Origin of the sequence: Nitrososphaera sp., assembly GCF_013388945.1 — an archaeon.
Classification (GTDB): domain Archaea; phylum Thermoproteota; class Nitrososphaeria; order Nitrososphaerales; family Nitrososphaeraceae; genus Nitrososphaera.
Map to the genome: position 1 here is coordinate 223135 of NZ_JACAEH010000004.1, position 106955 is coordinate 330089.

Consider the following 106955-nt stretch of genomic DNA (forward strand, 5'->3'; position numbering starts at 1 on the left):
CCCGCTATCTTCTCAATTCCATATCTTTGCACCGGCTTGGTGAGGTGCCGGTGCGCCTTTGGCGTGGGGATGTACAGACCTGTTTTCAGCAACCGCTCTTTCTCAACCATCACTTTCTGCGCGTGAGGGTCGCGGAACTTGCACTTGTCGCACTGGTAGCCCTTGTTGCGCCCTTCGGACTTCATGCGCGCGCCGCACATCTTGCACAATGGATTTTGAACGTCGTAAACAGGCGCAAGCGAAAGCACCGACAGGTATTCGATGTTGAGCACCTTGGGGTGCTTTGTCGTGCCCTTGCGCACGCCGACTCCGATCTCTATCCTGTCGCCCGGCTCTAGTTTTGTAGCGACGTTTGCAAGACCTGTCGGCTCGTACACTGCTGCAAGCATCAACGCGTTTTGCTGCTCCACTTCGAAAAACACGTGGCCGCCTTCCATCGCCGCCGGCTTGCTTTTTACAGAGCAGCGCACGAACCCGGCAGTATACGCCTTGACGGCGCGCAGGTCAAGCTCTGCCTGCAGGTGCATGTTGGTGCCCTGGTTTGAGCGGAACACGACAGAGCCCTCGAGCTCCTCTTCCGGCTGCAGTATTGAGAGCGCCGACGAGACGACCTCGGGGTTCTCGCCGCGCACGCCGATAAAGACAGGATCGGGCCCGTGCGGCGCAATCAGGACGCGCCCGTGGTTTGCGTCGTAATTGTTGAATGTAAACGGGTACGTTTCTTTGCTGAACCTGACGACCCTGCTTTCGTCGACGACGCGCGGGGTCCCGCAGTTTTCCTGCTTTCTGTATGCGATCAATTCAAACGTGTGGTCGCCGCCAAGCAGGCAGCCCATCGCGCCAAGCGCGCCGACGAGCCCCTGCCCGTTGCCAAAAGTCTTGTACTGGACGCTGCAAGCCTGCGCGACTTTTTCTGCCATCTGCCGGCTCGACACGTCGCACATCGCAAACGCGCTGAACTTTTGCAACTGCTCTGGCACCTTTTCTGACTGCAAGAAAGCGACGCCCGGGTTTGCGCCCGAGCCGATGGCCGAGCCCTCCTCTACTGCCTGCCTCACGTAATCGACAGCCCTGCCCGGGTCCTGCACTTCTGCCCGCAGGCAGACCGCGCCGTTTCCACGGGTCTTCCAGGGGATGTTCGGGTTGAGCCTGATGAGGAGCGGGTAGTCGACAAGCTTTGCGCCCATATCCTTGAGCCCGCTTGCCACCCTGAACGCCAGGTGGGTGGTGCACCGGCCCGCGCGGGAGTCGGTGTCGTCAAATGCGATGTGGAGCGGCACGCCCGCCATGCCCTGTGATGCCAGAAATTGGCTTAATAGTGTATGGCTCGGCGTGGAACAATAACGAGCGTTCATGAGTAGAATTAATATTAAGCAAATGTCGATACGCTTTCAGTCTATCTGCCCAGATTAGACTGGCTGAAAAGATGCAGGTTCGAGCGTTGTACACGCCACGACCATTGGCCGTATCCCTCGTACCGCAGGCCTGCAATCGTTCAGTCTTTCTCGATTATATCGGTGTTATAAAAATAGCATACAGTTTAAATAGATTCGAGCAGTTTTCACCGTCGGTGAACTAGATGCCAGTAGCAATACTTCCTGACGTTTCTGAACAGCACTGCATCGGTTGCGCACTCTGTGTAGAAATCTGCACCGCTCTCGGTCCAGACGTGCTCAGAGTCAAGCCGGTGGAAGGATGGAAGAGGGGTAAGGCATTCGTGTTCTATCCAGAAAGGTGCATCTCCGACGGAGCTTGCATCGGCGTGTGCCCGACAAAGGCCATATTCTGGATGAGGCCGATGGACTACACCCCAGGACAGCCAATCCCACTGAAGAAGCACGGCCTCTTCGTGAAGGGTTGGGAAGAAGGCTAAACGCCTCTTTTCTTTTCTTTTTTCATTTAACGCTTTAATACCTCACTTTCTACTCGCTTAACCGTGGTCGACTGGGACGAACAGATCAAGGCGCACCTTTTCTGGATCTGGGGCGAGGAGGACGGCTTTATGAAGCGCGGAAAGGAAGGCATGCTCGTCATAACAGACAGGAGGCTTGCCTTCATATCAAAGACGGAGATGAAATATCCGGCGCACGACACGCATTCCCGGCGCCAGCTCAACCGCTTCCAGGCCGGCGAGAACGTCTTCCGCCCTGCAGAAGGCTATGGCATAAAGGACCTTGAAGCAGACCTTGACAAGAGCCCCGACAACCTGGAGGTGCCGTACAGGCAGATAATGGATATATCGTCGGAGGAAAAGAGGTGGGGCACGCTCCTCAAGGTCAAGATAAACCTGGGCGACAAGGCAAAGACCATGAAGTTCTCTATAGTCAAGGGCTGGGTTAAATACCCCGCAAAGGACCCGATCGAGTTCCAGAAGAAGATGGACTGGTCGCCCCTCATCTCGCTCGTGAAGACCGCCTCGACGTAGGGGTAAACCGTTATATTGGCATCCGGTGCCGCGTGTTTCCAGTAACAACCGGTTTATGACAAAGGCATTCGTTTTAATCAGCACCGAGACCGGTGTTGAGCCGCTCCTTCAGGAGGAGATAAAGCAGCTCGACGGCGTGAAGGAAGTCTACCAGCTTTTTGGCGAGTACGACATCCTGGCAGTCGTCGAGGAAAACAGCGACAGGGACGTGCAAAAGACGATATCGTGGGAGCTCCGCAAGATAAAGGGAATCCGCGGGACCAACACGATGATAGTTGCAAAGTAATTATTGAGCCTGCCCCAACACAGTCTGGTTGCCCAAAAAACTGTTCATAGTAGGCGTGGGGCCGGGTTCGCCCCTGTACCTCACCGACGCGGCCAAGGATGCCGTCCGCAGATCGAAATACGTCGTCGGCTACAAGTACACACTCTCAACTATAGAAGGCGTAATCGACCGGAAAAAGCAGCAGGTGCTTGAGGTGACCATGAAGTCGCAGGAAGACGTCTACCAGGACGTCTACAAAAAGATGAAGGACGGCGAATACTGTACCGTGCCTTTCACCGGTGACGCCAACTTTTCAGAATCCGAAGTCGTCGACCGGCTCCTGGAAATATTTGGCGACGAAAACGTCCAGATAATACCCGGCATAAGCTCTATCCAGATAGCGGCTGCAAAGTCGCGCGTGCCAACCGACAAGGCGCTTGTCATCACCTTTCATGTAACGGGCGACATCGAGCAGAAAAAGAAGGACCTAGTGCAGGCAGTGAAGGACGGGAAAAGCGTCATACTGCTCCCGAGGCCCTGGCCCCGCGACCTGTCAAAGCACTTCATGCAGTCAGACATTGCCAAGTTCCTGAAGGCAAACGGCATCGACACTTCAAAGCTCAAGGTGTGGGTGTTCGAGCACCTCACGACTGACAAAGAGACGACGTTCAAGGGCGTCGCAAGCGACCTTGAGGGCAAAGAGTTCTCGGACCTGTCTGCGATGGTCATAGACCAGACAAAGAGGCAGACCTACCTTGAATTCTAATTGTTGTATAAGACTACCGATTACAAGATAGTCGTCCGCTCTGGTTCTGAATCGTGTTTATATATTTAGAACATCATTCAGATCTTGAAATGTCAATGGAAAAGTCTGTTGGCATGGGGCAGGACAAGACCTCGACAAGGTATTGCGTAGAATGTGGAGCCAAAATGCCCAAGTCGCAAAAGACCTGCCCGGCTTGCGGCGAGACCCAGTAAGGGCCTTTCCCCTTTTCCTTTTTGTAAAACTTAAAGCCTGTGGCCGTTTCAAGTCCTGCATGAACGAATACCCCGTTTCCCAGACCTTCAAGGTGCTCGACGGCCACGACCTTTACAGGAGCGAGAACCTGATAGTGGCACTTGTAGTGGTGGAGAGCCAGTACGGCCGGGACCTCCGGCTTTATCGCTGGCTCAAGCGCAACGACCAGTGGAAGGTCGACCTCTGCAGGATGAGCGTCAAGAGGTGGAAATGGAACGAGGTGGCGACAAAGGCGCAGGAGTTCATCACAAAGTACAACATCGGCCAGTCCGGGCCGTCAGAAGACTAGGACGCAAGCTCGAGGTTCAGGCCGCCTAATTCCTGTATCATCCACCATTCTACCACGGCGCCGGCAAACAAAACCACCGCCGCAATCCCAAGCTCTATCAGGGTCGGCAGCGCATACTCGCGCCAGTTCTTTTTCTTTGCAAACTGGTAGACTAGCAGGCCGCTCCTTGACATCGCAAGGCCGTACGTGAACACTTCCATTATGCCAAACGGGGTCAAAAGTATCACCTGCGGGGGCACGCCTGCAAGCGCTGGCTCGTTTTCTGCAATGGCGGAAAACACGTTGCCGGTGGCATAGCCGGAAAATGCCCCGATGCCCACACCCAGGCCGGGCACGAACATCCCGAGCGCTATGCGTATGTTGTTCAGGAATATGCCGTACTCGTCGATGTCCGCTATCTGGTCGGAAAACTCCTCGCGCACCTGGCTTGCCTCCTCCGGCGTCATCTGGACTGCAGCGCCGGCCGAATACGCCGCAAAAAACACCGCTGCGCCTATTGCTACATACAGGGTCCGCCGGCGGATCTCAAAACGCAATGCAGTTCATTGGCGCAGATTCTATAATTAGTTTTGTCGTAATCCACGCCTACACCGGGCCGCCTCAAGCGCCGACAAGCTTGTTTTTATTGTGGACAAGCTTTAGCTATGCGGTGAACCATACCTCCGGCATCACCTCTTTTCTGCCGCAGTTCTTTGCACCCGGAAATGGACCGACCGATTTTATCGTGCAGGACTTTGCCATAATCATGATAATAGCGGCGGTGATGATAGCCATCACCTACAGGCTGAAGCAGCCTATGGTGATAGGCTACATTCTTGCCGGCATAATCATAGGACCATTCACGCCGCCGTTCAGCCTGGTAAGCAGCATAGATACCATCAACGCGCTCGCGGAAATTGGCATCATCATGCTGCTTTTCGTTGTTGGGACAGAATTCCCAATGGCCAAGCTGCGGGCCGTGGGCAGAATCTCGATTGTAGTAGCGCTCGCAGAGTCTGTCGGAACGCTCTTCATCGTGTTCTTTACGGCCCAGTATCTTGGGTTCAGCTTCTTTGACTCGTTGTTCTTGGGCCTCGCGCTTTCAATCACAAGTACCGTGGTCACGGTCAGGGTTCTGGAAGAGCTCGGCATGATAAAGGACAGGTCTTCCACCCTGATACTTAGCATATCAATAGTCGAGGACATCATGGCAATCAGCATCCTCGCGGTGCTGCAGTCTGTAGCAAGCGCCGGCGGCGATCTTTCCATCACAAATATCCTTGTGTCCATAGGCATAGTAGGCGCGTTCGTGGGCGGCGTGCTCTTTCTGGGATCGCGCTACTTACCCGGAGTCATAGACAGGGCAGGCAAGACCAACGACTACGCGCTCCTGCTAATAGTGATACTCGGTTTTGCCTTCGGGCTTTCGTTTCTGGCCAACGGCATAGGCCTTTCGGTGGCTACGGGCGCGTTCCTGGCAGGAGTAATCGTGGCAGAGTCTAAAAGCTCGGCTGTAGCCAGGATACTTACCCTTCCACTGCGTGACATGTTCGCTGCGATATTCTTCATCTCCATAGGCGCACTCATGGACATCTCGCTCGTGCCCGCGTTCATCGCGCCTGCCGCCATATTGATACTCACCTCTTTTGGCTCAAAGTTCCTGATAGTGACAGGGATACTGGCAAAGTCAAAGTACGACACTGTCACCGTGCTTAGGACAGGCTTTGGCATGTCCGCTGCAAAGGGAGAGCTGTCGCTGGTCGTGGTAAAGGGAGGCCAGGACGCGGGCGTGCTCAGTTCCTCCATACTCCCGCTGCTTGGTGTCATAACCATAGTCACCACCTTCATGGCTCCCTACGTGATCAGGTTCGGTCACAAGTTAAGACTCTCAGAAGAAAGGTCGGCCAAAAAAGAAGACGAGCCGTACGGCTAGAACTTTCTTTTTGCAAAAAAAGCCACAATAGACGAGCCGGCAAAAGTCGCCGACCAGTACAGCCAGAGATCGCCGACTGCTCCTGACAACACGGCCGGCGCAAACGAACGCGCGGGGTTCATCGACGCGCCTGAAATGAAAGAAAGGAAAAGGATGTCAAGACCGACCATCCCGCCTATGGCAACTCCACTGAATCCTTTCAGCCCCTTCGTGTAGACGACTGCATAGATTACCGCCATGAGGAACCCTGTTGCGAGAACTTCAACCGCTACTATGAGGGGGAGCGGGAACGAGTAGTCCGGGGCGTTTGCGCCAAGGTTCGCTTCCGTGCCGACAAACGCCATCACAAACAGGCTGCCCAACACTGCGCCTATCATTTCCGCGCCGAGATACACCGGAAGCTGCGCCTTTGAAATGTGACCTGTGATAAAGAACGCGACAGTCACAGCAGGGTTAAAGTGCGCCATCGAGACCTTGCCAAACGCGTAGACGCACGCCGCGACTGCTATCGCCGGCGCAACGGCTGCAAAAGGCGTCCCGTACGCCCCGCCTGCCTGCGCGTCGATGACGACAGACCCTGTCGCAAAGACCACCACGAAAAAGGTGCCGGCAAGCTCTGCGACGAATCTTTTCCTGTTTGCAGAAAGGCTAGCGGCTATGCTCGAGGTTCTTGACAAGCTCTTTTACTCTTCTCTCAATGTCGTCGCGGATCTCGCGGACCTTCTCGATGGGCTTGCCCTTCGGGTCCTCAATCCCCCAGTCGACAGGGTTGTTCAGGAAAAGCAACGGACACTCTGCCTTGTCCATGCAGCCCATGTTCACCGCTTTTTCAGAGTCGCGTATCATGTCCTCCGTGATTATCTTTGACTTTTGCGAGCTGATGTCGACGCCTGCCTCCTTCATCGCCTGGACTGCAAGCGGGTTTATCTGCGACGCAGGCTTGGTGCCGGCGCTGACTGCGCGAAAGCCCTTTGGCGCATACTTGTTGAAAAAGCCTTCCGCCATCTGGCTCCTGCCAGCGTTTTCCACGCAGACAAAGAGTATGGTCTTCATTTCACGGCCCTCACGACAACGCTTGTTATCTTTCTGCCGTCGCCTTCCTGCATGTATGGCTGTTCCTGCAGAACGCTCACATCGGAAAATCCGGCCTTCTTGATGCTTGCTAGGTAGTTTTCAAGCGTCAGCGCGCCGTCGATGCAGCTGCACCATTTTTCCGCGTCGACGCTTTTTGCCTCGCTGTCAGTCACAAGGTCGGAGATGACCATCCTGCCGCCCTTTTTCAAGATCCTGCGCACCTCGGAAAACGCGCGCACCTTGTCTGTCGTTAGATTGATGACGCAGTTGCTGATCACAGCGTCAGCCGTGCCGTCGTCGACCGGTATGCGCTCCTCGATGTCGCCCTTGCGGAACTCGACGTTGTCATAGCCGGCGGCATTCTTTCTTGCCCTTGAGAGCATCTCGTCTGTCATGTCGATGCCAATCGCCCTGCCTGTTTTGCCAATAGTTTTTGAAGCCAGAAAAATATCAATGCCCGCGCCCGAGCCGAGGTCCACCACCGTTTCGCCTTCCTTCAGGCCGGCAAAGTTGAGCGGGGCGCCGCATCCCACGCCAAGGACCGAGCCTTCGGGCACGCCTGCAAGCTCTTTGGCGTCATAGCCTACCATCTCCGCGGCCTGCCTTGGAGTCCCGCAGCCGCAGTCGCCGGGCGCGCAGCACGACTCGTTCAAAACCGCGACCCTGCCGTATTTCTCGCGTATCTTTTCCTTTATCTGCACGCCTATGCTTTACCGGGGAAACTATTTAAGCTGTCAAGGGTAAACCGTTGCAGTTGGTGTAATGGTGGAAACCAAGCTCCCGATGGCCCCGGCCTGCGGCTTTTCCGGCTACGACGCCTCGTCGCTCATGTCCGAGACTGCGAAACTGAGAAAGATAATCACAAAGCGCGGGACGCTTGAGATACTGATACCGCTCTGCTGCACAACCGAGCCCGTGCGCTACAAGCAGTTCCGCGGCACGATAAAGGGCATATCGAGCAAGACGCTTGCAAGCAGGCTGAAGGAACTTGAAAAGCTCGGCATACTGCAGAGGCAGGCCTACAACGAGATCCCACCCCGCGTAGAATACAGGCTGACCGCAAAGGGCCAGGAACTGGTCGAGTCGGTGCTTAACCTGCTTGAATGGATGCGAAAGTGGTCAGGCGCAAAGAGGTAGCGGCGCAAACCTGTAGAGGCTCGCCATCTCCATCGCCTTTTCGCGCTCTTTTCTCCTGCGCTGTTCAAGCATCAGGCCGGCGATGTTGCGCGACCTTTCAAGGTGGTCAAACACTATAGTGGTCAGGCCTATCTTTGCAAGGAGCTTGCCTATCACAAAGACGATGCGCCGCATGACAAGGTCGCGGATTTCCGCAATTCCACGCAGCTGCTCGACTGTAGATTTCGAGTCGCTTCGCACCTGGATGACAAGGCGCTTTCTGTTTGCGCGCGTCCTCCTTATCTGCACGAGGTTGTCCCTCAGCGCGAAATAGATGGCGAGGAGCTCCATCCTCTGCACCCCGAAGCGCTCGTTTTTTAGCGCGGGGCGGACGGACATTATCTTGCTGCTTTCGGTGTGGTGGTTGTACCAGGCTATGTAGCCGGAAGGCGAGGCGTCAGCGTCTATAACTATTGTGTGCTGCCGCAACACGTACTTACTATATGCGCCGGCCCGTATATGTGCATATTCAACGGGGAGCATGTGCGACTATAGAAAATACTTCTTGCACATAGATTGCGTAAAAGAGGTTGATGGTGTGGCCCCGAAGCGTCATCGGTGGCAACGGTTCTGCTGTCGGGGTTTCCAGTCAACCTCAATAACAGGCAGGCTTGACTCTGCGGCGACTGCACAAAAGCCTATCCTATGTAAAACACCGGCAACAATATAGCTCCAGCTGATCTATGCGGCAGGCATGGGCAAGCGTGAAATATCATTTTTGAAAAGTTTTTTCATGCCCGACAGCATGTGCCGCAGCTGCGGCGCCGAGCTCCCTGTGGCGTCGGTATGCAGGGGCTGTGGCGGCCTGCTTTTCCGCGGCTGCAAAAGGTGCCAGACAGTCGCCGACGCGTCGCACGCCGAGTGCCGGGTCAGGACCTGACGCTTTTCGCAAACTTGTCAAACAGCCTGTCCCTCTCGGCCTTTTCACCCTGCATGACCGGGATTGCCTCCTTCTTCCCAAGCGACGACAGGTACTGCACCGTGATGTCGATGTCGTGTATCTGGCCGAGCATGTCCTGGAGCTCCTTGAACCTTTCCTCGGCAGGCTTTTTCCCGTTCAATATTTTTGACGCCTTTTTCTCGTGGGGCTTCCTCTGGCGTGCGGGCATGGCCTCTAGCACGTAGCGCAGCTTTTTCAGGTCCTTGCGCAGCCGGTGGAGCTCCTCGACGTTCTTTCTGTCGGCTGTCACGACCGGGAGTTCTTTCTTTACCTTACCGAGCAGCCTGCCTGCCACCTCGTCCATCCTTGATTCTAAATCACCGTCCTTGAGCCCCTTCAGGGATGCGGCAGGCATGGCAGAGACGCGCCTTGCCATCCTGACTGCGCCTGCCACCTCTGATTTTCTTTTTCTGTCAAGATCCGCCGCAAGCTGGACGAAAAGGTCTCCCTGCGCGCGGGCGGCAATCCTTCCCCGGATTATGTCATAGTCGCGCACGCGGCTGTTTGACCTGAAAAACTGCTTGTGCGCGTCTATCTGCTTCCGGTTGCGCCTGCGCAGCTTTTTTGGCATGAGCATAAAAGTCGCCTCGAGCCGCCTGAGCGCGGTCCTGACGTCGTGCACCTTCTCGTCGTTCTCAGGCTCCCCCATGTACTCTTCAAGGCGCTCTTTCACCCTCTTTGCGCTCTTGTCAAACTGCCTGGCAAAAAGCGCCGCGGAGCCCATCGTCAGCCCTTGCCCTGGACTGACGCAAGGAAGGCGTCTATGCGTTTTTGCAGGTCGGCGTTTATCTCCGGTATCGGCCTGTTGCCGTTTATTATCACGAGGCTGTAGCGCTTCTTCATCTTGCGGAACTCCTTGGCTATCATCCCCTGGTATATCAGAAACGACTCGAACATGTCGTCTGAGAGCCCCATGTCGGCGCCTGACTCGTAGTAGTCAAGGTAGGCGTTTTTCTGGAACACCCTGTGCACCAGCTCCTCCGGCTCGACGTCGAGGTAAAAGACGAGGTCCGGGACGAGCGCAAAGCTGAACAGGTTGTGCGACCAGCGCCTGCTGATTCCGCGGACCGCCTCCCTTGCCATCAGCGTGTAGATGTACCGGTCAGCAAGCACGATGTACCCGGCGCGCAGCGCCGGGATTATCTTGTTTTCAAGCTGGTCGGCAAAGTCTGCCGCGTAAAACAGGCTGAGCGTCTTGCGTCCGGCAAAGTTGCGCTTGGCTTCAAGTATCCCCTCGCTTATCAGCTCCGACCTCTTTAATCCGACGTTTATGACCGCGTGGCCGGCCGCTTCAAGGTGCGCGGTTATCATGCCTATCTGCGTGCTCCTGCCAGACGCGTCGGGGCCTTCTATGACTATGAGCCGGCCTTTTATCTCGCTGTCGTCGACGTAAGGTATGCCGTGGCCGTAGAACCTGAGAGTCCTGGCCTGCGACGCGCGCTTCACTTTGCCGGCGCCTCCTTTTGCAGGTTCTTGAACATCGACTTTGGCAGAGTCTCGAGCACCTTCTGCCTGACCTGCCTCTGCTGCTCCTCGATGTCAGTCGTGCCGTCGATTACTGCGAAATTCTCCGGGCCTATCATCGACTCGTACTGCTCTACTATCCTGCCCTGGAATATGCGATAACTCTCGTACGGGTCGTTGCTCAGGTTCAGGTCCATCCCTGCCTCGTAATACTTCAGCTTCGGCCTGTTCTTGACTATCCTGTCAAACGCGACATCCACCGGCACTCTGAAATAAAAGGCGATGTCGGGCCTGACCGCAAAGTCGTACATCTGGCGCACCCAGCGCGGGTGGCAGCCGCGCACCACGTCGCGGGCAAACGCCGTGTAGATGTACCTGTCGGCAAGCACCACGTAGCCGGCGTGCAAGAGAGGCAGTATGTGCCTTTCATAGCGGTCCGCAAAGTCGGTAGCATGGAGCAGGCTGAACGTTATTGGCGTCAGCAGGCCCTTCTTCTTGCCCTTTGACGTTATCTCCTTGACAGTCTCCGACGAGTTCCACTCTGTGAAATATACCGGCACTCCGGCGTATTTCAGCCACTTTTCAAGCAGCCGTATCTGCGTCGACTTGCCCGAGCCGTCCACGCCCTCCACTATTATCAGCTTGCCCGGTATCGCTTTTTTCATGCTATCACCCTGACAGACGCCGGCTGGCCCTTTGGAGCGTTGTTGACCTGGCAGCTGACAGCCACGTTGAACGCGCGCTCGAAATTGCGGAGCGCGTCGGCCACCAGCATCGCCGGCACCGGCTGCTTGCCCTGTAGTATCCTGATGCCCACCTTCTTGCCTGATATCGAGAGCCGGGCCATCGCCTTTGACCTTTCGAGGATGGTCGAGAGCACGATGCACGCCGAGATCTTTTCAATAGAGCGCATGTTCTGCGGCTCCAGGATGGAGCGGTAGCGCGCAAACAGCCAGTCAACCGTCTTTTCCTTTTTCGTGTGCACTATGGCAAGGGCAAGTATCAGCTGCTCCCTGTGAGTCAAAAACGCGTTGTCCTCGTCTATTATCAGGTGGAACAGGTTGCTCAGGTTCGTTACAGAGGGCAGGTCTGACATCTGCTTGAGCGCGTGGCTCAGAATCACTCGCTCTTTTTCGCGCATCAGGCCCGACGACACGAGCGGCCTGACAAGCGAGAACGCGTACTGCGACAGCGGCTCCACCTGGCAGGCAAACGTGACGTGGGCCTTGGCGCGCTCGCTCGAGATGCTACCACTGTAAAACGTCTTGGCGTCGCGCAAAAATGCCGACAGTATGCCTTCCCGGAGGCCGCGCGCGCTCACCACAATCTTGTCAAAGCCGAGCTTTTGCATCAAAAGCGAAATTATGGTCGAGCCGGCGACAATCGTGTCGACCCTGTTGCTTCCAATAGCCTTGGCTTCTGCAAGCTCGTCTGCGTCCATGCGGTACAGCTCCCTTGCTATCGCAGACACGGAAGGGTAGTCGAGCCGGTAGTTGTGTATCTTGTCAAGCTCATAGTCGGACAGTTCCTGCTCGTAGCGCGCGATTGCGCGCAGCGTCCCGCCGACGCCCACAAGCGTGGTGTCGATGCTCATGCCAAGCTCCTTTTTCTCCGGCAGCACGTCGAGTATGTGGTCCTCCATCTTGCCGTACGCTTTCTTTGAAAAGACTCCATTTTCGCTGTACCTCTGCGAGAGCCTCAGCGCGCCGAGGGGGTACGACCTGACCTTTTTGATGGAGTAGTTTTCAGTGTATACCATCTCAAGCGACCCGCCGCCCAGGTCGAAAAAGAGCGACGTAGGCACGCACGTCGACTCGAGCGCGCCTACATAAGAATAGAATGCTTCTTCCTGGCCCGTCAGAACCTTGAACTGAAAGCCCGTCTGGTCCCTGACCAGCCTCAGAAAATCAGCCTTGTTGACCGCGTCCCTGACGGCGCTTGTTGCCACCGGCAAAACGTGCCGTATAGAGTCAAAGCCTATCACGTCGCGGAACAGCTTGAGCGCTTCAATTGTGCGCTCGACCGGCTCGCCCTTCAAATAGCCCGCCTTTGTCAATCCCTCTCCCAGTTTCACCTTCACCCCTTCCTGCTGGTATGCAAGGTAGCTGCCGTCCTTTCTGACGTCATAGTTTACCATCTTGACAGAGTTGAAGCCAAGGTCGATGACAGAGACTTTCATGATTCCACCCTCTTCATGATCCTCGGGGTGAGCAGCCACCGAAGCTCGCCTTTCGGATTTGGCCTGAATGAAGTGACGCCGACGCGCGCAAGGCCCGCCTTTTTCATCACTATCCTGCCCTTCTGGCCGTCAAACGCAAGCTCGCTCACAAGTGTGCTGAGGTAGGGCTCGTGGCCCACGACCATGACAGAAGCCTCGGGCTTGAGCTTGGCAAGCCTCTCGTACAGTTTGGTTCTGCTCCCCTCCGGCTTTAATTCGTCCCAGTCCTGCAACCTGTTTTTTATCTTTAACTTTTTGGCGACGATGGCGGCCGTCTGGTGCGACCTTGCAAGCGGGCTTGTGGCGACGATGTCGGGCCTGACGCCGAGCTTTGCGATCGCGCCGGCTATCTCCTCCACCTCTTTTTCGCCGGCTACAGTCAGCGCCCGCTCTGAATCCTTGCTGCCAGCGGCAAGCCTCTTGCCTGCCTCGCCGTGGCGCAGGACATAAAGCTCCACGTGCGCTGGTACTGGAGGCATGTATATCAAACTTGTCTATATAGAGATAGTATCAAAATTATAAAAAAGAAGGGGAGGCCCTTCCGCCTGCCCCTCAGTTGTCGCCGTTTGGACGCCGGTCCTGAAGCTCCAGGAACAGCAGCTGGCCGCCCTCTTTCAGGTCGTGGTCCCTGATGCGCGAGTCTGCGTTGACCGTGTCCTGGTCGGTTATGCCGTGCGCCTGCACGTCAAAGAGAAAGAGAGTGCCTTTCTTCTGCCCAAACAGGCTCGAGACGTCCACGATGCCCGAGGTTTCCCATCCGCCAGCGTCGGCGGCGATCTTGTCTACGGGCGCGCCGGCGGTAGTCGGGTCGAGCACGACGCTCCTGTCGATCTCCGCTATGCGCGTTATCGTGCCCTTCTTGGGGTCGAGCTTGACGATGCTTGCCTCGTTCGGGTTGGCCGCGCCGGCCCCGAAGAGGACCTCGCCTGTCAGGGTGTCATCCTCGGCCTTGTCTTCCTGCACGTAGACGAACCCGTTGTCCGCCCAGTCAAGGTTGTCGGGCGAGCGGAGCTGGCGCGCAGGGTCGGCATCGCCGTCGTAGGCTATGGTGACCTTGCCAGTCAGCTTTTTGACGTCGGTGTCGATCAGGTATATGGTGCCAAACGTGTCGGCTCCGTTGCCTGCCGGGTTGACAGCGTACGTGTCAACGCCCGTTGAAGCCAGCACGACCTGCCTGCCGTCCCTGGGGTTGGTCGCCACGTCCTCGGGGCGGGAGAAGCCAAACGCGCCAAGCGCCTCGGCCTGGGTCCACAGGTTCCTCTGGGTCGGGTTTCCGTACTCGTCGTAGCCGGTGGAGCCGTTCTCAGAGGGTGCGCCCTTGCTGGTGTCCAGCTTCATCCACTTGCCTTTCAGCGAGCCGGAGGTGTTAAAGTCAAGGGGGGTCCTCTCGCCGGTGTCAGACACCCAGACGTAGAGGCTGCCGCCGCGCAGGCCGTTCCTTTCAAGGAAGTCGCTGCTGTCGGGCTTTTTCTCGCCGACGTAGAGATACAGGGGCGCCGCTTCGTCCTGCCCGTCGCCGTCCGCGTCAAAAGGCGACGTGTCGTCAGACAGTATGAACGCGACAAGCTTGCTGGAGCCGGTGTCTACCTGCGTGCTGCTCTCCCATGATCCGCGGCCCAGGTCGGGCACGTGCCAGATGGAGTGGGTCTCGGGGTCGATTGCCCAGAAGGCGCCGCCCACGGGGTTGAAGCTTCCGCCGTCCTCCTCGTTGGTCATGAAGATGCGGTCCTCTATCCCGCGCTTGCCGCCAAACTCGTATGGCTCAAAGAGGTTTGCAGAGCAGAAGCGGCTGAAACCGGGGAAGTCGTTTGAAAGCAGGCTCGCGTCGGCGGCGATGTTGCCGTTGGCGTCGTAAATCCTGTTGTAGGCAACGCCGCTGTCGACTATCTGGCGCGTGTCCTTGTTGATGTCAAAGTACGAGACGCGCGCCCCCGTGAGGCTGAACGTGCCGCCCATCCCGTTGTCGACCTGGTAAGAGTTGCCGTCGCCGGCGCCCAGCTCGTGGTTGGCAAATACGCGGACCGTGCTCTTGTTCAGCTCATAGGCTCCGAGCCCGTCAAGCACGCCCACAGAAACGTAATCGCCGATAGCCTGGCCTATCGTGTGGATTTCTGTTATGGATTCGCATTCGGGGCCGTCGCACTGTGCCATTTCCGGAAGACCTGCCGCCTCTGCAGAGTTTTGCAACGCCGATGACAGGGGCATCAGCATTGCAAGCACCGCAAAAACGGACAGAATTCGTTTCGTGTTTGTCATTGGTTATACCAGTTGAGGTCTGGATAAAAGCAGAGTCCGAACGAATCATGTTGGCGTCCGTACGCCCATTACCCGCGCCGTACGCCTCATGCACGAGTATGATTCATGGATTGCCCCGCGGCAGGGCTATAGATGCAGCATTCTCGCTGCTGAAACTAGATAATCTACCTTCTGTCCTGCCTTGAAAAGGAGAGCACGAGGCCGGCTGAAGGGGAGATCTTCAGCCGGTATTCCTCGTCCCTTGCAAGAGGGATGAGCGAAACAGAAGAACCGGGGCACGACGGGCACGACACGTCGCGCTCGGCAAGCACGGTCGCGCTCCAGAAGCACGACTCGCAAAGAGCAAAGCGCTTCCTGGCAAGCTTTTGTGTCGTCACCGCGTTTGCGTGCATCGTCATTTATTTCGGGGACTCGGCTCATAACCGTTGCCAACAGCTAACACGTAGAGCGCGCGTGCAAAACGGCTTTCCGTTATTCTATATTGGATAGCCTTTTTTCCAGAGAAGGACAACACGAGACAAGTTGAGGTTGGGAGCCCCGGCACCGGCAGTTCCCCCGCTCATCCCAAAACGGCGCCCGGGGTTACAACCATCAACGCAAGATTATGTCTTTTTGTGAAATAATTTTCAGGCCGCGCTGAACGCGGAAACACTAGAGTATAGTTCTATATGATTTCCATATGCCTATGTTGCCATACATGTTTCTCGTGAATTATATACGCTAACCATTAATCGGCTCTCTCGTTTCCCCGAATCATGCACGGCTTTGAACGTACCATGTTAGTAGGCCTATTTGCCGGCATGCTTTTGGCGTCATTTTTGCCAATGTCAATGTCGACGCAGGCCTACGCACAAAAGAGCGTGACCATTAACGGAGCAGGTGCAACTTTTCCCTTCCCGTTAATCGACACGTGGAGAGTTGAATACAAGAAGGTTGACGCAAGCGTTAACCTGAACTATGCTTCAATCGGAAGCGGCGGAGGCATCAGGCAGTTCACCGAGAAAACAGTCGACTTTGGAGCAAGCGACGCGCCGCTGACCGCAGCGCAGACTTCTGCACTCCCCGGCACAGCAGTCCACATACCCGAGACCATAGGCTCTGTGGTGGCAGCCTACAACATACCCGGCATATCCAGCAAGGGCATGAAGCTGACCGGCCAGGTGCTTGCAGACATTTACCTCGGCAAGATAAAGAGGTGGGATGATCCTGCCATCAAGTCGCTCAACCCCAACCTGCCGCTTCCAAGCAGGGACATCCTGGTGGTGCGCAGGTCTGACGGCTCTGGCACTACCTTTGTCTGGACCAGCTACCTGTCGCAGGTGAGCGAAGAATGGAAGTCGAAGGTCGGATCAGGCACGTCGGTGTCGTGGCCCACCGGCAGAGGAGCCCCGGGCAACGAGGGCGTGGCAACCACCATCAGGGGAGCCAAGTACTCCATAGGCTACGTCGAGCTCTCGTACGCGCTGACCACCGGCATGAACTATGCGTTCATCAAGAACCCGGCGGGCAACTTTATCGAGCCGACGCTTGAAACCACCAAGGCGGCCGTCGGAGCTTCAGCAACCAGCCTTCCTCCAGGCGACGCCTCGTGGTCAAACGTGGCACTGCTGAACGCACCTGGCGACAAGTCGTACCCGATAGCGAGCTTCTCCTACCTGCTCCTCTACAAGGAGATGAGCACGAGCCCCAAGGTAGACAGCAAGGAGAAGGCCAAGGCTGTCATCGACTTTATCGCGTGGGCAATCAGCCCTGACGGTCAAAAGTACGCTGCAGAACTGCAGTACGTGCCTCTGCCGGACGAGGTGGTCCAGCTGAACCAGAGGACTCTGGCATCGCTGACGTACAACGGCGAGCACCTGTACACCGCACCGGGCCAGTCTTCAACAACAGGCTCCACGACAACCTCAACGTCGACAGAGCAGACCGTGACCTACAAGGCAAAGCTGACGCTGAGCGCCTCGATGGTCAGCAAGACCGGCTCTTTGACGATGTCGCTGCGCAACCCGGCCACAAGCGACGCCCAGATCTACGGCTTCCAGGTGACGCTTGACGGCGCTGGCATCACCAAGGCGACGGCGCCCAGGGGCTGGACTGCAGAGTTTGACGGCGACACGGTGATCTTTAGCACCGAGACAGCGCCGATAAACAAGGCCAAGTCGGGCCTGTTCAGGGTGACTGCAGACACCACGGTCAGCAGCATCGACTGGGAGACCTACGACCTGGACGGCAACGTCATAAACGCCAAGACCACGGCGGTAAGGGTAAGGTAACCCTTACCATCCTCTCTTTTTCTATATAGTTCACAATAGACTATTGCTTCTCAGGTGACAATTGTAAAATAACCTCCAAGGCGTCTCTCACTAGCGAGACAGGGGCTTATGGCGAGATCGGCAAGACGCGTGCACTGGGCGACAACGTTTCTCGTCGCGGCCTCGATAACACTTTTGCTCGTTTATGCCGGACCGAGCGCTGCATCGCAGGTCCAGCTCACCGGCGCCGGCGCGACCTTTCCATTTCCCCTGATAGACACCTGGCGCGTCGAGTACCAGAACGTCAAGTCCGACGTGAACATCAACTACCAGTCGATTGGAAGCGGCGGAGGCATCAAGCAGTTCACCGAGAAAACAGTCGACTTTGGCGCGACAGACGCGCCGCTTTCGTCGTCGGAAAGAGAGGCCGCGCCCGGGGCGGTCCACATACCCGAGACCATAGGCTCTATCGTGGTTTCGTACAACATACCGGAAATACCGGGAAGCGGGCTCAGGCTCTCCGGCCCGGTGCTCGCAGACATTTTCCTTGGCAAGATAACAAGGTGGGACGACCCGCAAATTCAAGAGATGAACCCTGACGTCCAGCTTCCGTCAAGGTCCATAGTGGTGGTGCACAGGTCAGACGGCTCGGGCACCACCTTTGTCTGGACCGACTACCTCTCAAAGGTGAGCCCTGAGTGGCGCGACGCGGTAGGAACCGGCAAGTCGGTGCAGTGGCCCACCGGCGTGGGCTCGCCCGGCAACGAGGGCGTGTCAAGCTCCATCAAGGCAACGCCTTACACGATAGGCTACGTCGAGCTGTCGTACGCCATCACCACCGGCATGACGTTTGCACACCTCCAGAATAGGGAGGGCAACTTTATCGAGCCGTCTTTTGATTCGGTGAGCGCGGCCATCGCCGCTTCTGCCGGCTCGCTTCCTGCAGGCGACGAATCGTGGGAGCACGTCTCCACCACGGATGCGCCCGGCGAAAATTCCTACCCGATTTCCAGCTTTTCCTACCTTCTGCTTTACAAGGAGATGGGCGACAACCCCACCATGACAAGAGAAAAGGCAAGGGAGGTCGCCGAGTTTGTGCAGTGGGCGGTGACAGACGGCCAGGCATTCGCTTCAGACCTTGGCTACATCCCGCTTCCAGACGAGGTGGTAGAGCTCGACCAAGAAACGCTTGCCTCGCTGACATTCAGGGGCGAGCCGGTGCTTGGATCGGAGCAGGAGGTTCCTGCCTCTCAATCAACGGCAGGGCTAGAGATCGCGCTTTTGATAGCAGCCGCTGCCGGCGCTGTCATCTTCTTTTACCTGCGCCGCCGGACGCGCCCGGCACCTGTACAGGGCAAGAGCAAGACGGAGAAGCTCTCTGCAGGCCTGCTCTTGCAGCGTCCCCGCGGGGACAGGACCTTCCGCTTCATAGTGATAGCCGGCGCGGGCTATTCGCTCTTGATGCTCGGGCTGGTGGCGTTTTCCGTGGCCGAAGGCTCGGCGCCGGTCCTTGCGTACGAAGGCCTCGGCTACTTTTTCGGGACAGACTGGAACCCGGTGGAAGGCCGGGAATCCTACGGTGCATTGCCGTACATCACCGGCACGCTTGCAAGCGCCGCGATAGCCATGGTAATAGGCGTCCCCGTAAGCCTTGGCATCGCCGTCTTTATCTCTGAAATCGCGCCTGCAAAGATAGGCACGCCCATAGGGTTCATAGTCGAGATCCTTGCGGCAATCCCGAGCATCGTCTACGGTCTCTGGGCGCTTCTGGTCTTCAGGTTCTGGATCCTAGACCTGGTAGAGCAGCCGCTGTACGACAGCCTGGGCGAGTCTCTTTCCATATTCGGCCAGTCGCCTTTTGGCCTCGACATACTTACTGCCGGCATCGTGCTTTCCATCATGATAATCCCCATCATCTCCTCCATATCCAGAGAGGTGCTCAGGGCCGTCCCACACACGCAGCGCGAAGCCGCTTACAGCCTGGGCGCGACGCGCCTTGAAGCCGTCTGGCACTTTGTGTTCCCGTACGCCAGGGCAGGCATACTTGGCGCGGCTATTCTGGGCCTTGGGCGCGCGGTCGGCGAAACCATACTTGTCACGATGGTTATAGGCAACGCCGTGGGGCTGGACGCCATCCCGACGACGCTTTTCAGCTCGAGCCAGACGCTTTCAAGCCTCATCGCCAACGAGTTCAACGAGGCCGCGTCGCCGCTGCACGTGTCCGCGCTTATCGGCCTGGGCCTGACGCTTTTCATACTCACCATGGGCATAAACGTCGGCGCGCAGTTCCTCGTTTCTAGGATGGTCAAGGTCGCGCCGGGAGGAAGGGAGTAGCATGTCAAAGCGCCAGGAACGCATGAAGATAATCCAGAACGCGGTAGAGAGGACCAACGCCCGCCGCAAGCTGATGAACACGGTCTTCACCTACGTCACCATCGGCTGCGTGGCGCTTGCCATGATTCCGCTTGGCAGCATACTGATAGAGGTGTTCAAGAACGGCGCCGGCGCCATCAACGCCGAGTTCCTGACGCAGCCCCAGGGCTCAATAATAACGGGCGATGGAGGCATAGGCCCTGCTATCCAGGGCACGCTTTTGGTCATGGGGCTCGCCTCTCTCATAGGGATACCGGTCGGCGTCCTCACCGGCATCTATCTTTCCGAGTACGCCCGCGACAGCAAGTTTGCCCGCGCCGTCAGGTTCTTCAACAACGTCATGACCGGCCTGCCGTCAATAGTCATCGGCATCGTGGGGTTCATCCTCCTTGTCGTAACCGTAGGCTCGTTCAACATCATGGCGGGCGCGTTTGCGCTTTCCATAATAATGATACCGATCGTGGTGGGCGTAACGGAAGAAACGCTCAAGCTGGTGCCAAACTCGGTGCGGGAAGCCGGCCACTCGCTTGGGATTCCCAAGTGGAAGGTCACCATATTCATCACGCTCATGGCTGCAAAAAGCGGCGTCCTGACCGGCATCGTGCTTGCCATGTCAAGGATCGCCGGCGAGACGGCGCCGCTCATTATGACCATCCTTGGCACCAGCCTGTTCTTCCAGTGCCTGGACTGCCCCGTCGATGCGCTCCCACTCAGGATATGGCGCCTTGCTTCGCTCCCCTACGAACACGCAGAAAGCTTTGGCTGGGGCGCCGCGCTCATACTGATACTTATAGTGCTGTCGCTTTCAATGGTGCTCCGGTTCTTCGTGCTCAGGCGCTCGGGCGGCAGGGCGCCCTCGCTCAAGCTCTAGGGCAACTCGACAGGCGTCTATATTGCCCTACATATTTCATTTAGGCAACCATTATGTAGCTTGAAGCCAAAGAGAGTCGGATGACGAGCGAGGAGTATTTAAGTAGTCAGGATTATCAGCTTGCCAAGACCGTGGCAAAGCCTGGTTACAAGGTTTCCGTCCAGCGCCTCAATTCCTGGTTCTTTGAGAAAAAGGCACTCAAAGAGATAAACCTCGATGTAAAGGAAAACACGGTAACAGCGCTCATCGGGCCCTCCGGCTGCGGCAAGACCACACTTATTCGCTCATTGAACCGCATGAACGAGATGACCCTTGGCGCAAGGGTGGAAGGAAGCGTTTTCTTGGACGACGTTGACATTTACGACAGGACGGTAGACCCTGTCATCATAAAGAGGCGCATCGGCATGGTGTTCCAGAAGCCAAACCCGTTCCCCACGATGTCAATCTACGACAACGTCGCGGCGGGCCTGAGGCTGAACGGCATCAGGGACAAGCGCCTGATAAACGAGATAGTCGAAGAGAGCCTGAAAGGGGCCGCGCTCTGGGACGAGGTCAAGGACGAGCTGGGCAAGCCCGGCATAAGCCTCTCCGGCGGCCAGCAACAGCGCCTCTGCATTGCGCGTGCGCTTGCCATGCAGCCAGAAGTGCTCTTGATGGACGAGCCCACGTCGGCGCTTGACCCCATAGCGTCAGCGAAAATAGAGGAGCTGATGCACGACTTGAAGAGGGACCTGACGATAATCATAGTCACCCACAACATGCAGCAGGCGGCCCGGGTCTCCGACTTTACCGCGTTCATGTACCTGGGCGAGCTCATCGAATACGGCCCGACCACCAGGATATTTGAGAACCCCGATAAAGAGCTGACCGAGCGCTACATCTCGGGCAAATTCGGTTAGAAAAGCACAAAAGAGTGCCAATTTGTAGGTCTCATTGATGACCCGACTGCTCGACTACGGCCTTGGAAGCCTCAGCAACCTCATCATGAAGATGGCCGACCTTTCGGTGCGCTCTGTCGACACTGCGATAGAGCTGTACGAAAAGGGCGACGGCGACAAGTCGCAGCTTTTCGAGTGGTCGGAGCAGCTGCGCGTTTTGCAGGACGAGATAACCGAGCTTGCAGTGGAGCTCATCGCGCGGTACCAGCCTGTCGCAACCGACCTGCGCTTCATCAGGTCGTGCATCGAGATATCCTACGGCTTTTCGCGCTTTGGGCGCTACGCCTACGACATCGTCGACGTGATAGGGGCTATGGGCTCGATAGCGCACTGCGACAAGAGCGCTGTGATGGAAATGGCCAAGACGACGACTGAAATGATCCACCAGAGCGTCCAGGCGCTGCGCACACGCGACAAGACTGCTGCCGAAAAGCTCTACCAGATGGACGACACTGTAGATGCATTATACCGAAAGCACCTGCGCGAGGCGATAACCCCGAGCACGAAAAAGGGCACAAACGACATGGTCAAGGACCCGCGCTGCTACGTCTCGACGCTTTTGATACTGCGCTACCTTGAAAGGATGGCAGACCACGCCTGCTACGTGGGCGACGCGGTCAACTACATAGTCACCGGATCGTCAAGCCCGCGCCGGTAGTATATAGAACACGTGCAAGTATATAGCCCACCATAGTCTATTCTCGCAAACCGTTTATTCATACCGCGGGTTGTCTCATCCGTTGAAGACAGCAACCAGGCAGGAGGCCGTGTCCGGCGACCACCGGGAAGTCCGCAAGGTGCAGTTCACCGGCAGGTCCACTTATGTTCTATCATTGCCAAAAAAGTGGATAGAGGAGATGCGCGTAAAGGCAGGCGACCAGGTCACGCTTGTGCGCGAAGCTGATAATTCATTGTCCATAGTCCCGATAAGCGCCGGCCCGGCAGACTCGCTTTCAGAGGCAACGGCCATAATCATGCCCGGCGACGGCAGCAACACGCTCAAGCGCAAGGTAGTTTCTATGTACCTGGCAGGCTACAACGTCATTCATTTGAAGCTAAAGGCTGGCAGGATAAACCCTGCTTTGCGCGACGCGGTGAGGGAAGTCGCCCGGCGCAACCTCGTGGGCACCGAGATGATAGCCGACGCGTCTGACATCATAACTTTGCAGGTGCTTCTGTCGTTGCCCGAGCTTTCCGTGAACACGGCGATAAGGCGCATGTACCTTATCGCGTCGTCGATGCACAAGGATTCCATGACCGCGCTCTTGGAGCTGAACCACGAGCTTGCAAAGGAAGTGATAAAGTCAGACGACGAGGTGGACCGCTTTTCGCTCTATGTGCTTCGCAACCTTGTCATGGCGACGCAGAACGGACGCGTGCTCCGGGAGATGGGCCTGAAGAACCCGTCTGACTGCCTGAGCTACCGCGTCGCCGTAAAGAGCATCGAGCGCGTGGCAGACCACGCCTGCGGCATTGCAGAGATGGCGGCAAAGCTGAAGGAAAAGCTGCCAAAAGAAACGACGCAGAAGGTGGAAAAGATGAGCTACCTTGCACTCACCGTGCTTGGCGACTCTGTCGAGTCGCTGCTCCGGCGCGACTACCAGCTTGCAGACAGGACAGTCGACGCGGTGGAGGGCATACACGCCCTGGAAGAAGAAGCGGCGGCTGCGATAGAGAAGGACAGGGTGAAGGACCCCGCAAGCGTCAAGCTCGTGCTTGAAGACATTCGCAGGACGGCAGAATACGCAAGCGACATCGCAGAGGCCGCGCTCAACGAGACGATAGACGAGGTAATAGAGAGGCAGACTGCCGCCAAGGCAAAATAAAAAGAAGAAAGGGCCGCTCAGCTTGTGAGCGGGAATACCGCCACCATTATCTGGGCGCTGTCGTACGCCGAACCATCGCCTTCAAGCTTTACCTTGAAGCTCCCGTTCTTCCAGCCCGCGTCAACAGCGGTGCTTCCAACCTGCATGGTTGCATACGGTATTGAAGTGGAGTTGGTCCAGACAGGGTTTGCCATCATCTGCGTGTGCCACGCCTGCCACTGCGTCGAGTTTGTCGTAGCAAGCTGCTGCGCCATCTGCGTGTGCCACGCCTGCCACTGCGCGTTGCTCCACGCCGGGTAGCTGGACATCGATGTCGCCGACATGCCACCCATCATGCCCATTCCACCCATTGCACTGCCGTGGCCCATCATTCCGCCGCTTGCAGTCGAGCCGTGCATCAAAGACATCATTGCCGCCGGGTCGGTGTTGGCGACTATCACGACGCCCGGAGCCAAGCCTGTCCCCGTGTACCTCAGAGAAACGCTCACCTGGCTGTCGCCGGTTATCGATACGCCTGTCACTCTTACGTTGCTGACGACGCTCGAGCCGGAGCTGCTAAACATCCCGCCGTACTGTGTAGTACTGCCGGTTGCCATCATGCCACTGCCCATCGCGCCCATGTCCATCCCCTGATGCTGCATCTGCGCGGACGCAGAGCTCCCGAGGGCGGAAAACAGGGCTGCAAAGGCCATGACCGCGGCCAGCCCGGCTATTGTTCCTGCCAGAAACAACTGTCGATTGTTCATGGCAAGCGTTTGCCCGCTCTGCCATTAAGCGGGGCGTGTACACCGGCTTGCACTGCACTAGCGGGGATACTGCGTCCAGCTGACCTTCTTTCGCGACTCGGAGGCCGCGCCGTCGGGCTTTCTCATGATGAACAGATACTTGAAGCCGCGGAGGTAAAAGTTGAAGCGCAGAGCCCTGCCGTGCCACAGCTGCGTGTTGGAGCTCTGTCCGCGCCTTGCAAGGCAGATGACGTCTACGGGCTCAAAGTGCCGTGCAAGCCTCTCGTAAACCCTGAACCCTACAGGCGTGAACTTTTTCTTGACCCACTGGTCGCCAATAACCCAGCCGATTACCTTGCCGGGCTTCATGACGCGATTGCACTCGGCCATCACCTTTTCAAGCTCGTCGTAAAACTCGTCAGTTTCTGCAGAGATCCGGCCGATGTTAGCCGGCTGGTCGTTGTAGTCGATGTTGTCGCCGTAAGGCGAGTCGATGAACACCATGTCGACGCTCGAGTCAGGAAGCGGGATCTTCCTTGCATCGTTCTGCACTATCTCGGGCCTCACGGGGTTCACGTCAAAGGCCCTGCATTTCCTGCCTTCCTCGTTGCACACGTCAAGCGTTGTGCCGCTTCCTGCCATCGGGTCAAGGACAAGGTCGCCGGGCTCGGTGTAGCGCTTGACCATGTTGTATATTGCAAACGCAGGCGTGACCCCGGCATACTTGTTGTCGCCCTTGGGGGTCTTGCCGTAGCTCTGCCGGGGGTAGTCCCAAAGCGTCGTGGACTCGAGCCGCGGCTTTTCTTCTTCATGCTTGAACGAGGCTATCTTGCCGTTTGGGTTCTTCATGTATGACAACAGCGCGCCTGCGGCCTCTGGCGTCAATGAATCACGCCACGACACTTCCATCTTTGCGAGGATCTTTTTTGCGTTCTTGGCAGATATGGTGGCGCCGTCCCTGGCTACCCTGACCTGGTACGGGTATCTGCCGCCCCAGGCCTCTGGCTCGATGTCCTTTTTCCCGTCGGATTTTGCCAAAAACGCGCCGTGGATGGTATCGGTGTCGAGGTTGAGCAGGAAAAGCGGATCGCCCTTTTTCACCGCAAGGACGCGGTCGCCGTAAAGCTTGCCTGACGCAAACAGCATGCGGTCAAAGCACTCGCGCTCTGTCTTGCCCGTGCAGGCGAAAATGTGCCCAGGCCTTCCGGCTCGCATCTGCACAGTTGCCTGCCCTTTCAGATTTAACGCTTCCGCCGAATCTTTTTACATCACTTTGCCGCAAGTATGACATGACCCTTTGCTACATATGCAACACTCGCACAGCGACGCTTGACTGCGTAGACTGCAGGAGGCCGGTGTGCAAAAAGTGCACCAGGGACTTTCCGTTCTCCCCGGGTGTCTGCCTCGAGTGTGCCACGAAGGTCAAGACGGGCCTTGGCGGCATAAGGAAGGACAAGGGCGAGATCTTTTAATCCGGCGCGCCGGTGCACAACTGCGTGAAGAACGCGCCGGCCGGCTGGAAACTAAAGTCGTCAAAAAAGGTGTACGACAACTTTTACCTCAAGGTGTACGAGGACGTGCTGGACCTTGCTGGCAGGGACAAGCTGTACATCCGCGCAAGGCGCCCCGACTACTCGACAATAGTGCCGTTTTCACATGACGGCCGGATACTGACGATAAAGAGCTACCGGCACCTGGTGGACTCGTGGCAGCTCGAGGTGCCTGCAGGCTATATCGAAAAGGGCGAGACTGCAAGGCATGCTGCAATCCGCGAGCTTGAAGAAGAAACAGGCTACCGGGCAAAGAAGATGGTGCACGTCGGCAGTTACACGCTTGACTATTCTATGTTTGCCCAGACAGGCAACGTGTTTGCGGCCTACGGCATAGAAAAGTCTGGCAGGCAGAATCTGGGCAGGATGGAAAAGATAGAGATAGAATTCGTTCCAATCGAGAAAATGAAGCAGATGCTGCTGAAAGGCAGGATACTGAACGCGGCGTCCATAGTGGCGCTCTATCAGGCGATACAATACCACGAATCTAGGAAATGACTTAAATCCTATTTCAACGAAATAACGTTATGTCATCTGTAAACGAGAGCCCAAACCACTTCATGGTGCTCGACGCGATCTCGAGAGGGATGAAGAATGCCGGCAAGATAGCCAAGGCCACCCGGCTTGACAAGGCCACCGTGGACATGGTGATAAGCGACCTCGCCGCGCAGCGCCTGATTGTCATTGTTGAGAAGAGGGGCTTTTTTGGCGGCAAGCAAGAGCTCCAGATAACCGAGACTGGCACGCGGGTGCTGGTAGCCAAGAAGCAGGAGCTTGAGAAAAAGTTCCAGCAGTTCCAGCAGTGGTATTCAAACGGCCAGATGCAGCAGCTGCAGAATTCCATGCAGATGGACAGGATGTGGCTGCCGTTCATGCTGTTTTCCGGAATCATGAACGCCATGTTCTTCATGTCCATGATGTCCTTCATGGGAGCTGCCATGACCCCGGCTGAAAGCGCGGCAGCTGGCGACGCCGGCGCAGACGTGGGTGCCGACGGGGCTGCAGACGGCGGCGGGGATGTCGGTGGAGATTTCGGCGGTGACTTTGGCGGCGGGGATTTCGGCTTCTAGCCGCCCCTGGACTTTTTGTAAGCCTGAGGGGCGACGACTGCAAAAGAGCCGGCCAATAGCGCAAGCGGCACCGACAGCAGTATAGAATACTGGTAGAGCGCAAGGTCGACTGTCTCTGCGACCAGGATGCACGCAGACTCGGTAGTCACGAGTATCACGGCGCTTGCCTTCAATATCGACCAGAGCTCCGGCTCTCTTTGAAGGCGCGCCAGCTTTTTCAGTCCGCTGGCAAAGTCGCGCATGGTACCGGCAAAGTTGGGGTAAAAGCCCTTCCTGTCTCCGTGCTCAAGGACGGAGCAGCAGCCGCACGCGTCGCCTACGCCGTGCCTGCCAAGGATGGTGAGAAACGTCGCCGCGCCCGCAAGAGCGTAGCCCATCGCGTAGGCGATGGCGATGCCGGCAGGGTTGAACCCAAAGACGTACAGGCCGGCGTTCTCGCCAAGCTCTGCAAAAGAGATGCACAGGATCTCGATTCCAAGCGCGGCAGCAAACATTTCTTTTGAATAGGAAAAGAAGCCGCGCAGCGCGCTGCGTCGCAAATGAGCGTCAGCGCAGCATTTTTGCTCGCTGCATACAATACACTGGACCTGGCTGCACTGCGTCAGCACGCACAGGCACTGCGAACACCTCTCCAACATTGTTAATGACCGCGACGAATATTTGAACCGTTTCTATGCCCTTATCTCTTCGAGCTTTCTTGGCGAGTGCCGCACCACAAGAGCGGCGACAAACACGGCGACCTGCACCAGCACTATCGTGCCTGCCGGAGCCAGGTTAAACGCATAGGACACAGCGATGCCTGTGATGACTGAAAACACGGAAACCGCGACGGAGATGAGCGCCGTCTTTTTGAACCCCTTGCCAAACAGCAGCGCCGTGACGTTTGGTATGACGATGAGCGACGATACCAGAAGTATTCCTACCAGCCTCATCGACACGACTGCAGCCACGCTTGCAAGCACCACGAAAAGGTAGTTGAGGTGCGCTATGGGAAGGCCGCTTACCCTTGCCTGCTCCTCGTCAAACGTGATATAGACCAGCTTTTTGTAAAGCAATATTACAATCGACAGTATGGCGCCGGCCATCGCAAGAATCGCCAGCGTGTCGTTCACGCTCACAAGCAGTATGCTCCCGAAAAGAAAGCTGAACAGGTCAAGCGTAAAGCCGCCGGACGCGCTCACAAGCAGTATGCCAAGTGCAAGCCCTGACGACAGCAGAATCGCGACAGTCGCGTCCGCCGGCACCTTTGTAGACTGCCGGAGCTTTGTTATCCCGAGCGCGCCCGCTATTGCAAGCCCGAGTCCGGTCCAGAGCGGGTAGACGCCGGCGACGAGGCCGACTGCTATCCCGCCAAAAGCCACGTGCGACAGCGCGTCGCCAAAAAGCGAGTTCTTGCGGAGCACCAAGAACAGCCCTATCACGGATGTAGTTATCGCAACCGCCACGCCGGCTATGAGCGCGCGTTGCATGAATCCAAACTCGAGGATCTCAAGCACCATCTTATCGCCTACTGGTGGTCGTGCAGGTGCATGTGCGCCTGCATGCTTGCCTCAGAATACGCCTTGAGCAGGTCGGGATTTTCAAAGAACTCGTGGGTGTGGCCGTGGAAGAACATGCTGCGGTTGATGCAGGCTACCCTGCTTGCAAGCTTGCTCACCGCGTCAAGGTCGTGCGACGACCAGATCATGGTTATCTTTTGCTCCTGGTTCAGCTTTTTGAGAAGGGCGTAAAACCGGTTCTGCGTCTCCAGGTCGATGCCGGTGGCCGGCTCGTCCAGTATCAAAAGCTCCGGCTCATTCACAATCGCCTTTGCTATTAGCACGCGCTGCTGCTGCCCGCCTGACAGCTCGCCGACGCGCCTGTCCCTGACGCCTGCAAGCCCGACTGTTTCAAGCGCAGAAGCTATACGCTCGCCCTCTGTTTTTTCCCCAAGGGTTTTTGTGATGCCAAGCGAGACTACCTCCTCGACTGTAGCCGGAAAGTTCTGCTCGATGCTCTTTCTCTGCGGCACGTAGCCCACCCTCTTGAAGAGGTGGCCGTTTTTGCGGATGTCCTCTCCAAACATCCTGATGGTCCCCCTGTATCCGCCGAGCAGGCCGAGCATGCACGAAAAGAGCGTGGTCTTGCCTGCGCCGTTTGGGCCAATCATGCCAAGCAGGTCGCCCTGCTCTACTGCAAACGTGATGTTGTCCAGTACCAAGGTGCTGCCGTAGGAAAACGACACGCCTTCAAGCTCGACTACTGGCATTCCAGGCCCTCCTTCAGGTTGGCGACGTTTTCTCTCATCTTTGCAATGTAATCGACGCCTGCGGCGCGCTCGTCTGCGTCTATACCTTCAACGGGGCTGAGCACCAGAACCCTGCCTCCGGGGATCTCGCCGGCGACCACTTCTGCAAGCCTCGGGTCAACGAGGTCTTCTGAATAGATGACGCTTATGCCAAGCGACCTGGCAAGCTCTATCACTTCCTGCAGGCGCTGGGGCAGTATCTCGCCTTCCGGCGATATGTCGTGAATCGCGTGCTGCTCAAGGCCGTACCTTTTCGCAAAGCGCCCGAACGCGTCGTGGAACGCGATAAACTCTGATTTCTCGCAACTGGACAGCTCGGATCTTATGAAAGAGTCAAGCGAGTCCAGCTCTGCGCTATAGCTGGCCGTGTTTTCGCCGTAATATTGCGCGTTGTCAGGGTCGGCCTGCGCAAGAGCGGCGCCTATCGCCTCCACCTGGCGCTTTGCAAGTATCGGGTCGAGCCAGACGTGAGGATCCACGGCGCCGTGTTCACCTTCGTGTACAAGCTCCATGCCTTCGCTTGTGTTCACTATTTTTCTTGCGCCGATGCCGTCTGCCCAGGTTTCAAACCCTGCACCGTTTATTATCAGCAAGTCCGCGGACCTGACCCTCGTCACGTCGCCAAGCGTTGGCTCCCAGTCGTGGGGCTCGATGCCAGGCGGCACAAGCGGCGTCACCGTGGCCCTGTCACCTGCAACATGCGACGCAAAATCATAGAGCGGGTAAAACGACGCCACGACCTGCAGCCTGTCTGATGTGGCCGTGCTCGCCGGCTGGCCGCCGGTGTAAACTGTCGCGACCATCGCAAGCGGTATGACGACTGCGATGGCTGCAAGCGCCGCCCTGCTCTGCCTCACACCGCCTTTAGGTGTTATTAACAATATATACTTTTGTTAATAAAAAATAAGATGTGTTTATAAGGCAGTTAATAACAAGAAGACGCGATGCCCATAGTCAGCATTTCCCTCAACGACGAGATTGTCGCCGAGCTTGACAAGCTGCAAAAGGCGCTCGGGTTCTCCGGCAGATCTGAAATCGTCAGGGCCGGCATCAGGACCCTTTTGGCAGAGGAAAAGGACAGGCAGAACCTTTCCGGCAGCCTGTATGCCATCTTGCTTGCGGTCCACGACGAAAAGTCCGACGACCAGGTGGTGCAGATGGAGCACGACTATGACAGGCTGATCGGCACGCACATACACAACAAGATAGACGGCGACAGGTGCCTTGAGATCTTTTTCCTGCGCGGCGACGCGTCGGAGATAAAGAACATGACCAAAAAGTTCCAGACAAACAAAAAGATGGATCACGTCAAGCTGATAGCGCTTTGATGTTCTTCACAAGCCCGATAGGCCTCGGGCACGCGACGCGGGACATTGCCATTGCAGACAAGCTTGGAATTTCAAAAAGCGAATTGATGTTTGTCTCAGGCGAGGGCGCGCCCGCCCTTATCGAAAAGAGCGGCTACCGCTGCCTCGACCTATACAGGCCGGAAAAGTTCAGCGTCGACAACGGGCAGTTGCAACATTCTTTCCGGTGGCTGATGGCCTACTATTCCTATTACAAAAAGTGCAAGGAGATCGCAGGCAGGGTAATCGCGGAAAACCCCGGGCCTGTAATCAGCGACGAGGACTTTGCCTCCATCGCAATAGCGGAAGAAGCAGGCAGAAAACACGTCCTTGTCACCGACATTTTAGAGACGCACTTTACAAAGGGCGCGGCGTCGCTTGTGGAGAAAAAGATGAACAGGGCCATGCGCGAAATGATGGACAGGTGCGACTGCGTGATAATCCCAGACGTGGGCGAGGACCGGGGCAACCTGAGGTACGTCGGGCCAATCGTCCGCGAAGTGAGCGCCGACCGGGAAACGCTGCGCCGGCGGTTCAACCTTGCAAGAAAGACGATAGTGGTGAGCGTCGGCGGCACAGACGCCGGCCGGTACCTCATTGAAAAGACGATCGAGGCGTACAGAAAGCTGAAAGGAAGGCTGGACGCGGACCTGCTCGTCGTGCCCGGCCCGTCGCTGAAACTGCCCGATTCTCCGGACTACCGCAACCTTGGCTTTGTCGAGAACCTGCACGAGCTTGTCTATGCTGCAGACCTCGTGATATCGCTTGCAGGCCGGTCGACCATGGACGAGTCGATGGCGTACGGCACGCCGGGCATATTCATCCCGATAAAGGGCCACTTTGAGCAGGAAGAGGGCGCGGCACGCCTAGGCTACAGCCACGGCGACATCCTGCGGCTGGAGCCGCTCATCGAAGAAACGATAGGCCGCCGGCGCGACTCCGTGAATGCGGCCGGTGCAAAAAATGCTGCAAAAATCATTTCTGCACTTTTTAGGTGAGACTATGCTGAATGCAGCCTCGCCAATAATTAAAAACCATGGGTACCGGCAATGGCGCATGTTGGACCATGCAGGGCGCAAAAAGCGCCTTTCTCACATGTTCGCGGCGGGCCTTTTGGCCGCGGCCGCGCTAGGAATAGCCGCCGCTGGATTTGGTGGCGTTGCGTACGCGGAAGAGCCGGCCTGCCTGTACACGGTAGGCGAAACGGTGGAAGAAGAAGTCGGATTTCTGAACCTGCTCCTCGGCGACACTGGAGCGGCCTTGGAGCAAGAGGTCAATTTTGTCCTTGGAATAGTGCACGACCCGATAGGTGCGGTTGACGACGAGATAGACACCGTGCACGAAGACCTCGACGGCGTGCAGGCCTGCCTGGACTGACGTCCCGGCATCCTTTTTTTTACATAACATCTTCAGGTTTTTCCTCGTGGCCGCAGTTTGCACAGCGATAAATCTTGAAGCCTATGTGTTTCATGTTGCCGCCGCACCTGATGCAGAGATCTTCCATGCCACTGCAAGCAAACGAGCATTATTTAATATAGGGATCTGCGCGCTCTAGCCCTTACACTTGACCTCCATCACTGTCGCCAAGTTCGGCGGAAGCGCCCTCGGAGCCGACGGCGTGTTGATCCCCAAGATCATCGAGAGGATAAAGCAGATGCAGGGAGAGTCCAAAGTGGTCGCGGTGTTCTCTGCGCCGCTGATAGAGTACGAGGGCAAGCTCAGCTCGATGACCGACGTGGCGATAAAGGTGGGCAAGAACTATGCCTCTTCAAACCCAGTCGAGATCGAGATACTGAGGGAGGTGTACGAGCGCATAGCCGGAGCGCACCTGAAGGACGAGGAGAAAAAAGAGTTCCTCTCGCACCTTGACAGGTTCTACCGCCAGGTCATAATCTCGTTAAAGGGCGCCGCGGAAAACAGGCGCTTTGTAGACGTCATACGCTCAAGGACGCTTGCGTACAGCGGCGAAGTCACGATGTGTTACCTGATGGGCTACGTGATGCGCGCCCACGGAATAAAGGCGACGCACGTCCCGATAGAGCACTGGCCGATAATAACCGACGACAACTTTGAAGCCGCCAACTTTATGCCAGAAGAGTCAAGGCAGGCGTCGGCCCACCTTGTGGAGCTCATTGAAAGCAATGACGTGGTGAGCATGGGCGGCTTTATCGGCAGGACCGTCGACAACCTCGAGACGACGTACGAGCGCGGGGGCTCCGACAGGACTGCCGCAGACATTGCCATAATCTTGAACGACAGGTACGACACAAGGATATCGTTTGAGAAGGACAGCGCGGTATTGAGCGCCGACCCCAAGATAGTGAAGGACGGCCTTGACTTTGTGCCATATCTGTCGTACAACGAGGCGAGGATTGCCGGCATGTTTGGCATGAAGATCCTCGACCCGATTGCGATAAAGGAGATAGACGACAACGAGCTTGACATACCCATTGCCATCACGGACATGACCAAGCCCGGAAGCGTGACTGTGATAAAGCGCACGCCTCCTGCCGACGACTCGGCAAACCCGATAAAGATAGTGACAGGAAAAAAGAACTGCGCGATTGTGAGGATGGAGAGCATGTCGGCGTCGCACCTGATTGCAAATTTAGAGAGGGACAAGCAGTACCACGACTTTGTCAAGCTGTCGCCCTACTTCAAGGACGACACCGAGATGACGCGCCTCCTGTTCCTTGACGCCGACTATGTCAGGCGTCAGGAAAGGCATTTCCGCGCCTATTATCCGAAAACGGAGGTAGTGTACGGCAGGGCCGTCGTGACACTCATAGGCGACGAGATGTGGCGCGTGCCCAAGATAGCGTCAACCGCATCGAGCACCGTTAGCGAGCACGACATCAACATCCTCAACCTGGACGCGCAGGAAGAGACGTCGCGCATACTGATAGTTCTGGAGGACAAGGGTACAAGCGTCGCAGAGGCCGTCAAGGCAATCCACATGACCCGCAACAAAATACACGGAGCCCGGAGATGACAGAGGGCAGGATCTGGTTCAACGGCGCGCTCGTCAATTACGACGACGCAAAAATCCACGTCCTTACGCACGCGCTCCATTACGGCACGGGCGTGTTTGAAGGCATCCGCTGCTACAACACGGTGCACGGAAGCGCGATATTCCGGTTGCAGGACCACATGCAGAGGCTGATAGACAGCGGCAAGGCGTATTTCATGGACCTTGGATTTTCACGCCAGCAGTTAGAGCAGGCAGCCATTGACACGGTGCGCGCAAACGGCATGGCCGAGTGCTACATCAGGCCCATTGCATTTTACGGCTACGGCAAGATGGGCGTAAACCCCATGCCAAACAAGGTGTCAGTAGCGATAGCCGTGTGGAAGTGGGACGAGTACATCAAGGGCTCGGGCGAGGAAAAGGGCGCGCGCCTTATGACCTCGTCGTGGGCGAGGCTCGACCCGCACTCTATGCCGATGCACGCCAAGGCGACTGCCAACTATGCCAACTCGGCGCTTGCGCGCGTAGAGGCGCTAAAGGCCGGCTTTGACGAGGCCATAATGCTAAACTCCGCCGGCATGGTCGTGGAAGCGTCTGCGGAGAACATCTTTGTGGTAAAGGACGGCGAGCTTGCCACGCCGCCGACTTCGACCGGCGCGCTGTGCGGGATAACGCGGGACAGCGTGATGGCGATAGCAGAAGCATACGGCATAAGGTGCGTCGAGCGCAACATCGCCCGGGACGAGCTGTATTTTGCAGACGAGGTGTTCCTGACAGGCACTGCTGCAGAGATAAAGCCGGTTGGAGAAATTGACAACCGGCTGGTGGGCAGGGACGGCGGCAAGCCAGGCGCTGTGACGAGGCGCCTGAAAGAACTCTTTGAGGCTGTAGTTCACGGCAAGGACGAGAAATTCAGGAACTGGCTCACGCCGATAAGCTGAAGGTCGCGTATAACAAGAAAGTGTATCGCAAGGTGGACCGGTAGCGCGCCTGCAACGTACGCGCCGGCCTTTTTGGCAGTCAAAGTCCCGGTTACAAGCATCGCGATTATCCCGGCGGCAAAAATCGCGGCGTGGACTGCGCCGTGCACCAGAAGCGGGTGGTAGGTGAAGTAGAGGTAGAAAGCGCTCGCCGCGCCTGCGCCGATTCCTGAAAGCACGTACCGCATCATGCTATCCTGCCGCCCAGCCTCTTTATCTCCCTGCGGAGCTGCGCCGATATTTTGTCAAGCTTCTGCTTCACCTTGCCTGCGTCGGCGCCCTTGCAGACGAGCTGCACGCGGATCTGCGGTACCGTCTTTTTGTAGTAGCCTTTCGGGTGCGTCTTTAAGTAGATCTCGTGGCTGCCGTTTGCCCTCACTATCCTGGCAAGCGCCGGCGCTATCATGGCCTCCGACACGCCCCTGGCGTAATAGTTCACTTCCTTTGAGACGAACCTGCCGACGCCCTCTTTGACAAGCGGCAGTATGCGGCTCTCAAAAACGGCCTTCATCTCTGCAGGCACGCCGGGGAGGCAGAAGATGTTGCCTATCATGACTGACGGCGCGCTTCCCACCGTGTTTTCAATGGGCGTCGAGCCTTCCGGGATGGTCGCCATCTTTAGCCTGACTTTGTTAATCCTGTAATGCAGGTGGCGCCGGGCGTAGCTGTTTTTCAGCATCTGCACCGCGCGCTCGTCTATTGCAATTTTCTTGCCCAGCGCCATTGCCACGCCTTCAAGCGTCATGTCGTCGTAGGTAGCGCCAAGCCCGCCCGTTACGATTAGCAGGTCGGGCTTTCTTGCAAGCGACTCTTTTACCGCAGACGATATGGCGCCAAGGTCGTCCCCCACCACCGTCACCCTGCCGACGGTGCCGCCCGCCCTTGCTATCCTGCCGGCAAGCCAGTGCGCGTTGGTGTTGAGCGTTATACCGGAGAGGAGCTCGTTTCCGACGCAGAGAATCTCGATTGTGAACATTAGGTCTGGAAGATCCTGCTGAGCATGATAAGCTCGGGGCCGCTTGTAAGGCTTCCCACCACAACCGCCTTTGTGTTTGCCACAATGCCTGACGTCAGGAACGGCACCCCGCCGTTTATCGTGAGGGGCTCGGCCGGCACCTGCAGCGCCTCGGCCACGGCTTTCACCTCGTCCTCGGTTGCCTTTGGATGGACGCCTGCCCCTGCGTTGGTCGCCACCACGACGGCGCCGGTCTGCACAAAGCCGCCGACGCCCATGCTGTGCGCGGGCACCCCGAGGATGTCCTGGATCTGCCCCTCGGCCTCTTTCAGGAGGGGCGACACCAGCGCGCCGTTGTCGTTTGCCGCAATTAGGTTGCCTACTGCAGTGAACTTGCTGTCGAGCTTTTCAACATTGAGCCCCGTGCCCTGCTTGAGCCAGCGGACCTCCTCGTCGTCGGCTATGGAGGGCAGGAGTATGCCGTTGTTGTTCATCACCGACATGGGCCCCACGAGCCTGGTGCCGGCTATGGACGTGGGAACCGGCCGGACCTGCAGGTACTCGGCGAGCTTGTCGCTCTTGGTCTCGGCAAAGCCGTGCGGCACGAGCATCACGCTGTCGTTTGCCCTGACGAATATCCCGATGTTGGGGCTCTTGTAGAAGGTATAGCGGTAAATCTCCACGTTACACGCTTGCTGCGCGGACAGTGGATATGAACCTATGCTCACCTGCGAATAGTCGGCTCAGATAGAATTGTTCTCGAACGCGCGCAACATCTCTGCGACAGTGACTATTCTTACCTTCCTGAATCTTCTCATACCCAGCAAGTGGCTGTCCCCTGACACTATAAAGCTGGCTTTGCCGTCAATGGCGGTCCTGAGGACCGCGTCATCATCCGCGTCCTCTTTTACTGCCCTGAACCTCGACCTTATCCTGACGAAAGAACCTGAATTCGCCAAGTCTCTGAGAAAGTCTGCAATATTCTCCTGTTCCACATACTTTTGTATCTTGGGTTCGTTTGCTATGATAACTACCTCTTCGAGAATCTCCCTTGATATGACCAGTTCGTGGTTTCGCAGAATTTCAAAGAGGAGGTTTCGGGGTTTTCCTTCCTTGATTAGCGCAGAAATAAGGACGTTGGTGTCCAGAACTATCTTCATGGCATGCGGCTGGCACGCCTTTTCCTTCTGCTTTGCTGAACTATCTCGTTTATTTCTTTATCCGAAAGTGAGCCATATTTCTTGACTTTCTTGTCCACCTCGCGGTATATTCGTTTCAGATCCTTTATTACATCAGGTATTTCCATCTTCTTCATTATCACGGCGTCATCGTAACCGTACACTAGAAGCTTTGTCTTGGGTCCTATCCCGAGCTTCTCCCGTATCGCTTGGGGGATGACCACCTGACCCTTTCCGCTCACTACCGTCACATCAGCTTCTTCGTATTGGGACATGATAAGTATATTCTTACTTTCTTACTTTATATGTCTAGCGGCTCTTGCCCGTTGCAGATTACTTGCGCAAAAGCTTGAACGCGTGGTTGCCGGTGTTTGTGCGAAAGTAGTAGGTTATCCACAGCATCGCAAGCGGCTCCAAAAGGCGCGCGCCCTCTATGCCCCCGATATCGATTGACTCCCAGCCAAACGCTGTCAGGATGTCAGTGACCATCTTTTTTGCAGAGTCGTCGTTTCCGCAGATGAACATGGTCGGCCTGCCTTCCGCAAACTTGGGCTTGTACATGTGCGGGTTGCCGACGATGTTAAACGCCTTGACCACCTTTGATCCAGGCAGCATCCTCTGCACGGTCTCGCCGGCAGAGTCGGTATGGCCTATCGAAAGCGTGGGCGGCATGGTGGAAAAGTCAAGCGGGTTTGTAACATCGATGACGACCTTGCCTGCCATGTTTTCCGCGCCTGCCATCTCTAGCGCGCTTTGAGTCCCTGTCCACGCCGTCGCTATCACTATTATGTCGCCGAATTTTGCAGCGTCGGCAAAGCTCCCGGCAGAAGCGTGCCTGCCGTGCTTTGCAGCCCAGTCCGCAAGCTTGCCTACGTCGCGCGTGCCTATCTTTACCTGGTGTCCAAGGTCCACAAAGCTGTCGCCCAGCCTTTTTCCCACGTCGCCGGAACCAAGTATGCCTACCTTCACGCCATCCCTATGCGCGCCGCGGATTAAAAACTAGCTGAGGCCCTCGTTGCGCCTTTCAAGGGCCTTTGCGACGTAGCCGTTTATCTTTTCCCTCATCGCCGGGTCGCTCTCTATCTTTTCCCTCAGCTTTTCGTCGTCGCACTGTATGCTCTCGTACTCTACTCTCTTGTCCTGCGCAAAGTAGCGGTACTTTACCGTGACCCTTGCCGGCCTGCCGCCGAGCGCAAAGTCGAGTGTAATGCTCCCATACACAAAGGACGCCGGCATCATGAGATTTCAGATGGCAGACTTAAAATAAAACTATCGTCTGTAAAAAAGGGCATGGAAGTCGACGAAACGCTCCCAGAGCTGACCGAGATGACCTATTTCTCGTTCAGCCTGATGAAGAACAGCCGCGAGTTCAACCTCCACGTCGAGTCTTCCGACTTTGGTTTAAGCGTCGACTTTAACATGAAGTACAGCGAGTTTTACGACATCGTCAACCTCATGCAGGCAGTTCTGTACAACGACGGGTACAAGGGCGGGCCAAACGACCTGGACTACCTGGAGTTTGAGAAGGAAGGCGAGGACGGCGAGTACTGCCTCGTCATCGGGAAATACGTCACGAGCTTTGCACTATACTTCAAGGACGACATCGAGGCGAAAAAGTTCCTCTCAGAGTTCCAGCGCACCGCCGGACATTTTGACAAGTAAACTATTCAAGGCGCAATGCCGAAGCAGTATCCGGCGTACCACAAAATGCGCTAACTATATAAGGTAAGAATGTAAGAGAATTATACATGGCGACGCAGGACGAGATGGAAATAACAATAGTCAGCGACAAGGGCCAGATAGTGATACCTGCGGCGCTCCGGAACAGGTTTGGCCTGAAGCCGCGCTCAAAGCTGCTGGTCTACGGCCTTGACGACGCCATAGTGCTCAAGAAGCTTGTGCTCCCCGACCCCAAGGAAGAGATGGAGAAGCTCTGGAAAAAGATCGACAAGAAGATAGAGAAGTACGGCGAGCTTTCTGACGAGGACATACAGAAGGAGATACAGAAAGTCAGGTCCAGAAGGAGAAAGTCCAAACAGTCGTGATCAGGGCCGTCTTTGATACCAACGTGCTGGTATCGAGCATGATAAAGCGCGGTAGGCCCAGAGATCTCTGGAATGCCGTTCTTGACGGAAAGATACGCCTCGTTGTTTCAGAAGAAATTCTGGAGGAGCTTATTGGCGTGGCTGGCCGGCCAAAGATTGCGAGGTACGTCGACAAGGCGGCCATCGATAGCTTTTTGCAGGTGCTTTTGCAGAATGTGGAACTGGTAAAAACCGTGGAAGGCATAAGCGTCGTAAAGGACCCCGATGATAACATGATTCTTGAGGCGGCCGTCACCGGCGGCGCCAGGTATGTTGTCTCAGGGGACAATCACCTGCTCAAGCTGGGCAGCTTTAGGGAAATAAAGATCCTGACGGTGGCTGGCATGCTAGCGATTCTGACCGGGTAAGCTACAGGTTCAGGTCCACCCACAGCGCCGCGTGATCAGACGCTGCGTCCTTTTCTTCCTCTATCTCTGGAAAGTGCGGAAAGAGCGTGCCGTGCGTGCCGCCCCACACCCCGCGCCTTTCTATGCCGCCTGCCTGCACGGCCTGCGCTACTTTGGGCGACATCAGTATGTAGTCCAGCTTGCCGGACTTGTTCCCGTTGCCGTGCGTGCCGGGCCTGCCGTCGCCTGCAAAACTTGGGTGCGCCATGATGTCCACCAGCGCGCCGTCGGCAAGGAGCGGCGCAAGGGGCGCGCCGTCAGGCGTGTCGTTCAGGTCACCTGCTACCACGATGTATTCAAACCCGGCCTGCAGGCGCTCGTCGTATATCTTGCGCGCCTGCCTTGCCTGGCGCTCGCGCCTTGCGTTGGACTCGGAGGGCGGGCCGTAGCCCTTGCTCTTGAAGTGGTTGACAAGCACAAGGAGCGTCCTGCCCGAAGGCGTCGCCACCCTGTACTCGGCGCAGTCGCGGCTGAACACCGTGCCCCCGGCGTCGGTGTCGTACACGTGGCTGACTATAGACTCGATTGGATAGTCCCTGCGCGTCATTATGCCCACGTCTATCCCGCGCTCGTCGTTTCCGTCGATGAGCATCGCGTGATCATACTGCTGGCCGCCAACCTTTGGGATCACCTGCTCGTTAAAGCGCGTGAGCACTATGCGGTTGTCGGCCTCCACCACGCACAGCACGTCGGCGTTCACCTCGTTGATTACGCGCGCCGTGTTCTCTATCGCAGTTTCTTCGACGTGCTCCTTTCTCAGCTCGAACCAGCCTATCCAGCTGCTGCGGCCATTTGCGACAATCTCGGCCGGCTTGCCCTTTGGCTTTTTCAAAAAGCTTCCCCGGATCTTGTTGAGCGCAATGTACTTGCTCTTGCCGGCCGTGAGCAGGCCTGTATTCCGGTCCATTATCGTCAGCATCCTGGACTTGTCTGCGGCAGAGTACGAGTCCTTCTCTGCCAGGTTGGTAAGGTCGGCAAAATCCTCCAGGACTTTTCTGCCGTCGGACCACTTGGGCAGGTTCATGATGGCGGGGCGGTCAAACATGTTCTCGACGTTGAACGTGGCAAGGCGCATTGCAGCGCTAGCCCGACCAACTATTTATGGACTATCCTTATGAAGCGTATTTTCTCTATATCTTGCCTTTGCAGGGAATCGGGGAGGCGCCGACAAGCATTTCTGCGGCCTTTTGCACGCCTAGTTATACAAATATGTATTATACAACTATGTATATTCTTAAATAGTAATAGCGTGCTACGAAAGCCATGCGCACGCGAAGCATTTCCAGGCCGGCCCGCAAAAGCTCGGGGCACACGCCGCGCCTTGACACCATCCAGATGGTGGAAAAGGCCATCAAAAACGACAAGAAATTCTATTCAAAGAACCAGCTCTGGCGGAGCCTTCCAAAGCAGGTGCAGTATCCCACCTTTGTAAAGATACTCGACTACCTCGAAGAAAGCAACAAGATAATGTACGAAAAGGATGGCACGATAATCTGGACTTTTGCCGACAGCGCAGCGGCAAGGAAATCGCTGAAGGAATCGACTCCGCTCTAGCTCGCATTGCATCAAAATATCGTGAGTGAAGTTATAGCGGTGGCTCTCTGACCTTGACGAGCTTGCCATCGACCTGTTTGACCTCGGGGTCCAAAGATACGACACAATCGCAGCCTATAGACATTGCAGTTGCGACTATGAACGCGTCTCCAAGAGACATTCTGTAACCGGCTTTTGTCTTTCCTGCCAGTTCTGCGATCTCCTTAGTTATGGGAACTATCCTGTCCTCGCCGATCACACTTTCTATGTTTGCCTTTGCGGCCAGAGTCTCCTCTTCTCCGACCCTGTAGTATATCGAAATGAGTTCCGCAATAGTCATGAGGCTGACAAACCCTTCAACTTTCTTGGCTCGAACTTTTTCCAGGAGAGCCAGCGAATCCTCGTATCCCTTCTCTTTGTTCAGGACCCTGACAAAAACGCCGGTGTCGATAAGGACTTTCATCTGACTGCCTTTTTAGCTCTTTCTATCCTCGCTTCCGACTCTTCTCTGATCTCGCGCACCAGTTCAGTCGAAGACTTGGACATTTTTCCTTCAAACAACCCGACCATCGCCTTTAGCGGGTTCTCTTCTTTTTTCATGACCAGAATGCCTCTCTTGCTCTCTTCCACCAGCACTTCCTCGCCTTCTTTTATCCCGTACTTGTCCCTCAGCGGCTTTGGGATTACCACCTGGCCCTTTGGAGATACCTTTGCTTTCCCCACGTTGTAGAGTTATACTTGCTCGCTTTTATGTTTTACTTAGTAGGCCATTGGTTAAACTCTCCATCTGATCAACCGGCAACCAAAGTCTTGCATTTTTCCCGCAAGAGTTTATTACGGCCTCCCCTTTTGAATGGGTGATGCCCAACCCCTTTTACGACCGCGACATCGTCTCGATAAAGGACTTTACCAAGTCGGACCTCGAGTACGTGTTCTCTGCAACCGACAGGATAAGGGCGATGAAGCCGTCGCAGAGGGGCGAGCTTGGCAAGGGCAGGACGCTTGGCTACATATTCTACGAGCCCAGCACAAGGACGAGGATGAGCTTTGAGGCGGCAATAGCGTCGCTTGGCGGCAGTTCCATTGGGATTTCTGAACTAAAGTCGTCGTCGGTGGAAAAGGGAGAGAGCCTGGCAGACACGATAAGGGTCATCGATTTGTACTCGGACGTAATAGTGCTCAGGCACCCGATGGACGGCTCGAGCAGGTTTGCAGCAGAACTTTCTGAAAACCCGATAATAAACGCCGGGAGCGGGAGCGAGGAGCACCCGACGCAGGCGCTGCTTGACCTGTATACTATATTGAAGGAGAAGGGCAGGATTGACGGGCTGTCGATAGCCATCGTCGGCGACCTGAAGTACGGAAGGACCGTGTATTCGCTGCTGTACGGGCTTGCCAACTACAAGGTGGATATTCATTTAGTGTCGCCGCCGTCGCTTGCGGTAAGGAAGGAGTCGATATACGACGTGCAGGGCAGGTTAAAGATAACGGAGCACAACGAGCTTGACGGCGTGCTGCAGAAGGCCGACGTGCTTTATGTTACCAGGATTCAGCGCGAGCGCTTCCCCGACTTGCAGGAGTACGAGAAGGTGCGCGGGTCTTATACGATAGACAATGCGACTTTGCAGAAGGCGAAAAAGGACGTGTCGGTGATGCACCCGCTGCCTAGATTGGATGAAATATCGCACTCGGTGGACGCGACAAAGAACGCGGTGTACTTCAGGCAGGCTGCAAACGGGAAAGAATTGAGGGCGGCGCTTCTGGCGCTCATGCTGAACGAGAGTCCGGCGCTGTAGAGTTGCGGCAATGCAATTAGAATTAGATTTTATAGCTATATAATTTTGATACTATTGTATTATTCTTCAAAACCCACTAAACTTTCAATTTCTTTAAAGAGTATGGGATGGAGCTCGCGTTCAAGTAACGATCTGTTTGTTCTCAGCCATTGGATACAAGCAGAGATATCTTTTACATTTGGATCCATTTTTTCATATACGCTTACTGCACTATTCCGCGAAAGACCTGTGCTGAGCAGTAAGAAAATTCTTGGATCTGATGCACCTGCTTCAAGATAAGTAGAAATCTCGGTACAAAATGTCCTGCGATCAATCTTTTCTTTCATAACGCGAGTAAGAAGATCACAATAGCATTTTAGCCCTCTAGAATAGTCGTATTTGAGTGCTGTTTCCAATGTTTCATCAAGCTCGTCTATTATCTTATTCACTAGTTTCTTAGTTAATATCTGCTTTTGAACATTCTCTGCATAGTTGAGGTTGCTCTCCAATATTCTCTTATAACTCATTTGTGAGAGCCAAAACTTTGCTATTAGTGCATAATACTTGTAACTAACGCTCTGTTCTTTCAATAAGTATGTGGAGATATACTCGAATATCCTCATCAAATTGTTATAGAAAGCTCTGCCTGCTTCCATATCCGAAGGATCCACATCTGATGGATCCATAGGCAATTCAAGCATTACACTTCTAGACAATTCTTTATACAGTTCAAATTGCAATCTTGGATCGATAGACCGGTTTTTCAAAGCAATCTCTTTGATATCTTCAACTTCGTTGGCTCTGATCTTCAGTAACTTTTTTAATCGTTGAAATTTATTATCTGGAATCTCCGAACATCTAATCTGTAATTCACGTAAATACGTTCCTTCAGGATCTTTCAGTTGCTTCATAAGAAGACTGGTTGCTATTGTTTCAACATTTTTCTTGCCATAATCTTGTTTTCTAAACTTTGTAAGATGCTCTAAAAGCAGATCTATATCTTCAATGAGAGTCTTTTCGACTGCGCTTCTGACTTTTTCCAACTTACCATCGAAAATATCTTTATCAGATTGCCACTTCTCATAATCAAGGCAGTAAACATTACCATAATAATCTTTAGCGAGTCTGCCCGCTCGTCCGGCTAGATTGAGAACCGATGATTTATCCATTTTATCTCGTGGGCCTGACTTTGGCTTGTATAAGACGATATTCTTTGCCGGCAAGTTTACACCTTCAAGAAGAGTACTTGTACAACATAGGAAATCAATTTTCTTCTCATCAAAAAGCTGTTTGACACAAAGTCTAACAAATTGTGGCATCTTACCATAGTGGTATCCCACACCGCCCTCCAAATGATCAACTAGATAATAATCTGGATGCACGTGTGTTCTTAAGAATTCTATTCCTTCTTGTAGTTCTGCAGATTTTTTTGTGTTATTAAACTTAAGAATTCCTTCAGCTACCTTCCTACATTCTGCAGGGCCGTTGCAGTAAATCAAAGTGTGTCCTTTATCTTTTAGAAGATGTTCTGCAGTCCAGATCTTCTTATAATGAATTGCCGAGTCAGAAACTACTCTATCAATATCAACAGTCTGAATATGGACATCTTGATCCAGCTCCTGCAAGTACATAGAAACATTAACTTCACGTTTTCCAAAATCTACAAAGAAAAAGTTCTGACCTACTGGTGTTTTTTGTGTTTGATGAACTATTACTTTGTCTTCTATGTTAAAAATCTCTGGAAAACGATGCGGATCAGCTGTGTTTGGCGAAATGATTATCTTTTGTAAGGAGGGGTTCTGTTTGACAAGCTCTTGAATAGAATCTTCTATTATAACACCTCTTTTGCTATCGCTAATTTTCTGTGCCTCATCTATAACAAGCAGATCTACAACAAGCCCAAGATCGCTAGAAATCAGTTGTTGAAGTCTTTCTTGGGTTAATACTATTACCTTTTTTGGAATCCGTTTAATCTGATCTATGTTGCCATGATCAGCTGAATTGAATACCATTGCTTCTTGCGGAGTAAGACTAAGTTCTCGAAGACTTCTAGTTACTGCTTCGTGAATCTCCGCGATCAAAGATTTTGTTGGTACCACATAAATAGCACAATAACTATCTGATTTGAGCACACGTTCTGCAATGTATTGGTAGACGACAAATGATTTGCCAGCTGAGGTAGGCGCAGTAAATGTGACATTCTTTTTGTTAAGAAGATCATAGAAGACATCAATCTGAAAATCTGTTAACTGCCATTGATTATTTCCAATTGAAACTTGATTTGCAGTCTTCTTGATTAATATTTCAGGAAATTTTATGTACGAAATTATCTCATCCTCATAAGTTTCTGCAGTACTAAAGAAAGAGAAATAGTCTGGATACTTTTCATTGTTGACCATAGTTGCGATGGCAGGTATATCGCCCATCCTTGCAAGCACTAATTCTGCAGCAAATGGCAGAGCGTCATACTCTTTCTTATATAGTTCCAATAGGAAGAGCGAAATCTTGAGAGCTAACTTGCGATGGTTCTCATCTCGACTTAGTGCAAAAAGCGCAGCTGTTTCAATAAGATGTTTTATTTGCATGTCGGTCAGGGTAGGCTTTGGAATAGGAAATCGACTACGAATTAGGTCGATATAGTCCCCTTTGAAATCTTGATTATTGTACGTCTGAATAGAAAACTTCGTAAATAATGTTGCAGGTTCCATCATTGACTGATTTACAGCTCCTTCTTGAATTTTGCCTTGAACTGATCAACATCGACAAATGGCATAAATTGAACATGAAAATGCTGATCTTTAATCTTGGATCCTAATACAGCCTTCTGCATCTTTTCAGCTATTTCGTCATGTCGTTTTTCGAATTCGCTTTTTAGAAAAGCAGTAAGATCCAATTGATCTCTTGAGGAGAGTTTGCACATGACGTCCCAATTATAACCTATGAAAATAGAATTAACTTCTCTGTATTTTTGTTTGTTTTTAGCGTATGGTAATACAATCTCAGCAAGCACATCTGCATATCGTCCGAACTTTTCTTTGTCAATGTAAGTGGATATTATATCTAATTCAAACTTGCGTTTCCCTCCGTCTCCATTTGTAAAATCTGTGACACTATCAATAGACTTGGAAATCGCGCCGCCCAAATCCTTATACATTTTTGACTCTCCAAAATGGAGTAATATCATGCCATTATCGACTTGTACATGAATACCATCTGCTCCATGCAACGGCATATTTTTGTTAGTCTTCAACGGCATCTTTTGTACAACCTGAATAATCCCCTCTGATTCAAGCAAGATGAAAAGAATTAATTCGCCTACTTCAGATGGTTTGGGGTCTTTCTGGCGAAATTTGTCTCTAGCTCGGCGATATATCCTTGAGGAGTACGCTGGATCCTTCATCCTTTCAGGATCTAGTAGTTTGCTCTCAGTAACATATCTGACAACCGAATCAACAAGAAAATCAATAAGATCGTCTTCTCTAATTTTATCGGCCGTACAAGTTGGAAGATAGAACCTGCAGTTTAAAGTCGGAAGTGGTTTTTTAGTCGGAAACGAATGAAGATAATTTTCTATGTCAGCTTGCCAGACTCTTTTCATTTGTTCCAAATATTTACTAAATTCTTCTATCTGAGTAGAAGACAACCTCGGAATTCTTCCACAGAGAGGACATATAAAAGGAATTGCTCCTAGACTTGGAGTTCTGCCGTCTGGTTGACATAATTCAATCTCGAGCAACTGACAGCTTTTCTGAAGCATACAGATATCATATCTAAGAGCAATAACGCATTTAACATAAGGCTCCCGTTAGGGGGAGGGGGTACCTAGGGAGCCTATGGACGGCAATAGTATCCGACTTACACTTCTATCTCCCATAAATCTCATCTTCCTTCTCCTTTGCCGCGCCTGCCACCTTGAGCGCCTTTGGCGCAGGCACTCAATCCTGTCGTCGCAAAACTCCATTATCCGCCTCAAAGCACGCGGCCCCGGCAAGATTCTCCCTGCCGCCTGCAATCTCCCACACCAAACAGCCGCGCCCACCATCACAGCCCCACAAACTCCTTCCACCACCTCCTCGCATGGCCTGCGCTGACGCGCCACTCGCCGAGCTCTTCAGACAGTCCTGTGCAGAAGGTGCCCTGCTCCGCGGGCATCGTCCCTCTCAAGCTGCCTGAACGTCACCCTTGCCTTCCTGCAGCTTTTTCAGCGCGCGCTTGTACGCGTGCACAGTCGGCGTCTCTCCGAGCATCTCCAGGTACAGCCTGACGGTTTCATTAAGCGCCTCGAGTATCCGGGTCTTTTGCTCGACGCTCCTGGCTTCCTTGAACAGGTTCTGCAGCTCGAATTCGTGGTCCCTTATCTTTGCAAGCGCCAGCTTGTATTCGTGGATAAAGCCGTCCTTTGCCAGGTCGTCGAGCCAGCTCCCGGCCGCTCCTCGGATGTAGGCGATGTCCCTTGCAATCGTCATCCTGTTTACTTCCAAAAGCTCGGCGATGCGACCCTCGGGCACCCCCTTGACCAGATAGTACGCCACCTTCTCCCTGCGCGCGTGTATATCCGACCTGTTCACGGACACCATCTGGAACTCCGTGCGTATTAAGAACTAATTTCCCGGCCCGCCCGCTATAAAAGAACTAATTGCAGCCAGGTCGCCCGGCCCTCAAAATTGTAACATTTTTTCGTGCTCAAAATGTTACATGATGTAACATTTTTTCCGCATAACCCACTGGAAACGACCCCCCTCCGGCAGAATCCAGTTCTTTAAAGCCTGACATGCAAATGAACTGCCGCAGGACGAGGCCGGCACCCACTGACTTGGAGAATATTCCAAAGTTGGAATATTATTCCAGATCCACAAATTCGCTCTTGTCGCCCTGCAGGTATGCAGAGAGCCTCTTTTCTATCTCCCTTGCATCCTTCTTTGAAATCTTCTCTTTCTTTTCAAAAAGCAGCAGGTGCATGGCTCTGGACAGCAGGTCTACCTTTTTCTCTAGCTCACTTTTGCGCGTCGTAACTGCTCGAAATTGGTGTATTTTGAATTTAAGGTTTGTCCGTCGCGCAGCCGCCACTGCTGATCCCTACGGCAGCGCTTCATTCCACGTCGGAAAAGAATTTCTTCATCAGCGCGACCAGCTCGTGCGAAAACCTCGGGTTGAGGCTGATCTCCAAGCCGTAACTTGTAGGGTGCGACATTATCAGGCCTTCTTTTATCATCTGCTTTCCAATCCTGTCGACCCTCTTCGTGCCGTCCTTGCCAAGGTCTCTCAGGTTGAACCCCTTCTTCAGGTTTTCAAACGACGTGTGGCTAGCGCCCCACTTGCCGTGTCTGTACAGCTTCAAAACGATGCGGGCCCTTATCTCATCGTCGCTGAACATGGTCCACTTATGATACCTTTGATCGTCAACTATAAATACTTTGAAGCCTCATCAAGGCTTGGGAGCAATATTGGAAAAGTCGCTGCTCATTCAGTATTTGGGAGACACGCCGAAGCTCAGGATCATAGACTTCTTTCTAGAAAACAGGAGCGACTACTCAAAGAAAGAGATCATAGAGGGCACGGGCATCTCCAAGACCACATTCTACAAGGTCTGGGACGAGCTAATGCAGTTCGGGATAGTAAAAGAGACGAGGAAGTACGGCATGGCGCAGCTCTATGCACTGAAGGAGAGCAACCCGCTGGTAAAAAAGTTCATGGCCTTGGATTCAGAACTTGGCAAGCAGGCCATGGAAAAGGTTACGGAAAAGAAGGTTCTGGCACACTAATCCCAGCCGCGATTTTATTCTGCAAAACTTTTCCATCTCATCAACGAAAGCTCGACTCCAAGTCAACTCTTTTGCGCCCAGTTTTCCTTAAGCACTGCCAGCCATCAAAGGCCGATGATAAAGATACTGTCGCTCATAATCGGGGGGATATTCCTGATGGCCATGGGCGCGTACGCGCTGAGCGTCTCAAACATCGCGCTCACGTGGCCCCAGGTCCCGTGGCCGCAGGTCGACTGGGCTCTGGTCGGGTTCGTGACCCTGATAGGCGGCCTGATATCCACCGGGACCGGGATTGCAGTGTCGCGCCTTGCCTAGCGCCTGTTCACGAGGCTGATGTACTCGTAGGCGCCGACCGCGTTGTCAAACGCGTACTGCACCTTCTGGTACTGCCTGCGGAATTCTGCAACGTCCTTTGCCACCTGCGCCGGGTCCTTCTTGTCCACGACCACGCGCTTGATGAAAGACGCGATCTCTTTCATCTCGCTTTCCTTCATGCCAAGCCTCGTGACCTCGGGCACGCCTATCCTGACGCCTCCGGGGTGCATGTAGTGCCTGCCGGCCTTGATGTCGCCCGGAAGCAATTGCCTGTTCAGTATGATGCCTGCCTTTTCCAAGTCCTTTTCGATTGTGCCGCCGTCACCAAACTTTGTCACGTCAACTGCCATCTGGTGCGACATGGTATAGCCCCTCTTTTCTCCAAGCACCCCAAAGCCCGCCTCGGCAAGCGCGCCGGCGAGAGCCTTGGCGTTTCTCACCACCTGCCTCGCATAGTCCTTTCCAAACTCCAGAGATTCAGCAAGCGCTATCGCCTTTCCAGCCACGTGGTGCAGGTGGTGGCTCGACGTGTTGCCCGGGAATATCCCTTTCTTTATCCCGTCTGCAAACTTTTCATACGCCACTATTATCCCGCCCTGCGGGCCCCAGAGCGTCTTGTGCGAGCTCATGGTCATCGTGTCGGCGCCTTCCCTGAGCGGGTCCTGGAACTCGCCTCCGGCAATCAGTCCTGCGACGTGCGCGCCGTCGTAGTTGATGTGGATGCCGTGGTCGTGCATGAACTGCGACAGCTCCTTTACCGGGTGCGGGAAGAGGAACAGCGACCCCCCGAACATCGCAAGCGTCGGCTTTTTGCCGTCGCGGGCCATCTCCTCTATCTTTTTCTTTGTCCCGTCGACGTCTATAGTCATCTCCTCCCTCAAAAACGGGTAGTGCTCGATGTTGAGGCCGTGCACCAGGCCGGCGGTGCCTGCGTGCTCCTTCTTGCCGTGCGATATGTGGCCGCCGGTAGGGATTGACGCTGCCATCATCCAGTCGCCCGGGTTTGAGAACGCGGCGTAGATTGCGAGGTTTGCGACGACGCCCGAAGTCGCGCGGCAGTCGGCAAACTCTGACTTGAAAACCCTCCTTGCAAGGTCGTTGCAGATGAGCTCAACCTGGTCAATGTAGACGCAGCCGGCGTACACGCGCTCGCCGGGCCAGCCCTCCGCGTAGCGGTTCGCAAAGTCGGACATGCACGCCTCCCTGACTGCCGGGCTTGGCACGTTCTCGCTTGCGATAAGGGGGATGGAGCGGTTGAACCATTCGTGATGCTCGCGCATCAGCCTGAGGACATCGTCGTACGCTTTCCTTGCACTCATTGATGTGCACTCTGTAATGTCAAGTCCATAATAGTATATCGCTCAGGCGGCAAGCACCCTGACGACCTCGGTCCACGCGCTCCCGATGTTTGTCCGGTTGTAGCCTCCGCCCCCGACTGCGATGAGCCTGCCTGCGCAGTGTTTTTCTGCAATCCTGCGCAGCGCTTTTGCGGCGTGCGCGTGTGCCTGCGCGGAATACCGCAGGTCTGTTATCGGGTCGCCTGCCAGGCTGTCGGCGCCGCAGTTCAAGAATATCAGTTCCGGCTTGGACGAGTCGATGAACGTCTCTACTTTTGAAAACACATCGAAAAATTCCTTGTCGCCTGCCTCCGGCAGGAGAGGTATGTTCATCTTCGTTCCCGCAGCCTCACCAAGGCCGGTCTCGTCTGCAGAGCCGGTGCCCGGATAAAGGTAGCGCCCGTCCTCGTGAATGTCTGCAAAGAAAAGCAATGGATCGCCGACAAATTCGTAAAACACGCCGTCGCCGTGGTGCGCGTCGATGTCAACGTATGCTATCCTCTTTATGCCATATTTTTTGCGCGCCTGGATCACAGCCACACCGACATCGTTGAACACGCAGAACCCGCCGGCCGAGTCCCTGCGCGCGTGGTGCAGTCCGGCTATCGGCACGAACGCGTTCTCTACCTTGCGTCCAATCCTGTCCGCCCCTTTCATGACCATGTGAAGTGCCGCAAGAGTCGAGCCGACGACATAGAGCGTCGCCTCAAATATCCCACGGAAAGAGGGCGTGTCGCCCCTGTCAAGCGGCACGCTCTCGCACCGCTTTGACGCCATCTTGACCAGCTCGACATAGTCCCTGTCGTGGAATGACAGCACCGCTTCTTCGGTGGCTATTTCAGGCTGCTCCACCACTATGTTGGAGATTTTTTCAGCCTGCAGCCTGGACCAGAACGCGTAGATCCTGTCCGTCCCAAACGGGTGCGATCCTCCAAAGCCGTACCTGGCAAGCTCGTCGCCGAAAAACACAGCGGTGCCCACGGCTTTTCAACAAGGCCGGCGCAAATAATCCTTTTATCCCCATGCCTGCAATCGCTTTCTGCGCATGTTCACCGGCATCGTCGAGGGGCTTGCAGTGGTCAAGTCTGTAGGCAGGGCAAAAAAGGGCGCCGACACTGTGATGCGCGTCAGGCTGGGCAAGATGGCAAAGGGCCTGAAGAGGGGCGACAGCGTCTGCATAAACGGCGCGTGCCTGACGGTGACGAAGCTGGCAAAGGGCGAGGCGCAGTTTGAGATGGTGGCAGAGACCATGAGGCGCACGTCGCTAGGTTCGGTCAGGCCCGGCGACAGGGTGAACATAGAAAGAAGCATGAAGGTGGGCGACAGGCTGGAGGGGCACTTCGTGCTGGGCCACGTTGACGGCACAGCGACGATACTGGACAAGATAGAGAAACAATCTGAAACAACGATGTGGTTTGCGCTCGACGACAGGTCGCTGTCAAGCGCGCTCGTGCCAAAAGGCTCGGTGGCAGTCGACGGCATAAGCCTGACGGTGGTGGACGTGGACGGCGAGAAATTCTCCGTGTCGCTGATACCGCACACATTGGAGATAACCTCCCTCGGCTCCAAGAGGCCCGGCGACAGGGTGAACATCGAGACCGACGTACTGAGCAAGTATGTCGCCAAGCGACTACCATAATACTGGTAATTACCAGCTTTCTAGTAACCTTTTAATAACAATCCCGCCGAGCCACCACTGTTGCTAGCCGACGCGATTTCAGCACTGAAGGCCGGCAGGTTCGTGCTGGTCCACGACGACAAGGGCCGGGAGAACGAGATAGACATGGTAGTCGCCGCCGAGCACGTCACGCCGGCGCACATAGCTGCCATGCGCCAGGACGCAGGCGGGCTCTTGTGCCTTGCCATCGCCAATGAAGTCACAGCAAAACTGGGCCTTGTCTACATGCACGACATGATAGCCGACATGGGCAGGATAAACCCGCTCTATTCAAAACTGGCGGAAGGAAAGGCCGCGTACGGCGACAAGCCGTCGTTTTCCATTTCCGTTAATCACAGGCAGACATACACTGGCATCACAGACAGCGACAGGGCGCTCACGATATCGCGCATGGCGCAGGTGTGCAAGAACATCGAAAACGGCGGCGTCGAGGAGTTTGCCAGAGAGTTTCGCGCGCCCGGCCACGTTCCGATACTCATCGCGTCAAGGCGCCTGCTTGCAGAGCGCAACGGTCACACGGAACTGTGCGTCTGCCTTACAAAGCTTGCCGGGATAACGCCGGCAGTCGCCATTTGCGAGATGATGGACGGGCAGACCCACAGGGCGCTCTCGATTGAAAAGGCACGAGACTATGCAAAGAGATTGAACATCCCGCTTGTCGAGGCAAGCGAACTTAAGGAAGCGCACCAGAAGGCCAGGATAGCATGAGGCTGGCAATTGTAGTCTCGGAATTCAACAGCGAGGTGACGTTCCGGATGCTCGAGAACGCGAAAAAGCGCGCCGGCAAGATAGGCGCCAATGTTTCGTTTGTCTTCTACGTGCCCGGGGTCTACGACATGCCGCTTGCAGTAGAACGGTTATTGAAAAAGCACAATGTCGACGCGGTGGTGACGATAGGCGCCGTCATAAAAGGCGACACGCGCCACGACGACATAGTCGCCGAAAACGCGGCGCGCCTTGTTGCAGATCTGTCATTAAAGCACGGCAAGCCGGTGGCGCTTGGAATAACCGGCCCCGGCATGACCGACGAGCAGGCAGAGGCGCGCGCAGAACAAGTCCCAGTGCGCGCGGTTAACGCGGCGGCAAACATGGTGCTGAGGCTTGGAAAGCTAGAAAAAACGGTGGGCAAGGGAACAGTGGTGATAGATGATACAGCTTACAATAATTAGGATAGAAGGCTACGGCCCCTGGACTCTCACGCTTGGATACGACCGCGAGGCGCAGCTCCAGATGCTGCAGGCAAGGATATACCACGACGTGCAGAGGCTCTTCTCCGAAAAAGACTGCCTCGTCTACTTTAATCGCTTCGACGAGTACTTTGCAATCACAAACGGTCTGTCGCTCAAAGATCACATGGCAATCCAGCGCGAGCTTGCAGGATTGTACAAGGACTTGAAGATGTCCATGGCAATCGGCTCGGGCAAGACCGCGCTTGCCGCAAGCATGGCCGCGTACAGCGCAAGAAAAGACGGCAAGTATGCAGACGAGCAGGCGCGAATATTCGGCTCTGCCGCAAACGACGACCTCTCGACGCAGGTGATGCACATCGATGTCGACAGCTCCACCAAGCTCTCGGGGAGGCTCTCGCCCTACGAGGTCACGGCGCTTGTCATGAAAGTGTACAGCGGTCTTGCGGAGGAGTTCTTGAAAAAAGACGCGCTCACGTTCTTCCTTGGAGGCGACAACTTTATGGTGATCTCAAACGGCGTGACAGGGGAGCAGGCCGACGGGGTGATAAAGAAGGTGACAGCCGGACTCGATGTCAAGCTCAACTGCGGGATTGGCATAGGCAGGACCGGCAGGCGTGCTGCCGAAGCCGCCACGAAGGCCCTCGACACCATCCGGGACCTGCGCGACGAGGGCAAGATCCAGACAATCTACGAAATACGATGCTAGCCATAGAGAACGCGAGCATTCTGCTTGGACCTGACCTAGATTATGTCGAGCGCGGCTACATCGAAATAGAGGACGGCATCATCAAGGGGGCGGGCGCTGGCAGTTCTGACGCCCGCAAAAAAATCGACGGCAGCGGCTTTCTGGTCATGCCGGCCTTTGTGAACGCGCACACGCACATAGCCGACTCGATAGGCAAGGACATCGCGGCAGGCAGCCGGCTTGACGAGCGCGTCCACCCTGTCTTTGGCGCAAAGAAAAAGATCCTTGAAGCAAGCAGGCCGGAGCACCTCAAGGCGCTTGTTAGAAATTCGGCTGTCTCGATGCTGAAGAGCGGGATAGCCGCGTTTGCAGATTTTCGCGAAGGCGGCCCCGATGGAATAAGGCTATTGCGCGAAGCGATCTCGGGTCTTCCAATAAGATGCGTCGCCCTTGGAAGGGTCGACCACTACGGCGGGCCGTCGGGCAGCGGGCTGTCAGAGCAAGAGCTTGCCCAAGCAAAAGAAGTGCTTGCAATTTCCGATGGCCTTGGAATAAGCGGCGCAAACGAAAACTCTGACGCGGCGCTTGGGCAGTACAGGCAGGCAGCCGGCGACAGGCTGGTCGCAATACACGAGGCCGAGTCAAAAGAGACAACCGAATTTTCGCTGAAAAACACCGGCAGGCGAGAGGTCGAAAGGGTGATGGGGCACCTGCACCCCGACATCATTGTGCACATGACACAGGCAACAGATGACGAGATCGCGCTTGCGTCAAAAACAGGCATAGTCGTGTGCCCGCGCGCAAACGGCGTGCTTGGCGCAGGCCTGCCGAGGGTCGCAGAGATGCTGAGGCGGGGCTGCCGTGTGGCAATAGGCACAGATAATGTGATGCTCAACTCTCCGGACATGTTCCGCGAGCTTGACTACCTCTGGAAGGCGTCGCACGCGCAGGGCGACTTTATCGAGCCCCGCCAGCTTGTCAGGATGGCGACTCTCAACGGCGCCCAGATGCTCAGGCTGAACAGCGGCAGCGTCGAGCCGGGCAAAAACGCGGACCTGATATTTCTTGACAAGCACCATGCAGACCTTTATCCTGTGCACGACCCGTACGCCGCAATAGTCCACAGGGCAGGCCGCGACTCTATAGCGGCGGTCATGGCCGGCGGGCGCTTTGTGGGGGCCGTCCATTGAAAGTCACGATAAACGCCGCGATGACGCTTGACGGCAAGATAGCGACTGCCGCCGGCGACTCGGCGATATCGTCAAAGGATGACCTAAAACGCGTCCACAGGCTGCGCACGACCTCTGATGCTGTGATGGTCGGCATTTCCACCGTGCTTGCCGACGACCCGATGCTCACAGCAAGGCTGGCAAGGGGCAGAAACCCTGCAAGGATAGTGGTGGACAGTCGCGGCCGGATCCCCTCAGAATCTAGGCTGCTTCGCACTGCAAGAGAGACAAGGACCATGGTGGCCGTGACAGAGCGGGCCGCAAAAGAGGCCGTCGGCAGGATAGAGGAATCCGGCGCAGAGGTGATAGTGGCAGGCAAAGAGTCTGTCGACCTCAAGGCGCTCTTTTTTGCGCTTGAAAAGAAAGGCATCAGGAAGATACTGGTGGAAGGTGGAGGCGAGCTCAACTGGTCTGTTTTGAAGCTGGGGCTTGCAGACAGGCTGATAGTGACAGTCGCGCCCAGGATAGCTGGCGGCAGGCTTGCGCCCACGCTTGTCGAAGGTGATGGCTTTGACCAGATTTCAAAAGGCATCAGGCTAAAGCTTGCGAAGGTGGAGCGCAAGAAGACCGGCGAGCTTGTCCTGCATTACATACCGGGCAAAATCCATAGCACTTTTTAAGACGTAGCTTCACCGTAAAAGCGGATGGCAAAACTGCACGTCGGCAGGGTCGACGACTCCAAGTTCGAAGTCGACCTTTCGTCCCTTACCCGGCACACCATAATCCTCGGCGCCACCGGCTCGGGCAAGACCGTGCTCTCAAAAGTCGTGGTGGAAGAAGCAGCATTGCAGGGCATCCCGACTTTTGCCATCGACCCGAAGGGAGACATCGGCAACCTGGCGTTCAAGTCCTCTTCTTTTGATTTTTCCAAATGGTCAGGCAAGGAGGCCGACGCGCTCAGGCTGGACAGGAAAGAGTATGCCGCCAGCCTGCGCAAGCTCTACGGCGACAGGCTCAAGGAGTTTGGAGTCAGCCCGGACGCGCCGGCAAGGTTTGAAAAAATCCCGGTGCGCATATTCACGCCCAAGTCTTCGGCGGGCCTGCCGGTTGGCATATCGCCGGACCTGGCCGCGCCCAAAGATTTTTCCAGTCTTCTTGCAAGCGACGTGTCGTCGGCAGCCGACCTGCTCGACCTGACGTCGTACAGCCTGCTCAGGCTTGCCGGCTATGCCGAGTCTGACAGGAGCGAGATAACCTTCGTCTCGGCCATACTTGAAAACGCCTGGAAGGCGGGTCAGAGCCTGACTGTCAGGGACCTCATGCGCAGGATAGAGAACCCGCCCGTGAGCATGATAGGCTCGCTCCACGTGTCAGATGTGCTTTCAGATAACGACCGGCGCAAGCTGGTGACAAAGCTGAACCTGCTTGTCTCCGACCCGAAGCTAAGGTCGTGGTCTGCGGCAGAGCCCTTTAACTTTTCAGAGATGTTCAAGGAGCCTTCGATAAACGTGCTTGACCTGCGCAACATCCAGTCGGAGCAGGAAAAGCACCTCTTTGTAGAACTGACGCTGCAGCAGCTGTTCCAGTGGATGATAAAGCAGGGCAGCGCGCAGACTCTGCGCTACTTGCTGTACTTTGACGAGATAGCAGGCTACTGCCCGCCGGTGCGCGAGCCGTCGTCGAAAAAGCTGCTGCTGCTTTTGATAAAGCAGGCCCGCGCCTTCGGGCTCGGCCTGATGCTTGCAAGCCAGAACGCCGTCGATCTGGATTACAAGGTCATTTCAAACGCAAACGTGCGCTTTATCGGCCGGCTGGGCGCGCAGCGGGACATACAGCGCGTGAGCGTGGGACTGGAGCTTGGCTCGCACGCAGAAAAGGAGATCGGGCGCTTGCAGGCTGGCGAGTTTTTCTGCAACATTTTCGAGCCCCGGTTCCAGGGCGTGATAAAGTCGCGCTGGCCGCTCACGTACCACAGGGGGCCCCTTGAGAACAGCGAGATTGCAGAGCTGATGGCGGATTTCAAGAAGGACATGCCAGCGGCAGAGAGCGTAGCGCAAGCCGTTGAAGTCGAACCGGAGCAGGAAGAGGAGCCCGCGCCTGCAAGGCAAAAGGCGCGTGCAAAAGAGGAGGAAGAGCCCGCCATACCGCCGAGCCCGCATGAGGCATTCATGGCGCTTGAAAAGAGGTTTGAGCCAAAGGACCTCGCGGCATTTATCCGGCTTGGAAGCAACGTGAAGGAGGCAAGGGCCGTCTCCGTCGAGCCGTCGGAAATATTCCATCCCGTTTTTGAGATCAGCGCGTCGGTGTTTGAGAAAGGCTACGCCAAGCAGACCCTTGACAGGGTCGAGGAGCTGGCGGCCTTTGACGGGACGCTTGTGCAGCTGCCGGCGCACAAGCTCACCTCGCAGCGGCTCATCCCTGCCGACGTGCGCAAGGACGCCGGCAAGTGGAAGGGCGAGATAGAAAAGAGGGCGGCCGCGCTGAAAAAAGAGCTCGTCGCAAAATTCGATGTCGTGATGGAAGACGCGCGGAAGGAGCACCTGGCTGCAAGGACGCAGGGCCCGAAGGACAAGATAGCAAACATCGACGAGAACATCTCAAAGCTGCTGGACTTGCTCGATGCCGAGAACGAGGCGCAAAAGCAGCAGGAAAAGCTCTACAAGCAGCTGAAAAAGGAGAAGGCCAAAAAATCCCGGCTGATATCGGTGGAGAACAAAATAGACACCAAAAAGCACAAGATCCAGACCACAAAGCGGAAGGTAGAGCAGCTGCGCACCGACAGGGAGGCGCTTGTGGACAAGCTCCGGATAATAGAGATAGAGGAGAAGGAAAAATTCCACGACGCCCTGGCGGAGGTCAAGAGCAAGTCGAGCTTTGAGATAGCAGGCTGGCTTGTCGAGACGTTCTACCGCGCAAGCATTGCGGTCAACGGCAGGGAGCACCACGGCGACGTGAGGTGGAGCTCATGGTCAGGCAGGGGAACATGGGGCAGGTGCTCCACGTGCTCTGTCCCGCTCGAGGATGGCTCGGCCTGCAGCTGCGGAAACCTGCTTTGCAGCAACCACCTTGCATACTGCAAGATATGTCTGGAGCCGGCCTGCAACGAGCACCGCGCGATGTGCTACATCTGCAGCTCGATGTTCTGCTCGCGCCACAGCGTCAAGTGCGAGGTATGCGGCCAGTCTGCCTGCTCAAACCACAGCGGCGTGTGCAGCATCTGCAGCAGGAAGGCCTGCGTCAACTGCTCGCAGAAGAAGGGGCTCATAAAGCGCGAGCTCGTATGCCGCATCTGCTCAGGGCGTTGAGCAGTCGACAAGCGTCTGCTCGCCTGTCCTGACCGTCATGCAGTTTGCAAGCCCCTCTGGAAGCTCGCCGCCGCTTGCGACCTGGTCGCTTGCTATCGACGCCGCTGCAAAGCTTGCGACAAAGAACACCAGCGAAATCGCTACCATGAGGAATATCAAGAGCTTTGACTTGTTGCTGGTGGCACTCACACCATTCATCGCGCAAGAGTGCCTAGTATGCTTTTCTGATAGATTCCAATGATGGGGGCATCCGGTCCGGTCATTTTTTGCCCCGCCCCACCTTCTGGAGCTTTTTTGCGCCCAGGTACGCCTTGAAGCCCGACTTGGTCAGCTTGGCGCCTTTGATGGCCTTTACGGCAATCTTGGCGATCTTGAACCCTGCGAAAAGCGGCAGGAGCGCAAGCATCAGGATGTCAAGCCAGTGCTTTCTGACAAACTCCTTCGGGTTTGACGTCTTTCTGTACTTCAGGTAGAGGTCCAGGCCCAGAATGCCAAAGACCGCCCACGTCAGCCATTCCCAGAATTCCTCCACCTCCTTGCCGACAGGGACGGGACTCTCCTGGAGGCCGATGAGGCCTGCATGGATGTTAAAGTACCCTGCAAAGAAGACCATAACAAGCAGCGATACGAAGATGTCAAAGGCCCTGCTCAAAGACAAGAGCAATCGCCTTCGTGGGCTTATTACCTAGTCTCAGCAGCGTCCTTGAGCAGTCATAACCGCGTCTGCTGGAGCCGCCAAAGTTCCGGTGCTTTTTTGAAGCTGAAGGATTTTTTAGGCTCCGCGCACAATACACCTGCAGATGTTTGAAAACGAGCACACGCTGCGCCACTTCATGACCGAAAAGGCGGAGGGCCAGTTCCACGACCGTTATGAAAAGGCGCTGGAGCAGGTAAGGCCCGAGTTTGGCAGGAAATACCCGATGATAATAAACGGCAAGGAGGTCAGGACCGCGCAGACGTTTTCACACTCGTCGCCCATCGATACCAGGGTCGTGCTCGGCCACTTTCCCGCAGGCACGGCAAGGCACGCCAGGCTTGCCGTGGCGTCGGCAAAAAAGGCGTTTGAAGAGTGGGGCAGGACTGACTGGCGCGAGCGCGTGCGCATATTCCGCTCTGCGGCAGACCTGATGAGCAGGAAAAAGTTCGAGCTTGCCGCGTGGGTCTCGTACGAGAACGGCAAGAACCGCTTCGAGGCCATAGGCGACGTGGACGAGGCCATCGACTTTGTGCGGTACTATGCCGAAGAGATGGAGCGCAACAACGGCTTTGAGACGCCCATGAAAAGCGCCCAGCCAAACGAAAGGAGCAAGAGCGTCATGAAGCCCTACGGCGTCTGGGGCGTGATAGCGCCCTTCAACTTTCCTGCCGCCATCCTGACAGGCATGATGACGGGCGCGCTGATAACAGGCAACACCGTCGTGCTAAAGCCGTCAAGTGATGCACCCATAGTCGCGTTCAAGATAGCAGAGATATTTTTCCAGGCCGGCGTGCCTGCAGGCGCGCTCAACGTCGTGTACGGCTCAGGTAGCAAGGTGGGAGGCGAGCTTGTTGCAAGCAAGGACGTGTCAGGGATTGTCTTCACAGGCTCAAGGGAGGTGGGCTACTCGATGTCAAGGCAGTTTGGCAGGGAAAGCCCGCGGCCCCTAATCGCAGAGCTTGGCGGCAAGAACCCTGCCATCGTGACTGAAACAGCAGACCTCAACAAGGCAGTCGAGGGCGTGATGAAGGCGGCGTTTGGGTATTCAGGCCAGAAGTGCAGCGCCTGCTCGCGCGTGTTCGTGCACAAAAAAGTCCGCGACGAGTTTTTGCGCAAGCTTGCAGACAAGGCAAAGAGCCTGCCGGTCGGAAACCCGCTTGACCCCAACACGTTCATGGGGCCGCTCGTCAACGAGGACGCGTACAAAAAGTTCCAGCAGTACGCCCGGCTTGCGGACAGGGACGGCAAGGTCTTGGCAGGCGGCTACGTGCGCAGGGAAGGCGAGCTGAAGCACGGCTACTACGTTGAGCCCACCATAGTGGCGGGCCTTCCAAAGAACCACCGGCTTTTCAGGGAGGAGCTGTTTGTTCCTATCCTGTGCGTCGCCGACTACGACAACTTCGACGACGCGATAAAGATGGCAAACGACGCAGACTATGGCCTCACGGCCGGGATATTCTCAGGCGACAGTAGCGAGGTAAAGAAGTTCCTCGACCACATAGAGGCCGGCGTGGTGTACGTGAACAGGCAGGCAAGCGCCACGACAGGAGCGATGGTCGGATGCCAGCCGTTTGGCGGGTGGAAGGACTCGGGGACGACAGGCAAGAACACCGGCGGCCCGCACTACCTTACGCAGTTTTTGCGCGAGCAGAGCCAGACCATAGTCGAGTAGCCAAGGATATTATAGGACTTTGCAAACAACGCGTACGTTGAAGTGGTGGGCAGTTGCCGCAATAGCGGCGTCGGCGCTTGCAGCTGCGGTTGTGGTTGCAACCCTGTACATGCCTGCGCCGGTCGTAACTGTAGAGATAGTCAACGAGGGCACCACGCCAGACTCGGCGAGGTTTGAGCCCGGGGCAATCGCCGTGCAGCGGCACACGACTATTATCTGGAAGAACACCGACGCGTCGGCGCACACGGTGACTTCCCGGTCGCCCTCAGCCGCCTTTGACTCGGGCGTGATGGGTCCGGGCGGCGAGTTTGAGTTCACGTTTGAGGAGAAGCGCGAGTATGAATACTACTGCAAGATCCACCCAGTGATGGCGGGCAGCGTACAAGTTCAATAGAGCCGGGCTCAGCACAGATAGGGCATAGCTGGAATGCTGTGCATTGCAATGTATTCCCAGCCGTTAAATAATTTGGGGCAGCCATTTCTCCTGAAATGATACACGAACCAGCAGTAATCGACTGGACGAGGACAAGGAACAAGGGCGTGAGAAGCTTTGACGGCAAGTCTGTAGGAGTAGTCGTCGCCGAGGAAAAAGGAGAGGACTACTTCATAGTGGAATCCACGAGCGCGAGAAAGAAGTACAGCATACCAAAGGACAAGGTCGAGGGATTCGACGGATCGGAGCTAAAGCTTTCGCTGACACTCAAAGAAGTCTTTGACTACGGCACAAACATCTGAGCCTCTCAACAAAGGGTGCACTGGAACCGTTTTTGCAGGTTCCCAGCCAGCATCCTGTCTCATTTTTGCACTGTATCTACGGGATCGTCCACACATCAGTTTTTATGCCTGAAGCGCCAACAAGGCACTGAACAGGAGAAACATCACGACCCGCTTCCTAAACGCCGAACTTCATTGCCATAACACGTTTTCCAACCACCGAAACGGCTCGGCCCGGATGCCCTATGACTGCGGCGTCGAGATGGCGGGCCAGCTTGAAAAGGCGCTTGAGAAGAATATCGACGTCCTCTTTGTCACGAACCACAACACGCTTGACGGCTACAGGCAGATAACGGACTATCAGGGCAACCACCCCAAATTCGCCGGCATAAAGATCTACCCGGCAGAGGAGGTCACGATAAAGGGCGGCGGCCACGTGCTTGCATACGGCATCTACGAGACCATAAGGCCGGGGATGACGCTTGAAGAGACGCTTGACGAGATAAGGCGCCAGGGAGCAGTCTCGTGCGCGGCGCACCCGTTTGCGGTCACAAACGGCATACGCGAAAGGGCCGCCATGTGCGACATGATAGAGTCTTTCAACAGCAACAACGTTGACCGCTACTCAAACGCCGTGGCAGGCATATTTGCCAAAGAGAAGAACATGCCCGAGATAGCCGGGAGCGACTCGCACGTGCTGACAACGATAGGCAGGTGCATGAACGTCGTCGAGGCAGAGAACAACCTCGACTCGGTGCTTGCAGCCATGAAAAAGGGCACGCGGGTAGACGACAGGGGCTACGCCTCCCGTAAAGAGGTATACGAGCACGCTCACTACATCATAAGCAGCTCGCGCGAGCTCCTGCTTGAATACGCGTCAAGGCACCACCGGTCGTCGTATCCGGTGGTCAAGTGGGCGCTTGACAGCTATGCCAAAAACCCGCACGGATTCTGGTGGAGGTCCCTTGGCACCTTTGCGCTCTACCTTGCAGAACGCATATCTGAAAAGGTGAACATCAGGGGGCACGACCCGGACGTGCTTGAAAACAGGTCGTGGTCAAAGCTCATACCGATGGGCCTGATGCCCTGAGCGCCTTCAGCGCCCGCCTTGCAAGCTCTTCCCAGTGCCTGCTCTCAGAGTAGGGGACGCAGAACCACCCTGCCATAGGGGGCCTCTCCTTGAACGGGTTGAGCAGGTGCCACTCTTTGAGGCCAAACGCAACTGCGTCAAACTCCTTGCCCAGCCGGAAGATCATCTCTTTTTTCCAGTAGAACGCAAACACCTTGCCGCCGGACGTGATGCCGGGCGCAGACATCATCCTGCCGGCCTTCACCCCTTTGTGCCTCGACATCTTTTTTACGATGGAGGCAAAGAGCTCCTGCTCCTTTTCCATATCATGTGTGCGCCCTGGGTGCATAAAAGCAAGCTACTGCTGCACAAGCGACCGGGCTAAAAGCAGCAGGTTGCGCTTGCGCTCCCTTATCCTGCGGACCGAGTAGGGGAGCCACTGGCTGCCGTATGGGATGTACTCTGCGACGCGCAGCTTCCTTGCGACAAGCCCTGCCTTTAGCTCGTCGCGGATCCCCATCAGCATCTGGAACTCTGGATTGCCTCCAAGCTCCAGGGCCTTTTCCACAAGGTCCGAGTCGTGGGTTGCCACTGCAAAGAAACTGTCGCTCTTGGCAAGCATCTCAAGCAGGTGCAGATAGTTCCTGTCAACCTGGTCCTTTGAGGAAAACGCGTGCTCCTCTCCTTCGTGGTACGCGCCCTTGACCAGCCGCACCTTGCCGCCGTGCTCTATTATGTGCAGGAGGTCGCTTGCGCTTCTCTTCAGGTACGCCTGGATTGCGACCCCGACCTCGCTGTATTCCTTCAAGAGCTCGAGGTAGATAGTTATCGTCTGCTCGGTGAACCTTGCAGACTCCATGTCAAGCCACAAGAATTGATTTAACGACTTTGCTTTGGCAGCAAGCGCCCTGAAATTCTGCAGGCAAGCGTCGTAGTCGATTGCAAGCCCAAGCTGCGTCGGTTTTACAGACACGCAGCCCCTGACGCCCCTTTCCTTCAAAAGGTCCATGAGCGAGAGGTATTCTCTGACCGCGGCGTCAACCTGCTTTGCGTCAAGCGTGTCCTCGCCAAGGAAGTTGAGTATTGCAGACATGCCCCTGTTGTTGGCGTCAATCGCGGCCTTTGCGGCGTCCTCTTGTGAGTAGCCTGCGACCCACTTTTTTGCGACCCGGAAAAGCAGGCGCTCTGTGAGGCCGGGGTCGTATCTTTCAGAGTGCACCGCCTGCATGGAGTAATTTGGCGTTTCGTCGATATTAATTCTCCTTAAACATACGCTTGAAGAAACTCGACGATCGGATTTGTTAAATAAAAGCTTCCTGCACTTGCCGCGAGTCATTGAGCCGGGAGAGCCGCAACACGCTACGGGACATGCTGGAAGAGGTGCTGGACAAACTCGGGCCCACCTTCAAGCAGACCATCTACGACGAGCTGGAAAGGGCGGGGATGCACATCGACTCTCCCAGTCCCTCCCTGCCAGAGGTGGAGAGGATGTTCAAGAAACTTTTCGGCCCCGACGTCGCGGCGCTGCTTATGAAGAACCTGAGAAAACGGGCTTAAAAGAACTGGATTCTGTCGGAGAGGGAGGGGGTCGTTTCCAGTGGAAAACAGCCGGAAAAATTAGTTCTTTTATATGGCGCAAGCACTAGCCTGACTCGATGCGGCAGGAACAGCGTCTGGCAGCCCTGAAGGAGGCCTGCCTGCAGGTGCACGCCCGCACGAAAAAGATTGCCGGGACTGCCCGGGGCAACAGGCAGATGGGCAGGGGGGCAGGAGGCGACATCTCGAGGAGGATAGACCTTGTCGCCGAAAAGACCGCGATTGACGTATTAAGAAGGCGCGGCATCGATGCCACGATAATCGGCGAAGAGTGCGGCAGGATAGAGGGCAAGAACGGCTACGTGATAATGGACGCAATTGACGGCACGACAAACGCGTCGCGAAGGATTCCGTTCTACTGCTGCTCGCTTGCCTTTGCCACTGATTTTCGGCTGAGCGCGGTTACCGATGCAGCAATCATTGATCTTGTTAACGGAGACCTGTACTATGCGTCAAAGGGCAAGGGGGCGTTTTGCAACGGCAAGAGGATAAGGGTGAAGGAAGCCGGCGACGACATTGTCATGGGGATGAACGTGTCAAAGATAGGCCCTGATGTTGCAAGCAAGCTGGCGCCGGTGATGGCAAGGGCAGACCACGTGCGGGTATTCGGCGCGGTCGCGCTGGAGCTGTGCTACCTTGCACGAGGATTAATAGACGCGTCTATCGACTTGAGAGGCAAGATAAGGCCGACTGACATTGCGGCCGCGTACCTCATCGTGAAAGAAGGGGGAGGAAAGATATACTCTGATGGCAAGGAGCTTGAGAGCGATCTTGATATCAGGACACGTTTGTCCTTTGTGGCTGTTGCACAAGATAACGTACTGCATTACCTTGGCATGGCATACTAGCATGGGATACTGCCACTCTTTAGGCGGTCAACACTACATCATATTACGACGATGATACGGGTTGGAAAGTCGGGATACCTGTATCGAAAGGCAGATCATGAAAGCGTCCGTTCATACGCTTTTTCATCTGAAGTTACAATCCCCCTAAATACTGCAAGGTTATGCGTAATGACATCAATTTGCTTTCTCTGCCTACGATCAAAGTACGTTACCGTGAATTTAGGTCGCAGCGGTTGCCTTGCTTTCAAATACGCGGCAAAGCTGTTAACGAATATTCTGATTCTTTTCCCAGGAGGCATGAATTCCAGCCTTCGAAAAATTTCCATAGCTGTTATTTGCTCTCCCCTAAAGTCCCGGATTTCCTTATCGCATCTTATAGAGATCCTGCGTGCCGAGGAAAAACCCACATTTGCGATCACGATAAACAACGAGTCTCCTTCGCATTCAAAGTCCACGATAACTTCGGGGAGCTGAGAGATGCTCTCACCATTGTTCTTATCGGACCCGGGCCGTCGCATCATCGATCAGGATTCCGAAGGCTCGGTAACGCTGGTATCTCTTTCCCATCCTTCATTTTCTAGCTTGATGCTGCGGATCGCGACCCTTGGGGAGTTTGAGTCAAGCTCTGGCAGGGCCTGAAATTCTGAAACCCAGCAGCGATATATCTTGTAGGCCATGACCACCGTTCCCTGCTCATTCAAAAGCTCAAGTATGATATCCTTTCTAAAGTTCTTCAGCGAAGCCGCCGCGTCTCCCTGCATGTTCTGGACCATGTTTGCCCAGGATTCAAAGGTGGGGTCATGTGTCACGCCTTCCTCAAGAATCACCGGCGCAAATCTCGTTCTGCCGGGCATCTTGTGGATTGTACTTGGATTCCCGCCCTCCCTGAACTCGAGAACCTCGGTAATTCTCGCAAGCGGCGAAACCTTGGTGATTCCAGCGACATATTTTCCGTCAATCTTTATCCTGAACTTGAAGTTCTTGTAAGGATCGTATCTGTGGGTATTTACCGAGAATTTTGCCATGGCTCTGATGTAGGCTGCCGGATTTCGTTATTATCTTTTTTTGGTACTATTTTCTAGTTAATTCTTCTGTTCCGACTGCTGCCCATCAAACTATTCAATATCTGAATGCTGAATACAAGTGGAATAGAAAGAATGTGTGTAAGCGCCCGGGCCGGGATTCGAACCCGGGTCGGAGGAGTGACAGTCCCCCATACTGGACCGGACTGTACGAACCCAGCTAGCAGCCGGGAATCACTATACTACCCGGGCGCATGTATCGCAACTCTTGGCAGAACCAATTAAAGTGTTTTGTTTACACTTTGTGCCAGCAGATTGGGCACGGCCTATTCTCGTCCACAACCTTTGAGAACACCGCGCTGTCCTGCTTTATCTCCAGCAAAGTGAGCGTTACCGTGCAGCCGTTGGTCGCCTTGTCGCCTACGTGCAGCGTGATAGGCGTGCCTTCCGACACCGCCACAGGGTACTCGATGAAATTGAGCCCGCTGACATAGTCTGCGCCTATCTCCTGGACCAAAAGCGGCCCGTCGCGCTCACCTTCCCTCAGCTCGATGGTGGGCCCGGACTGCGAGCTTGTCCTGATGCGCTTTATGTCAAGCGAGTGCGCCCCGTCGCTTGAGGTTATCAGCTTGTTGCCCTGCACCTCGAGGTGAATGGTCGAGCCCTGGCTTATCATGCCTGTTGCCTGCATGACCTGCCCGTCTATGCACTCCCTCGCGTCTTCAACGGTGCACGGGACTGCAACAGGCGTAAAGCGGGCGACTGACATCGTGACGCCTGCGTCTCCGCGGCTCAACAATACCAGCGTGCCTTTTCCGCGCTCCAGGTTCCATCCCGCAACTATTGCCGAGCTCTCGCCTGCTGCGCGCACAAACACCCTGGCCGAGTTTGCGCTTGCTTTCGAAACTACAAACCCTGCGACATAGTCTTCCGGGTCTGTCTGCACGCTGCTCTGCGGGTACGGCTCTAAACCGACAAGTCTTACTGAATACTGCCCAAATGCTGCAGAAGGCGACGGGTCTGCGCCTATCACAAGCGTGCGCTCTCCCATGTCCTCGCCTGCAACCTCGACTGCCACAATGACCGAGGCCTGGCCCTCCCAGATGCACACGACGTCTGACGGGCACCTGGAGTCGCCGGCCATCTCTACAAACGTCACGGCCACGTCTTCAGGCTCTATTACTGCCTGCTCTCCAACTTTCAATTCAAATGGCAGGTCAAGCGTCGCTGACACGCTTTCCTGCGCCTGCGCAAGAGCCGCTGACAGGAGCGCAAGGGCTGCCATGACCGCAAGTGCCGGCTTTATCAACAGCCATCTGCCGCCGTCCAGTCTTATAGAGAATATGGAGCAAGACTCCACACTTTATGGGAGGTAACAAAGTTACGCTCTGCTTAATAGCGCATCCTTGAAGAAAAAAGACGGAGCAGGTCACCGCCTAACCTAGGGTGGTTGTGTGCGGAGATGTGTGCATGATATAACCCCACCACGTCCCGCATAGCCGGCCAGGCCTGCTCCAATCTTTTATTCAAACCAGTATGCTTGACTGAGACTAATAAGGAATTTTGAAAAGGATACAGAAAGTAGGACTAGAAAGAAAAAAGGAAAAGGAGCTACTGCTCCTCTTGGATTTCCGGCGCCTTGAAGACCTTGACAGCTCCAAAGCCGAACTGGCCGTGGCCGCCAAGCGCCGCTAGAGCGTCCATCTCCGTGCCTTCAGAGACGTGCAGCACGCTGCCGTTGCCAGCGTCTACAATCACCATCTTTTGCGTGTCGTCGGAGAACACGCGGAAGACGTAGACCACGTAGCCCTGCTCGATTGTCAGGTTGCCCCCGATGACGCTGCCGTTTCCTGCGTCAGCCGCGATTCCGGCGGCTTCTGCAAAGCCCACCCCGACCCTTGACATCAGCTCGTCGCCTGCGTCAACCGAGCCCGTGATCTCGGGGAACGCAGAAAGCGAGCTGTAGAACACGTCGGCCGGACCTCCGATCCTAGTCGCCTCAACCGTGAACGTCTTTGCCTCGTCTGGAGCCTGTGCACTGGCCAAAGAAAATGACCCTATCGATCCGATAGCGGCCGCCGCTGCAAGGGCGCCAAGCACCATTGCGTAAAACTGCCTGTTGGACATCGGGCAATGGTTGGCACGATATACAAAAAGCGTTGCCAAACCTTTGCAGCCGTCAATGTTAGCTAACATTGTTACCTCAAACTTATTTTACTCCGGACTTGCGCGGTTCCGACGTGCTTAGCAATGGCTATTGGTCCGCACGCGGCAGACTGAACAGGCTTGACGCATGAATACAGGGACAGGATATACATCAGAAAGGACATCATAGTCAAGCTGTCAGAAGTGGGCGAGCTCAACCAGACCAAGCTTCTCAGCTACTGCGGCCTCAACATAGTCAAGCACAAGGAGATCCTCGACGACATGGAGGCAAAGGGCTTTATCGAAAAGTTCCAGGAAGAGTGGAGGACAAAGTCGGTGACCAAATACCGCGTGACTGAGAAGGGCCGGCAGTTCTCGAAAATGATACTCGAGCCGTACGAGGAGATGTTCCCGCGCAAAGGTAACAAAGTTAGCTAAAGCCTTTAAACAAAATTGAAAGTCTTGCCATTATGTCAGACGACCAGCCCAAAGAGAGCGTGTTCGGGATAATGGACGACCTGCTCTCGCATCTTAACCGGACGAAAAAGCTGTTCATGGCCCTTGTGGTCTCCTCTTTCATAGTTGCGCCTCTTGCAATCATACTTTCGATACTTATCTTCATGCCGCCGTTCCTTACAGGCGTAGGCCAGCAGCAGGACGTAGTCATATCTGCAAAGGCCGGCGTGATACAGGGCTTTCCCAACGATACAATGGCGCCGGGCACCGCCGCAAGCGGCTGGGTGCGCATAGTGCCAAGCGAGGACGCAGAAAAATTCAACTTTACTATTACAAGACCGATAGAGGGTGGCGACACCATCTTTGTCGAAAGGTCGCAGCTGCACGTAGAGTACGTCCCTGCCGGCGAGACGAGGACTATAACCGTGTTTGAGGCGCAGCCGATGCCTCCGCGTTTTCTGTACGTGGGCGCCCAGCCCGCGGCCCCCTTTGACGTGACCTGGATAATGGTCGCAGTAATAGGCGTGTCTGCTGCGATGGCCGGCGCGTGGCTCTTTATCGGAGTCAAGGAATACCGCTTTTTTGCGCACTGGAACCGGCGCTACTCCAACTACAAGGAGATGCAGGATAAGGTGGACCGGGAGCTTGAAGGCTCGGGCCAGACCTGAAGAAAGATTCCATTAACGTTATCTTGCTGTATCTGCATAACGTAACCGTGGCGTACCGGCGAGCCGCTGTCGTTGCGTTGGTAGCCGGCTCCGCGCTCGTGGCCTCCATCTTTGTGATGATGCCCTCGCTTGCCCTCATCAACGCAAGCGAGCCTTCGAGGAGGATAATGGCGCTTGGCTCAAACGCATACTACCCAGATACAGAAAACGAGCAAGTGACGATGAACGCGGTCAGGCCCGGCGACATGAAGCCCAATTCCTTTGTGTGGTTCTTGGACCCCTACGGCAAGACGATGGGCGAGCTGTACGACGGGTCCAGCGCGTCGCTGACCCTTGACAGAAAAGAGCTTGAGCGATTCGAGCAGCGCGACGCCTTTGAATATTACCTGCTAATCAGGCTCCCTGCTTGGCTTGGCGGAGAAAAGGACGACACGTCTTCATTCAGGGCATACCACGCCATATCGCTTTCGGACAACTGCCTGTTCAGGTACTGGTCAACCGAAGGCCGGTGGCGGATGGAGAACCCGTGCGCAGGCGACATCTACCGCGCATGGGACGGCCTTGCGGTTGCCGGCCCGGCGTCCGTAGGCATGGTGGGTGGCACCATCTCTACCGGCTACCACCCGGCGCTCCAGATGTTCAGGCTGTCGGTGGACTCGGAAGGCTACCTCGTGGCGCACAAGCCTGACAACAGCCTTCAGGGCGACGGCGTGCAGGCGGAAGGCAGGAGGCTGTCTCCGCAGGACGTTGACGAAAGCAACAAAGAGATGGTGCAGGCGGCAGGCGAATATGCAGGATACTCGCTTCCATTTCCATCGACAATCCAGACCGATTACCGGCTGACCGATCTCAACCCTTCAATCGGCCCCTGGTGGATGGAGACGCAGTCAGAACCGCCTATGCAGGCGACATACACTTACTCTAACCGGCAATACGCCGCCATCACCATAGACGTCTATCCTGTGCAAAATCATCCGGACCTGAAGCTTGGAGGCCCCCTGGTCAGCCGCTCTGACTCTGGCTACCTTGTCAACGGCACCGTCGTCGGCGCGCTGCTCCATTTAGCTTACCCGCGCCCCCAGGGAATGCCCGAGCCGCAGATTAGGGAGGGGACCAATATCGCAGGCGACTTTGCCATCCTCGTGGCCCCAAGCGAACTTGGCGGCGACAGTTACACGGGCGCAGGAGCAATAGTGTGGGGAAAAAGCCCTGACGGGAAGGAGGACATCGTGGTGGTGCTCAACACAAGCGACGTGAGGATGGACGAGCTGGCTTCAATGGTCGAGAGCCTCGGGGTACGCAAGTCAGGCTAGGCACAGTAACAGCTTTTTTAGCCGTCGCAATGCAACAAATGGCATGTGGCGCCTTGTAAAGTACCTTGAAGAGAACCAGCTGTCGCTCTTTGAAACGGTGGACGCAAGAAAGGAGACGCACAGAGAGCTTGCGGAAAAGCTGGCCGAAGTCAGGCCGGGCGGCGAAAAGGACAACGCCGAGCTTGCAAACGCCGTCATGACGGCAATGTGGCTTGGCAGGCGGGCGCAGGCGATAAAAGAGTCGGGCGACAAGAGCGCCGAGCAGTTTTTCCGCGAAGCCGTGCTAACAGCGTTTGAGACTGGCAGGCGCTCGGCGATAACCGCGCCCTAGCTTTGCCATGAATCAGTTTGTCATCAACTCGCTTATATTTTGCTGCCAACTCAAGGATGATTGGCCCGGATGGATTTCTATTATGTAAGCTACGAAGTAGCAGTATCGCTGCACTCCAAGGCCGTTACTGGCGAAAGAGTACGGGATCCGGGCAGACTGCGCGCTATACTGGATACGGTACAGGACATAGGTCATCGGAGTTCGGAGAAGGATGCAATCGCCAAAAAAGCTGCATACCTTCTTTGCGAGATAAGTTGGCAGCAGCCATTTACCAAAGGAAACAAGCGCGCATCTTTTGTCATCTCCAGTACTTTTCTGCGCATTAACGGATGGAGGTTTCTACCGATAATCACCTGGGACACCATGTTCGACCTTATAATGGCTATTGCCCAAAGGAAGAAATCCCGTCAGCAAGTCGAAACGTTCATGAAAACCTTTTTAGTCCCAAGTCCCCAATTGTAGTCTACATGGCGGTAACGGCAAAGCGCAAGCGCCTGACGCAGAAAGAAGTAGACGAACTTGCCTTGAAGATAGGCGAGCAGGTCATTAAAGAATCCAAACCTCTTCTCGACAGACTCGCCAAGGTCTAACCTTTTGTCGTGCTGCACAGTGTCGAACTGAACTAAAGGTTACTATGTTTATTAGTCGGTAAGTATTTCTTACCAGGTATGTCTGAAGCACCATCTGACCCCAAACAGGACGTCTCTTGCCCTGTCATCGACATCTGGAGCATCCTTGGAAGGCGCTGGTCGCTCCTCATAATAAAGAACCTGAGCACAAAGGAAACCATACGCTTCAACGAGCTGAAGAGGGCGCTTGCCGGCATCAGTAGCACCGTGCTTTCAGAGCGGCTGCTGGAACTTGAAAGGGAAGGCCTAGTGTCTAAAAAGATCTACCCCGAGGTGCCGCCCCGCGTGGAGTACAGCCTGACGCCGCAGGCAAAGGAGCTTGAAGTGATAATAAAAGAACTGGTGCGCTGGGTCAGCCGCTGGAAGAGCCCGGTCGCGGCAGAGGCAAAAAAAGAAGGGGCTACAGCTTCTTAAACTGGCCCTCCCTCACCACGCCCACCTCGACTACCGGCCGCTCACCAAGCGCCTTTTCTATCGCCTTGTTCGCAAGCTGCGTCGCCTGCTCGACTGTCATGTCGGCGCTGTACTCGCGCTGAATCACGTCAAGCGCGCTGTCTGCAGATTGTCCAATGGCAAAGCCGGCTCCACGGAAGTATGTGCCGCTTGGGTCCACCTGGTACATGTGCACGCCTGTCTGGTCCGCGCCTGCGATTATCACCGACGCCGCCTGCGGCCTCACCGCGTATATCGTGTAGTTGTGCAGGTAGCTTCCGAGGTGCTGCGCAAGCGACCCGATGTCGGCAGGGCTCTCGAAGCTCAGCCGGTGCTTTTGCGCCTGCAGCCGCAGCTCGTCTATGAGCTGCAGGATGTCGCCTATGTAGCCAGAGCCTGTCGCCCCGACATGGCCGTCGATTGCAAATATCTTTTCAGTCGGCTCCATCAGCGGCCGTATCGGCTTGATGTGGCTTGCTATCAGCGCAAACCTGGGCGTCTTGATGCCGATTGTCGTCGATCCGCGGCTTACGGCTTCAAGCGCGCTGTCTACGAGCACCAGCCTGCCTTCCGGCCCGTAGAATGACGGGTACCTTCCAAACGCCTGGTTTTCAGCCATCTAGACCGCCTCCGCCCTGACCAGCTTTGGGATGACAAGCGTGTCGACGCCGTTTCCCGAGCCGGGATCCCGCTCCATCGCCGCCCTGACTGCCTTTGCGGCCACTTCTTTTGCCTCGTCGTTTGTCAGGTCAGCCCTGTACACGCTCTCTAGCACGCCGTACGCTATGGGCGAGCCCGAGCCGGACGAGGCAAATTCCTCTTCTATCACCGCGCCGGACATATCGGCAGTCACCACGTGGGGCCCTTCCTCGTCGACTCCCGCCACCAGCAGCTCAACAAAGTAGGGCTGGTAGTTCTTCAGTCCCGAGTACGCCAGGTTTGCTATCAGCCGCGCAGATTCTCTGACTGTCAGCGGAAAGCCCCTGCGAAGCTCCATCAGCTTGCGCTCGGCCTTTGCCACCTTTATCAGGTACTCTGCGTCTGACAGCTGTCCCGCTATGGCTATTGCCAGCGTGTCGTCTATTTTCGCTATTTTCTGCGTTATCTTGGACCCGATGAAAAAGCCCTTGCTCGCCCTCTTGTCGGAGCCGAGCACGACTCCCTCGCGGGTCTTGATACCGACTATCGTTGTCATTTGATCTATTATGGAATGGACTGCATTAATTGACCGGGTATGGCAGAATCAGGTCACAGCTAGTTGTTGACAGGCGCGCGGAAGCCGTAGGCGTTGCCGGGCACCAGCCTGTCCTGCAGGGCTTTGGTAATCTGCTCGTATATCGCGTACGAGCCTATCATCGACTGCAGCTTCTCGCGCTCTGTCGACGCGTTCGTCTCTATGACGATGTAGTCGGAGACCATCCGGAGGTTTATCTGGAACGAGCCGTCGTCGCTTGACCACTGGAGCGTAAATCCTGTGGCGCTCTCGATGAGGCCTACCCAGCGCAGGTTCTTGAACCACCTGCCCACAAGCGCCCGCACAATCTCTGCCGGCCTGATGTCGACCGGGATATAGCTCTGGAGAAGCTGCACGTACTGCCTGCCCTTTGGCTCGACTTTTGTCGCGACCGCATTTGCGCCGGTCTTGCTGAGGTGGTATCCAACTTTTGATTTCTCGACAAGGCCCATCTCTTCCAACCTGCGGAGCGCCCTTGCGAGGCTCTGCTGGTGGATCCCAAGCCTGCGCATTATGCCCTTGAACGAGTAGTTCGAGCCTGCCTCGTTGAGGAGCGCAAGCACCTTGGTGTCGTTGTTGTGCAGGTCATCAGTCGAGATCTCTTCCTTTTGAACTAGAACCGCCTGCTTGCCGCTGGGGATCTCCTTGACCTCCTTCCCGGCCTGCTCCTTTTCCACTGGCAGGTATTATGCGGTATTGGGATTTAAACAGTCCAGTTTCCGTCCGGTTAGCAGGTAAGCCTTTCCCTACCGCTGCATAGTCACTTTTTGTTCTTCATTTCTTCCGGGATTGCGTCCATGTCCATGTAAAACGGCTCCCAGATGTGGCCGTTGATGTCCTTGAACGCCCGGCCGTACATCCAGCCGTAGTCCTGCTTTTCCCTGTATTCAGAGCCGCCGGCTGCGACTGCTTTACTCACTATCTCGTCCACCTCTGCGCGGCTGTCAAGCGAGAGCGCGACCAGCACCTCGGTGCTTTCGGCGTCGCAGATCTCCCTGCCGGGGATAAAGCCCATGAAGAACTTGTCAGCCAGCAGCATGGCATAGTTGTCCTCGCTTATCACCATGCACGCCGCGTTGTCGTCGGTGAACATCGGGTTGAACGAAAACCTGAGCCTGCCAAAGAACTCCTTGGTCTTTTTCAGGTCCCTGACCGGCAGGTTGACAAACACCTTGGTCATCTCGCATCACTCCGCGTAGGCCTTTTTCAGGGCCGCCATGTCAAGCTTTTTCATCTGCAGCATCGCCTTTATGGCGTTTTCGGCCTTCCTTTCGTCCTTGCTGTGCACCATCTCGTCAAGTATGGAAGGGACTATCTGCCACGACACGCCGAACCTGTCCTCCAGCCAGCCGCACTGCACTTCCTTGCCGCCTTCGGTGAGCCTGCCCCACAGCTTGTCGACTTCCTCCTGCGTTTCGCAGCTGACAAAAAGCGAAATCGCCGGATTGAACTTGAACACCGGGCCTCCGTTGAGCGCGACGAACCGCTGCCCTTCAAGCTCAAACGTCACGCTCATCACGGATCCTTCCTGCCTTCCAGAAGCTTCTGCGCCTGCTTCTCCGTACCGGGCTGTCTTTACTATCCTCGAGTTCTTGAAAACGGACGTGTAGAACCTGGCTGCTTCTTCGGCGTTGCTGTCAAACCACAGGAACGGTGTGATTTTTTGCGCTGTCGTCGTGTTCATGGGTGCAATGGGGCAAGATAGAATAAAAGGCGTTGCTCCCCTTGGGGAGGCGCCAGGCTGCTTGCATGCGGGACTTGAAGTAAGAAATAACTGACTGACCGGTCAGTATATTTATTAGATGGGCGCGTCATAAGTTGTCGGGCCACATGGAAGCGCAAGCTTTTACCTCATTCCGCTTTATGCCGTCACGCGTTGACCTCCCTTTGGGGAGCAACGCCTTTTATCCCAGGGGTTGTTGATCGGGAGGTGGCCGGCGTAGAGAAACAGGGCGGAAATAGTTCAGGATGGCTGATTCTTGCCATCCTTAGCTGCCTGGGCCTGATAGTCATGTTCGACGAGACCATGATACTGCCTGCCATCCCGGATTTCATCCGCGATTTTAACATCTCGTACAGCGCCTCCTCGTGGCTCCTTTCGGCCTACATCATAGCGGCGGCAGTCATGACCCCTATCGGCGGAAGACTGTCTGACATCTATGGCAAGAAAAAGATACTCCTCATAGTGATGGGGATCTACCTGCTGGGCGTCATCGGGGGGCGGTTTGCCACCGGCATGGAAACCATGCTTGCGGCAAGGGCCGCGCAGGGCGTCGGCATGGCCATGTTCCCGATAGCCTTTGGAATAATAAGAGAAGTCCTGCCGGAGAAGAGGCTTGCGATAGGCCAGACCATATTCAGCTCCACGTTCTCCGGCGGCGCGGTCGTCGGCCTCGTGGGCGGGGCTGCGCTTATCCAGAACTTTGGCTGGCAGTCGACATTTGTGGCTATACTCCCGTTTGCGATAGGGCTCTGGCTTGCCATAGTAAAGTTCGTGCGCGTCCCTGCACCTGTGCCTTATCCCGGCATGGAGGCCGCCGGCCCGCCGGACAGGTCGATAGACCTGAAAGGGACGCTCACCCTTACGGCCACGATAATCACATTCTTGGCAGGCATCACGTTTCTGGAAAGCCGGAGCGCCGGCGCAGAATACATGACTGCCGGGCTCTTTGCCGCCTCAGGAGTGTCGCTTGTGGGATTCATCGCCATCGAAAAGAGGGTGCGCATGCCGCTGCTTGACTTAAAGCTGATGACAAGCAAGAGCTTCCTCCCGCCGACTCTAATACTCCTCCTGACTTTCATGTCGATCTTCATGGTATACCTCACGATGCCTATCATGGTGAGGAGCCCCGAGCCGCTGGGATTCGGGGGCGACGTGCTTGCAGTTGCAAGCGTGCAGCTGCCCTTCATGCTGGTCCTGCTTGCAGGCACCGTACTGTCAGGATTCATGCTGAGCAGGATAAAGAACACGCGGCTGACGCTTGCCGGAACCATAATCAGCGCGGCCGGCTTTTTCATCCTGCTGATGTTCCACTCGACTGAAAGCGAGGTCTCGTTCGGGCTGACCATACTTGCAGCCGGCCTGGCGCTCTCCATTGCCGGCGCGTTCAACGTGATACTCGTTTCCGTGCCCATGCAGATGACAGGCATCGCGCTTGGGATGACGCTCCTCCTCAACCTTGTGGGCATGTCAGTCGGGCCGGCGCTTTCCGGGATACTGCAGGAGACGTACCAGGGGTCGGTGCCGGGAGTCGCAGGCACGTTCCCGGCGGAGGCTGCCTACAACTTGATATTTGTCACCTCGGCAGCCGTGTCGCTTGCGTCAGTCGGCATGGCGCTCTTTGTGGCCGGCAGAAAAGCCGCGCCTGCGATAACGACTCCGGATCCAAGAGAGGCAGGAAAGGGAAGCGCCTGACGCGGGACTACATCACTTCTATAGAGTCTTCCTCAAAGCCCATCGAGACGAGCATGGCTTTTGCCGCCTCGCGGTGATCTCCCTGCAGCATTATCTGGCCGTCCTTGAACGTGCCACCTGTCCCTATCTTTGTCTTTAATTTCTTGGTTATTGCAGGAGCGTCCTTGTTGTCCTGCAGGCCTGATATTATCGTGACCGGCTTGTTGAACCTGCGCGTGTCCTTTGAGATCCTTATGCGCGCGCTTTGCCGGTCAAGCTCTTTTGTGAGCTCGTCCATTGAAAAGTCGTCTGACACTTGGAGTCTCTTTGCGCTCCTATCAAAAAAGTGTTTGGAAGTAGCGCTTGATGGTATTTAAGGACCGGAATATTGAACCGTATTATTCAACGCATTCTTTATGTTCGGAATCGCTTCCATCACCTGTGAATCATACGCCTGGTCGGTCACAAAAAATGCGGCACTAAACCCAGTCCCATCATTCAGGTCCACTCCGCAGCATGTGATTCCGCCGCTTCCAAACGCATAATCCTCTCTGAAATCATTTCTGGTTACTGGCGAACCGTCCGATCTCTTTAATTCGGTATCAATGTAAAACTTGACTGTCTCGGGAGGTTTTACAACAACTTCTCTTACGACCTTTTCACCTTTCGCAAATCCATCCACATCATTATCCCATGTAATTTCGATTTCCTGATATGTAGTCTGGCCTCTAGGGGAAGCTCCGTAACCAGATTTTGCCATTGTGCTATAGAAAGGCATAGCATCCTTCATGTTATTGATGGCCTCGTAGGCATCTATTCCTTCTGGAGCCGCAATAATGTAAACTGTAAGATTGCCCGTTAGTTCTGGAGCCGTCTGCGCAACTGCCTCATTGCTGGCTGATGTTCCTATCGTGGTTTCTCTTGGTACTGACACACTAGGTTGCATGTAGCTAGCGTTGTTATATCCAAGTAATACCGCTGCAATAGTCGCTGCAGCAATAACTCCAAATCCAATGAAAATGTAAGTTGATTTTTTTGTTGTAGGATTTTTCATGATAATCACTCGTACATTATCCTCAGGTCGGACTGAATATCATACAAACAGACATTGTCTGCACCTGTGGACTGGATCCTTACTTCGTATTGCCCTGATGAAGTACCCGTCCAAGTCAATGCAGCATGTCTGTCGCCATCAGTGTGAGCAAATGCGTGATCATAATTTGAACCACCGGGAGATTCTAGCATCAACTCCATATCATATATGCCGCCTGAAGGGCCGCCTACAGTTGCAATGACAAACTTGTTGTCAGTATTGTTAACTGTGACATCCAAGACCGATATCCATGCGACTTGTTCCGATGTGCAGAAAAAAGCCCCACCACCCGGCAATTCCGTATCAGATGCTGATAGAAATGCTGTCGCCTTCTGATTGTCTGATAACAAGTATGTCGATGGAATTAGAGCCGACAAAGCCGATACTAACAGCAACCTCACAAGCACAGGCGATTTACTATTGTGAAATAATTATCCCTTGAGTATGCAAAATATAGCAAATTTTCTCTGCTTTTTTTTACAGATAATCATTAAATAAAATAAGTCCGGCTGGCTCAGGGGCGCTCGTCCACCTGGACCCCCACCTGGAACTGCCGCCCGTACCTGTTGACAGTCACAGTGACGGTGTCGTTCACCTTCTTTTTCTTGACTGCGCCTGCAATCTGCGACGGCTCCTCTATCCTCTCGCCATCAACCTGCTCTATCACGTCGCCCCTGCGCAAGCCCGCGTCGTCTGCCGGGCTGTACGGCTCCACTCCAGCTACAAGCGCACCCTCTGCACTTAGGCCGTAGTACCTCGCCACTTTAGGCGTCACCTTGACAGAAGCAATCCCGATCCAGGGCCTGCTCACCTTGCCGCGCTCGACCAGTTCCTTCAGGATCTCCTTTGCGGTGTTTACCGGCACTGCAAAGCCGATGCCCTGCGCGTACGGCATGTTGGCGGTGTTTATTGCGACAACCTCGCCCTTGGTGTTGACAAGGGGTCCGCCCGAGTTGCCCGGGTTTATGGCAGCATCTGTCTGTATCAGCTCAAGCACGCCGGTCCTGGTCTGTATGCTCCTGTCCAGTGAACTGACGATGCCTGCAGTGACTGCCGGCCCGCCTGTAAGCCCGAACGGGTTGCCTATTGCAATCACGATCTGCCCCGCCTTCAGCGCAGCAGAGTCGCCAAGCTGTGCCACCGGCAGCGGCGCGTCGGCCTCCACTTTTATCACCGCAAGGTCTGTCGTCTCGTCGCTTCCCACAACCCTGCCCCTCAGCACCCTACCGTCTGCCAATGTCACCTTCAATCTTTCTGCGTCGTCGATCACGTGGTTGTTTGTCAGTATGTGCCCGTCGCTGTCGATGATGACGCCAGAGCCCACGCCTTCCACCGGGAAGACCCGGAAAAGCTGGTCGTGCATCATGCGCACGCTTGCGATGTTCACTACGCTTCCGCTCACCTTTTCCACCGCGCTCACAAGCACGTTTTCATCCACCGGAATCATGGCGGTGTATACGGCAAAAGAGCTTAAATCGACCAGCTATCGAAAAACCGGGTCACGCCTGCCGGTAGCGCGCCGCAAACGTCTCCTCTTCTGCACCGGCAAGGTCCTGCGCAAACTGCGTCTTTATCATATTGCCGTAAACTACAAGGTCGCGGGCCATCGTCCTTATCCTCTTCTCGATGTGCTCGTTTGTCAGCCTGCCGTCGGTAAAGTCCTGCACGCCGCTTATCGACACCCCGTAAGGCAGGCTCCAGCCGTAGCACTGCCTGACAGCTGTTCGCATCTGATCCATTACAGTCAACCCCTTTTCGTGCGACGCAACGACGTAGCCGAACAGCTTGCCGGCAAACTCCTCGTAAAAGTGGTCGAGAAAGTTCTTCAGCAGGCCGGACATGGAGCCGTGGTAGTCAGGCGACGCAAGTATGAACGCGTCGGCCCACTCGACTTCTTTTGTGACTTTTTCAAGAGCAGGCGAGCTTGCGTTTGGCGCGTACATCGGCAAGTCCGCTTCCCTGAGCGCAAGCAGGCGCGTTTGCGCACCGCGCTTTTGCGCCTCTTCAAGCGCCATCCTTAGCACCTTGAGGCTGTACGAGTTCTCCCTCATGCTGCCGGCCACGCCGAGCACCTTCAGCTCTCCTGTCAATACGCATTTTCTACCGCAGGTTTCTATTTAAAACAGGCAGCAACCTGAGACTTGCCAAGTCAGCCACGGCTGACTAGCCGTCAACTTCGGCGTTTGCAAGCGGTATGGCGACCTTCTCTTCTTCTGCTTTCTGATCGGGCTTTGGCTTGGGCGCGGCATCCTGCATGATGGGCACGGCGCCGGCGGTTATCTGCCTGCTCTTTATCAAAAAGTCCCTGAGGATCTTGCTGCGCTCGTCGGCCATCTCGCTCGTCTTTACCTCAAACACTCCGTGGATGACCAGCCTGTCGTCCTTCTGGTACAGACCCACGTCGATGAGCCCGTGGCCGTTGCTTATGATGGCGTCCTTCATGCTCTCTACGAGGAGGAGCGAGTCGGGGTACGGCCTGGGTATGTACGACACGACCTCGTCGATTATCGTGTCGCCATAGACCATCACGGGGTTGTTTATGAGCATAAAGTTTGGCACCTTTATCAGCCGGCCGGTCCTGACAGACGGAAGGCGCTCGCCGTCTCCCACCTCCATCAGAGTCGTGCGCAAAAGCCCCATGTGCATGATGTCGCCCTTTGTCGTGATGCCTGCAGCAGTCATCTTGATCCTGCTTCCTTCCTTGATGTCCTTTGTCTTTCTTATCACGAAATAGGCGAGGACGTCTGCGATGTAGTCCTTGAACACGAAGGACACGCCCATGGAACTGAACAGCACACCCATCAGTGGGAGGTAGGTAATTATCTCCTCGGCCATCCAACGACGGTTCGCCGGATTCGGGTTAAGCCATTGACTTGAAAAGTTCTAACAATGTATGAAAAAGTCTTAGACTGTTATCCGCCTGCTGCATGAGATGCACTCTACTGTCACCTTTTCGCCGCTCCTGTCAACTATCCTGAACTTTTTAGAGCCGCAAGCGGGGCAGACGGGGCACGCCCTCAGGCCTCTTGCCATCTTACCACCTCGCAGGGTTGGTGTTGGACCTGGCAAGCATCTTTATCCTTTGCGCGCCGTCCACCTCCTCTATCACCTTTGCGACTGCGCGGGGCACGAGGTGCTTCCAGGGCCTGCCTGACGCGATGAGGCGGCGTATGCTGGTGCCGTTGTACTCTTTTTTCTTCTCAAACGCCGGCTTTTTCACGGCAAGCGACCTGTCAAGCGCGCCTGCGAGGTGCGCGACAAACTCGTTTCCGGAGTAGATGACGTCAAAGGGCGGAACCTGTGACCTGAGGTATCCGAGCCACCGGGCGTTGTTCTCGTCGTTGTGGTATGGCACGATGTAGCACCTTGACAGGTCGATTCCGTCGTCTGCAAGCGCGTTGTGGATCATGAGCACCCGCTCGCCGGCGGTGAACGGGTCCTTGTCGATAAAGTTGAACTGGGCGCTCCCCACCACTATTATCAGCTCGTCGCACTCGGAGAGCACCTGCCTTGCAAGCGCAAGGTGCCCGTTGTGGAACGGCTGGAACCTGCCAGCTACAAGCCCGCGCTTCATTTCCTACCCAGCTTTGCCTTCTGCTCCTCTATTTCCTTTGCCTCTAGCTTCTTGAAGAGTGGCTCCACCCTGCCAAGGGCGTGGCCTGCGAGTATGGCAAACTGGCCGGCAGAGTCCCAGCTTTGTTTATGCACGCTTCCCTGCAGGCCGAGCTGCGACCACATCTTTTCAGCAGAGAACGGTATGAAAGGCGCAAGCAGGATGGCAAGAGACCTTGCCGCGTTCACGGCGACGTAGAGCGTGGCTGCTGCAGTATCTTTCTCGCTCCAGGGCTTTTTCTTCTGGAAGTACTGGTTAAGCTGGTTGCTGAGCGCAAGGATCCTCCTGAGCGCCCTGTCGGTCTCGTTTGCAGACAAGAGCTCGCCTGTTTCCTTCACAGCTGCAGCGACCGCGTCTTTGATCTCGCTGTCGTCCTGCGCAAGCGTGCCTGCCTCCGGCACCCTGCCTGCAAACGACTTTTGCGTGAACGAGAGCGCCCTGTTGACAAAGTTGCCCACGTTTGCTATCAGCTCGTTGTTTATCTTTTCTGCAAAGGCGTCAAAGTCAAAGTTCAGGTCGTCCTGCGAGTACGTCACAATAGACGCCATGTAAAAGCGCAGATAGTCGGGGTTGAACACCGACACAAAATCCCGAAGCCCGATGTACCAGTTGCGGCTCTTTGATATCTTCTGGTTCTGCAGCATCAGGTGCCCGCGCGTGGGGATGTAGTCTGGAAGCTTGTACTCCCTGTTTATGCCCATCCTCATCGCCGGCAAGAACAGGTAATGATGATAAACGATGTCCTTGCCGATAAAGTGGTAGATGTCAGAGCCGTTCCAGAACTTTTTGCCGTCGCCGCCCTTTTCCTCTATCAGCTTCGCAGCGGTCGATATGTAGCACAGGTGGTTGTCAAACCAGCCGTAGAACACCTTGCCCTTTGCCTCGTCGAGCGGTATAGGCACGCCCCACGAGAGGTCGCGGGTGATGTCCCAGTCCTGTAGCCCCTCGTTTATCCAGTTGATAACATAGTTCTTGACATCTGTCTGCAGCCTGGCGTTTTCTGAAAGCCACTTTTTCAGCTCCTGCGAAAAGTTGGAGAGCTTGAAGAAATAGTGCGTGCTCTGCTTTTTCACCGGCGGCCTGCCGCAGATGGCGCACTTGGGCTCCAGTATCTCGTCAGGCACCCTGCCGCATTTTTCGCACAGGTCGGAATACTGGTTGTCGGCGCCGCAAAATGGACATTTACCGACGACGTAGCGGTCTGGCAAGAACTTGTCGTCAAACTCGCAGTAGAACTGCACGACGTCGTGCTCGTAGATGTGGTCGTTCTGCTTGAGCTTTTTGAACACGTCCTGCACGAACTTTACGTTTTCAGGAGAGCTCGTGCGGTAGAAAAGGTCAAACGAGATGCCGGCTGCCGCAAAGTCTTCTGCGTCGCGCCTGTTCCAGTGCGCGACATAGTCCTCGGGCTTTTTGCCCTCCTTTTCGGCCTTTATCAGAATCGGCGTCCCAAAGTCGTCGCTTGCGCAGATATGATATGCTTCAACGCCCTTGAGGCGCAGAAAGCGCGTGAAAATGTCTGCCGGCAGGTAGGTCGAGGCTATGTGCCCCAGGTGTATCTCGCCGTTTGCATAGGGGAGGGCGCTTGTAATTATCGCACTTGCCGGCATCGGCTTTCCAAGCCGCGCACCAGATTTTAAGGTATCACCCGGCAGCGACCCAGACAAGGCGAGACGCTTATGCGAAATTTTCCACTATTGTTACCTTGCCTGTCATCCAGGGATGCGGCTCGCAGTGGTAGAGATACTCGCCTGTTTGCGTAAAGACAAACTCGTAGGTTCCGCCATGACCTATCAGACCGATCGTGTCAAGGGAGTCAAATTTGCCGTTTATGGGGTCGACGTAGCCAGTGTCGGTAGTCACGCTATGAAAGGTTGTATCTTCGTTCACCCACACTATCATGTTGTCTACACCGAGCATTCCCCTGACCTGCTTGGGCACAAAATTCCGTTCCTGAGTTTCGATGTACGAACCTTCCACAATGGTGACTTTCACGGATTCCGGGGGATTGAGGACCTCTGCCGGAACCGCCGGCCTTCTGTTTGCCTCAGGCAGGTAAAAGTACTGGTAATAGACAAGGCTGATAGCCACAGCAACAACGAAGGCGACTATTGTGATGCCGGCAGTGTTCTTTAGCTGCGGAATATACATCACGCTGTAATGGGAGTAGACGATATTTATCGACGCTGAATGCACTGCATTGCAGAGAATTCCTTCCGCTTATCAGAGCATTCGCCGAATGCACCACAATGGCAATTAATTCAAAACGCGCAGCTAGCATCGTGCAACGAAAAGGCGCTGCGACGCTGGTTGTCGCAGCGATGGTATTTGCCGGGCTGGCATACGCCTATCCGGCGCAAAAGGCATTTGCCCACAATTTTTCGCAAACTGAAACAACCGAGTTTTTGGCAGCAACAGAAATGACCAAGGCCTACCTTGACCTTGCGAGGACCAACCTTACAGACCGCGAGATGGCCAAGATGTACGCAGAAAAGGCGACGACGTTTCTTGACACGTGGATGAGCGAGATAAAGGAAAGGAACGAAAGGGTTGGAACAGACCTTTCCGCGTCGCTCAGCCAGCTTCCAGTCTCTATAGAGGAAAGGCAGTCGGCAGCGCAGATAAGGGAGCAGGTCCATGACATCAGGGACCTGATAGCCGAGGCCGTGAGCGTAAGGATAGACAGGGCCGAGCTTGCAAGCAGCGCAACCTGGTCGCTTGTGATGGCAAAGGTCCTCAGCGAATCATTATTGCAGTACCAGGTTTCGCAGGGAGTCGAGGAAGGGCTGGCCTACGAGCTTGCGTACGGCATAAAGAAAATGAGCGAGATGGGCAACATGACCTCTACGATGGAGCCGGGCGCCATGAAGATGGCGCAGTACAATGCAGCCAAAGCGCTTGCCTCAAAGGCCTTTTACATCTCCACCAAGATAAAGAAGTCCGACGCGACCGACCCTGCGCTTGTGGACACGGCCAAGATGTCTCTGAGGCAGGTAAAGATCGGCATAGAGGACAAGATGCCGTGGATGCAGGTGATAACGACGATGCACCAGAAGGTGCACGAGAACCTGAGGATGGGCTTTAACCTGCAGATGAAAATGCAGATGTAAGGTTAGACCGGCAGGGGACGCTTAACCTTGCTGGTACCTCTTTTGTTTTGCAGTCAGCCTGTCGATGTCCACGCCCATCGCTTCAAGCGCCAGGCGCGCGATCCCGTCGTCGATGCTCTCAGGAACAGGGTATACTTTTTTCTCCATCTTTTTGTGGTTCTTTGCGACGTGCAGGATGGAGGCAAGCTGGTTTGCAAACGACATCGCCATTACTTCCGGCGGGTGGCCTTCTGCCGCGACAAGGTTGACTACCCTTCCCTTTGATAGCAAATACAGCTTTTTGTCATTAATGTCAAAGCGCTCGACATCTTGCTTGATCTCTGCAGGCCTAAAGTTTCGATAGAGGTAGGCCACGTCTATCTCAACGTCAAAGTGGCCCGTGTTTGCCAGGACCGCGCCGTCCTTCATCGCTTCAAAATGCTCCTTTCTTACGACGTCTGTCTGCCCCGTGCACGTGATAAAGAGATCGCCGTGTTTTGCGGCATGCGCAAGCGGCATCACGGAAAACCCGTCCATCCTAGCTTCAAGCGCTTTTACAGGGTCGACCTCTGTCACCGTGACGGCAGCGCCCATGCCGCGGGCCCTTGCAGCCACGCCCTTGCCAACCCAGCCGTATCCACATACTACGACATTAGAGCCGGCGATGAGCATCCCCGTCGCCCTGAGTATGCCATCGAGAGTGCTCTGCCCCGTGCCGTAGCGGTTGTCAAAGAGGTACTTTGTGCGCGCGTTGTTCACGGCAATGACGGGGTAGCACAGCTTTTTTGATCTCTCAAGCGCAGACAGTCTCTTGACGCCTGACGTTGTCTCTTCCGTCCCGCCGATTATGCCCCTGATTTTTGCAGCGTGCGCGGCGTAGTGTAGGTCACCGCCGTCGTCGGTGATTATGTCGGGCGCAAACGCAAGCACGTCGCGTATGCACTTTTTGTACTCTGCCTGCGTCTCGTTACGCCACGCATAGACGGAGACGCCCTCGCTTCGCAAAAACGCCGCAATGTCTTCCTGCGCAGAAAGCGGGTTTGCAGAGCACAGCGCCGCCTCTGCGCCCAGGCGCTTTGCGGCCATCACAAGCACCGATGTCTCTTTGGTGACGTGAAGGCAAAAGCCGGCCCGCAGGCCTTCAAGCGGATTTTTGTCCTTTGCCACCTTGTCGACAATAGACATCATCCTGCGCGCCCACTCGTACCTCTTTTTACCAGTATCTGCAAGCGAGCTGTCTGGCATTGCACTGGAATGGACAAGAGCGCGTATAAGGCTTACTGGCTCTCGAATTCTGAGAACCGGGACTTGCCCCGCCTCATGACTGCAAAGAGCCCGAGGATGATAGCAATCCACACCGCGCTGATCGCCATGTTGGTCGTGCTGACGTACATGTAGGGTATGGCGTCTACAATGTCCTTCTGCATCGCGACAAGCGTCACGTGTATGTCACTCATGCCGGCGCTGTAGGCGCTGCTGTGGGGCTCAAGCGACGCTATCGAGTTTGCCCTTGAAAGGATGCGGTCAAGCTCCAGCTGGATGAGCCCAAAGTCGGTCCTTGCCGTCGGGAACGCCCACACGGGGTTGCCGCTCTTTGGAAGGTCGGCCTTTGCCGCGCGGATATACTCTGCAAGGTCGTACGGCGTCTGGGCAGAAGCCGCCCTTGCGAGGTTGCCAAGCGCCCTGTCTATCGGGTAGACAGTGTTCTGGTAGCCGTAATACGACAGGCCTGCGGCAAGCACGAAAAGCCCGATTATGCCTGCGGTGGCAAACTTGATCGCCGACATCCGCAATCAAGGCATCGGGCGCCGTATTTAGGTGTGGCGGAGTCTCTCTCCTGTTCCGATGGAATTTTATAACCAAAAATGATAGTGCATCTGAATTGGCACTGGTCAAGGTCGCCCGGCAGGGGGAGATAACCGAAAACTCGGGCAAGGAGGTAAACGTCAACGGGACGAGAATAGCGCTTTTTTACGCAGGCGGGAAATACTACGCCATGGAGGCGCTCTGCCGCCACCAGGACAAGCCAATTGCCCCGGGCAAGGTCGACGGCGAGGTGGTCGAGTGTCCCTGGCACTCGTGGCACTACAACATACGCACCGGCGAGCTTCTCGACTACCTTTCGGGTGTCAAGATGACCACCTACAGGGTCGACGTCAAGGGCGGCGACATCTATGTCGACGTGTAAAAGGGTAAATAGAGCCATTTTCGGTTGAAAGTAAAGTGAAGCTGTACAACACCCTGACCCGCACACTTGAAGAGGTCTCGCCCCGCGACGGCACAGTCGGGATGTACGTCTGCGGCGTGACTGTCTACGACAGCTCGCACATAGGCCACGCCCGCACGGTCATCGTCTTTGATGTCCTCAGGAGGTATTTGATGTCAAAGGGCTACAGGGTAAAGTTTGTCCAGAACTTTACCGATGTCGACGACAAGATAATCAACCGCGCAAAAGCGGAAGGCAAGACAGCGGAGGAGATTTCAAGGAAATACATCGACGCGTATTTCCGCGACTTTGCCGGCCTGAACGTGCTGGCAGCAGACGTGCACCCAAAGGCCACCGAGCACATCAAGGAAATGATAGACCTCATCAAGGGGCTCGTGGACAAGGGGCATGCCTACCTTACTCTCAACGGCGTTTATTTCAGGGTCAGGTCGTTTCCCGGCTACGGCAAGCTATCAAAAAAACCGGTCGAGGAGCTAGAGGCCGGCGCAAGGGTTGAAGTAGACGCGTCAAAGGAGGACCCGATGGACTTTGCGCTCTGGAAGTTTTCAAGCGAGCCTCCTTTCTGGGACAGCCCGTGGGGGAAGGGGCGCCCCGGCTGGCACATCGAGTGCTCGGCGATGGCGCTAAAGTACCTCGGAAACGGCTTTGAGATACACGGCGGAGGCCACGACCTTGTTTTCCCGCACCACGAAAACTAGATAGCCCAGTCGGAGGCTTTTACCGGCAGGCCGTTTGCCAGGGTCTGGATGCACTCGGGCATGGTGACTATAAACTCACAAAAGATGAGCAAGTCGCTTGGCAACATTGTCACGATTGAAAAGGCGCTCTCTGACTGGGGCATGAACACGCTGAGGCTCTATTGTCTTTCGGTCCACTATGCAAAGCCGCTTGACTATACTGCCGACCTCCTGAAAGAGTCGGCGCAGCGATGGCGGCAGATAGAGACGTGCGCGTACGAGCTTCGCGCCGCTGCAGAGCAGCTTGGCGAAGCTGCCATGGCGCCGGCAGACGAGCTGCAAGATTTTGAATCGGCGATGGACGACGACATGAACACGTCGCTTGCGCTCACCGCGTTCTTGAAATTCGTGACGAGGATAAACCAGCTTGCAGCGTCTGACAGGCTGACCGCAGGGGTCGCCCGGGCGTCGCTCCCGGCGTTTGAAAAAATGATGGGCATCCTGGGGCTGAAGGTGGTGGAAGCCGGCGAGCAGGAGCGAAAGGAGATTGAGGCGCTAGTTGCAGAGCGCAACCGGTTGCGGGCGGATAAAAAGTTCAGGGAGGCCGACGACATACGCAAAACGCTGGTGCAGCGCTCGGTGGAACTGATGGACCACAAAGGCAGGACGGTCTGGAAGAAGGTAGAAAGGCCCGAGTAGCATGTTTTAACCTCTTTGTGCATTTCGATACACTTGCCTGTTAATGTCGGATAAGGCCGACACAATTGAGTATAGGCAATGAAGATTATCGACGGCAAGCGTACAGGCTCGGTCACTTTTGACGAGGACGGGATGCTCATAGGCGAGCTGGCCGGCGACGTCATTGTCAATTCCGGCTACCTCGAGCTGAAGGGCAGGGTGCTTGGAAACCTGCTTGTCAGGGGCGGCTCGTGCAGGCTCACCGGCATCGTGAGGGGCAACGTGGTCAACGAAAAGGGCGACCTGGAAGTGTTCGGCACGGTGCACGGCAAGGTGATAACGAAAACAGGATACACCTACATCAACCCGGAAAGCAAGATAGGCGGCGTAGAGAACGCGCCGCTGAAGAAGGAAATGAGCACCTAGCCAGACTTTATCTTTTCAAGGTCCTTCTGCAGCGACTCTATCGTCTTTGGGATCTCTTCCTTTGCGCAAGGCAGACACATCTGTTGGAGCGACAAGGGATATGCAAAGTATTTTTCATTGAGCGCAATGTCGCGCTTGCACTTTGTGCACTTCTTCATCTTGTACGGGTCGGTGTTTTTCACTATCACACTTCTACGACCTCGCCCTGCTCTGGCGCGTGCGCGTCGTAGCCGTACTTTTCCCTTATCTCTGCCGCAAACTTTTCGCACGACGGCCCGTCTCCGTGGACGCACAGCACCTTGGGGTTGCCCTTCACGCGGTCCAGGATCTCGAAAAGCTCGCTTCGGCTGTTGTGGCCTGAGAACTCGAAGCGCTTGACGTCGGCGTAGCACTTGTGCATCTTGCCGTCAAAGTTGGCGACGCGCTTGTCAAGGAGCATCCTTCCCGGCGTGCCCTCGCCCTGGTAAGACACGAGCGCTATGCCGTTCTTCTCGTTGTTCATTATCGCCTGCGTGTAAAATATCGCGGAACCTCCGACGAGCATGCCTGCCGGCGAAATGATGACGCACGGCTCGGTTGCCACCTTCTTGCGCCTGCTCCAGCCGGTTATCCACTCTGCGCCGCCTATTGCGCGCTTGAACATCTCGGGGTCGCGAAGGTATGCAGGATGACGGCCCATTATCTCGTTTGCCTTGAGAGCCATGCCGTCCATGACCACCTTGTGCTTGAAATCGTAGGCCTCAAGCACGCAGGCTATCTCCTGGGCGCGCTCTACCGAAAACGACGGTATGAACATCGTGCCGCCGCGCCCTATCACTTCGTAGCAGAATTCCACGAGCTCCTTTTCGGACTGCTCGCGCGGCGTCTGCTCTGCCTGCGAGTAGGTGCTCTCTATTATCATCATGTCTATGGGACCAAAGTCCAAATCGGCCGGGCGCAAAAGTTTCGAGCCGCGGGTGTTGATGTCGCCGGTGTAGAACAGCTTTTTCCCTTCGTGCTCCACGATGACAGTCGAGCCACCGACCACGTGGCCCGACTCGTGCAGAGTCACTTTCACGTCCTTGACCATGTACGGCTCCCTGTACTGGAGTTTCTTGGAGCTCTTGAGCATGGTCATGACGTCGATGTATTCAAACGGCAGGTAGAACCCTGACAGCTTTATCATGTCCTCTATGAGGAGTTCTGACAGCTCAAACGTCGGAAGAGTCGCAAGCGCAGGGATGTCAGCCGAGCCCGAGAGGTAGAGCGACGGCACAAAGCCTGAATGATCGAGGTGCGCGTGCGTTATCACCACTGCGTCGACCTCCTTTGGCTTGACGTGCATCGGGAAAACAGGCTCGCGCCTGAGTAGCACGCCGTAATCCATCAGTATGTTCGTTCCATTGCAGCTTGCGAGAAAAGCAGAGCGGCCGACCTCTTTTGCGGCCCCCATAACCTTAACTTTCAATTTTTACAGCTGCGATTTCCATTCAAGGCGCTTTAAAGCTTGCTAATCGAAACTGACCTGCCACAGCGGCTCGGGCACCGCAGGGTTTTCCAGCTTTTGCATGTACCCAAACCCGCACTCGTCAAGCACCACCTCAAAGTCATAGCGGTCATCCGGGTCTTCACGCGCTATATGCGCCTTGAGCGCCTCTCTCACCCTGCCGGCGACACGCGGCCGAGCGTACACGTACCACAGGTTGTGCGCGCCGCGCATTTTCGCAAGCTCAGCCCGCTTTTGCTCGCCCATCTTTGTGTAATGCCTGTTCATTATCTCGATGTTGACGTCCTCCCAGGAAGGCGTGCGCCAGCGCGCCACGCGCTCAAAGCCGTGGCCGTCAAACTCGGCGGCAAGGCTTATGCCCTGGTCTAAAGTAGTGATGATGACGTCGGTGTTCTTTGCGACTGGGTCGCGGTAGTCCTGACCCGGCTCCATCCAGCCCACGAAAATGACGTCATAGCGTTTGCTGATCCAGTGCGCGTCGGATACTGCGATATAGCCGGGCTTTTCGATGCCAAGGCCGTAAAAGATGCCGGCGTCCTTTTCCATGCCTTCGGCGTCAGGCAGGAATTCTCTGACGCGCTTTAGAAAGTCGCCGTAGCCGCAACCAACGTCGAGGTAGCTTGGGTTTTCGCCGACGGCTCTGGCGATGGCGACGGTGCGCCTGACGTCTATCCTGCGGTATGAAAAATACGTGCCGCAAAAGAACGGAAAGCTGTACCTCTCGTGGTGGGGCGACGCCGCGTGCGCCCTGTACTGCTCTAGAGACTTTCTTGCGTTGCGGAGATCCTGGGTGAAAAACGGCACTAAAAGATCACTTCCCAGAGCTTTTTCGCGGTGGTGAGCGTGGACAGCTCCTCCATGTACCCAAACCCACACTCGTCCAGAACAGACTCAAAGTCGTACCTTTCTTTTGCGTTTTCAGTTGCAAGATGCGTTTCCAGCCCGGACGCGACGCGCCCTGCTATTTCGGGCCTTGCATAGACGTACCAGAAATTGTGCGCGCCGCGCAGCTTTGCAAGCTGCTCTTTTTTCTCGGCAGCAAGCGAGGGCGTGTAGTATCTGTTCATGAGCTCCGCGTTGACGTCTATCCACGAGGGCGTGCGCCACCAGGCTATCTGTTCAAACCCAAACTCGTCGTACTCGCAGCCGCCGTTTATCCCGCACTGGCCGCCGGCGTCAAAAGTCGTTATGACGCACTTTGCAGCTTTTGCGACGTGGCGGCGAAAGTCTGTGCCGGGCTCCATCCACCCTACAAACGCCACGTCGACTGCCGGGCACTGCTCTGCTCCGGCGACTTGTACATAGTCCGGCTTTTTTCCAAACTCGAATATGCCGCCTTCTTTTTCAATCCCTGTTGCCTGCGGCAAAAACTCGCGCACTCTGGCAAGGAAGTCGCCCAGGCCACAGCCGACGTCGACATAGCTTGGGTTCTCGTTCACTGACTTTGCAAGAGCCGCGACGCGCCTCACGTCGACCTTTCGGTATGCAAAATACGACCCGGCAAAGAACGGAAAGATGTAACGCGAATGGTGGGCCGGCGGATTTTTGCCCAGAAAATCCTGGTACGCAGAAAAAGCCTGCCTTAGATCGCCAAGCTTGAAGGGCACACCATGCACACCATGCGCTCCCTATTTTTGCTTGGCGCGCAGCAAACGTCGATTTCCACTACATAACACCGTTTAAAGAAACCCAAAACGCTTATTAAGTTGCTACCGTAAAACGTCCAGTATGGTTAGGAAATTCGACGACTGGTGGAAGACGGTTCCAGCTGACTTGAAAACAAAGGCTCGCAAGGGCGACGAGGCAAACAAGCCACTGCTCAACCAGGTTAACTATGTTCTTCTGCATCTTCACCTGGCCGGCAAGCACGATGCAAAGCCGACCCACGAAGAGCTCAAGGACTGGCTGCACAGTGGTCAGGTCGACGTCCTGAGAACTGGCGGCAAGTAAACTATTTTCTCTTTTTCCTTTCTTTTTGATTTTCAAATTTCCAACGTTGTTTGACGATAGTTATAACACTGTTTTGAGAAAGCCACAGGGTTTAAATAGTTTCGAGCAGTGTTCATCGCTTAGTGATTTAACAGATGCCAATTGCTATACTTCCAGACGTCGATGAGCAAAGATGCATCGGTTGCGCACTCTGTGTAGAAATCTGCACCGCTCTAGGTCCAGACGTACTCAGGGTCAAGCCGGTGGAAGGATGGAAGAGGGGTAAGGCATTCGTGTTCTATCCAGAAAGATGCATCTCCGACGGAGCATGCGTCGGTGTGTGCCCAACACACGCTATCTTCTGGATGAGGCCGATGGAATACACCCCAGGACAGCCAGTCCCGCTGCACAAGAACGGTGTGTTCAGCAAGGGCTGGGAAGAAGGCTAAGCGTCCCATCCACTCTTTCTCTTTTTCCTTTTTTCAAAACTTATCTAGTCGTTTGTCGATAATTATCGCAATGTGCGACTACATGTATTATGAAGTCCCGCGCAAGCACAGGGTAAGGAAGGCAGCCGAGCCGGAACCCGAACTCGAAAAGGCAGAAGAAAGACCGATAATCGTCAAAGCCTAGAATAGGCGTCTGCAAGCCTGAGCGGCTCTGGGAGCCACTCTCCCTTCTTTGTCAGGCCCTTTACTGCCGATACTGCAGATTCAAGCGATATCCTGTTACCCACACTCACGTACAGCTTTTTCCTGCCTTGTATGACATAACCTAGGACCTCACCGTCAATCTCAACGTTATCGCCTTTTACCGTGCCGCAGAGGAGGCTCTTTGCCACGCCGATTGCCGGCTTGTCAAGCGCGACTCCAAGGTAGCATGCAAGGCCACACCTGCGCGGGTGGAGCCGGCCGTGGCCGTCAACCAGCAACAGGTCATAGCGCTCTAGCTTTTTCAGCGTGCGTAGCGCGGGCCCAGCCTCGCGCAGCACAAAAAGGCCCGGGATGTACGGCTGCTTCACCGCGCTTTTTGTCATGGCGCGCTCTACTACGTTCAGCTGGCGGTCCACAACGACGGCCGCGCAGTGCGCTATTCCTTGGCGGTAGGAAACATCCACGCCGCAGAATAGCTCCATCTGTCCAAAGTCGTCGCTGGCGACAACCTTTTTCGCAAGCTCTGCCTGCTGCCTTTTTGCGGCCTCCGGTGTTGACGGTAGCCTAAAGCCTCTCAATGACGTGGTCTGAATAATCCTCGACGCGGGCCTTTAGCTTTGCTTCTGCTATTGCCTGCTTCATGAACGGGTCCGCGACTGCCACGATATCTGAAAATCCGTTATTTGCCACAAAACCTGTCAGCGATTCGACAAATGTTGGGTAATCCGCGACGTCCCTTTCCGCCCTCGCAGTCACGTTGTGCGACGCCGGAAAGACGTCGGATATCTCTGCCGGGATTATGCCGAGAAACGGGTTGTAGGTGGCAATCTGCGCGCCTGGAAATTTCTTTGCAATCTCTCTAAAACCCCGCGTGGAATAAAACGGGTGGATCTCGCCTTCCGGGAAAAGCACCAGGCTCTTTTTGCGAGAGGCAAACTCTGACACAAGCTTTCTGTATCTTCGCGCCTCCGGCCTGTGCTGGTCTATCGCGTCGAAAAAGAATATCGCCTTTTCCTTGAACGCAGGCGTCCCTTCTGCAAGATACCCAAACTCGTCGTTTGCAAAAAGCTGCACCGCTTCCATGAGCTTGGGGTGCGCGCGGGCCTTTTGCATCACGTATTCCCAGAGCCTGCCGTCCATTATCGCCTGCTTTGTGGCGTCGACCTCTGCCTTCAAGACGTGCAGGTTGTGCCTTGCTACTTCCACCATCCTGCGGTCCCTGTCAAGCGAGCGCAGTTCGCTGGCAGTGTAAGAGGCGCAGACCGCGCACTGGCACGGAAGGTACGCAAGCTCGCCAAGCCTCACCGTCCCGTTTGCGTGCATGTACCTGTCGTCCTTTGCGTACAGCATGTAAGACGCCGAGTCAAACGTGTCGCAGCCAAGGGCTATCGCAAGCGGAATCGTGAGCGGGTGGCCGGCGCCAAAGAGGTGCACAGGCTTTGCGGGTATCGCCTTTTTTGCGTGCGCTATCATCCTTGCAAGCGTGGCAAACTCGTACGCCTCCATCAATTCAACCGGACTGCCAAGTGCCATCATCTGAAAGCCCATGTCGTCAAGCGCCCTTGCGGAATGCTCCACCAGGTCAAAATGCTCTGCGCCCTGCACCGGCCCTATCCATATCGCGTCGGTCTTGCCCACAGTGCGCAGCGTGGTGTCGCAGTTGGCAAGCGTGGTCCCGACGTACTCCTTGGCAAGCTCGTACGGCAAGCCATAACCGGTGGGCTTGTCAAGCGGGATAGGAATGTCGCTTTTGATGTCTTTTTCAAACTGGGCCATGTCTGCAGGTTCCACTTCCACCGAGCCGTATTCCAGGACCTGGTATCCGCCAGAGTCTGTCATCACAGCGCCGTCAAATCCGATGATGTCGTGTATGCCCCTCTTTCTTGCCTCGTCGCCGTACTGCTTGAGCGTGATGTAGGCGTTTGTTATGACAAGGTCAAAGCCCATCTTTTTCAGGAACTGCGGGGCTATTGTCTGCTTCACAGGATGCACTACCGGCACGAAAGCCGGCGTCTCGACTGCGCCGTGGGGGGTCTCGAGCCTGCCTATCCGGGCCGCAAGATCCGTGTACCGGACCTCAAACACTACTTCTTTGTCTCCTTCATAAACTCGTCAAAGATGGCCCTGACCCTGTCTGCGGAAAGGCCCGTGCCTTCCTCTACGCCGGACTGCGTGACCTTTATCTTGTCCATCACGATGATGGCGCCGACATCCTCGCGGATCTTGACAAGGCCGGGGAACACGCGCGCAAGCCTGTCTGCTAGCGCCCTAAAGTCAAACGGCTTTTCCATCAGGCGTATCTCTTTTACAAAGGCGCCGTTCAAGATGACCTTCAGGATGCCGTGGCCCTCCACGTTGTCCAGAACCACGTCCAGCTTGTCGTCAACACCGGCGAGTGTGCCGTTGTAAACCTTGTTATCGGATGTCTCTACCGCGACCTTCTTGCCCACGAATTGAAGCGTCTCTTCACCAAATCTTCTTGCTACAACTGCTGCCATGACAATCTCATTCGCTTGGTTGTATATATACGAATTTTTGTTTCAGTAGTCAAAGAACCGCTGGACTTCTTCTTCCGATATGACAGCAAGCCAGTCCACTGCGCCGGCGCGCCGGGGCTTTTTCTTCTGCGCAGCCGCGATTATGTCGCCGGCTGTCTGCTCGGGCTCTTTTCCCGTCGTGTCAAACTCGGCCACCTTGCGCTTGCCAAACGCCTTTATCGAGTCGTAAAGCGAAATCCCGAGTATCTCTGCAGACACGTTCTCGTTCACCTTCTCCCTGATGTAGCCGCGCTCTTGAAGCGTGGCTTCAAGCCTCGCAGGCGAGCGCCTGAGCACTGCCACCATGTCAATCCCCGCAGGCTTGACTACGTAGGGCGCAAGGTGGCCCACCACCACGAAATTGCCCTTCTTTTTCAGGATGCTGGCAAGCAACCTGCCGAGCTTTTTCATGTCGACCTCAAGCCCCTTGGCGGTTTTGCTTGCAACAGCCTCGTTTTCAATGGCAAGCCTGTTGATGTCGACAATCTCTGCCTTCAATCGCTTCGCAACAAGCCTGGCGCTTGTGTGCTTGCCCGTGCCCGGGTTGCCCGTTATCACTATCTTCAACGCAGAACCTTCGGCTCACTGCTATTTCTCGCTATAGGTTTATCCGAAGCGCTTGCCAAGAAACGGCATGAAGACGTGCGAGTCGTGCGGCAGGGTCTTCTTTTACTCGCTCAACTTTCTGTTCTCAAAAACGGTTTGCAACGAGTGCTACCTCACGCTGAAGGAAAGGGAAGAGCGCTAGCCCTGCGAGCTTCCGCACTTTGTGCAAAACCGCGCGTTTGCCTTCAGCTTCTGGCCGCAGTTCACGCAGAACCTTGCCTCCGGCTCCAAAGTCTCCCTGTCAAGTGGCGTCAGCCTGGGGGGTGACAGCGGCGCCGGCGGCGCCGACGAGACTCCGCCGTACATTTCAGTCACGGCGCCGGTGGGCCGAAACGTGTCGTCGGTGTCCGGCACAAATTCTGCATCCTTCTTGGCGCCTTTTTCCTGCACGTAGGTCATCAGCCGCGGCATAAGGTCTTTTCCGCCGGGCGCGCTGACCTGGTCGCCGAGCCACAGCGCGAATTTCCGGAGCGTCATCTCTGGCGTCGAGAACGTTAGCGAGTGAGTCGACATGTAGTCGTCAGTTGCCGCCCTGCCGTTGAACACCTTGGCCATGACAACCGGTTACAAAAAGTCGGTATTAATCATTGCGAGCGTCCGCACTTGCTGCAGAACTTGGCCTGCGCCGGTATCGAAGCGCCGCATATTATGCAGTTCTTTGTCGATTTTTTCGGAAGCTCGATGTCCACCGGCTTGAACGTGGGCTCGACCTGGGGCGACGGGAGAGTATAGCCGGCAGAAGGCCCGGCAGTTCCACCTGCGCCCACAAACCCGCCTATGCCAAAGCCGGCCTGCTGTGGCGGGCCGGTCGCGACGCCGCCTGTCGGGTTCTTTATCGAGCTTCCCTTTGCAAGCGCGTCCTTTATCTCGAAGATGACTCTTATGGCAAGAAAGTTCATGGCCGACGTCGCGACGAGGTAGTCGCCTATCTTGGCAAAGTACTCCTTCTCGTTCATCTTGCCCTGCTTGTAAAGCGTGGTGGCGTCAAGGAACGCCTCGTACATGCTCTGCGTGTCGTCTGAGAGCTGCTTCAGCTTTTCAGACAGCCCGCCAAGCGTGTCGACGCCAAAAGACATGACAAAAAAGGGTTGTGCGGGACTTATAACGATTCCCGCTAGTAGTAGTGGCCGCGGTTTCCGCCATAGCCGCCCCTTCTGTGGCCGCCATACCCTCCGCGCCTGTCGCCGCCTCTGTTTCCGCCATAGCCGCGGTTTCCTCCGTATCCGCCGCCATACCCTCCACTCCTGCCGCCATACCCGCGGTTGCCGCCGTACCCGCCGCCATAGGACCTGCGGTACCCGCCGACAGTTGCGATGCGTGGCTGGGCCGCCGGGACTGCGATTCCAAGCTCGTCGTTGAGCCTGCGTATTGGAAGCGTGGTCTTTTCGAGTATCCGCTCAAAGTCGGCAATCCTTTCTGCCGAGACAAGCGATATCGCCTTTCCTGCAGCTCCGGCCCTTGCGGTCCTGCCTATCCTGTGGAAATACACATCAGGCTCGTCTGGGACGTCGTAGTTGATGACGTTGCCGACTGCCGGCACGTCGATTCCCCTCGCCGCGATGTCCGTTGCGACGAGTATGTCCTCGGTCCCCTTGCGGAACTTGAACATGGCGTTGTCGCGCTGGCGCTGCGTCAGGTCGCCGTGGATGGCGATTGCGGAAAAGTTGTCGCGCCTTAGCTGGTACGCTATCCTGTCTGCCCGCGATTTTGTTGCGGCAAACACTATAGTCTGCGCCTTGGCGTCCTTGTTCTGCCTGATAAAGTTGCACAGGTGCTTGAACTTTTCCCGCTCCTCCACCACCAGGTACGACTGGTCTATGGTCTCGAGCGTGACTTCCTCCTCGTTGAGCCTGACGTGCTCTATCTCCTTCATGTACTCCTCTGCCAGCCTCAGTATCTCGGGCGGCATGGTTGCGGAGAACAGGCAGGTTTGCCTTACGTCGCTGACGTAGAACAGGATGAACTTGATGTCGTCTATAAAGCCCATGTCAAGCATCCTGTCTGCTTCATCCATGATGACGAACTTGACGTCGTCAAGTATTATCGAGCCCTGCTTGATGTGGTCGATGAGCCTGCCCGGCGTTGCGACTATTATCTGCACGCCGCGCCTTATCTTCTCCATCTGGATGTTTATGCTCTGTCCGCCGTAGATTGCTACGGTCCGTATCCCTGTGTACTTTGCCAACCGGCTGATCTCGTTTGCCACCTGCACCGCAAGTTCCCTTGTCGGCACAAGCACCAGCGCCTGGACGGGGCCCTCGTTGCTCACGCGGGCCAAAATGGGCAGTCCAAATGCTGCCGTCTTGCCGGTCCCTGTGTGCGCCTGCCCGATAACGTCCTTACCTTCCAATACAAGCGGGATAGCTGCTTCTTGGATTGGGAAAGGCGCTACATATCCATTCTCGCTGAGCGCCTTGGTTAATTCTGCGCTCAGACCCAATTCTTCAAACGTCTTTGTCATTTTTCTCACTTTTTCTGTTTTTTCTGCTACAAAAGTTCCGACGTCATCGTTACTGCCGTAAAACCTTTGTCTGTATTGGTGTAGATTTTACAAGGATATAAGGTTAGCTAACGATGGTGCTGTAGCGTCGCCGTCGGGTGTGCCCCTTCGACAAGGCTGTAACAAGTCGTCGGTTCATTTCTGGTGATGAATCCTTAGCTTCTTGATTTTCTTCTTCTTACCTGAAGCAGGCTGTTCAAAGTCAAAGTCGAGTACGAATTTTGCGTTGAACCCCTTCTTTATCCCAACAATGGCAGTAGTTGAATTTGGTGCGTTCTTCATTGTTGAAACCTTGACGGATCTCATGTCTGTCACAAAGCTGCTGTATTTGCAGAACACTTTGAGAAACGATTCGATCTCTGCATGCCCGCTTACAACTCCTGTAGAGCTGAATGGTTCGTAAACGGTTGCATCGTCATCGAACAGGTCGAGTAGATAGTCAACATCCATGTTAGAGAATTTCTTTATGCAGTCCAAAGTCCACGATTCCAGCTCTCCCATTCGTGTCTGGTGCTGTAGTGTGGATATTAAGAGGGGCGTATGCATTGTATTGCAGTGACATACGTTTCTTGCAACTATGAAAGCGCTCTTTTCTGATTGCTGGCATTTTGTATGACGGTTATCCACTTGTTTCGCCCTTCAATCTTAATCCCCGCACTTTCCGCAGGTGTCTTTCCGTCTAGCCCCTCATGCTCCCGCATGTAGTTGTGGTAAATCTGGTTAGGATGAGACGGGCTAGCGACCCGCTTATATGGAAGTTTTCCAGATAATTTTATCCGTTGGGCCTCTTTGATAGCCTGAACCTGAATAGGGAGGTATTCCCGTGCTTCTTCTGCTACAAGCCGATAGACCCAAAATACCACTATTCGATAAAGCTGATGAAAGAAGACGACGAGAACCTGAACATCTTTGGGGACAAGATAGAGACCTCGCCTGAGGGCATGAGGTTCATGCCGTACGAGAACAGCATACTTCCCAAAAAGATACTGAGGATTGACACCATGGAAAAGCGCGACGAGAACTTTGCAAGGATAGGCGTCCTTGAATTAAAGCACCACGAGGAATGCCTGGACTTTGGGGCGCTTTTCAAGAAATATCCCGAGTACGTCATAGTCGCCATGAACCTGCGGGCAGACGCCAAGGAGCTTGAGAAGAGAAAGAAGCAGGAAAAAAGAAGGCATAGCAAGTTTAAATTCTCTGCAAATGTGCTCAAGTGTGGATGACCGACCCCGACGCCAGGCGGCTGCTCTGGTTCCTTTTTGCCGGCTCGCGGGGCGGCGAGAACAGGATAAGGATAATCAACCTGCTCAAGGAACAGCCGTACAACACGAACCAGCTTGCTGAGGTGATGGGGCTTGACTACAAGGCCATCCAGCACCACATGAGCGTGCTTGAAAAGAACAACATGGTCACAAAGACGGGCGAAAAGTACGGCGTGCTCTACTTCATATCAAACTACCTCGAGCACAACATCGGGGCGTTTGAAGAGGTCAAGGCCGCAATCGAGAAAAAGACCAAAAAGCGGATCTAATCTGGAAAAAAGTAAATAAGACCAGCCGACCCCGCTTTCCATGTACATGGCGATGCTGATGGACGTCAGCGCGGCGGTAAGCCTGGTAAACATTGCGGTACTTGCAGTGCTCCTTGCGATGTACGGCCGGATTTACGCCAACACCAAGGCAGTGTTCACGCTTGGGCTGATGTTCTTTGCCGGCATGCTTGTACTCCACAACGTGATAGCCGTTTACGCATATTTTGCCATGGCGCCACTCTACGCAGAGCCGCTCCTGCCGTATTTTGTAGGCGTGCACATTGCCGAGCTTGCCGGGATAGGCGCGCTCCTCAAGGTCACAGTCAGGCCGCTCTAGGCTGAAAAATCTGGTGCAGATCTGGAAAAAAGTATAAGTGCAAAAATTGTCGAGCTGCCATTGAATTGGTAGAGACAAGCGTCCTGGTATCGGCGCTGGCAGGGGCCGGCTCGTTCTTTTCGCCCTGCATCCTTCCAATAGTGCCGGCGTTCGTGTCGTACCTGTCAGGCACCACGCTTTCGGAGGTACAGAACCAGGACAAGTCGGGGCAGGGCCAGGTGTCGGTCAAGCGCATGACCCGGCTCAGCATCTTTTTGAACACGGTGTATTTCGTGCTCGGGTTCTCGCTGGTCTTTGCCGTGCTCGGCGTGATATTCAATTCAGTGCTCGTCAACGTTGGCACGGGCTTTCAGGGGACGCTGCAGTGGATAGGCGGCATCGTCATCATTGTGTTCGGCGCCTACCTGATACTGTCTACAAAGTTCAGGCAGCTCAACTTTGAGCGGCGCATGACAAACCTCCCGAGGTTCAAGACCACGTACCTCACGTCGTTTGTGTTCGGCGCCGCGTTTGCCTCAGGCTGGACCCCGTGCGTCGGGCCGATACTTGGAAGCACGCTGACGCTTGCCGCTACGTCGCCCGGCGCGGCGTACAATTCGCTTCTTGCATACGCGCTCGGCCTCGGCGTGCCGTTTCTGATAACAGGCGCGTTCTTTTCACAGGCGACGGGGATAATACGCAAGATGGTCAGGCACCTGAAGTATTTCAACCCGATAATGGGCGCGGTGCTGATAATCCTCGGCGTGCTGGTGTTCACAAACCAGCTGTCCATAATCGGCAGCTTCCCGCTTACGGAGAACATCATCAACCTGGAGAGGGGGATATGAACACAGACAACCTGAGCGCGCTTGCGGTGGGAATAGGCGTGGTCGCGCTCATCGCCGGATTTGGCGTCTACTTCAACAACCCCGAGCTGAACAAGGCGTCGGGCAACCCCGGCGAGTTTGCCTCGACGGTGAGCGACGGCGGGCAGAGGGTACAGGTGGACAAGTCGCAGTTTCGCGCAGCGCCAGAGCTTGCCGGCATCAGCAACTACATCAACACCGGGCCGGTAGCGCTTGCAGACCTGAAGGGCAAGGTCGTGCTCGTAGACTTTTGGACCTACTCGTGCATCAACTGCATCCGCACGATACCCTACCTGAACGCCTGGTACGAGAAATACGCAGACGACGGGCTGGTCATTGTGGGCGTGCACACACCCGAGTTTGACTTTGAAAAGAACCCGGCAAACGTCCAGGCCGCAGTCGAAAAGTTTGGCATCAAGTATCCGGTGGTGCAGGACAACGACAGGGACACCTGGAGCGCTTATGAAAACCGCTACTGGCCCAGAAAATACCTTGTCGACGACGAGGGGTTCATACGCTTTGACCACATCGGCGAGGGAGAATACGAGGAGACCGAGAAGGTGATACAGGCGCTCTTGCAAGAGCGCGCCGCCAATATTGGCATGACGATAGACATCGACACGTCGACTGCAAACCCGGAGGACGCCCAGAGCGTCAACTTTGCGCAGATACGCACGCCCGAGCTGTACTTTGGCTACGCTTACGCCCGGGCGCCCCTTGGAAACGCCGACGGGTTCAGGCCCGGGCAGACGGTGACGTACACGCTTGCAGACGACGCAGAGATACTTGCAAACCGCATCTACCTGTCAGGCGACTGGGCCAACAACTCGGACCACATGGAGCTCAAGAGCCACGCCGGCAAGATCGTCCTCCAGTACTCCGCCAAGGCGGTCAACATCGTGGCAGGCGGTTCAGGCAAGGTGCAGGTTGCCGAGGACGGCAAGCCCCTGGCAGGCGGTGCAGGGAGGGACATTGCCGAGGACGGCTCGCTTGAGATAGACGGGCAGAGGCTATACAACCTTGTGTCGCACGAGAGGTACGGCCAGCACACGCTCACGATCGACGTCGCAGGCGAGGGCTTCCAGATCTACACCTTCACGTTCGGATAAGCTTGTCCCGCTCCACAAGCTTTTTCCTCTTCATGCAATTCCTGCCTATTTGCCAGTGAATGCCGTCCATTGCCATTGTATGGATGGAAATGGAAGAATCCAGCATACACTTTAAGTTCAGCTTGTGCTCATGATAAGCAAAAGGGGAGAGAATTGGAAGCTTCCCGAGCATCCCGTTCTCCCTCCGCGGCGTCGATCTTGTGTTGCCGGCGCCGCGACTCTCCCCTTTGAACAATTAATCTGGTTCTGTAATGTTCCGGTGACCTTTTGCTTAACTATTGCTTTCTGAATCCAAAATAGCAAGAATGGCACTGGTCCTTGCCGTATATCACGCCCGTCGCCCCGCACTTGCTGCACGTCCTGTCGTGGTCTATGGTAGAGTCCAGCGACTTTGTCTTTTGCAGGCACTTGGGGCATATCGGGGCCTCCAGGCTGTAGCTTGAGAGGAACCCTGCCCCGCACTGCGTGCATTTCAGGCTGTACATCTTGCCTTTTGGTTTCCAGCGATTGAACAGTCCCACTGCGCCTATCCTTGGCCGAACGGAATAATCAATCTTGCGCCACAATGTTACGTGTCTCTGCGCGTCGATATGCAGATATATCATCCGCCGCCAGAGCTTCTGCATGTCCGAGGCAAGCCAGCTCCTTGTGCGCAGGATAAAGGACGGCACGGTCATAGACCACATCGAGGCCGGAAAGGCGCTCTTTGTATTGCGGGCCCTTGCCATCACCGGCAGGGAAGGCACCGTCATCACCGTTGCACTGAACGTGCCTTCAAGCAAGCACGGCAAGAAGGACATCATAAAAGTGGAGAACCGCTACCTTGAGACCAGCGAGACCAACAAGCTGGCGCTCATCGCCCCGCGGGCCACCATCAACATAATCAAGGACTACAAGCTGGTCGAAAAGCGCAAGATACAGCTCCCGGATTCCATCGCCGGCATCTTCAAGTGCCCGAACCTGAAGTGCATCACAAACTCGGGCGAGGACATCAAGTCTGTCATCGACGTGATAGACAAGGAAAAGATGGTCCTGAAGTGCCGCTACTGCGCCCGCGCCATTTCTGTCGACGAGCTGGTGTTCTGAGGCCACTGCCTGCCAGAAAGCGAGCGTATCCTTATCCTGCCCTGCCTCTGCCAATTGCTTCTGCCCGGCTTTATCCTGTCTGCTGCAAAGTGAAACGCTATCAGCGGCCCGAACGCAGCGACTGTGACTGCCGCAAGCGTGTAGTTTTGCAGGTACAGCATGTAAAGCGTAATCCCGGCGCCTGTCATTATCTCTATCCAGGTACACGTGCAAAGTTGCATCGCAACGTGCTTCAGGCTTGGCATCAACTGGATTTTGCAGATCTGTTATTTGACCATTGTTCCAGATCCTTTCCAGAACCAGAGAAGTTGCCGTCCCCTTGGGAAGTAATGCCTTTTATGTCAATTACCATAGTTCAGACATGAACACAAGCTCGGCTTACAGGAGGAAATAAAATGAGAAAACTAGTCGTCCTGTCTTTCATATCGCTTGACGGCGTGATGCAGGCTCCCGGCGGGCGTGAAGAGGATCCCACCGGAGGGTTCAAGCACGAAGGCTGGGTTGCCGGATACTTTGATGATTTTCTTGGCAACGTGATGGTCAAGCAGCTGAGCAAGCCCTTTGACATGCTGCTTGGCAGAAAAACGTACGAGATATTTGCGGCGCACTGGCCGTACATAAATCCCAGCAAAGATCCATTTGCAGGCAAACTTAACGACGCCAAGAAATACGTGGCCTCAAGGACGCTCTCAAAGCTCGACTGGAACAATTCCGAGTTGATAAAAGGCGATGTCGCAGAGGGAATTAGAAGAATAAAGGAGCAGGACGGACCGGAAATACAGGTTCATGGCAGCGGCAACCTTATCCAGACGCTTTTGAAGCACGACCTTGTCGACGAGCTCTGGCTAAAGATATTCCCTGTCACTCTGGGTACCGGCAAGCGGTTGTTTGCGCAAGGCACGATTCCTGCAGGGTTCAAGCTACTTGGGAGCGAGATTTCACCAAACGGCATCATCGTCGCTTCTTACGCTCGCGCAGGCGAAGTCAAGACAGGGTTTTTCGGGCTTGAGACTCCAAGCGAGGCAGAACTTGCCCGCCGGAAAAAGCTCAAAGAAGAGGGCTAGACTGTTCCCGAAAGGGAGAGCGCAGGATCACGCGCCGCCCTTTGCCCTTGCAAAGCGCTTGGACAGCTTTATCCCAAAGCCCATCGAGACAAAGAACGCCACAAGCGACGAGCCGAGCGTTATGATGGTGTCGGTGTGGAGCACATAGTGCGCCACGACCGCGACGACCACTGCCGGGACTGCTATTATCACCGCAAGCAAGGTCGCGACCGCGTACATGCGGCCGATAAACTCCATCGGGTTCTTCTTGTCGTCGCCCTGAGACACAGCGGTGCAACGCCTCAAATCAATTTAAGGTTTTGTAGACGATTAATATTGACGTAGGGGCATCTACCGTGGCATGGAGCTCTCCGGCCTTGAGCTGCGCTACTTGGTAAACGAGATAGCGGCCAGGGTGACCTCCGGCTATTACGTCTCGCAGGTAAACGGCGTGACAAAGGACTCGCTCCTTTTGAGGCTGCACCACCCCACGCAGGAGGACATCATACTCGTGCTCTCAGTCAGGGGCATATGGATAACAAAGCTAAAGTTCAAGCTGGTCGAAGACAACAGGCTTGAAGGCGCCGCGATAGCGGAACTAGAGCGCGCCAAGATAGAGTCTATAGAGCAGGCCGGGAGCGAGCGCATCGCGTCGATAAGGTTCCGCAGGCTCGACGGCCAGGCGAGGGTGGCAGTGTGCGAGTTTTTCGGCGACGGCAACATCGCTATCTGCGACGAGGAGATGAAGATACTTGCTATCTTGAACCCTATCCAGGTCAGGCACAGGACCCTTGCAGTCGGGCTGAAATACGCGTTCCCGCCGTCAAGGGGCGTCGACGTCTTCCAGCTGACGCTGGCAGAGCTGCTGTCGCTCCGGGACAAGTCAAAGGACCTCGACGTGCTGCGCTGGATAGGCCGGGGCGTGTCGATGCCAAAAAAGTTTGTCGAAGAAGTAGCGACCAGGGCCGGCATACAGGGGTCGAGGCTTGCCGGCTCGCTTTCTGACGACGAGGTGGGCAGGGTGCATTCCACGATAAAGTCGCTTGTCGACGACGTGACTGCGGGCAAAAACCACGAGCCTGTAGTCATTATGCAGGATAACAAGCCCGTTGACGCGCTTCCGATAATAACTGGCGAGGCAAGGAAACTTGAGACAAAGGGCGCGCCCACCTTCATGGAGGCGCTTGACGAGGTCCTGAGCGCCGAGATACTCGACGTCGGGCGCAGCTCAAAGACAGTCGAGATAGACAGGCAGATTGCGGTGCTAGAGCACGACCTTGCCGAGCAGGAAAAAGCCAAGCAGGCAGTCATGCAAAAGGCCGAGGCGATACGCAGGCTTGCCGGCGCGCTGATGCAGGCATCGTACACGCAGGGCAAGCTCGACGACATCCTGTCTGCAAACTCGGCCTCGATAGTCTCTGACAAGGGCGTGAAATACGTGCAGGTGGCCGGCGAGGCTGTACGGTTCCAGGACAACCTTGCAAAGCTGAGCTCGATGCTTTTTGGGCGCGCAAAAGAGATGGAGCGCGGAAACGCGGCCATAGAGGAGGCAAGGGCAAAGCTTCTTGCGCAGATAGAGAAGCTGCGAAGCCAGACTGCAGCAATCCACAAAAAGATAGTCGTGCAAAAGCAGGCGTCAAAAGAGTGGTACGAGCGCTACAGGTGGTTTGTCACAAGCGAGGGCCACCTTGCGATAGGCGGGCGCGACGCGTCGTCCAACTCGGCGCTTGTGCGCAAGCACCTGACAGAGGACGACGTCGTCTTCCACGCAGAGGTACACGGCTCGCCGTTTTTCATCGTGAAAAACGCGGCCGGCCCGGCGCAGGAAGGCAGGATTGAAAAGAGCCTCGCAGAGGTCGCGCAGGCGACAGTCGCATTCAGCAGGGCGTGGAAGGACGGCCTCACAAGCGCCGACGCGTACTGGGTGCTTCCCGAGCAGGTGAAAAAGGGCGCACCCACCGGGCAGTTTCTGCCAAAGGGCTCGTTTGTCATCGAAGGCAAGAGGAACTACATCAAGGGGATAGAGGCGAGGCTTGCTGTAGGCATCGTGTCTGTGAACGGCCGGCAGGCGCTTGCTTGCGGACCCGAAGACGCCATCAAAAAGCACGCGCTCGTCTATGCTGTCTTGCTGCAGGGGGGCATGGACCCGATGAACGCTGCAAAAAAAGCCAAGTCGGCGCTTGTAGGGGCTGCGGATGACGTCTTGGCAGAGGCGATAAAGCGCATACCTCTAGACGACTTTGTCAGGGCGCTCCCCACGGGCCAGTCGCGAGTATCGTTTGCAAGCAGCAAAGATAATTAGAAACCGGCGTAAACACACGTCCGTGGTAAAAAAGCCAGTCAGGGAGCACGCCGACGCAAACATGACCACGCGCGTAGTCGTCAGGGACATCATGAACAGCCCGGTCATATCCGCCGCGCCGGGCGACAGCGTCAGCGGTGTCGCAAAAAAGATGAAGTCAGAAAAGATAGGCAGCATTGTGATTATGGACAAGGACAAGCCGGTAGGGCTTGTCACCGACTTTGACATCGTCGTAAACGGCGTGGCAAGGGGGGACGTTTCCAAGTTCAAGGCAAAGGACGTGATGCAGGACCTGCACACTATTGAAAGCGAGGAGAGCATCACCGAGGCCGCGCGCCTGCTAAGAAAGCACAACATCAAGCGTCTCGGCGTCGTTTACAAGGGCCGCCTCGTCGGCATCATCTCCGCGTCTGACGTGATTGCAGTCACGCCCGACCTGATCGACGTCGTCTCTGAAAAGGCCGCCATAATAAGGGGCGAGCTTGGCATAACCAGGCCGGCGAGGATGGTCTCGGGCTACTGCGACGAGTGCGGCGAGTGGTCCGATTCATTGCAGTATGAAGAAGAACAGTTCATCTGCGAGGTCTGCCGCGGCGAAGCGTCCTAGCGCAGCGTTCCTGGCAGACGCAATGCTGGGGAGCCTTGCGCGCAAGCTGCGCATATTCGGTTTTGACACCGAATACCTGGCCGGCACAGACGACGACAAGGTGCTTGCCCGCGGAATCGAGCAGGGCCGGATAATACTGACAGCCGACAGGGAGCTTTACAAGAGGATGGTCAAGCGCGGCGCCAGGGGCGTCCTGGTGGAGGGCGCCGGCGACCTCGAGGACATGGCGCACGTGCTCTCAAAGCTTGGGCTTGGGCTTGACGACGCCAAGATGGGCTCAAGGTGCGCCGCCTGCAACGGGCTCCTGGAGGAGGTGGCACGCAAGGACGCCCGGGGCGTGCCGGCAGGGGTGCTTGAGCGCCGGTCGCAGTTTTTCAGGTGCACTGTGTGCGGCAAGGTCTACTGGGAGGGCGGCCACATGGAAAAGATGTCTGCCTTTGCAAAGCAACTGCGTGCACGTCTGGCAAAAGGTTAAAATCACGTGTGGCGGGCATCCTCACCCGTATGAGTTCGAATTCTGCTCTAGAGCGAACCATTAACAAAGTTTTATCGCAAAAGGAGACAGAGCTTGTTTCGCAAATTGATTCTGCTTTTCAGGAATCACTGAAGAACCTGGAATCTTCAAGGAGCAGGCTTGAAGGCGAGCGCACCAAGATAATCGAGTCGGCACGCAAGCAGGCCGAGAACCTGAAGCGCCAGATAGTGGGCTCTAGCAGGCTTGCGGCCCGCAACAAGGAGCTTGTCACGATAGAGACCGACGTCAACAGG

General features: G+C 55.3%; 146 protein-coding genes, 2 tRNA genes and 2 pseudogenes (2 of these 150 only partly in view). 73 read left to right on the top strand and 77 right to left on the bottom strand.

Annotated elements, in window-relative coordinates:
• Together HXY31_RS02800 and HXY31_RS02805 are read left to right on the top strand one after the other, a co-directional pair.
• A tRNA-Met gene (locus tag HXY31_RS02800) sits at window positions 1-7 on the top strand; it begins 87 nt to the left of the window's first position.
• Window positions 8-264: 257 nt separating this feature from the next.
• Entirely contained in the window at window positions 265-696 is a 432-nt protein-coding gene (locus HXY31_RS02805) for a hypothetical protein (protein WP_292639397.1), read from the top strand.
• On the opposite strand, the pseudogene HXY31_RS12340 reads toward HXY31_RS02805, so the two are convergent.
• Window positions 582-836, bottom strand: a pseudogene (locus HXY31_RS12340) (DUF1743 domain-containing protein); the annotation flags it as partial. The gene HXY31_RS02805 and the pseudogene HXY31_RS12340 overlap by 115 nt on opposite strands.
• Here HXY31_RS12340 and HXY31_RS02810 point away from each other — a divergent pair.
• The 7 genes from HXY31_RS02810 to HXY31_RS02840 all read left to right on the top strand — a co-directional run bounded on the left by HXY31_RS02810 (window position 724) and on the right by HXY31_RS02840 (window position 3997).
• Window positions 724-1062, top strand: a complete 339-nt coding sequence (locus HXY31_RS02810) for a hypothetical protein (RefSeq protein WP_292639399.1) — start codon at window positions 724-726, stop codon at window positions 1060-1062. The pseudogene HXY31_RS12340 and the gene HXY31_RS02810 sit on opposite strands and share 113 nt — an antisense overlap.
• A gap of 517 nt (window positions 1063-1579) precedes the next feature.
• Complete coding sequence (locus HXY31_RS02815) at window positions 1580-1873, top strand: 4Fe-4S binding protein (protein ID WP_292639401.1); 294 nt, start codon at window positions 1580-1582, stop codon at window positions 1871-1873.
• 63 nt (window positions 1874-1936) lie between these two features.
• Window positions 1937-2425, top strand: coding sequence for a hypothetical protein (locus HXY31_RS02820; RefSeq protein ID WP_292639404.1), 489 nt, complete (start codon window positions 1937-1939; stop codon window positions 2423-2425).
• Between the two features lie 55 nt (window positions 2426-2480).
• Window positions 2481-2711, top strand: a complete 231-nt coding sequence (locus tag HXY31_RS02825) for an Lrp/AsnC ligand binding domain-containing protein (RefSeq protein WP_292639406.1) — start codon at window positions 2481-2483, stop codon at window positions 2709-2711.
• A gap of 28 nt (window positions 2712-2739) precedes the next feature.
• Window positions 2740-3456: a precorrin-6y C5,15-methyltransferase (decarboxylating) subunit CbiE gene (gene cbiE, locus HXY31_RS02830; RefSeq protein ID WP_292639408.1), complete on the top strand. Its 717-nt coding sequence runs from the start codon at window positions 2740-2742 to the stop codon at window positions 3454-3456.
• A gap of 89 nt (window positions 3457-3545) precedes the next feature.
• Window positions 3546-3668 carry a zinc-ribbon domain-containing protein gene (locus tag HXY31_RS02835; RefSeq protein WP_292639410.1) on the top strand — a complete coding sequence of 41 codons (123 nt, stop codon included), beginning with the start codon at window positions 3546-3548 and terminating at the stop codon, window positions 3666-3668.
• A 59-nt stretch (window positions 3669-3727) separates the two neighbouring features.
• Entirely contained in the window at window positions 3728-3997 is a 270-nt protein-coding gene (locus HXY31_RS02840; RefSeq protein WP_292639412.1) for a hypothetical protein, read from the top strand.
• Here HXY31_RS02840 and HXY31_RS02845 read toward each other — a convergent pair.
• On the bottom strand, window positions 3994-4533 hold the full coding sequence (locus HXY31_RS02845; RefSeq protein WP_292639416.1) for a stage II sporulation protein M: 540 nt from the start codon (window positions 4531-4533) through the stop codon (window positions 3994-3996). The genes HXY31_RS02840 and HXY31_RS02845 overlap by 4 nt on opposite strands.
• Window positions 4534-4646: 113 nt before the next feature.
• Between HXY31_RS02845 and HXY31_RS02850 the strand changes: the two genes are divergently transcribed.
• A complete protein-coding gene (locus HXY31_RS02850) occupies window positions 4647-5909 on the top strand; it encodes a cation:proton antiporter (protein ID WP_292639418.1) in 1263 nt (420 codons plus the stop codon).
• Here HXY31_RS02850 and HXY31_RS02855 read toward each other — a convergent pair.
• From HXY31_RS02855 to arsM, 3 genes are read right to left on the bottom strand one after another with little or no spacing between them, the layout of a single operon-like run.
• On the bottom strand, window positions 5906-6586 hold the full coding sequence (locus HXY31_RS02855; RefSeq protein WP_292639421.1) for an aquaporin: 681 nt from the start codon (window positions 6584-6586) through the stop codon (window positions 5906-5908). The genes HXY31_RS02850 and HXY31_RS02855 overlap by 4 nt on opposite strands.
• Window positions 6558-6962 carry an arsenate reductase ArsC gene (locus HXY31_RS02860; protein WP_292639424.1) on the bottom strand — a complete coding sequence of 135 codons (405 nt, stop codon included), beginning with the start codon at window positions 6960-6962 and terminating at the stop codon, window positions 6558-6560. The genes HXY31_RS02855 and HXY31_RS02860 overlap by 29 nt, the downstream gene beginning before the upstream one ends.
• Window positions 6959-7684 carry an arsenite methyltransferase gene (gene arsM, locus HXY31_RS02865; RefSeq protein WP_292639426.1) on the bottom strand — a complete coding sequence of 242 codons (726 nt, stop codon included), beginning with the start codon at window positions 7682-7684 and terminating at the stop codon, window positions 6959-6961. The genes HXY31_RS02860 and arsM overlap by 4 nt, the downstream gene beginning before the upstream one ends.
• Before the next feature lie 61 nt (window positions 7685-7745).
• Between arsM and HXY31_RS02870 the strand changes: the two genes are divergently transcribed.
• The gene (locus HXY31_RS02870) at window positions 7746-8120 is read left to right on the top strand and encodes a helix-turn-helix domain-containing protein (RefSeq protein WP_292639428.1); all 375 of its coding nucleotides are present in this window, start codon (window positions 7746-7748) and stop codon (window positions 8118-8120) included.
• Here HXY31_RS02870 and HXY31_RS02875 read toward each other — a convergent pair.
• Window positions 8103-8591, bottom strand: coding sequence for a hypothetical protein (locus HXY31_RS02875; RefSeq protein WP_292639430.1), 489 nt, complete (start codon window positions 8589-8591; stop codon window positions 8103-8105). The two genes, HXY31_RS02870 and HXY31_RS02875, sit on opposite strands and share 18 nt — an antisense overlap.
• 301 nt (window positions 8592-8892) lie before the next feature.
• On the opposite strand from HXY31_RS02875, the gene HXY31_RS02880 reads away from it, so the two are divergent.
• On the top strand, window positions 8893-9039 hold the full coding sequence (locus tag HXY31_RS02880; RefSeq protein ID WP_292639433.1) for a hypothetical protein: 147 nt from the start codon (window positions 8893-8895) through the stop codon (window positions 9037-9039).
• Here HXY31_RS02880 and HXY31_RS02885 read toward each other — a convergent pair.
• From HXY31_RS02885 to HXY31_RS02915, 7 genes are all read right to left on the bottom strand, one after another.
• A complete protein-coding gene (locus HXY31_RS02885) occupies window positions 9029-9823 on the bottom strand; it encodes a CHAD domain-containing protein (RefSeq protein WP_292639435.1) in 795 nt (264 codons plus the stop codon). The genes HXY31_RS02880 and HXY31_RS02885 overlap by 11 nt on opposite strands.
• A gap of 2 nt (window positions 9824-9825) precedes the next feature.
• A complete protein-coding gene (locus HXY31_RS02890; protein WP_292639438.1) occupies window positions 9826-10545 on the bottom strand; it encodes a thymidylate kinase in 720 nt (239 codons plus the stop codon).
• The gene (tmk, locus tag HXY31_RS02895) at window positions 10542-11228 is read right to left on the bottom strand and encodes a dTMP kinase (protein WP_292639440.1); all 687 of its coding nucleotides are present in this window, start codon (window positions 11226-11228) and stop codon (window positions 10542-10544) included. The genes HXY31_RS02890 and tmk overlap by 4 nt, the downstream gene beginning before the upstream one ends.
• A complete protein-coding gene (locus tag HXY31_RS02900; RefSeq protein ID WP_292639442.1) occupies window positions 11225-12742 on the bottom strand; it encodes a hypothetical protein in 1518 nt (505 codons plus the stop codon). Before HXY31_RS02900 ends, tmk begins: the two co-directional genes overlap by 4 nt.
• The gene (gene sixA, locus HXY31_RS02905; RefSeq protein WP_292639444.1) at window positions 12739-13239 is read right to left on the bottom strand and encodes a phosphohistidine phosphatase SixA; all 501 of its coding nucleotides are present in this window, start codon (window positions 13237-13239) and stop codon (window positions 12739-12741) included. Before sixA ends, HXY31_RS02900 begins: the two co-directional genes overlap by 4 nt.
• Before the next feature lie 94 nt (window positions 13240-13333).
• The gene (locus HXY31_RS02910) at window positions 13334-15037 is read right to left on the bottom strand and encodes an alkaline phosphatase PhoX (RefSeq protein WP_292639447.1); all 1704 of its coding nucleotides are present in this window, start codon (window positions 15035-15037) and stop codon (window positions 13334-13336) included.
• Between the two features lie 164 nt (window positions 15038-15201).
• Window positions 15202-15429 carry a hypothetical protein gene (locus HXY31_RS02915; protein ID WP_292639449.1) on the bottom strand — a complete coding sequence of 76 codons (228 nt, stop codon included), beginning with the start codon at window positions 15427-15429 and terminating at the stop codon, window positions 15202-15204.
• A gap of 432 nt (window positions 15430-15861) precedes the next feature.
• Here HXY31_RS02915 and pstS (HXY31_RS02920) point away from each other — a divergent pair, with 432 nt between their 5' ends.
• The 6 genes from pstS (HXY31_RS02920) to HXY31_RS02945 all read left to right on the top strand — a co-directional run bounded on the left by pstS (HXY31_RS02920) (window position 15862) and on the right by HXY31_RS02945 (window position 23294).
• The gene (gene pstS, locus HXY31_RS02920; protein ID WP_292639964.1) at window positions 15862-17307 is read left to right on the top strand and encodes a phosphate ABC transporter substrate-binding protein PstS; all 1446 of its coding nucleotides are present in this window, start codon (window positions 15862-15864) and stop codon (window positions 17305-17307) included.
• A 129-nt stretch (window positions 17308-17436) separates the two neighbouring features.
• Complete coding sequence (gene pstS, locus HXY31_RS02925) at window positions 17437-19620, top strand: phosphate ABC transporter substrate-binding protein PstS (RefSeq protein ID WP_292639452.1); 2184 nt, start codon at window positions 17437-17439, stop codon at window positions 19618-19620.
• A 1-nt stretch (window position 19621) separates the two neighbouring features.
• The gene (gene pstA, locus HXY31_RS02930; protein WP_292639455.1) at window positions 19622-20530 is read left to right on the top strand and encodes a phosphate ABC transporter permease PstA; all 909 of its coding nucleotides are present in this window, start codon (window positions 19622-19624) and stop codon (window positions 20528-20530) included.
• 80 nt (window positions 20531-20610) lie between these two features.
• A complete protein-coding gene (gene pstB / locus HXY31_RS02935; protein WP_292639457.1) occupies window positions 20611-21429 on the top strand; it encodes a phosphate ABC transporter ATP-binding protein PstB in 819 nt (272 codons plus the stop codon).
• Between the two features lie 37 nt (window positions 21430-21466).
• On the top strand, window positions 21467-22126 hold the full coding sequence (locus tag HXY31_RS02940; protein ID WP_292639459.1) for a phosphate uptake regulator PhoU: 660 nt from the start codon (window positions 21467-21469) through the stop codon (window positions 22124-22126).
• Between the two features lie 82 nt (window positions 22127-22208).
• The gene (locus HXY31_RS02945; protein WP_292639460.1) at window positions 22209-23294 is read left to right on the top strand and encodes a phosphate uptake regulator PhoU; all 1086 of its coding nucleotides are present in this window, start codon (window positions 22209-22211) and stop codon (window positions 23292-23294) included.
• A 17-nt stretch (window positions 23295-23311) separates the two neighbouring features.
• On the opposite strand, the gene HXY31_RS02950 is transcribed toward HXY31_RS02945, so the two are convergent.
• On the bottom strand, window positions 23312-24040 hold the full coding sequence (locus HXY31_RS02950; protein WP_292639462.1) for a hypothetical protein: 729 nt from the start codon (window positions 24038-24040) through the stop codon (window positions 23312-23314).
• A gap of 57 nt (window positions 24041-24097) precedes the next feature.
• A complete protein-coding gene (locus tag HXY31_RS02955) occupies window positions 24098-25234 on the bottom strand; it encodes a DNA methyltransferase (RefSeq protein ID WP_292639463.1) in 1137 nt (378 codons plus the stop codon).
• Window positions 25235-25308: 74 nt separating this feature from the next.
• Here HXY31_RS02955 and HXY31_RS02960 point away from each other — a divergent pair, with 74 nt between their 5' ends.
• Genes HXY31_RS02960 through HXY31_RS02970 form a run of 3 tightly spaced genes read left to right on the top strand, consistent with a single transcriptional unit; the run spans window position 25309 to window position 26639 of the window.
• Window positions 25309-25491: a hypothetical protein gene (locus HXY31_RS02960; RefSeq protein ID WP_292639465.1), complete on the top strand. Its 183-nt coding sequence runs from the start codon at window positions 25309-25311 to the stop codon at window positions 25489-25491.
• A 24-nt stretch (window positions 25492-25515) separates the two neighbouring features.
• Window positions 25516-26067, top strand: coding sequence for an NUDIX hydrolase (locus tag HXY31_RS02965; RefSeq protein WP_292639468.1), 552 nt, complete (start codon window positions 25516-25518; stop codon window positions 26065-26067).
• A gap of 29 nt (window positions 26068-26096) precedes the next feature.
• Complete coding sequence (locus HXY31_RS02970; RefSeq protein ID WP_292639470.1) at window positions 26097-26639, top strand: MarR family transcriptional regulator; 543 nt, start codon at window positions 26097-26099, stop codon at window positions 26637-26639.
• Here HXY31_RS02970 and HXY31_RS02975 read toward each other — a convergent pair.
• The 4 genes from HXY31_RS02975 to HXY31_RS02990 all read right to left on the bottom strand — a co-directional run bounded on the left by HXY31_RS02975 (window position 26636) and on the right by HXY31_RS02990 (window position 29783).
• On the bottom strand, window positions 26636-27178 hold the full coding sequence (locus HXY31_RS02975) for a hypothetical protein (RefSeq protein ID WP_292639472.1): 543 nt from the start codon (window positions 27176-27178) through the stop codon (window positions 26636-26638). The two genes, HXY31_RS02970 and HXY31_RS02975, sit on opposite strands and share 4 nt — an antisense overlap.
• A gap of 132 nt (window positions 27179-27310) precedes the next feature.
• Window positions 27311-28138: a metal ABC transporter permease gene (locus HXY31_RS02980; RefSeq protein ID WP_292639476.1), complete on the bottom strand. Its 828-nt coding sequence runs from the start codon at window positions 28136-28138 to the stop codon at window positions 27311-27313.
• A gap of 8 nt (window positions 28139-28146) precedes the next feature.
• On the bottom strand, window positions 28147-28887 hold the full coding sequence (locus HXY31_RS02985; RefSeq protein WP_292639478.1) for a metal ABC transporter ATP-binding protein: 741 nt from the start codon (window positions 28885-28887) through the stop codon (window positions 28147-28149).
• Window positions 28878-29783: a zinc ABC transporter substrate-binding protein gene (locus HXY31_RS02990; protein WP_292639481.1), complete on the bottom strand. Its 906-nt coding sequence runs from the start codon at window positions 29781-29783 to the stop codon at window positions 28878-28880. Before HXY31_RS02990 ends, HXY31_RS02985 begins: the two co-directional genes overlap by 10 nt.
• Before the next feature lie 87 nt (window positions 29784-29870).
• On the opposite strand from HXY31_RS02990, the gene HXY31_RS02995 reads away from it, so the two are divergent.
• From HXY31_RS02995 to HXY31_RS03015, 5 genes are all read left to right on the top strand, one after another.
• Window positions 29871-30254, top strand: a complete 384-nt coding sequence (locus HXY31_RS02995) for a CopG family ribbon-helix-helix protein (protein WP_292639484.1) — start codon at window positions 29871-29873, stop codon at window positions 30252-30254.
• Window positions 30254-31270 carry a glycosyltransferase gene (locus HXY31_RS03000; RefSeq protein WP_292639487.1) on the top strand — a complete coding sequence of 339 codons (1017 nt, stop codon included), beginning with the start codon at window positions 30254-30256 and terminating at the stop codon, window positions 31268-31270. Before HXY31_RS02995 ends, HXY31_RS03000 begins: the two co-directional genes overlap by 1 nt.
• A gap of 58 nt (window positions 31271-31328) precedes the next feature.
• Window positions 31329-31649 (top strand): hypothetical protein, encoded by a 321-nt coding sequence (locus HXY31_RS03005; protein WP_292639490.1) that lies wholly within the window; start codon window positions 31329-31331, stop codon window positions 31647-31649.
• 187 nt (window positions 31650-31836) lie between these two features.
• Complete coding sequence (locus HXY31_RS03010) at window positions 31837-33264, top strand: aspartate kinase (RefSeq protein ID WP_292639494.1); 1428 nt, start codon at window positions 31837-31839, stop codon at window positions 33262-33264.
• Window positions 33261-34181, top strand: a complete 921-nt coding sequence (locus tag HXY31_RS03015) for a branched-chain amino acid transaminase (RefSeq protein WP_292639497.1) — start codon at window positions 33261-33263, stop codon at window positions 34179-34181. The genes HXY31_RS03010 and HXY31_RS03015 overlap by 4 nt, the downstream gene beginning before the upstream one ends.
• Here HXY31_RS03015 and HXY31_RS03020 read toward each other — a convergent pair.
• The 7 genes from HXY31_RS03020 to HXY31_RS03050 are packed head-to-tail and all read right to left on the bottom strand — an operon-like array spanning window position 34133 to window position 37592.
• Window positions 34133-34411 (bottom strand): hypothetical protein, encoded by a 279-nt coding sequence (locus tag HXY31_RS03020; RefSeq protein WP_292639500.1) that lies wholly within the window; start codon window positions 34409-34411, stop codon window positions 34133-34135. The two genes, HXY31_RS03015 and HXY31_RS03020, sit on opposite strands and share 49 nt — an antisense overlap.
• On the bottom strand, window positions 34408-35196 hold the full coding sequence (locus HXY31_RS03025) for a molybdopterin-binding protein (RefSeq protein ID WP_292639502.1): 789 nt from the start codon (window positions 35194-35196) through the stop codon (window positions 34408-34410). The genes HXY31_RS03020 and HXY31_RS03025 overlap by 4 nt, the downstream gene beginning before the upstream one ends.
• A complete protein-coding gene (locus HXY31_RS03030) occupies window positions 35196-35858 on the bottom strand; it encodes a translation initiation factor IF-6 (protein ID WP_292639505.1) in 663 nt (220 codons plus the stop codon). Before HXY31_RS03030 ends, HXY31_RS03025 begins: the two co-directional genes overlap by 1 nt.
• Window positions 35859-35918: 60 nt before the next feature.
• Window positions 35919-36335, bottom strand: coding sequence for a putative toxin-antitoxin system toxin component, PIN family (locus tag HXY31_RS03035; protein ID WP_292639508.1), 417 nt, complete (start codon window positions 36333-36335; stop codon window positions 35919-35921).
• Window positions 36332-36628 carry an AbrB/MazE/SpoVT family DNA-binding domain-containing protein gene (locus tag HXY31_RS03040; protein ID WP_292639510.1) on the bottom strand — a complete coding sequence of 99 codons (297 nt, stop codon included), beginning with the start codon at window positions 36626-36628 and terminating at the stop codon, window positions 36332-36334. Before HXY31_RS03040 ends, HXY31_RS03035 begins: the two co-directional genes overlap by 4 nt.
• 58 nt (window positions 36629-36686) lie before the next feature.
• Window positions 36687-37322, bottom strand: coding sequence for an NADPH-dependent F420 reductase (locus tag HXY31_RS03045; RefSeq protein ID WP_292639512.1), 636 nt, complete (start codon window positions 37320-37322; stop codon window positions 36687-36689).
• A gap of 30 nt (window positions 37323-37352) precedes the next feature.
• Window positions 37353-37592, bottom strand: coding sequence for a hypothetical protein (locus tag HXY31_RS03050; RefSeq protein WP_292639514.1), 240 nt, complete (start codon window positions 37590-37592; stop codon window positions 37353-37355).
• Between the two features lie 51 nt (window positions 37593-37643).
• On the opposite strand from HXY31_RS03050, the gene HXY31_RS03055 reads away from it, so the two are divergent.
• The 3 genes from HXY31_RS03055 (at window position 37644) to HXY31_RS03065 (ending at window position 38805) form a co-directional block, all read left to right on the top strand.
• The gene (locus tag HXY31_RS03055) at window positions 37644-38015 is read left to right on the top strand and encodes a hypothetical protein (protein WP_292639516.1); all 372 of its coding nucleotides are present in this window, start codon (window positions 37644-37646) and stop codon (window positions 38013-38015) included.
• Window positions 38016-38101: 86 nt separating this feature from the next.
• Window positions 38102-38398, top strand: a complete 297-nt coding sequence (locus tag HXY31_RS03060) for an AbrB/MazE/SpoVT family DNA-binding domain-containing protein (protein ID WP_292639518.1) — start codon at window positions 38102-38104, stop codon at window positions 38396-38398.
• A complete protein-coding gene (locus tag HXY31_RS03065; RefSeq protein ID WP_292639520.1) occupies window positions 38395-38805 on the top strand; it encodes a putative toxin-antitoxin system toxin component, PIN family in 411 nt (136 codons plus the stop codon). The genes HXY31_RS03060 and HXY31_RS03065 overlap by 4 nt, the downstream gene beginning before the upstream one ends.
• Window position 38806: 1 nt before the next feature.
• Here the strand turns inward: HXY31_RS03065 and HXY31_RS03070 are convergent, their stop codons facing one another.
• Entirely contained in the window at window positions 38807-39919 is a 1113-nt protein-coding gene (locus HXY31_RS03070; protein WP_292639522.1) for an endonuclease/exonuclease/phosphatase family protein, read from the bottom strand.
• A 188-nt stretch (window positions 39920-40107) separates the two neighbouring features.
• On the opposite strand from HXY31_RS03070, the gene HXY31_RS03075 reads away from it, so the two are divergent.
• Window positions 40108-40398: a hypothetical protein gene (locus HXY31_RS03075; RefSeq protein ID WP_292639524.1), complete on the top strand. Its 291-nt coding sequence runs from the start codon at window positions 40108-40110 to the stop codon at window positions 40396-40398.
• Window positions 40399-40429: 31 nt separating this feature from the next.
• Here the strand turns inward: HXY31_RS03075 and HXY31_RS03080 are convergent, their stop codons facing one another.
• Together HXY31_RS03080 and HXY31_RS03085 are read right to left on the bottom strand one after the other, a co-directional pair.
• Window positions 40430-40840 (bottom strand): PIN domain-containing protein, encoded by a 411-nt coding sequence (locus tag HXY31_RS03080; RefSeq protein WP_292639526.1) that lies wholly within the window; start codon window positions 40838-40840, stop codon window positions 40430-40432.
• The gene (locus HXY31_RS03085; RefSeq protein WP_292639528.1) at window positions 40837-41100 is read right to left on the bottom strand and encodes an AbrB/MazE/SpoVT family DNA-binding domain-containing protein; all 264 of its coding nucleotides are present in this window, start codon (window positions 41098-41100) and stop codon (window positions 40837-40839) included. The genes HXY31_RS03080 and HXY31_RS03085 overlap by 4 nt, the downstream gene beginning before the upstream one ends.
• 137 nt (window positions 41101-41237) lie before the next feature.
• Here HXY31_RS03085 and pyrB point away from each other — a divergent pair, with 137 nt between their 5' ends.
• On the top strand, window positions 41238-42173 hold the full coding sequence (pyrB, locus tag HXY31_RS03090; RefSeq protein ID WP_292639530.1) for an aspartate carbamoyltransferase: 936 nt from the start codon (window positions 41238-41240) through the stop codon (window positions 42171-42173).
• A gap of 59 nt (window positions 42174-42232) precedes the next feature.
• Here pyrB and HXY31_RS03095 read toward each other — a convergent pair whose 3' ends face one another.
• The 4 genes from HXY31_RS03095 to HXY31_RS03110 all read right to left on the bottom strand — a co-directional run bounded on the left by HXY31_RS03095 (window position 42233) and on the right by HXY31_RS03110 (window position 47526).
• Window positions 42233-44863 carry a DEAD/DEAH box helicase gene (locus HXY31_RS03095; protein WP_292639532.1) on the bottom strand — a complete coding sequence of 877 codons (2631 nt, stop codon included), beginning with the start codon at window positions 44861-44863 and terminating at the stop codon, window positions 42233-42235.
• Window positions 44864-44871: 8 nt separating this feature from the next.
• Window positions 44872-45888 (bottom strand): DUF1837 domain-containing protein, encoded by a 1017-nt coding sequence (locus HXY31_RS03100; RefSeq protein ID WP_292639534.1) that lies wholly within the window; start codon window positions 45886-45888, stop codon window positions 44872-44874.
• A gap of 424 nt (window positions 45889-46312) precedes the next feature.
• A complete protein-coding gene (locus HXY31_RS03105) occupies window positions 46313-46720 on the bottom strand; it encodes a hypothetical protein (RefSeq protein WP_292639536.1) in 408 nt (135 codons plus the stop codon).
• Between the two features lie 521 nt (window positions 46721-47241).
• Window positions 47242-47526, bottom strand: a complete 285-nt coding sequence (locus tag HXY31_RS03110) for a hypothetical protein (protein ID WP_292639538.1) — start codon at window positions 47524-47526, stop codon at window positions 47242-47244.
• A gap of 70 nt (window positions 47527-47596) precedes the next feature.
• On the opposite strand from HXY31_RS03110, the gene HXY31_RS03115 reads away from it, so the two are divergent.
• The gene (locus tag HXY31_RS03115; RefSeq protein ID WP_292639541.1) at window positions 47597-47914 is read left to right on the top strand and encodes a hypothetical protein; all 318 of its coding nucleotides are present in this window, start codon (window positions 47597-47599) and stop codon (window positions 47912-47914) included.
• A gap of 114 nt (window positions 47915-48028) precedes the next feature.
• On the top strand, window positions 48029-48229 hold the full coding sequence (locus HXY31_RS03120; protein ID WP_292639543.1) for a hypothetical protein: 201 nt from the start codon (window positions 48029-48031) through the stop codon (window positions 48227-48229).
• Here HXY31_RS03120 and HXY31_RS03125 read toward each other — a convergent pair.
• Entirely contained in the window at window positions 48226-49548 is a 1323-nt protein-coding gene (locus HXY31_RS03125; RefSeq protein ID WP_292639545.1) for a serine hydroxymethyltransferase, read from the bottom strand. The genes HXY31_RS03120 and HXY31_RS03125 overlap by 4 nt on opposite strands.
• A 42-nt stretch (window positions 49549-49590) precedes the next feature.
• The gene (locus tag HXY31_RS03130) at window positions 49591-50547 is read right to left on the bottom strand and encodes an acetoin utilization protein AcuC (protein ID WP_292639547.1); all 957 of its coding nucleotides are present in this window, start codon (window positions 50545-50547) and stop codon (window positions 49591-49593) included.
• Window positions 50548-50611: 64 nt separating this feature from the next.
• Between HXY31_RS03130 and HXY31_RS03135 the strand changes: the two genes are divergently transcribed.
• The 7 genes from HXY31_RS03135 to HXY31_RS03165 are packed head-to-tail and all read left to right on the top strand — an operon-like array spanning window position 50612 to window position 57593.
• Window positions 50612-51205: a riboflavin synthase gene (locus HXY31_RS03135; protein ID WP_292639549.1), complete on the top strand. Its 594-nt coding sequence runs from the start codon at window positions 50612-50614 to the stop codon at window positions 51203-51205.
• A 57-nt stretch (window positions 51206-51262) separates the two neighbouring features.
• Entirely contained in the window at window positions 51263-51952 is a 690-nt protein-coding gene (ribB, locus tag HXY31_RS03140) for a 3,4-dihydroxy-2-butanone-4-phosphate synthase (protein ID WP_366933071.1), read from the top strand.
• A complete protein-coding gene (ribH, locus tag HXY31_RS03145; RefSeq protein ID WP_292639553.1) occupies window positions 51949-52413 on the top strand; it encodes a 6,7-dimethyl-8-ribityllumazine synthase in 465 nt (154 codons plus the stop codon). The genes ribB and ribH overlap by 4 nt, the downstream gene beginning before the upstream one ends.
• Window positions 52391-53140, top strand: a complete 750-nt coding sequence (locus HXY31_RS03150) for a GTP cyclohydrolase IIa (RefSeq protein WP_292639555.1) — start codon at window positions 52391-52393, stop codon at window positions 53138-53140. Before ribH ends, HXY31_RS03150 begins: the two co-directional genes overlap by 23 nt.
• Window positions 53134-54309 (top strand): amidohydrolase family protein, encoded by a 1176-nt coding sequence (locus tag HXY31_RS03155; RefSeq protein ID WP_292639557.1) that lies wholly within the window; start codon window positions 53134-53136, stop codon window positions 54307-54309. The genes HXY31_RS03150 and HXY31_RS03155 overlap by 7 nt, the downstream gene beginning before the upstream one ends.
• The gene (locus tag HXY31_RS03160) at window positions 54306-54968 is read left to right on the top strand and encodes a 2,5-diamino-6-(ribosylamino)-4(3H)-pyrimidinone 5'-phosphate reductase (protein WP_292639560.1); all 663 of its coding nucleotides are present in this window, start codon (window positions 54306-54308) and stop codon (window positions 54966-54968) included. The genes HXY31_RS03155 and HXY31_RS03160 overlap by 4 nt, the downstream gene beginning before the upstream one ends.
• A gap of 24 nt (window positions 54969-54992) precedes the next feature.
• Window positions 54993-57593 carry a helicase HerA-like domain-containing protein gene (locus HXY31_RS03165; protein WP_292639562.1) on the top strand — a complete coding sequence of 867 codons (2601 nt, stop codon included), beginning with the start codon at window positions 54993-54995 and terminating at the stop codon, window positions 57591-57593.
• Here the strand turns inward: HXY31_RS03165 and HXY31_RS03170 are convergent.
• Window positions 57582-57782, bottom strand: a complete 201-nt coding sequence (locus tag HXY31_RS03170) for a hypothetical protein (RefSeq protein WP_292639564.1) — start codon at window positions 57780-57782, stop codon at window positions 57582-57584. The two genes, HXY31_RS03165 and HXY31_RS03170, sit on opposite strands and share 12 nt — an antisense overlap.
• A 70-nt stretch (window positions 57783-57852) precedes the next feature.
• The gene (locus HXY31_RS03175; RefSeq protein ID WP_292639566.1) at window positions 57853-58251 is read right to left on the bottom strand and encodes a hypothetical protein; all 399 of its coding nucleotides are present in this window, start codon (window positions 58249-58251) and stop codon (window positions 57853-57855) included.
• A 142-nt stretch (window positions 58252-58393) separates the two neighbouring features.
• Here HXY31_RS03175 and HXY31_RS03180 point away from each other — a divergent pair, with 142 nt between their 5' ends.
• The 4 genes from HXY31_RS03180 (at window position 58394) to HXY31_RS03195 (ending at window position 61766) form a co-directional block, all read left to right on the top strand.
• Complete coding sequence (locus tag HXY31_RS03180) at window positions 58394-59962, top strand: L-glutamate gamma-semialdehyde dehydrogenase (protein ID WP_292639568.1); 1569 nt, start codon at window positions 58394-58396, stop codon at window positions 59960-59962.
• A 37-nt stretch (window positions 59963-59999) separates the two neighbouring features.
• The gene (locus HXY31_RS03185; RefSeq protein ID WP_292639571.1) at window positions 60000-60356 is read left to right on the top strand and encodes a plastocyanin/azurin family copper-binding protein; all 357 of its coding nucleotides are present in this window, start codon (window positions 60000-60002) and stop codon (window positions 60354-60356) included.
• A 95-nt stretch (window positions 60357-60451) separates the two neighbouring features.
• Entirely contained in the window at window positions 60452-60697 is a 246-nt protein-coding gene (locus HXY31_RS03190; protein WP_292639574.1) for a hypothetical protein, read from the top strand.
• A gap of 217 nt (window positions 60698-60914) precedes the next feature.
• Window positions 60915-61766 (top strand): PHP-associated domain-containing protein, encoded by an 852-nt coding sequence (locus tag HXY31_RS03195; RefSeq protein WP_292639577.1) that lies wholly within the window; start codon window positions 60915-60917, stop codon window positions 61764-61766.
• On the opposite strand, the gene HXY31_RS03200 is transcribed toward HXY31_RS03195, so the two are convergent.
• Both HXY31_RS03200 and HXY31_RS03205 read right to left on the bottom strand, forming a co-directional pair.
• The gene (locus HXY31_RS03200; protein ID WP_292639580.1) at window positions 61741-62070 is read right to left on the bottom strand and encodes a hypothetical protein; all 330 of its coding nucleotides are present in this window, start codon (window positions 62068-62070) and stop codon (window positions 61741-61743) included. The genes HXY31_RS03195 and HXY31_RS03200 overlap by 26 nt on opposite strands.
• 33 nt (window positions 62071-62103) lie before the next feature.
• Window positions 62104-62973, bottom strand: coding sequence for a proline dehydrogenase family protein (locus HXY31_RS03205; RefSeq protein WP_292639582.1), 870 nt, complete (start codon window positions 62971-62973; stop codon window positions 62104-62106).
• Window positions 62974-63080: 107 nt separating this feature from the next.
• On the opposite strand from HXY31_RS03205, the gene HXY31_RS03210 reads away from it, so the two are divergent.
• Both HXY31_RS03210 and HXY31_RS03215 read left to right on the top strand, forming a co-directional pair.
• Window positions 63081-63302, top strand: a complete 222-nt coding sequence (locus tag HXY31_RS03210; RefSeq protein WP_292639584.1) for a hypothetical protein — start codon at window positions 63081-63083, stop codon at window positions 63300-63302.
• A gap of 98 nt (window positions 63303-63400) precedes the next feature.
• On the top strand, window positions 63401-64189 hold the full coding sequence (locus HXY31_RS03215; RefSeq protein ID WP_292639586.1) for an inositol monophosphatase family protein: 789 nt from the start codon (window positions 63401-63403) through the stop codon (window positions 64187-64189).
• Between the two features lie 95 nt (window positions 64190-64284).
• Here the strand turns inward: HXY31_RS03215 and HXY31_RS03220 are convergent, their stop codons facing one another.
• From HXY31_RS03220 to HXY31_RS03240, 5 genes are all read right to left on the bottom strand, one after another.
• Window positions 64285-64617: a hypothetical protein gene (locus HXY31_RS03220; protein ID WP_292639589.1), complete on the bottom strand. Its 333-nt coding sequence runs from the start codon at window positions 64615-64617 to the stop codon at window positions 64285-64287.
• A gap of 96 nt (window positions 64618-64713) precedes the next feature.
• Entirely contained in the window at window positions 64714-65214 is a 501-nt protein-coding gene (locus HXY31_RS03225; protein ID WP_292639591.1) for a phage tail protein, read from the bottom strand.
• 143 nt (window positions 65215-65357) lie between these two features.
• Window positions 65358-65463: transfer RNA gene (locus tag HXY31_RS03230), tRNA-Asp, on the bottom strand.
• A 43-nt stretch (window positions 65464-65506) separates the two neighbouring features.
• A complete protein-coding gene (locus HXY31_RS03235; RefSeq protein ID WP_292639593.1) occupies window positions 65507-66520 on the bottom strand; it encodes a hypothetical protein in 1014 nt (337 codons plus the stop codon).
• A 302-nt stretch (window positions 66521-66822) separates the two neighbouring features.
• Window positions 66823-67338, bottom strand: coding sequence for a hypothetical protein (locus tag HXY31_RS03240; RefSeq protein ID WP_292639595.1), 516 nt, complete (start codon window positions 67336-67338; stop codon window positions 66823-66825).
• 159 nt (window positions 67339-67497) lie between these two features.
• Between HXY31_RS03240 and HXY31_RS03245 the strand changes: the two genes are divergently transcribed.
• From HXY31_RS03245 to HXY31_RS03270, 7 genes are all read left to right on the top strand, one after another.
• Window positions 67498-67794, top strand: a complete 297-nt coding sequence (locus tag HXY31_RS03245; protein WP_292639597.1) for a winged helix-turn-helix domain-containing protein — start codon at window positions 67498-67500, stop codon at window positions 67792-67794.
• A 32-nt stretch (window positions 67795-67826) separates the two neighbouring features.
• Entirely contained in the window at window positions 67827-68480 is a 654-nt protein-coding gene (locus HXY31_RS03250; protein ID WP_292639599.1) for a hypothetical protein, read from the top strand.
• 77 nt (window positions 68481-68557) lie between these two features.
• The gene (locus tag HXY31_RS03255; protein ID WP_292639602.1) at window positions 68558-69793 is read left to right on the top strand and encodes a hypothetical protein; all 1236 of its coding nucleotides are present in this window, start codon (window positions 68558-68560) and stop codon (window positions 69791-69793) included.
• Window positions 69794-69836: 43 nt separating this feature from the next.
• Entirely contained in the window at window positions 69837-70124 is a 288-nt protein-coding gene (locus tag HXY31_RS03260) for a hypothetical protein (protein ID WP_292639604.1), read from the top strand.
• 69 nt (window positions 70125-70193) lie between these two features.
• Window positions 70194-70586 carry a Fic family protein gene (locus tag HXY31_RS12345; RefSeq protein WP_366933072.1) on the top strand — a complete coding sequence of 131 codons (393 nt, stop codon included), beginning with the start codon at window positions 70194-70196 and terminating at the stop codon, window positions 70584-70586.
• Between the two features lie 5 nt (window positions 70587-70591).
• Window positions 70592-70714: a hypothetical protein gene (locus HXY31_RS03265; protein ID WP_292639606.1), complete on the top strand. Its 123-nt coding sequence runs from the start codon at window positions 70592-70594 to the stop codon at window positions 70712-70714.
• Window positions 70715-70792: 78 nt separating this feature from the next.
• Window positions 70793-71167, top strand: coding sequence for a helix-turn-helix domain-containing protein (locus HXY31_RS03270; RefSeq protein WP_292639609.1), 375 nt, complete (start codon window positions 70793-70795; stop codon window positions 71165-71167).
• Here the strand turns inward: HXY31_RS03270 and HXY31_RS03275 are convergent.
• The 5 genes from HXY31_RS03275 to HXY31_RS03295 all read right to left on the bottom strand — a co-directional run bounded on the left by HXY31_RS03275 (window position 71154) and on the right by HXY31_RS03295 (window position 74103).
• Window positions 71154-71804, bottom strand: a complete 651-nt coding sequence (locus HXY31_RS03275) for a hypothetical protein (protein WP_292639611.1) — start codon at window positions 71802-71804, stop codon at window positions 71154-71156. The genes HXY31_RS03270 and HXY31_RS03275 overlap by 14 nt on opposite strands.
• Window positions 71805-72380: a proteasome subunit beta gene (locus HXY31_RS03280; protein WP_292639613.1), complete on the bottom strand. Its 576-nt coding sequence runs from the start codon at window positions 72378-72380 to the stop codon at window positions 71805-71807.
• Window positions 72381-72439: 59 nt separating this feature from the next.
• A complete protein-coding gene (locus HXY31_RS03285) occupies window positions 72440-73096 on the bottom strand; it encodes a DUF2250 domain-containing protein (RefSeq protein WP_292639615.1) in 657 nt (218 codons plus the stop codon).
• A gap of 83 nt (window positions 73097-73179) precedes the next feature.
• Complete coding sequence (locus HXY31_RS03290) at window positions 73180-73599, bottom strand: hypothetical protein (protein ID WP_292639618.1); 420 nt, start codon at window positions 73597-73599, stop codon at window positions 73180-73182.
• 6 nt (window positions 73600-73605) lie between these two features.
• The gene (locus tag HXY31_RS03295; protein WP_292639620.1) at window positions 73606-74103 is read right to left on the bottom strand and encodes a VOC family protein; all 498 of its coding nucleotides are present in this window, start codon (window positions 74101-74103) and stop codon (window positions 73606-73608) included.
• Between the two features lie 246 nt (window positions 74104-74349).
• On the opposite strand from HXY31_RS03295, the gene HXY31_RS03300 reads away from it, so the two are divergent.
• Window positions 74350-75834 carry an MFS transporter gene (locus HXY31_RS03300; protein ID WP_292639622.1) on the top strand — a complete coding sequence of 495 codons (1485 nt, stop codon included), beginning with the start codon at window positions 74350-74352 and terminating at the stop codon, window positions 75832-75834.
• Window positions 75835-75841: 7 nt separating this feature from the next.
• Here HXY31_RS03300 and HXY31_RS03305 read toward each other — a convergent pair whose 3' ends face one another.
• The 10 genes from HXY31_RS03305 to HXY31_RS03350 all read right to left on the bottom strand — a co-directional run bounded on the left by HXY31_RS03305 (window position 75842) and on the right by HXY31_RS03350 (window position 82670).
• On the bottom strand, window positions 75842-76129 hold the full coding sequence (locus tag HXY31_RS03305; protein ID WP_292639625.1) for a stress response translation initiation inhibitor YciH: 288 nt from the start codon (window positions 76127-76129) through the stop codon (window positions 75842-75844).
• Window positions 76130-76186: 57 nt separating this feature from the next.
• Window positions 76187-76867 carry a hypothetical protein gene (locus HXY31_RS03310; RefSeq protein WP_292639627.1) on the bottom strand — a complete coding sequence of 227 codons (681 nt, stop codon included), beginning with the start codon at window positions 76865-76867 and terminating at the stop codon, window positions 76187-76189.
• Window positions 76868-76872: 5 nt separating this feature from the next.
• The gene (locus HXY31_RS03315) at window positions 76873-77313 is read right to left on the bottom strand and encodes a hypothetical protein (RefSeq protein WP_292639628.1); all 441 of its coding nucleotides are present in this window, start codon (window positions 77311-77313) and stop codon (window positions 76873-76875) included.
• Window positions 77314-77420: 107 nt separating this feature from the next.
• Complete coding sequence (locus HXY31_RS03320; RefSeq protein ID WP_292639630.1) at window positions 77421-78353, bottom strand: trypsin-like peptidase domain-containing protein; 933 nt, start codon at window positions 78351-78353, stop codon at window positions 77421-77423.
• A 52-nt stretch (window positions 78354-78405) separates the two neighbouring features.
• Window positions 78406-78996 carry an NAD(P)H-dependent oxidoreductase gene (locus tag HXY31_RS03325; protein ID WP_292639632.1) on the bottom strand — a complete coding sequence of 197 codons (591 nt, stop codon included), beginning with the start codon at window positions 78994-78996 and terminating at the stop codon, window positions 78406-78408.
• A gap of 73 nt (window positions 78997-79069) precedes the next feature.
• The gene (locus HXY31_RS03330) at window positions 79070-79741 is read right to left on the bottom strand and encodes a mechanosensitive ion channel (protein ID WP_292639635.1); all 672 of its coding nucleotides are present in this window, start codon (window positions 79739-79741) and stop codon (window positions 79070-79072) included.
• 69 nt (window positions 79742-79810) lie between these two features.
• Complete coding sequence (locus tag HXY31_RS03335) at window positions 79811-79939, bottom strand: hypothetical protein (protein WP_292639637.1); 129 nt, start codon at window positions 79937-79939, stop codon at window positions 79811-79813.
• Window position 79940: 1 nt separating this feature from the next.
• The gene (locus tag HXY31_RS03340) at window positions 79941-80480 is read right to left on the bottom strand and encodes a nicotinamide-nucleotide adenylyltransferase (protein WP_292639639.1); all 540 of its coding nucleotides are present in this window, start codon (window positions 80478-80480) and stop codon (window positions 79941-79943) included.
• Window positions 80477-82129, bottom strand: a complete 1653-nt coding sequence (gene metG / locus HXY31_RS03345; protein WP_292639641.1) for a methionine--tRNA ligase — start codon at window positions 82127-82129, stop codon at window positions 80477-80479. The genes HXY31_RS03340 and metG overlap by 4 nt, the downstream gene beginning before the upstream one ends.
• 67 nt (window positions 82130-82196) lie before the next feature.
• Window positions 82197-82670: a plastocyanin/azurin family copper-binding protein gene (locus HXY31_RS03350; protein WP_292639966.1), complete on the bottom strand. Its 474-nt coding sequence runs from the start codon at window positions 82668-82670 to the stop codon at window positions 82197-82199.
• A gap of 269 nt (window positions 82671-82939) precedes the next feature.
• Between HXY31_RS03350 and HXY31_RS03355 the strand changes: the two genes are divergently transcribed.
• On the top strand, window positions 82940-83629 hold the full coding sequence (locus HXY31_RS03355; protein WP_292639643.1) for a hypothetical protein: 690 nt from the start codon (window positions 82940-82942) through the stop codon (window positions 83627-83629).
• A 21-nt stretch (window positions 83630-83650) separates the two neighbouring features.
• Here the strand turns inward: HXY31_RS03355 and HXY31_RS03360 are convergent, their stop codons facing one another.
• Together HXY31_RS03360 and HXY31_RS03365 are read right to left on the bottom strand one after the other, a co-directional pair.
• A complete protein-coding gene (locus HXY31_RS03360) occupies window positions 83651-84853 on the bottom strand; it encodes an adenosylhomocysteinase (protein ID WP_292639645.1) in 1203 nt (400 codons plus the stop codon).
• Between the two features lie 32 nt (window positions 84854-84885).
• A complete protein-coding gene (locus tag HXY31_RS03365; RefSeq protein ID WP_292639648.1) occupies window positions 84886-85395 on the bottom strand; it encodes a hypothetical protein in 510 nt (169 codons plus the stop codon).
• A 95-nt stretch (window positions 85396-85490) separates the two neighbouring features.
• Here HXY31_RS03365 and HXY31_RS03370 point away from each other — a divergent pair, with 95 nt between their 5' ends.
• The 4 genes and pseudogenes from HXY31_RS03370 (at window position 85491) to HXY31_RS03385 (ending at window position 87616) form a co-directional block, all read left to right on the top strand.
• Window positions 85491-85796, top strand: a complete 306-nt coding sequence (locus HXY31_RS03370; protein WP_292639650.1) for a Rieske 2Fe-2S domain-containing protein — start codon at window positions 85491-85493, stop codon at window positions 85794-85796.
• A 35-nt stretch (window positions 85797-85831) separates the two neighbouring features.
• Window positions 85832-86743 (top strand): annotated as a pseudogene (gene cysS / locus HXY31_RS03375) (cysteine--tRNA ligase); the annotation flags it as partial.
• Window positions 86744-86869: 126 nt separating this feature from the next.
• Window positions 86870-87211 (top strand): DALR domain-containing protein, encoded by a 342-nt coding sequence (locus HXY31_RS03380; protein ID WP_292639968.1) that lies wholly within the window; start codon window positions 86870-86872, stop codon window positions 87209-87211.
• A 78-nt stretch (window positions 87212-87289) separates the two neighbouring features.
• A complete protein-coding gene (locus tag HXY31_RS03385; protein WP_292639653.1) occupies window positions 87290-87616 on the top strand; it encodes a hypothetical protein in 327 nt (108 codons plus the stop codon).
• Here HXY31_RS03385 and HXY31_RS03390 read toward each other — a convergent pair.
• Genes HXY31_RS03390 through HXY31_RS03405 form a run of 4 tightly spaced genes read right to left on the bottom strand, consistent with a single transcriptional unit; the run spans window position 87613 to window position 90709 of the window.
• The gene (locus HXY31_RS03390; RefSeq protein WP_292639655.1) at window positions 87613-87804 is read right to left on the bottom strand and encodes a hypothetical protein; all 192 of its coding nucleotides are present in this window, start codon (window positions 87802-87804) and stop codon (window positions 87613-87615) included. The two genes, HXY31_RS03385 and HXY31_RS03390, sit on opposite strands and share 4 nt — an antisense overlap.
• Window positions 87801-89063: an MBL fold metallo-hydrolase RNA specificity domain-containing protein gene (locus HXY31_RS03395; RefSeq protein WP_292639658.1), complete on the bottom strand. Its 1263-nt coding sequence runs from the start codon at window positions 89061-89063 to the stop codon at window positions 87801-87803. The genes HXY31_RS03390 and HXY31_RS03395 overlap by 4 nt, the downstream gene beginning before the upstream one ends.
• A 42-nt stretch (window positions 89064-89105) precedes the next feature.
• Window positions 89106-89906, bottom strand: a complete 801-nt coding sequence (locus tag HXY31_RS03400) for a hypothetical protein (RefSeq protein WP_292639661.1) — start codon at window positions 89904-89906, stop codon at window positions 89106-89108.
• A complete protein-coding gene (locus HXY31_RS03405; protein ID WP_292639664.1) occupies window positions 89906-90709 on the bottom strand; it encodes a hypothetical protein in 804 nt (267 codons plus the stop codon). The genes HXY31_RS03400 and HXY31_RS03405 overlap by 1 nt, the downstream gene beginning before the upstream one ends.
• Window positions 90710-90830: 121 nt before the next feature.
• Between HXY31_RS03405 and HXY31_RS03410 the strand changes: the two genes are divergently transcribed.
• Both HXY31_RS03410 and HXY31_RS03415 read left to right on the top strand, forming a co-directional pair.
• Window positions 90831-91052 carry a hypothetical protein gene (locus HXY31_RS03410; protein ID WP_292639666.1) on the top strand — a complete coding sequence of 74 codons (222 nt, stop codon included), beginning with the start codon at window positions 90831-90833 and terminating at the stop codon, window positions 91050-91052.
• Between the two features lie 134 nt (window positions 91053-91186).
• Window positions 91187-91480 (top strand): 4Fe-4S binding protein, encoded by a 294-nt coding sequence (locus HXY31_RS03415; protein WP_075055255.1) that lies wholly within the window; start codon window positions 91187-91189, stop codon window positions 91478-91480.
• Between the two features lie 173 nt (window positions 91481-91653).
• On the opposite strand, the gene HXY31_RS03420 is transcribed toward HXY31_RS03415, so the two are convergent.
• Genes HXY31_RS03420 through HXY31_RS03435 form a run of 4 tightly spaced genes read right to left on the bottom strand, consistent with a single transcriptional unit; the run spans window position 91654 to window position 94779 of the window.
• Window positions 91654-92262 (bottom strand): endonuclease V, encoded by a 609-nt coding sequence (locus tag HXY31_RS03420; protein ID WP_292639677.1) that lies wholly within the window; start codon window positions 92260-92262, stop codon window positions 91654-91656.
• Window positions 92249-93769, bottom strand: a complete 1521-nt coding sequence (gene tgtA, locus HXY31_RS03425) for a tRNA guanosine(15) transglycosylase TgtA (protein ID WP_292639680.1) — start codon at window positions 93767-93769, stop codon at window positions 92249-92251. Before tgtA ends, HXY31_RS03420 begins: the two co-directional genes overlap by 14 nt.
• Window positions 93769-94182 (bottom strand): Lsm family RNA-binding protein, encoded by a 414-nt coding sequence (locus HXY31_RS03430; RefSeq protein WP_292639681.1) that lies wholly within the window; start codon window positions 94180-94182, stop codon window positions 93769-93771. Before HXY31_RS03430 ends, tgtA begins: the two co-directional genes overlap by 1 nt.
• 42 nt (window positions 94183-94224) lie before the next feature.
• Window positions 94225-94779, bottom strand: coding sequence for an adenylate kinase family protein (locus tag HXY31_RS03435; protein ID WP_292639971.1), 555 nt, complete (start codon window positions 94777-94779; stop codon window positions 94225-94227).
• A 61-nt stretch (window positions 94780-94840) separates the two neighbouring features.
• Between HXY31_RS03435 and HXY31_RS03440 the strand changes: the two genes are divergently transcribed.
• Entirely contained in the window at window positions 94841-94969 is a 129-nt protein-coding gene (locus tag HXY31_RS03440; RefSeq protein ID WP_292639683.1) for a hypothetical protein, read from the top strand.
• On the opposite strand, the gene HXY31_RS03445 is transcribed toward HXY31_RS03440, so the two are convergent.
• The 4 genes from HXY31_RS03445 to HXY31_RS03460 form a co-directional block, all read right to left on the bottom strand.
• The gene (locus HXY31_RS03445) at window positions 94966-95382 is read right to left on the bottom strand and encodes a zinc ribbon domain-containing protein (protein ID WP_292639686.1); all 417 of its coding nucleotides are present in this window, start codon (window positions 95380-95382) and stop codon (window positions 94966-94968) included. The genes HXY31_RS03440 and HXY31_RS03445 overlap by 4 nt on opposite strands.
• A gap of 29 nt (window positions 95383-95411) precedes the next feature.
• Window positions 95412-95903 (bottom strand): hypothetical protein, encoded by a 492-nt coding sequence (locus HXY31_RS03450; RefSeq protein ID WP_292639687.1) that lies wholly within the window; start codon window positions 95901-95903, stop codon window positions 95412-95414.
• Between the two features lie 38 nt (window positions 95904-95941).
• Window positions 95942-97288: a DEAD/DEAH box helicase gene (locus tag HXY31_RS03455; RefSeq protein WP_292639689.1), complete on the bottom strand. Its 1347-nt coding sequence runs from the start codon at window positions 97286-97288 to the stop codon at window positions 95942-95944.
• A 174-nt stretch (window positions 97289-97462) separates the two neighbouring features.
• Window positions 97463-97828 (bottom strand): hypothetical protein, encoded by a 366-nt coding sequence (locus HXY31_RS03460; RefSeq protein ID WP_292639692.1) that lies wholly within the window; start codon window positions 97826-97828, stop codon window positions 97463-97465.
• A 278-nt stretch (window positions 97829-98106) separates the two neighbouring features.
• On the opposite strand from HXY31_RS03460, the gene HXY31_RS03465 reads away from it, so the two are divergent.
• The 5 genes from HXY31_RS03465 (at window position 98107) to HXY31_RS03485 (ending at window position 101149) form a co-directional block, all read left to right on the top strand.
• Window positions 98107-98550 (top strand): hypothetical protein, encoded by a 444-nt coding sequence (locus tag HXY31_RS03465; RefSeq protein ID WP_292639695.1) that lies wholly within the window; start codon window positions 98107-98109, stop codon window positions 98548-98550.
• Complete coding sequence (locus HXY31_RS03470) at window positions 98547-98858, top strand: winged helix-turn-helix domain-containing protein (RefSeq protein ID WP_292639697.1); 312 nt, start codon at window positions 98547-98549, stop codon at window positions 98856-98858. Before HXY31_RS03465 ends, HXY31_RS03470 begins: the two co-directional genes overlap by 4 nt.
• A gap of 40 nt (window positions 98859-98898) precedes the next feature.
• Window positions 98899-99195: a hypothetical protein gene (locus tag HXY31_RS03475; RefSeq protein WP_292639699.1), complete on the top strand. Its 297-nt coding sequence runs from the start codon at window positions 98899-98901 to the stop codon at window positions 99193-99195.
• A 65-nt stretch (window positions 99196-99260) separates the two neighbouring features.
• The gene (locus HXY31_RS03480) at window positions 99261-100022 is read left to right on the top strand and encodes a cytochrome c biogenesis protein CcdA (protein ID WP_292639701.1); all 762 of its coding nucleotides are present in this window, start codon (window positions 99261-99263) and stop codon (window positions 100020-100022) included.
• Entirely contained in the window at window positions 100019-101149 is a 1131-nt protein-coding gene (locus HXY31_RS03485) for a thioredoxin family protein (RefSeq protein WP_292639703.1), read from the top strand. Before HXY31_RS03480 ends, HXY31_RS03485 begins: the two co-directional genes overlap by 4 nt.
• On the opposite strand, the gene HXY31_RS03490 is transcribed toward HXY31_RS03485, so the two are convergent.
• A complete protein-coding gene (locus HXY31_RS03490) occupies window positions 101136-101384 on the bottom strand; it encodes a hypothetical protein (protein WP_292639705.1) in 249 nt (82 codons plus the stop codon). The two genes, HXY31_RS03485 and HXY31_RS03490, sit on opposite strands and share 14 nt — an antisense overlap.
• Window positions 101385-101424: 40 nt before the next feature.
• The gene (locus HXY31_RS03495; protein WP_292639707.1) at window positions 101425-101754 is read right to left on the bottom strand and encodes a hypothetical protein; all 330 of its coding nucleotides are present in this window, start codon (window positions 101752-101754) and stop codon (window positions 101425-101427) included.
• A 19-nt stretch (window positions 101755-101773) separates the two neighbouring features.
• Between HXY31_RS03495 and pyrI the strand changes: the two genes are divergently transcribed.
• Complete coding sequence (gene pyrI / locus HXY31_RS03500; RefSeq protein ID WP_292639709.1) at window positions 101774-102235, top strand: aspartate carbamoyltransferase regulatory subunit; 462 nt, start codon at window positions 101774-101776, stop codon at window positions 102233-102235.
• Here pyrI and HXY31_RS03505 read toward each other — a convergent pair.
• Window positions 102193-102480, bottom strand: a complete 288-nt coding sequence (locus HXY31_RS03505; protein WP_292639711.1) for a hypothetical protein — start codon at window positions 102478-102480, stop codon at window positions 102193-102195. The two genes, pyrI and HXY31_RS03505, sit on opposite strands and share 43 nt — an antisense overlap.
• A 150-nt stretch (window positions 102481-102630) precedes the next feature.
• Between HXY31_RS03505 and HXY31_RS03510 the strand changes: the two genes are divergently transcribed.
• Window positions 102631-103299: a dihydrofolate reductase family protein gene (locus tag HXY31_RS03510; protein WP_292639714.1), complete on the top strand. Its 669-nt coding sequence runs from the start codon at window positions 102631-102633 to the stop codon at window positions 103297-103299.
• 27 nt (window positions 103300-103326) lie between these two features.
• On the opposite strand, the gene HXY31_RS03515 is transcribed toward HXY31_RS03510, so the two are convergent.
• Window positions 103327-103566: a hypothetical protein gene (locus HXY31_RS03515; protein ID WP_292639716.1), complete on the bottom strand. Its 240-nt coding sequence runs from the start codon at window positions 103564-103566 to the stop codon at window positions 103327-103329.
• A 73-nt stretch (window positions 103567-103639) separates the two neighbouring features.
• Here HXY31_RS03515 and rqcH point away from each other — a divergent pair, with 73 nt between their 5' ends.
• The 4 genes in view from rqcH to HXY31_RS03535 are tightly spaced (at most 29 nt apart) and all read left to right on the top strand, a layout consistent with a single transcriptional unit that may run on beyond the window.
• Window positions 103640-105580: a ribosome rescue protein RqcH gene (rqcH, locus tag HXY31_RS03520; protein ID WP_292639718.1), complete on the top strand. Its 1941-nt coding sequence runs from the start codon at window positions 103640-103642 to the stop codon at window positions 105578-105580.
• Between the two features lie 22 nt (window positions 105581-105602).
• Window positions 105603-106187, top strand: a complete 585-nt coding sequence (locus HXY31_RS03525) for a CBS domain-containing protein (RefSeq protein WP_292639719.1) — start codon at window positions 105603-105605, stop codon at window positions 106185-106187.
• Complete coding sequence (locus HXY31_RS03530) at window positions 106138-106662, top strand: Mut7-C RNAse domain-containing protein (protein ID WP_292639721.1); 525 nt, start codon at window positions 106138-106140, stop codon at window positions 106660-106662. Before HXY31_RS03525 ends, HXY31_RS03530 begins: the two co-directional genes overlap by 50 nt.
• Window positions 106663-106691: 29 nt before the next feature.
• Window positions 106692-106955 carry the 5' portion of a V-type ATP synthase subunit E gene (locus HXY31_RS03535; RefSeq protein ID WP_292639722.1) on the top strand. It continues 363 nt past the right edge of the window, so the window shows 264 of its 627 coding nt (coding positions 1-264); it begins with the start codon at window positions 106692-106694; its stop codon lies off the right edge, out of view.

Coding starts and splice junctions, on each gene's coding strand:
- HXY31_RS03365 (WP_292639648.1), bottom strand. CDS start 85,395: ATGTCGGCGATCAAGTTTGCCACCGCAGGCATAATCGGGCTTTTCGTG.
- HXY31_RS03195 (WP_292639577.1), top strand. CDS start 60,915: ATGCCCTATGACTGCGGCGTCGAGATGGCGGGCCAGCTTGAAAAGGCG.
- HXY31_RS03015 (WP_292639497.1), top strand. CDS start 33,261: ATGACAGAGGGCAGGATCTGGTTCAACGGCGCGCTCGTCAATTACGAC.
- HXY31_RS03205 (WP_292639582.1), bottom strand. CDS start 62,973: ATGCAGGCGGTGCACTCTGAAAGATACGACCCCGGCCTCACAGAGCGC.
- HXY31_RS02900 (WP_292639442.1), bottom strand. CDS start 12,742: ATGAAAGTCTCTGTCATCGACCTTGGCTTCAACTCTGTCAAGATGGTA.
- HXY31_RS03445 (WP_292639686.1), bottom strand. CDS start 95,382: ATGGCCAAGGTGTTCAACGGCAGGGCGGCAACTGACGACTACATGTCG.
- HXY31_RS03260 (WP_292639604.1), top strand. CDS start 69,837: ATGTGGCGCCTTGTAAAGTACCTTGAAGAGAACCAGCTGTCGCTCTTT.
- HXY31_RS03240 (WP_292639595.1), bottom strand. CDS start 67,338: ATGTCCAACAGGCAGTTTTACGCAATGGTGCTTGGCGCCCTTGCAGCG.
- HXY31_RS03270 (WP_292639609.1), top strand. CDS start 70,793: ATGTCTGAAGCACCATCTGACCCCAAACAGGACGTCTCTTGCCCTGTC.
- HXY31_RS03410 (WP_292639666.1), top strand. CDS start 90,831: ATGGTTAGGAAATTCGACGACTGGTGGAAGACGGTTCCAGCTGACTTG.
- HXY31_RS02915 (WP_292639449.1), bottom strand. CDS start 15,429: ATGCACGCAAACGCGGTGACGACACAAAAGCTTGCCAGGAAGCGCTTT.
- HXY31_RS03025 (WP_292639502.1), bottom strand. CDS start 35,196: ATGTTCACAATCGAGATTCTCTGCGTCGGAAACGAGCTCCTCTCCGGT.
- HXY31_RS03350 (WP_292639966.1), bottom strand. CDS start 82,670: ATGTATATTCCGCAGCTAAAGAACACTGCCGGCATCACAATAGTCGCC.
- HXY31_RS02840 (WP_292639412.1), top strand. CDS start 3,728: ATGAACGAATACCCCGTTTCCCAGACCTTCAAGGTGCTCGACGGCCAC.
- HXY31_RS02950 (WP_292639462.1), bottom strand. CDS start 24,040: ATGAACAATCGACAGTTGTTTCTGGCAGGAACAATAGCCGGGCTGGCC.
- HXY31_RS03070 (WP_292639522.1), bottom strand. CDS start 39,919: ATGCGCCTTGCCACGTTCAACGTCGAGAACATGTTTGACCGCCCCGCC.
- HXY31_RS03470 (WP_292639697.1), top strand. CDS start 98,547: ATGACCGACCCCGACGCCAGGCGGCTGCTCTGGTTCCTTTTTGCCGGC.
- HXY31_RS02815 (WP_292639401.1), top strand. CDS start 1,580: ATGCCAGTAGCAATACTTCCTGACGTTTCTGAACAGCACTGCATCGGT.
- rqcH (WP_292639718.1), top strand. CDS start 103,640: ATGGAGCTCTCCGGCCTTGAGCTGCGCTACTTGGTAAACGAGATAGCG.
- HXY31_RS03190 (WP_292639574.1), top strand. CDS start 60,452: ATGATACACGAACCAGCAGTAATCGACTGGACGAGGACAAGGAACAAG.
- HXY31_RS03180 (WP_292639568.1), top strand. CDS start 58,394: ATGTTTGAAAACGAGCACACGCTGCGCCACTTCATGACCGAAAAGGCG.
- HXY31_RS02960 (WP_292639465.1), top strand. CDS start 25,309: ATGACCCTTTGCTACATATGCAACACTCGCACAGCGACGCTTGACTGC.
- HXY31_RS03485 (WP_292639703.1), top strand. CDS start 100,019: ATGAACACAGACAACCTGAGCGCGCTTGCGGTGGGAATAGGCGTGGTC.
- HXY31_RS03225 (WP_292639591.1), bottom strand. CDS start 65,214: ATGGCAAAATTCTCGGTAAATACCCACAGATACGATCCTTACAAGAAC.
- HXY31_RS03430 (WP_292639681.1), bottom strand. CDS start 94,182: ATGGCAGCAGTTGTAGCAAGAAGATTTGGTGAAGAGACGCTTCAATTC.
- HXY31_RS03290 (WP_292639618.1), bottom strand. CDS start 73,599: ATGACCAAGGTGTTTGTCAACCTGCCGGTCAGGGACCTGAAAAAGACC.
- HXY31_RS03460 (WP_292639692.1), bottom strand. CDS start 97,828: ATGGGAGAGCTGGAATCGTGGACTTTGGACTGCATAAAGAAATTCTCT.
- HXY31_RS02835 (WP_292639410.1), top strand. CDS start 3,546: ATGTCAATGGAAAAGTCTGTTGGCATGGGGCAGGACAAGACCTCGACA.
- pstB (WP_292639457.1), top strand. CDS start 20,611: ATGACGAGCGAGGAGTATTTAAGTAGTCAGGATTATCAGCTTGCCAAG.
- HXY31_RS03385 (WP_292639653.1), top strand. CDS start 87,290: ATGAAGATTATCGACGGCAAGCGTACAGGCTCGGTCACTTTTGACGAG.
- HXY31_RS03275 (WP_292639611.1), bottom strand. CDS start 71,804: ATGGCTGAAAACCAGGCGTTTGGAAGGTACCCGTCATTCTACGGGCCG.
- HXY31_RS03505 (WP_292639711.1), bottom strand. CDS start 102,480: ATGCCAAGCCTGAAGCACGTTGCGATGCAACTTTGCACGTGTACCTGG.
- HXY31_RS03005 (WP_292639490.1), top strand. CDS start 31,329: ATGTTGGACCATGCAGGGCGCAAAAAGCGCCTTTCTCACATGTTCGCG.
- HXY31_RS03320 (WP_292639630.1), bottom strand. CDS start 78,353: ATGATTCCGGTGGATGAAAACGTGCTTGTGAGCGCGGTGGAAAAGGTG.
- HXY31_RS02910 (WP_292639447.1), bottom strand. CDS start 15,037: ATGACAAACACGAAACGAATTCTGTCCGTTTTTGCGGTGCTTGCAATG.
- HXY31_RS02870 (WP_292639428.1), top strand. CDS start 7,746: ATGGTGGAAACCAAGCTCCCGATGGCCCCGGCCTGCGGCTTTTCCGGC.
- HXY31_RS03355 (WP_292639643.1), top strand. CDS start 82,940: ATGACCAAGGCCTACCTTGACCTTGCGAGGACCAACCTTACAGACCGC.
- HXY31_RS03110 (WP_292639538.1), bottom strand. CDS start 47,526: ATGTTCAGCGACGATGAGATAAGGGCCCGCATCGTTTTGAAGCTGTAC.
- HXY31_RS03475 (WP_292639699.1), top strand. CDS start 98,899: ATGTACATGGCGATGCTGATGGACGTCAGCGCGGCGGTAAGCCTGGTA.
- HXY31_RS03340 (WP_292639639.1), bottom strand. CDS start 80,480: ATGAAGCGCGGGCTTGTAGCTGGCAGGTTCCAGCCGTTCCACAACGGG.
- pstA (WP_292639455.1), top strand. CDS start 19,622: ATGTCAAAGCGCCAGGAACGCATGAAGATAATCCAGAACGCGGTAGAG.
- HXY31_RS03530 (WP_292639721.1), top strand. CDS start 106,138: ATGAAGAAGAACAGTTCATCTGCGAGGTCTGCCGCGGCGAAGCGTCCT.
- HXY31_RS02885 (WP_292639435.1), bottom strand. CDS start 9,823: ATGGGCTCCGCGGCGCTTTTTGCCAGGCAGTTTGACAAGAGCGCAAAG.
- HXY31_RS03120 (WP_292639543.1), top strand. CDS start 48,029: ATGATAAAGATACTGTCGCTCATAATCGGGGGGATATTCCTGATGGCC.
- HXY31_RS03020 (WP_292639500.1), bottom strand. CDS start 34,411: ATGATGCGGTACGTGCTTTCAGGAATCGGCGCAGGCGCGGCGAGCGCT.
- tmk (WP_292639440.1), bottom strand. CDS start 11,228: ATGAAAAAAGCGATACCGGGCAAGCTGATAATAGTGGAGGGCGTGGAC.
- HXY31_RS03000 (WP_292639487.1), top strand. CDS start 30,254: ATGTTCTTCACAAGCCCGATAGGCCTCGGGCACGCGACGCGGGACATT.
- HXY31_RS02980 (WP_292639476.1), bottom strand. CDS start 28,138: ATGGTGCTTGAGATCCTCGAGTTTGGATTCATGCAACGCGCGCTCATA.
- HXY31_RS03450 (WP_292639687.1), bottom strand. CDS start 95,903: ATGTCTTTTGGCGTCGACACGCTTGGCGGGCTGTCTGAAAAGCTGAAG.
- HXY31_RS03200 (WP_292639580.1), bottom strand. CDS start 62,070: ATGGAAAAGGAGCAGGAGCTCTTTGCCTCCATCGTAAAAAAGATGTCG.
- HXY31_RS03080 (WP_292639526.1), bottom strand. CDS start 40,840: ATGAAAGTCCTTATCGACACCGGCGTTTTTGTCAGGGTCCTGAACAAA.
- HXY31_RS02985 (WP_292639478.1), bottom strand. CDS start 28,887: ATGCCAGTAGTCGAGCTTGAAGGCGTGTCGTTTTCCTACGGCAGCACC.
- pyrB (WP_292639530.1), top strand. CDS start 41,238: ATGCCCAACCCCTTTTACGACCGCGACATCGTCTCGATAAAGGACTTT.
- HXY31_RS03150 (WP_292639555.1), top strand. CDS start 52,391: ATGATACAGCTTACAATAATTAGGATAGAAGGCTACGGCCCCTGGACT.
- HXY31_RS03360 (WP_292639645.1), bottom strand. CDS start 84,853: ATGCCAGACAGCTCGCTTGCAGATACTGGTAAAAAGAGGTACGAGTGG.
- HXY31_RS03060 (WP_292639518.1), top strand. CDS start 38,102: ATGGCGACGCAGGACGAGATGGAAATAACAATAGTCAGCGACAAGGGC.
- HXY31_RS03055 (WP_292639516.1), top strand. CDS start 37,644: ATGGAAGTCGACGAAACGCTCCCAGAGCTGACCGAGATGACCTATTTC.
- HXY31_RS03280 (WP_292639613.1), bottom strand. CDS start 72,380: ATGACAACGATAGTCGGTATCAAGACCCGCGAGGGAGTCGTGCTCGGC.
- HXY31_RS12345 (WP_366933072.1), top strand. CDS start 70,194: ATGGATTTCTATTATGTAAGCTACGAAGTAGCAGTATCGCTGCACTCC.
- HXY31_RS03415 (WP_075055255.1), top strand. CDS start 91,187: ATGCCAATTGCTATACTTCCAGACGTCGATGAGCAAAGATGCATCGGT.
- HXY31_RS03510 (WP_292639714.1), top strand. CDS start 102,631: ATGAGAAAACTAGTCGTCCTGTCTTTCATATCGCTTGACGGCGTGATG.
- HXY31_RS03335 (WP_292639637.1), bottom strand. CDS start 79,939: ATGGCAAGAGGCCTGAGGGCGTGCCCCGTCTGCCCCGCTTGCGGCTCT.
- HXY31_RS03330 (WP_292639635.1), bottom strand. CDS start 79,741: ATGGCCGAGGAGATAATTACCTACCTCCCACTGATGGGTGTGCTGTTC.
- HXY31_RS03165 (WP_292639562.1), top strand. CDS start 54,993: ATGGCAAAACTGCACGTCGGCAGGGTCGACGACTCCAAGTTCGAAGTC.
- HXY31_RS03455 (WP_292639689.1), bottom strand. CDS start 97,288: ATGACAAAGACGTTTGAAGAATTGGGTCTGAGCGCAGAATTAACCAAG.
- HXY31_RS03155 (WP_292639557.1), top strand. CDS start 53,134: ATGCTAGCCATAGAGAACGCGAGCATTCTGCTTGGACCTGACCTAGAT.
- HXY31_RS02860 (WP_292639424.1), bottom strand. CDS start 6,962: ATGAAGACCATACTCTTTGTCTGCGTGGAAAACGCTGGCAGGAGCCAG.
- HXY31_RS03135 (WP_292639549.1), top strand. CDS start 50,612: ATGTTCACCGGCATCGTCGAGGGGCTTGCAGTGGTCAAGTCTGTAGGC.
- HXY31_RS03265 (WP_292639606.1), top strand. CDS start 70,592: ATGGCGGTAACGGCAAAGCGCAAGCGCCTGACGCAGAAAGAAGTAGAC.
- ribH (WP_292639553.1), top strand. CDS start 51,949: ATGAGGCTGGCAATTGTAGTCTCGGAATTCAACAGCGAGGTGACGTTC.
- HXY31_RS03075 (WP_292639524.1), top strand. CDS start 40,108: ATGCGCACGCGAAGCATTTCCAGGCCGGCCCGCAAAAGCTCGGGGCAC.
- HXY31_RS03125 (WP_292639545.1), bottom strand. CDS start 49,548: ATGAGTGCAAGGAAAGCGTACGACGATGTCCTCAGGCTGATGCGCGAG.
- HXY31_RS03380 (WP_292639968.1), top strand. CDS start 86,870: ATGGACGACGACATGAACACGTCGCTTGCGCTCACCGCGTTCTTGAAA.
- HXY31_RS02940 (WP_292639459.1), top strand. CDS start 21,467: ATGACCCGACTGCTCGACTACGGCCTTGGAAGCCTCAGCAACCTCATC.
- HXY31_RS02970 (WP_292639470.1), top strand. CDS start 26,097: ATGTCATCTGTAAACGAGAGCCCAAACCACTTCATGGTGCTCGACGCG.
- pyrI (WP_292639709.1), top strand. CDS start 101,774: ATGTCCGAGGCAAGCCAGCTCCTTGTGCGCAGGATAAAGGACGGCACG.
- HXY31_RS03095 (WP_292639532.1), bottom strand. CDS start 44,863: ATGATGGAACCTGCAACATTATTTACGAAGTTTTCTATTCAGACGTAC.
- HXY31_RS03495 (WP_292639707.1), bottom strand. CDS start 101,754: ATGATATATCTGCATATCGACGCGCAGAGACACGTAACATTGTGGCGC.
- HXY31_RS03040 (WP_292639510.1), bottom strand. CDS start 36,628: ATGTCCCAATACGAAGAAGCTGATGTGACGGTAGTGAGCGGAAAGGGT.
- metG (WP_292639641.1), bottom strand. CDS start 82,129: ATGCCGGCAAGTGCGATAATTACAAGCGCCCTCCCCTATGCAAACGGC.
- pstS (WP_292639964.1), top strand. CDS start 15,862: ATGTCAATGTCGACGCAGGCCTACGCACAAAAGAGCGTGACCATTAAC.
- HXY31_RS02955 (WP_292639463.1), bottom strand. CDS start 25,234: ATGCGAGCCGGAAGGCCTGGGCACATTTTCGCCTGCACGGGCAAGACA.
- HXY31_RS03050 (WP_292639514.1), bottom strand. CDS start 37,592: ATGATGCCGGCGTCCTTTGTGTATGGGAGCATTACACTCGACTTTGCG.
- HXY31_RS03215 (WP_292639586.1), top strand. CDS start 63,401: ATGCGGCAGGAACAGCGTCTGGCAGCCCTGAAGGAGGCCTGCCTGCAG.
- HXY31_RS03310 (WP_292639627.1), bottom strand. CDS start 76,867: ATGAAAAATCCTACAACAAAAAAATCAACTTACATTTTCATTGGATTT.
- HXY31_RS02825 (WP_292639406.1), top strand. CDS start 2,481: ATGACAAAGGCATTCGTTTTAATCAGCACCGAGACCGGTGTTGAGCCG.
- HXY31_RS03035 (WP_292639508.1), bottom strand. CDS start 36,335: ATGAAGATAGTTCTGGACACCAACGTCCTTATTTCTGCGCTAATCAAG.
- HXY31_RS03250 (WP_292639599.1), top strand. CDS start 67,827: ATGTCAGACGACCAGCCCAAAGAGAGCGTGTTCGGGATAATGGACGAC.
- HXY31_RS02995 (WP_292639484.1), top strand. CDS start 29,871: ATGCCCATAGTCAGCATTTCCCTCAACGACGAGATTGTCGCCGAGCTT.
- HXY31_RS03295 (WP_292639620.1), bottom strand. CDS start 74,103: ATGAACACGACGACAGCGCAAAAAATCACACCGTTCCTGTGGTTTGAC.
- HXY31_RS02880 (WP_292639433.1), top strand. CDS start 8,893: ATGCCCGACAGCATGTGCCGCAGCTGCGGCGCCGAGCTCCCTGTGGCG.